A 115,343-nucleotide genomic window follows, 5' to 3' on the forward strand; every position below is an offset into this window, starting at 1 on the left:
TATTCAGCCTAAAAGAAACAAGACTCATATTAAAAAACGATGTAGAGAACACATTGTTCCCTAATTCAATGTATATACATTGGTCGGGGATATCTGTAGATAAAAAGTCAATTCTTTACATAGACGGGGGTCTAAAGCCCTAATATTTATTTAAAAAAGAATAATTTAGGGTTCGAAATGCTTAATATTGAATCAAGTATGCTTCACTACACCACTAACTATAATTTACATTACATTTTATTGTTTCTTTTTTCACTATTGATTTTAATATCAAAGCCCAGTCTGGCCCAAGAAACAAAAGTTGATTCATTACTCAAATTACTAGATACCCAGCCTAAGGAGAGATTAGCTATTTACATTGACCTATTGCCCTTACTCTATGATCAAGGTAATGATGACCAAATATTAGAACATTACCCCATAGCCATTGATTTGGCAATTTCTTCTGCGGAATTTGATAAAGCTGGAAGATGGTCTATCGAGTTGTTTCAGTTACACCAGGTCAGGCCAGCTGAAAGGCAACAGGCACTTGAGGTAATGCAAAAAGCAGCAAGTTTTTCTGACAAGGTTGAATCTTCGCGGACAAAAGGCAACATTTACCTAAAATTGGCGGCAGCCTACTATGACTTGGGGAATTTTGAAGAGGCTATTGCTGAATACACAAATGCAAAGAACAATTTCTCAAACCAGGATTCCTTATACATAGCGGATGCCCTGTTTTTTAGAGGACAGGCAAGAGATTACAAAGGTGAGTTTATCAATGCATTGAATGATTACCAACAGGCAGCTTTGCTTTATGAATTATCAGGTGATGAGGATTTTGAAGCGCATGTACAGAACAGCATGAGTATTATATTCGGGCGCTATGGCATGTTGGAAGAAGCCGAGAAAATAAGGCTGGAACTACTGGAAAAATACCGCGCAGACAATAACATGAATGATTGGGCTATCGTGATGTACAATCGTGCTGGAACATATCGTAAAGCTGGTTTTCATGAGGAAAACATCAATATCCTATCAGAGGTTTATGAGCAATTGGGGGATAACATGGAAGACCCACACCTACAGATAGGCCTTAACCTATCAATGGCTAATCACTATGCCAAGAAGAAGGAAAGAGACAAATACCGGTTTCATTTTGATAGAGCGGACAGCATCAAAAATGCAAAAATGGGTGAAGGATCATACTTGGATTTATCTTTTCTTAAGACAAATTTTTTGGGAGAAATGAATTTTGGAAACCCACAGACAGCTTCGGCCATACTTCGGCAGTATACCATACTGGCAAACAATTCTGACCAAATCAATGACAAATTAGACGCTTTGGAATTTGAGGCTGAATTAAATCAGGCAATGGGCAACTATGCCAAGGCGTTTGAATCGTTGCAGAAATGGACCTATAAAAAAGACTCTATATTCGCAGTAAACAAAGCCACTTCTTTTGCCTATTACCAAACACTCTACGAGACAGAGAAAAAGGAACGAGAGCTACTGAACAAAACAATGGAGATTGAAAACATCACCACTGCAAATCAAAAAAAGTTGTTTTGGATCATAGGCATATCGATTTGCTTGGTCACAATACTTATACTTCTTTATTTATACAGGAATTTGCAAGCAGAAAAATCAGCCAAAAAAATGCAGGAGCAGTTTTCAAGAGACCTTTTGGTCTATCAGGAGGAAGAAAGGAAAAGAATTTCAAAAGACCTGCATGATGGATTGGGGCAAAGTCTCCTCTTAATTAAGAATAAAGTAGCAATGAGTGCCGATCCATCAGCTACCGGATTGCTAAATTCAGCCATTGAGGAATTGAGAGGGATATCAAGGTCGCTACATCCTTTTAAGCTCGAAGAACTCGGACTTACCCAAGCCATCCAAAATACGCTGGACAATATTGACGAAGAAACAGAAATTTTTATCAGTGCAGAATTGGATACTGTCGATTCGCTATTTGACAAGAACGAACAGCTCCAAATTTACCGAATGGTGCAAGAGGTTTTCAACAATATTCTCAAACATGCTCAAGCCTCTGCCGTTAGGGTAATGCTGGTGTTGGACAATCGCATGGTCAATCTTTCCATAGAGGATAACGGAATAGGATTCGACTTTTCAGAAAAGTACCAGGATTTTGGAAGCTTAGGACTCAAAACGATAAAAGAAAGAACAGCAAGCCTGAAAGGAACTATGAAAGTGGATTCAGAAAAAGGGAAAGGAACAAAATTTTCATTTTACTTCTATAAATAACCATGAGTCTCAAACTTGTAATTGCTGACGACCATCCATTATTATTGAAAGGCTTAAAGGACTTTTTGGAGGAAAAAGGATACCATATTGCAGCTTTGGCCACTGATGGGGAAGAGGCATTTGAAGCTATACAACATCATACCCCACCAATAGCAATTTTGGATTTGGAAATGCCTTATATGACAGGGCTTCAAGTAGCTAAAGCTTGCATGGAAAAAGGCCTGAAAACCAAAATCATACTTTTCACACTTCATCGGGAAATTTTCATCTACCAACAAGCCAAAGAGCTCAATATCTCCGGCTATCTTCTCAAAGAATTTGCAACAGAAGAATTGTTGACTTGCTTAGAAAGAATCGTTGAAGGTAAAGAATACTTCAGTGAAAAGTTATTCAAAAATAGCGAGGACCAAGAAAACTTAAAAGAAGGTATATCACTAACCCCTTCCGAAAAGAAAATCCTAAGACTTATTGCCGATGGTCTTACTACCAAAGAAATTGCAGACAAACTTTTTGTAGCCGAACGTACCGTAGAAAAGCATAGGAGCAACATTATCAATAAATTGAACATTGATAAAAAACACAATGCGCTTTTGGTATGGGCTCAAAAAAACCGAGGTATTATCTTCTAATACAGCCCCTTTACAGTGAAATATACGTGTTACCACGTATTGATTGAGCATTTTGTTAAAGCTAAATTTGATTATCAAACATCAAGCTTTAACCATGAAAATCAATTCTACTTTTGGAGATTTTAAAATAATACAATCAATAAGCAAGGCCGACGAGCTATTGATGATGTCTGACTGGGAAAGTCTGGTCAGGATTTTTGACAGCAATAGGGTATTTATGGTCAGCTCCAAAGACAGGATTTTTGGAGTTTACCTAAGTAGACAAGAATGTTCCGATGTATTGGGTAAGTTCTTAAAAAACATTGAACTCTTAGATCTGGAATCTTTGAGTATAGAAAATACTACACTTTTTGAAAGAGTAGTTTATAATGGGTGATTAGACTGAAAAGTGGCGGGTATTAACCCGCCAATTTTTTTAAGGTATGTTGGATAAGATTATCCACGATCTCATAGGCATTGTCCGCAAATTCATGCGTGATCCTATTGGCAACAATCGCATTTAGACTCATGACCTCATGACCTAGCAACCTTCCCATGGCATAGTAGCCCGCAGTTTCCATTTCAAAATTGGTCAAATTAAATCCATCAACATTTACATTACTGAGCTTTTCGATGATGTCAGGAATAGCTGGAGTCAGCCTTACCTGTCTCCCCTGTGGCCCAAAAAACCCTGGACAAGTCACTGTATTTCCTACTATCAAGCCATCACTCAATAACTTCAACAGTTTCTCGGACCCCTGAATACAATAGGGTAGAAAAGAAATACCTAATTCTTCTTTGATCTTTTCCCCAACTTTTATTTCCATATCAGAATATTGGGTATTGTAAAAAGTCATCAAAGTATCCAATCCAATTCCAAAGGAAGAGGCCAACATAGATCCAGCTGGAATAGAAGCTTGCATACTACCTGAAGTACCGACACGAATGATTTCCAAACTGGTGTGCTTTTCTTTCGGCAAACGTGTTTCCAAGTCCACATTGACCAATGCATCCAATTCTGTCATAAAAATCTCGATATTGTCAGTTCCCATCCCCGTACTCATGACAGTGATACGCTTGCCTTTATAAGTACCTGTATGGGTTACAAACTCCCTTTTTGACATCTTGAACTCAATCTCGTCAAAATACTGAGAGACTTTTTGAACCCTGTCAGGATCTCCCACGGTAATAACAGTTGAAGCCAGATGTTCTGGCTTCAAGTTGAGATGGTATATACTTCCGTCTGGATTAATGATCAGTTCCGATTCTGGAATTCTCTTGCTCATGAATGATGCTTTTAATTTTTTCTTTATCCTCTCTTCGGAAAATACCTTTGTAAGGGTTGTATCCGTTTGACTGTTTCTGGTAATATCCAGTCCCATCGTATGGCCTTTTTTCAGGGTGCTCTTTACAAGCTACAGAACATGCCCCATCTAGCTCCCAGCCGCATTTTTCACAAATAGGAAGATGCTCATTACAAATTGGGTTGGCACAATTGACCATCCTATCACATTCCGTTCCACAGACATGGCAGGTAGAAATTACCTTAGGATTCACTTTATTGACATCTACAGCTATCCTATTGTCAAATACATAACATTTACCTTCGAAGTCTTCTCCTCCAGCTTCCATGCCATACTTGATGATTCCACCATGCAATTGATACACATCCTGAAAACCCTGTTCCAATAGAAATGCAGAAGCTTTTTCACACTTGATACCTCCAGTGCAATAAGTCAGGACTTTTTTACCCTTAAGGTGTTCAAGCTCTTTCACTTTTTCAGGAAAATCCCTGAAGTTGTCAATATCCAGGGTAATGGCATTTTTAAACCTTCCCAACTCGTGTTCATAGTTAGACCTTACATCAAGAATAACTACATCTTCTTGGTCTTTGAGAGCCTTAAATTCCTCAGGCTCTAGGTGTTTACCCGTTTTTTCATTGGGATCAAGATGCCTCAGACTGCTATGGACAATTTCTGGCTTTGCCCTTACATGGATTTTGGCAAAAGCATGCTGATCATGGCTGTCAATTTTAAATTCTGTTTTCGCAAACCTAGGATCTCCAAGAACATATTGCATGTACTTTTGACAATCTTCGTGCAAGCCCGACACAGTTCCATTAAGCCCTTCTGGAGAAATGATGATTCTTCCCCTGATGTTGTTTTCCACGCAAAATAGGTGGTGTTCTTCTCTGTATGCCTCAGGATCCTCGATCGTAGCATAACAGTAATAAAGCAATACGCTATACGGTTTGTTTTCCATAACTTAAGCCCTGTTTCAGCAGGGTGTTTTGGTTTTTTGTATATGAGAATTTAATTATTTCTTAATTGGCGCTGCAGGGTTACCGAATACAGTTTCTCCATCCTGAACATCAGAGATGACGACTGAACCTGCCCCAACCCTCGCATTTTTGCCGATTGTCACTCCTGATACAATCGTCACTCCTGAACCGATAAAGGCTCCCTTTCCTATCTTAACATTAGAATTGATAAAAGACCCTGCACCTACCTGCACGAAGTCCGCTAACTCTGCCTGATGCTCAATGATCGCTCCTGAATGCAAAATACAATGACTGCCAACCTGTGCTGCTGTACCAATAGTGACCCTGGCATTGATGAAGTTACCATGACCTATTGCTGCATTTGTAGAAATGTAGGCAGACTGATGTATGGCATTGACCGGTTGTACTTTTCGGTTATCATTGAGCATTTTGACTAAAAATTGTCGGTATTTATTGTCATCCACCGCTACAAATGCTTCACACTTTTTACCTATCAATTTCAAGAAGCCTTCGTCCTCAGGATTCCCCAATACGGAAACTTCATTGATTTCAGTGCCATGCATTGTTGCATCTTCTTCCAAAAATCCATAAGTGATGACCTCATTGCTGTTGAAAATTTCCAATGCAGCTTGTGCAATTCCTTTTGCGCCTAATATGATTACAGGTTTATCCATTTCATTTCTTTGATCGGAGTGCAAAAGTACAGTAAATCAACCTGCCAACCAAAAATCAAGCAGATACTGATTTAAGTAAGGATTGACCGATTTTGCAATCCATGCATTTTTTATGGATACAATAGTTATTGTAAAGGCCAATCATTCCCTGACTGTCAAAAGCGTTTTCACAAGACCAATGGTGTGATGCAAATTTTTTGATGATATGATTGGACTCCGAAGGGATTTCCTGCAAAAGGTCAAAGCACTTTTCTTTCCAAATGCTGTCTTCCACAAATCTGCCATAACTATACCAAAGCGGCACTACAAAATTGATCACCAAGTGCCTTAGGGTATTGTCAGTCAATTTTTTCGGGAAAGGTTTTTTAGAAAGTACTCCAGGCCGATAATGACTTACCCAATATGTTGAGAGTTCTGCACTAAACAGCTCTTTAAAAGCTGCAAAACTTGAAAAATCATATATTGCTTCACTGAATATATTTTTGTTTTGAGATAAAAAAGACACCAGCTGAGCTATGCGGAGTACAGGACTATTTTGAGGTCTTACCCCCATAAATTTCCAATCTCCCCGAAATACCTGCTGTTTTAAAGAGTACTTTTTTTGATAAAATGTATACTCTTTTAGAAGCTCTTCGGTATAATCGTCCTCCGGTATATCAGGGAGCAAATCAGCCTGACCAAATAAAATCGCTTCAATACCTTTTGGGTGATGGCTGGTTTTTTGGAGAAGTTTGTAGGGGATACTTTCTGCTAACATGTACATTGATGGGGCATTTGTCTTGAAGCCAAAACTCTGAAAAAGCCATTGGTAGCTTGTTTCCTCCCAGTTTCCCTTATTCTTTTCCAATATTTCAAAAACCTGCGATGATTTGGCTTCAAGCCTTTCCACCAGTGCCCTTTCGACCATAGAAAATTTCATGATAGACTGCATTTTCTCCAGCTCATTACCGCACAATATCCCATTTCCAGCACTTAGAAGCTTTTCATAACTTCTGATAACGTTTAGAAGGATTTTACCTTTAAGCTCTAAGGTGGGAATCACCGTTCCGTCATTTCTCAAAATTGGTTTATCATTTTCATAAACTACATGAAGGATGACCGAATTGTACCTAGGATCAACATCGTGTTCATGGCTTTTCCAATCTGAAGCTTTGCGATGGACCTCCACATGTCCAAAAAGATCCAGCCCTCCTATCCTGACACATGCCTCCAAGAAATCAGGGCCATGATAAAAATTGTGAAAACCGATTTTTTTGATTTCCAGCATCTGTCCTTCTGTAGTATTGAGGCTGTTTTTGTCGAAGTACTGGTATTTCCACACTGCCTGCAGAAAATCTTCTTTGAATTCCATAAAAGTTCAGATTTAAAAGTTGACAATAATGAACTAACAATATGATTATCAATTTAATTGTATTTCACAAAATAAAAAATGGTTATGGAAGAATAATTTATGTAGAAAAATATCGCAGACAACTCCAGATACTAAAAAGGAATAGACTATTCTTTTCACCAATCCCCAAAGTATAACTGATAAAAAGCACCCTAAAATCAAAAAGAAAGCACGCCTCTCCATTGAATGCAAAACACTGTATACCAATTACTTAATTATAATTTTTTCCCGGATCAAATATAATTCTTGAAACGCAATCGATTTCGTAACTATCATTCATACATGGCAAAAAAAACTCCATAATGATTGTAAATTTCATTGATAACCAAACAAAGTATGCGAATGGACAAACACTCTTCAAAAAGGAATGAGTCCACAAACCATGCTCTACAAAACCCTATCTATACAATAAAACCAAAGTAATTATGAAACATTATCTACAAAAAGGAATTCTCCTTTTTTCACTACTCCTGGCTATAGTCATGCAAAGCTATGGTCAAGGAAGAATTGTGCAAGGCACTGTCACCGATGAAGGTGGGGAGCCAATCCCTGGGACTTCAGTGACGGTTAAAGGAACCACTACCGGTACCGTGGCAGATATTGATGGGAATTTTTCTCTCAATGTACCTGAATCTGGGGTATTGGTATTTTCATTCATCGGTTTCAGCACTAAGGAAGTACAGATCACGAATGAATCGGTTGTCAACGTTCAGCTATCTGAACAGCTCTCTGATCTAGGTGAAGTAGTCATCGTAGGCTATGGTGTCCAAAGAAAATCCGATCTGACAGGTTCGGTATCTTCTGTAGGAGAGCGTGAAATCAAACAAGTGGCTGTGGCATCCCTAGACCAAGCACTTCAAGGAAGGGCATCTGGTGTACAAGTTACTCAAGCTTCCGCGGCTCCAGGCGGTGGTGTATCTATTAGAGTTCGTGGTGGTAACTCCATTAATGCTTCCAATGAGCCTTTATATGTCATTGATGGAATTCCATTTTTTCCCAATAATGCTACAGTATCTCCTGGAGCCTCAGGAGGTGCACAACCACAAAACGCTCTTGCCAATATCAACCCAGGTGATATTGAATCTATGGAAATATTAAAAGATGCTTCAGCTACTGCTATTTATGGTTCAAGGGGTGCAAATGGTGTAGTCATCATTACCACAAAACGCGGGAAAGCGGGTGCTATTAATGTAGACGTCGAAAGCTATTATGGAATCCAACAAGTATCAAGAAAAATCCCTTTGTTGAATGCAGAAGAGTTTGCCATCATAGCCAACGAAGCCCGTGTCAATAGAGCGCAGGAACCGATTTTCTCTCAGGCTGATATCAGTAATTTCAGAAACAACAGTACGGATTGGCAAGATGAAGTTTTTCGAGAAGCTCCAATTCAAAACCATCAAGTGACAGTGTCTGGTGGTGATGCAAAAACAAGGTATGCCATATCCGGTAATTATTTCAATCAGGATGGTGTGATCCTCAACTCCGGGTTTTCAAGAGGATCTATCAGGGTAAATGTTGACAAAACTATCAATAGCAAAGTGACAATCGGCAACTCTTTGACCATTTCAAGATCTTCAAACAATCAGCAGGTTACGGATATAACCAGAGGAGGAGTTGTAAATGGTGCTTTGGTGTTCTCTCCTACACTTCCTGTCTTTGATGCAGATAACAATTATACTTTCGACAATAGTGCCATTCCAGGATCACAACAAGTAGGTAATCCTGTTCAGGATGCCATGGAAACCTTGAATAAAACCATCACCAACAGGGTTTTGGGCAATGTCTTCTTAGAGTGGAAAATCATGGATAATTTGAACTTCAGAGCATCAGGGGGAGCAGATTTCCAAACTGGCCGTAGGGATTTTTATGCACCAAGCACCAACAACAGAGGGAGAAATGCTTTTGGTTCTGCCTTAGTTGAGAAGAGAGATGTTTTCAGTCCAGTAGGTACAATTACATTGAATTACGATAAGAAATTTGAAGACAGTTATTTGACCCTGTTGGCTGGGTATGAAAGCCAATCACAAATGGTCGATTTTATAGGCGCATCAGCGACAAATTTTCCTACAGATGCCCTGGGCACTGATAATTTAGGTTTAGGTCAAATCGTAGGAACACCATTTTCTGGAAGAAGTTTATGGAGACTTGACTCATGGTTTGGAAGAGTGAATTATACTCTATTTGAAAAATTCCTTTTCACAGGAACCTTTAGGGCAGATGGCTCTTCAAGATTCGGTGCAGGGAATAAATGGGGGTACTTCCCTTCAGCAGCAATAGGCTACAACATGAGCAATGAGCCTTTTATCAATAACCTGAGCTGGATGAGTACTCTAAAACTTACAAGTAGCTGGGGTTTGACCGGTAACCAAGAAATCGGTTTGTACCAATCTCTTTCACAACTGAACACACAACGTTATCCATTTGGAACTGGAATTGCCATTGGACTGGCGCCAGGCCGAATCCCTAACCCTGATCTAAGGTGGGAAAAAACCAACCAAGTAAATATCAGCCTTGAAATGGGCTTTTTTGAAGACCGGGTGTTTTTTGAAGCAGCTGCATATTATAAGACAACACAAGACCTACTATTGCCACTCGACTTGCCAAGGTCTACTGGGTATTCCACTATTCTTCAAAATATCGGAAGTGTAGAGAACAAAGGATTGGAATTGGCGATCACCAGCAACAACCTTTCCGGCAGACTTAAGTGGGTGACTAATGCCAACATCACCTTCAACCGAAATACAGTAGTGGCATTAGGCCCTGGAGAAACTTTTAGATTGGCTCCAGATACAGGAGACGGCCACTTGCAAATAGCAAATTCCAGTATCCTACAGGTGGGATCTCCGGTTGGAAGCTTTTTTGGAATGGTGACTGATGGTATCTATCAAGTTGGGGACGAAATACTTCCGGGAAGCAGCTCTTTTGGAACTGTGGGACCAGGAGACATTAGATATGTAGATGTCAATGGAGATGGGGTAGTGAATAATAATGACAGAGCAATAATCGGGAACCCACAGCCTAAGTTCTTCTTTGGTATCAACAATAATTTCAACTACAAAAACTTTGATTTGTCTATCCTAATGAACGGAACATACGGCAATGATGTATGGAATGTAAACAGCCATGAACTTTACCGAAATGATGGTGCTACCAACAATGTCAGGGAAGTTCTCAACAGATGGACTCCGGAAAATCCCAGCAACGAATGGCCTAGCTCAAGAACCAGACCTTTTGTATTATCAGATAGACATATTGAAGATGCATCATTTCTGAGAATCAGAAACGTGACTTTTGGCTATACTTTCCCTGCAACCAACATTAATTGGCTTAGGTCCTTTAGGTTTTACATGCAGGGACAAAATCTATTCACTTTCACCAATTATTCTGGATTTGACCCAGAAGTCAACTCCCTCGGACAAAACCCTATTGGGATCGGAATTGATAGAGGTACCTTCCCTATGGCAAGAACATTCATAATGGGAGTTAACATTGGTTTATAATTTTTTTATTTGAGAATTTCATTAAAACAGATGCACATTATGAAAATTAGAAACATATATAAAATAGGATTGGTGTTGGTAGCGATGCTATTCAACAGTTGTGAAGAAGCCCTTCAGGAAGAAGTATTCAGCTTTATTGCTCCTGAAAACTTCTATAATACAGCCACAGATGCAGAAGCTGCTCTTGTAGGAGTATATGCTGGTTTTAGGCTGATCCACATGTACGATAGACACTACATGATAGGGGATATGGGGTCTGATGACACTTTCACAGGCGAATTTAGAGGAAACCAAGACAGGATACAGATAGATGAGTTTACGGTGGATCCGAACAATGGCATTTTCCGAGAGAGATTTGAGAACTCTTATATTACTATCAACAGGGCCAACGCAGTAATTACCAGAGTACCTGCCATTGAAATGAATACCGAGCTTAGGGATAATATTGTCAACCAAGCGAGATTCCTGCGCGCGCTCTTATACTTTGATTTGGTTCAGTTATTCGGAGATGTTCCCTTAAAAATAGAGGAAACTTTGAACGTGAGCGATGTAGCCAGTCCTAGAGTAGACTTTAACAGGATCTATGATGAAGTAATCATTCCAGATTTACAAGCTGCCGAGAATTTACCAGCTACTCCTAGACTGGAAGGACAGGCCAACAGGACTGCTGCGAAATCATTATTGGCAAGGGTGTATTTAGCCAGGGCTGGAAACAATCCCAGTTCTCCATTTTGGGCATTGGGAAGAGACAAAGCAAATGAGGTAATCAGCTCAGGCCAACACCGTCTTTTGAATGATTTCAGGGATGTGTTCCAAATAGAAAACCAAAACAGTGATGAACATGTATTTTCTATTCAGTTCAGTGCTTTTCAGGGCCTGAATAATACATTCCAAGAGTTTTTCATGCCAAGGGGAATCAACTCAACCACTGGTAACGGTAACGGTGTAAACGAACCAACTCCAGACATTGTACAAGCATTTGAACCTGGGGATGACAGATTCAACACCGCTTTCCTATTGGAGCTGCCTCTGGCAGGTGGAGGAAGCAACTTCTATGATCCACGTGGCAGTTGTGAGGGTTTTCCTACCCCATGCATCGCTCGACCTTACATCGGAAAATATCTTGAAACTTCCCCTCCAAGAGGTAGTCTTAACTATCCGATTCTTCGCTACTCCGATGTATTGCTGATGTATGCAGAAGCAGCAAATGAGGCTGAAGGCGGTCCTTCTTCAACAGCTTACGCAGCGATCAATCAGGTAAGAAGCCGAGCCGGATTGCCTGATTTGGCTCCAGGACTTGGTCAAGCACAATTCAGAGATGCTGTAAGACAGGAAAGAAGAGTTGAATTAGCCTTTGAAGGCATCAGAAGATACGACTTGGTAAGGTGGGGTATTCTCCTTGATGTGACCAGGGAGCATTTCTCGAGATTTTACCCCAATCTATTGGGCAATGTAAGAGAGCACCACGTGTTGTTCCCAATTCCACAAAGAGAAATTGACCTAAACCCAGGAATAAGTTTATCCGACCAAAACCCTGGCTATTGATCATAAAAGGCTCCCGAAATCTTCCAAAGGCTGTAAACGGGAGCCTTTTATTTTTTCAAGCTGTATTTTTCCGGACAGGAAACTTTTATCAAAATGTAAAAATCACATCACCCTGAATGCACCCTAAATTCTGAGCATCTGAATAAAATTCAGATTCAATTCAACCTACACTTGAGTATGGAACTAGGCTTTAGACCTCTGAATAAGATAAAAAGAATATGATACGGCCGCTGACCTTTCAGATGAGATGCTGACTTCAGTACCTAAAAGTAATTGTAAACTTTGTACCCACATTCACTTTACTTTGGACTTCTATAGTACCATTGAGTTTGGTGATTTGGTGGTGTATTAGGTACAGCCCAACACCCTTGCTGTCTTCATGAGAATGGAATGTTTGATTGAGCCCAAAAATCTTGTCTTTTACTTTTTCAATATCAAAACCCAATCCATTGTCTTCCAATGTCAATTGAACATTGTCACCTATTTTTGAAGTTTTGATACTGATCATAGGCGCAATACCTGGCTGTGCATAACGTATCGAATTGGTAATTAGATTGAGAAAAACACTTTCCAAATAGTCTCGGTTGAAAACTACTTCCTCAGCATCGGAAAAGTCACATGTAATACTTGTATTTGATGATTTAATCAGGGTTTGAATGGATTCTCTTACCATATTAAAAGTATAATCAAAACGAATGATTTCGATTTTATTTTCACTCAAGGTTCTTTTACTCAGCAAATCCACATAGTTATCAAGTGTTTGTTTAAGATTTGTGCTCGAAGACCTTAAGATTTCAAGGAGTTCCAGGTTTTCTTTATCTTCAATTTTGGTAAGATCTATTAGGTTGAAAATCGAAAGAAAGTTATTGACAGGAGACCTCAGGTCATGAGTTGTCCTGTAAGTCAGATTTTCTAATTCTTTATTGATTGAAGTAAGGTTTGCAAGCAAAAGATTGCGCTCATTTTCAAGCTTTTTCTTGTAGGTAATGTCTTTTGCAATAGCGAAGATCAGTTCCTCTTGTTCAAGAAACATTGAGGTCCAAGCTAACCATACAACCTTGCCGGATTTTGTCAGGTACCTATTTTCAAAATTGAGTAATGGCTTTTTCTTGGTGAGTTCCTTTCGGGCTTTTGCTGTCAGTTCTTGGTCCTCAGGATGCACAAAATCATTTATGGGTGTTTTGAAAAGTTCTTCTTCATCATATCCTAACAATTTACTGACAGCAGGATTGATTCGTTTGAAATAGCCATCATATCCAGCAATACAAAAAAGATCAGGGCTTATGTCAAAAAAAATATCGAGTTTTTGCAGTATCTCTGAATTAAGATTGTCTTTCTTCATATGGTATAATGGGGTTTCTGATAGCTTTGGGGTGCTATCACAAACATACATTTTTAATTCCAAGTAAGAGATTAAGTTTATGTGATTGGAAGCGCCAGAAATAATTCTTCATCACTTTCCCAATTTTTATTACCAGAACGTTCTCATTTTAAAATTATGTAGAGTTACACACCATATTTTTGACTAAATTAGTCAAATTATTTCTGATGGAAATTATGAATAAACTCGGGGAAAAATTGAGAAGTATAAGGAAATTAAAAAAACTGCCATTGCGAACTGTAGCTGCAGCCTTGGACATCGATCAGGCCATCATCAGTAAGGTGGAGCGGGGAATTAGAAAACTCTCCAAAAATCAGGTCATCAAATTGTCAGAACTTTATCAAGTCCCTTTATCAGAACTTTTGGTGCTTTGGATGGCAGATAAAGTGATATATGACCTGGGTGATGACGACGAACTGGCCAAAGAAGCCTTGAAAGTAGCCGAGGAAGAAGTTGCTTATAGGGTTTTTGAAAAGCTGGATAGATCTAAAATTACCAAACACCTTGTGGATGAAATAAAAAAAATCCCTCAAATCAAAAAAGCTTGGCTTTATGGCTCTTTTGCCCGTAAAGATGATGGGCCTGATAGCGATATTGATGTTGCAATAGAAACTGAAGAGAGTTTTAGCTATTTTGACTTGGCTAATGTGCAATATAAACTTGAGCAAAAAGTTGACAGAAAAGTTGATATTGGTTGGTTGGAGAGCTTTAAAGATTATGTTTGGGAGAATGTTAAACCTGACCTGATTTTAATTTATGAAAAAGGATGAGCACATTGAAAGTATGGTTAGGTTGACTCATATTAAAGACGCAATCAAGCAAATCCATGAGTTTATGGGTGATTCTGATTGGAAAGCATTTGAAAGCCATAGAATGCTACAAGATGCTGTCCACTTCCAATTTGCCGTAATTGGAGAAGCCATCAAATATGTGGAAGAAGAAAAACTGAATAAATATGATTATCCATGGCATCAGGTGCGGTCTTTTCGAAATCTTATTGTCCATGAGTATTTCAATATTAGAATAATTGCAGTCTGGAATATTATCAAAAACGATTTGGATGAGCTTGAAAAAATCATAAACCTTATGTTGAAAAATGAATTTGGAATTTCCTGACACAAATTAAAATTATAATGAAAACCTTCTCCCTATTCCTCTCTTTCCTGCTGATCTCTTTCAGCACATTTTCCCAAATCCAAAAAAACTGGGCTTGGGGTGGCCCATTAGATCCTTTACAGGAGAAATATCAAGTCCTCCACTATCACTTGGAACTGGAGCTTTTCCCGGAAACCCAAGAAATCAAAGGTAAAAACAAGGTGACTTTTGACTCCAAGGAAAAACTTGACACCCTCAGACTTAACCTGATTGAGGAATACAATGTAAGCAAAGTAATCATGGATGGCCAAGAAATCACGTTCCGCCATTTTGGAGATACCTTGGATATTTTCCCTATTGACTGTACCTGCGAGGAGGTGGAAATATATTATGGCGGCCGCACCCCTATTGCTATCAACCCTCCATGGACCGGTGGCTTTACATGGGAGTTGGACGAATTGGGTAACCATTGGATGGGCCTTTCTTCTCAAAATGAAGGCGCCAAAATCTTTATGCCTTGCCTCGACCATCCTTCGAGCGAGCCTATCAATGGGGTTGACCTGATTTTCACTGCTCCCAAACCATATTTTGTAGCATCCAATGGACGGCTAGTGGAAAGCAATTCCGAAAAAGATAAAGTGACTTACCATTGGACTACACAATATCCCATCAACAATTACAACATCAACTTTACACTTGGAGTATTTCATGAGGAGTCAACTATTTTTCAAAGTGCTGATGGCACGCAAATCCCTATGTTCGTCTATGTGCTGCAACAAAACCGCAATAAAGCAAAGGAACTTTTGGAAGTACTGAAAACTTCAGCAAAAACACACGAAAAATTCTTTGGCCCATACCCATTTTCCGATGATAAAATAGCTGTTGTAGAAACCCCATACCTCGGAATGGAACATCAAACAATCAATGCCTATGGGAATGATTTCAAATTTGAGAAAATTGGCAATGTGACCGCAGACTGGCTTCTCCACCATGAATTGGGGCATGAGTGGTTTGGGAATAAAATTTCTGTCAAAGATTGGGCAGATTTTTGGATACATGAAGGATTGACAGCGTATGGAGATTGGCTATTTTATCTTGAACATGGCGGTGAGGAAGCGTATATGGAAAAGGTAGGGTCAGTTAGGAAATCAATTGCCCATGCAAGACCGATAGTCAGTCCAAGAAATTCCACTTCTGATTTTGCCTACCATCCCGAAATATACACCAAAGGTGCCTTCATCATCCACTCCCTTCGGTATTATTTGGGAGACGAAATATTTTTCCCAATGTTGAAAGCATTTGCTTCAGATGAAAGATTTACCTACGAAAACCTGGTTGAAACTTCAGATTTTACTGATTTTGTGCAAAAGTATTCGGGTGAAGACTTACAGGGATTTTTTGACATGTACTTGAAAACTATCCATGTGCCAAAAGTAAAAATCAAGAAAAAAGGTAAGAAGGGCTACCAGGTAAGTCTGCCAAATATAAATTTCAAAATGCCTGTGGAAATCAAAACTTCCAACGGCTATGAGCGTCATGTTTTATCCTCTAAACCTGTATTGGTAAAAAGTGAAATCATGATAGAAGTAGATCCCAAAAACTGGTACTTAATGAAAAAAGACTGATGAAAAAGAGAATAATGTTTTTGCTTCCTCTACTTTTAATGGGTTTCATTTGTGCTGGCACCGCACAAAACCTAAGAGAAAAAATAAACAGCGAAGGGCTTATCATCTGCAGTCATCGTGCAGCAATGTCTCCTGATATTCCTGAAAACAGCCTTTATTCAATGGGAAGATCCAAATCCGCGGGCTTGGATATGCATGAAATTGACCTGGCAGAAAGCAAAGATGGAGTTCTTTTTCTCCTCCACGACAAAACCTTAGACAGAACCACAGAAAGCACTGGTCTTATTGCCGAAAAAACCAGCGAAGAACTGGCTGAGGTAAAACTCAAAGGACTAGAAGAAAAGCTCCCAAAATTTGAACAGACTTTGGAGTTTGCCAAGCAAAATCAAATTTTTCTTATGCTGGATGTTAAAGAAGCCTCACTCGAAAAGGTTATCAACTTGGTGGAGCACTTCGACATGTTAGACCAAGTGATGGTATTGACTTTCAATGAAACACGGGCACAAGAAGCTTTGAATTTACCGCAAAAATTTCTCCTTTCTGTTCTCATTACCAAAGAAGAAGATTTAGATTTTTACCTCTGCAAGACAGATGATCCATACTTCTTGATTGCTTATCTCAATCAAAATGCACCGGTGTCTCTTTACGAAAAAACAAAGAACATAGGGCTACCGATCGTTACTGATGCCATGGGAGAGCCTGACAAAGAAGCGCAGGAATCTGGGCATCAGGTGTATCTGGAGTTTATTGATAAACGACAGCCGGATATTTTGGTATCTGATTATCCTTTACAACTGCGGGCGGCCGTGGAAGATTGATTTTTTGGTAAAACCCTGACGTTTTCAAAATATTTGACCAAATTGGCTTAGAGAGTTAATTATCAATTTAAAAAAACAAACATGAGCCCAAAGGTTCTCATAAGGCTTTCATTGATCGTCAACTACATGGTTTTTGCCGTTCTCCTCAATTCTGTTGGAGCCGTCATCTTACAGGTGCAGCGCACTTTTGATGTCAGCAAGGCGGAAGCTTCAGTGCTCGAAGGCTTTAAAGATTTACCCATCGCGATATTTTCCTTCATTGTTGCTTCCTTACTGCCAAAAGTAGGTTTGAAAAAAGGGATGCTAGGCGCCTTATTTTTGGTAGCGGCGATTTGTTTTATGATGCCCCTGATGGCTGATGAATTTTGGTATTTCAAACTCCTCTTTGCCGCTGTGGGAATTTCCTTCGCAGTCATCAAGGTTTCAGTATTTGCCATGATAGGTTTGGTTACGGAGAATACCAAAGAACATTCCAGCCTGATGAGCACCATAGAAGGGTTTTTTATGGTAGGTGTATTGGTCGGGAATGTATTTTTCAGCCTATTCGTCAATGATGCAGATCCAACTTCCCGTTATTGGCTGAATATTTATTGGTATTTGGGAGCTATGACTTTGGCCGCTGCTTTATTATTGTTTTGGGCAAAAATCAACGAATCTGAATCCAAAAGAGAGAATACCAAAGCTTGGGATGAATTTCTGGATATGCTCAAGTTGGTCATCAAACCATTGGTTTTGGTATTTGCAGCCTCTGCCTTTCTCTTCGTATTGATAGAACAGAGTTTTATGACATGGACACCCACCTTTTACCAAGACGTGCTAAAAGTACCTGCCAGTATGGGTATTCAAGCAGGTGCTGTGCTTGCAGGAGTCTTGGCTATAGGAAGGCTACTAGCGGGAGTCATTCTGAAAAAAATCCACTGGCTCACTTTTACACTTTCCTGCACCTTTTTGGTCGGAGTATGTGTGATACTGACTTTGCCATTGACGGCAAACTTACCAGAGGCCATTGAAGCCATCACTTGGTTCAATGCACCTTTTGTAGTCTACCTATTTCCAATCTTGGGGCTATTCCTCGCTCCTATTTATCCTACGATCAATTCCGTAGTGCTAAGTGCGCTACCCAGGTATATGCAAAGTTCCATGTCTGGATTGATAGTGGTGTTTTCTGCACTTGGAGGCACAACTGGCTCCATCATTACAGGACATATCTTTGAGGCATATGGAGGCACCAATGCCTTCTATTTCTCATTGATTCCTATCGTTGCCTTATGTTTGATTTTGATTTTGCTCAATAGACAAGTAAAGAAAAATGTTCCATCATAAATACAATCCCCCTGACGAAATCTACCAGGAGCTCTTTGATGCTGTACAGCTCAATGACATATTCCCTGATTCAAAGACATTCGTGGACTGTGTACCAAAGAGAAGTCCAGACATGATCATGCACGATTTTTACCAATCAATACAAAATGAAGATTTTGACCTCAGGTCTTTCGTAGAAGACAATTTTCATATCCCCGAAGATCATGAATCTGCAGAGTTGCCAGAGGGACTTTCTCTAGAAGACAGACTCCATCGTCATTGGGACACCCTGCGCAGAGAGCCTGATGTTGAGAACCGTGATTCAAGTTTGCTCGAACTCCCCCATCCCTATATTGTGCCTGGAGGAAGATTTCGCGAAATCTATTATTGGGATTCATACTTTACCATGCTAGGACTAAAAGCATCGGGCAGGATCGATCTCATTGAGTCCATGGTTGACAACTTCGCTTTTTTAATCAATACAGTTGGGCATATCCCAAATGGAAACAGGACCTACTTTCTTTCAAGGTCACAGCCTCCTTTTTTTGCGAAAATGGTGGAACTACTTTGTGAGGCAAAAAGTAATAAAAATATCATCAAAGAATACCTCCCTGAGATCATTATGGAATATGCATTCTGGACCGAAGGAGAAGCTGACATACACTTGCCGGGAAAAAGGTACAAGCGTGTAGTCATGCAAGATGAAGACTCATTTATGAACCGATACTGGGATGATGAAGACACACCGAGACCGGAATCTTTTCTGGAAGATGTGGAATTGTCTGAAAAAAGCAGGAGGTACCCTGACAAGTTATTCAAAAATCTCCGAGCCGCTTGTGAGTCCGGTTGGGATTTTAGCAGTAGGTGGTTGTACCATCCGGATGACCTCAAAAGTGTACAAACAATTGCCTTGATCCCTATAGATCTCAATGTTTTGCTATCTGAAACCGAGAGGATTATTTCCCTGGGATTTGAAATGGAAGGTGATGAGAAGCTATCTAAGAAGTTTGAAAAAATCAGAAAAAATAGAATTGAAGCCATCAGCAGGTATTGCTGGAACGAAGAGAGTGGTATTTTTCTTGATTTTCATATCAAATTCAAAGAGCAAATGGACAGGCCATCACTCGCAATGCTTTATCCTCTTTGGGCAAAAATAGCCAGTGATGAACAGGCGGAAAAGGTAATTGCTTTCGTAGAAAAAAATCTTTTCAAAGCCGGAGGACTTGTCACCACCACAATCAACAGTGGTCAACAATGGGATGCTCCAAATGGCTGGGCACCTTTGCAGTGGATAGGATTCGAGGCTTTTAGAAATTATGGACGTGAAGACCTGGCCGCCGAACTGGCTAAAAGGTGGACAAATCTCAATGAAAAGGTATTTGCCCAAACCGGTAAAATGATGGAAAAATACAACGTAGAAGACCTCAGCCTAGAAGCCGGCGGAGGAGAATATCCAGTACAAGATGGCTTTGGATGGACAAACGGCGTATACTTATCTATGAAAGAAAAATTGAAAAGATAACCAACTCACTCATAAAGATGAATACACTTAAAAAAATCTCACTTGGGATTTGCTTTTTGCTTCTGAGTTTTTCTGCCGCAATTAGCCAAAACTCCCCGCATGCCTTTTACCTAACATGGACTGAAGATCCCACGACCTCCATCGACGTGGATTGGCATACAGATGATACTGAGCCACTCCAACTCAACTTCCGTAGAAAAGGAAACGAGGAGTGGAGAAGCTTCGAAAGCAAAGTCCTTCCATTTCCTTTTTCAGAAAGAAAGGTACACAGGGTAGCAGTAAGAGGGCTTCAACCAGCTACTGAATATGAGGTGAGTTTTGACGGAGGCACTACACTTTATTATTTCAGGACCATGCCTGACGATCTGGGGAAAAACAGCATTAAGATTGCAATAGGAGGAGATTCTATGCACCAAAAAAATTGGTTTGAAAAAACCAACCGTGTAGTGACTTCATACGAACCGGATTTTGTCATCATCGGTGGAGATATGGCTTATGAAAATGGCATTGCTAACAATATTCAGAGGATTTACGATTGGTTTGATGCTTATTCCACCACGCTGGTGACTGATGATGGAAGAATATTGCCTTGCGTAGTTGCCGTTGGCAATCACGAGGTCGTAGAAGGCTATCACCGAAACCACCCAGGCTATAAACAAAATAACGATTTCAGGAGAAGAATAGCACCCTACTTTTACGGCCTGTTTGCCTTTCCTGGCCAACCAGGCTATAACGTGCTAGACTTCGGAAAATACTTAAGTTTGATCATTTTAGACACTGAACACAGCAATCCCATACAAGGTGACCAAACCAAATGGCTCAACAAGACTTTCAAGGACCGAAAAGATGTACTCCATAAAATCCCCATCTACCATGTCCCCGGTTTCCCTTCTGTAAGGAATTATGAGGATAAAGTACAAACACTAGTGCGGGAAGAATGGACGCCGATATTTGAGAAAAACGGAGTCAAATTAGCTTTTGAAAATCATGATCACGCTTACAAGAGGACATTCCCAATAAAGGGTATGGAAATAGATCAATCAGGTATTATTTATGTGGGAGATGGATCTTGGGGTGTAGCGCCCAGAGATATCCATGAGGTGGAAGAAACCTGGTACCTTAGAAAAGCCCAATCTGTAAGGGCATTTACCTTATTGACCTTAGAAGGAAGTCATTTTAGTTTCATTTCTGTGGATGAAGATGGCAATGTCATTGATACGTTTCCTGAGAATCCAATGGTTTCTTCGATAGAAGACCAATAGAAAATCCTAAGATAAAAATAGCCATGGTACCTAGCACTATGGCTAAATTTTTATGTAGACCCAAAGTTGGCAAAAACAAAATCAAACCATCCAAACTGATCCAACCAATCAAAGCCAATCCAACAACAACTCCTGCAATAGGTGCAATTTTAGATTGGACTTGGGTCATCACTCCCAATAAAAATAATCCCAAGATACCTCCGCTAAAAATAGAGGCCAAAGCCCACCATGCTTCTAAAGCACTGCTTACACCATTAAATGCCAATGCTACTAAAATACTGACTAAACCAACAGAAATCGAGGAAAGGTACAATACCCTCATAGATGCCTTTTCGTCAATATTTAATTTGAAATATTTTTTGACATGATCCTCCAAAATAACCGTTGCGGAACTGTTGATGCTAGTAGACATTGTGCTCATTCCTGCAGCAAATATGGCTGCAATCATCAATCCCGTGATTCCGGAAGGCAACGAGTTGACAATAAAAAAAGGAAATACTTGGTCTGCGTTTTCTATTAAAAGCAATTCTTCTGATAGGAGATTGTCATAAACTTTAAAATACCCGTACAGTGCAGTTCCAATCATAAAAAATAACATCGAAACAGGCACATATAAAATGCTGCCCAACCAGGTAGATTTTTTTGCCTCTCGATCCGTAGTGGCCCCTAGGTAGCGCTGGATGTAACTTTGATCTACTCCAAAATTTTGCAGATTGATAAAAAAGCCATAAATGAGAATTACCCAAAATGTGTTATTCCCAAAATCCAATCCCATGCTGCCCAAGGAGAATTTTTGTTCAGCCTTCCCTATTTCAATAAGCTGTCCCACTCCTTGCGGCATTTGGGAGACAATCCATAACAGACAACCTACTGCACCTACAATCAACAACAATCCCTGCACAGCGTCAGTCCAAACTACTGCTTCAATCCCACCCATAACAGCATATAGCGTTACCGCCAATCCTGTAAAAATAATAATCGAGGGAATACTCCATCCGAATAATGCATGCATGGGAAGTGCCAAAAGATACATGATCGCACCCATTCGGGCCAATTGAGTCAAAAGATAGCAAACCGAAGCATAGACACGTGCCCAAAGCCCAAACCTATTTTCCAAGTAGGCATAGGCCGATGGGCTTTGGATTTTCCTGTATAATGGTACAAAGAATGTGACCGCAATCCATGCCGCTAAGGGTATGGAAAGACTAAAGACAAAGCCATTCCAATTGGACTGGTAGGCACTTCCCGGTAATGCAAGAAAACTGATGCTGCTTACATAAGTAGCAAAAATAGACATACCCAAAGCCCATGTAGGCAATCTTCCACCGCCAGTGATATATTCCGTTGATCCTCTTTTTTTGAAATAGAAAGAAATTCCAAAGCCTATAATACCCAACATATAAAACAAAAATACCAAGGTATCAAAGACAGGTAATCCCATAAGTTAAAGGGATTTGATTTCGAAAATAATCGGCTCCAGTTCTTGTCTGATTGTTTCTCTGATTTTCAAATCCGCCGATAATAACGGCAATGCCAAGTGTGCTTCGCATATTCCCAAGAAATACAAACTTTCTTTAAGCCCACACAGATAAGCCGAAGCTTTAGGACTACAACCATATATTTTATCGCAAATTTTCAAGACAATGGACTGAATTTTCTCTTCAGTTTCATAATCCCTGCTCTTAGCCGCTTCATAGAGTTTGACGTAGAGTGAAGGAAAAATATTGGCTCCACCATTTACCCCTCCATCAGCACCAGCCCTGACAGAACCTGCAGTCATTTCCTCTGGCCCTACCAAAAACACGAAATCAGGGTTTTCCTTTTTGATCTTAATGATTTTTTCAAAATAGACCCCATCACCTGAACTGTCTTTCAGTCCTATGATATTTGGATGCTTTGATAACTTCTCTACCGTTTCAGGTGCTATGGTACATTTTGTCATTTTAGGAAAATTATACAACATCAAAGGCAAGGGACTTTGGTCAGCCAGTTTTGTATAATATGCCAAGAGGTCTTGTTGGTCTATGAAAAAATAAAAAGGAGGAGCTGCCACCACAACATCGGCTCCACTTTCTTTGGCAACTTTGGCAAATTTCAAACTTGAATCTATGGCAGTATGGGTGATACCCACCAATACAGGCACACGTTTATCTACAGTTCTGCAGGTAATCTGTATCAACTCTTTTTTGATCGAAGGTTTTAGACTTGATATTTCTCCCGTGGTTCCCAATATAAAAACCCCATGAACCCCTCCATTGAGTAAATGATTTGTCAGCCTTTCAGTAGCTTTTTTATCCAACTCAGAGGTGGAAAGTAGTGGTGTAACCGTAGGGACTATAATACCTTTCATACTACTTGTTGATTGTGCTATATCCATTCCAATTTGGTTTTAATTTAGGTTTGCTAGAAAATCCAATTTAAAAAATAATCCTTTGTGAATTTGAAATAGAGGCCAACTTTTGATTTTAAAGATATTGTATTTTGTGCTTAGGTCTTTTTTGACTTTCTACATTACACCAAATTATATTATAAATTTGAGTAAATAATATGTATTGGCAACATTGCTAGCGTTAACCAAATGACTACAACTTCCTTGAAGTTTTTGAAGCAACCTTACCCCTATTATTTCAAAGGAAAAAACCTTTGGATTATTGCTGCTTTGATTTTTGGGATGAGTATGGCGTTCAACTACTTTTTTGAACCCTTTGTTGTTTACCGTCCTGAACACAAAGTCAGCTATTTTTGGATTTCAATGATACATTCCTTGAATGCATTTCTTTGTGTATTACTGGTAATTGGTTTGAACAATTTACGGGTAAATGAAGACAATTGGAATGTTGGGAGTGAAATCACATTAATTTCAGGTGTGCTTTTGACTATAGGGATCAGTCAGTTTCTGGTTAGGGACATGATTTATGCAAATCCTGACAACTGGTCCATGCGATATTTTCTGGAAGAAATCAGAAATACCTTTATGGTTGGAGTTTTGTTTGCTGTTATTTTGGTCCCCATGAATTACCTAAGGTTGATGAAAGCACATCTGAAAACTGCACAAACTCTCAACAGCCATCATCAGCCTGATTTAATACACCAGAAGGAGAAATTTCATCCGATTGTCACCCAACAAAAAAGCGATGATTTTGAACTTAATACTGATGACTTTTTATTTGCAAAATCAGAAGGCAATTACCTGGAAATATTTTTTGAAAAAGAGGACGGGACAAATAAAATCCTGAAAAGAATGACTATGAAGGAACTGGAATCCCAATTGGATTCCTTCCCTCATTTTTTTAAAACACATAGGTCATTTTTAATAAATCTCAAAAAAGTGAAAAAAGTAAAAGGCAACGCGCAAGGCTATCAATTGGAAATCAAATATTATTCTGATTCACTTCCTGTATCGAGAGGGATGGTCTCTGACTTTGAAAGGAAATTCAGAGATATATGACCTTTGTATTTCATCCCAAATCTTTGACTTTGGTCACAAGGCCCTTTTTTGACTGTTTTGAATACCTACTTTTGGATGAGTATCAAATCCAATATCATGCGCAGACACGACTTAGACTGGTTAAGGGTAATCGTTTTCGGATTACTGATCTTCTATCATGTTGGGATGTTTTTTGTTCCTTGGGGATTCCATATCAAAAATGACATCATATATCCAGAGATTAGATGGCCCATGCTTTTTTTGAATCAATGGCGCTTGCCGATCCTCTTTGTAATTTCCGGCATGGGTACCTACTACGCGCTTTCAAAAAGAAGTGGAGGCCAATTTGCTAAAGAAAGGATTCAAAGGTTATTGTTGCCTTTGGTGGTCGGTATGCTGTTTATTGTGCCTCCGCAGGTTTATTTTGAACGGTTGGACAAAGGACATTTTTCTGGAGGCTATTTTGAATTCTGGCCATCTCAGGCATTTATAGGGGTTTATCCAGAAGGAAATTTCTCTTGGCATCACCTGTGGTTTTTACCTTATCTTTTGCTCTTCTCTCTGGTTTTGCTCCCTGCTTTACTTTACCTCAGAAATCATCCAGAATCTTGGTTATTGAAAAAAACGGCTGTCTTGGCTTCCCGACCTTTTGGCCTATTTTGGTTGATCATTCCACTTTATATCTGGGAATCTTTGCTGGAGCCCTTTTTCCCCTCCACCCATGCTTTGTGGGGAGATTGGTTCAATATTGTCAACTATATCACGCTTTTCTTTTTTGGTTTTTTATTGATCTCGGTCAAGGAAGTTTTCTGGAAAACTGTCCTTAAAAACAGGAGGAAATACCTCTATTGTGGTGTGCTTGGTTTCACCCTCCTCATAGGATTGAGGCAGTTATATTCGGACTCAACCTTGATCCACTTTATAGAAGCTCTTTTCAAAGTGTTTAACCTTTGGGCCTGGATATTGGCTTTGTTTGGATATGCTGCTGGCTATCTGAACAAGCCTAGTAAAACCCTGAGCTACGCCAATGAAGCTGTATATCCATTTTACATCCTTCATCAAACTTTCACCATAGCAATAGGGTATTATTTAATGCACCTGCCTTGGAGCTTTTGGTCAAAATTCCTACTTATGTCCCTAGGAACATTTGGCTTTTCATGGCTGGTTTATGAGATTGGAATCAGAAGATGGAAAGTAATGCGGCCAATGTTTGGGATGAAGCCAAAGCAAACAGAAAAATCTGTAAAGTCAGGAAATCTTGTACCTTAATCTACCGCTTCCTTTTCTGCTATTATATCCCTGACATCCTCTTCCCAAATCCAGCCTTTTTCCTTGGCATGGAGGGCGGCCTCAACTGTGTCTTTTACAAGAATCATTTCCACTCCCAATTCTTCCATCTCCCTTGCTATTTCCAGCACCTCTTTTTCCCTTCGTTCCAAAACATCCCTGATGTAAACCATTTTTACCTTACCTGGATATTCTTTGATGGCCTGCAAGTAGATCTCGGGATCGTGCTGTCCTGAGTCTCCAATGAGGATAAACTGAAGTTGCTTTTCGATTTCAAATATTTTTTCTACCTGAAAAAGCTTATGTTCAGAATGACTGCCTGCAAAGAACTGTTCCCTCGACAAACCCAAATCACGTAACATCAAAGGGCCTTTTGGAATGCCGTGGACCTCCAAAAACTCCATCAGAAAATCATACAGATTCCATGGAGAACTTGACACATAGAAGAAAGGGTTGCTCTCTACCCCGTCGGTCCCTTTTGAAAGGGATCTGTAAAACTCGCCTACTCCCGCAAAGGGCAATCGCGTATGGGCATTTCCTAAAAAAGTGGTCTTCAGCATTTCCCATATCCTAGTGGCACCTGTGGGCACAATAGTATCGTCAATATCTGAAATCACACCATACTCTACGTTCCCTGAAGGTATAAAAACCAATGCTTTCGATTTTACTTCTTTTTGATTTTTGACTACTTGGTCAAGCAGTTCCAACTCCACTTCCTGCCATGGCTGGTTTATCTCAAAGCCCAAATCTGACTGTATCCTGACTTCAAAATACCCCTCATCATCTGTTGAAACTATTTGTTCCAAACCTTGAAACATTGCTTTCACCTTGACCCGGGGGATTTCCCAAGTCATAAACCTTTTGTACATTTTCTTGAAATTCAGCCATCGGCTGTCATCCAAATTGGAGATTCCAATCCCTCTGTCTTTTAGCACCCTACCAATCAAAAAAATCTCATTTTCATTTCCAAAACCCTTGTATGGCAGGATCATAATAGATTTTACGATTCCTGTTTTGATCCCAACCCAAAGCTTGGCCTTGGAAAACCTTCTTTTTACACCATACAGAATTGGCAATACAATACTTTTAGAAAAGCTTTTCTGACTCTTAGTCATCGGAAATATTTATTTGAAACAACACAGCTTTCAAATTAACAAAACTTTCATTTAAAACAGTTTTAGCTGAAAGGGAACTAAAGAATTTGAAAGCTCATTCCCTTAAAAACCCTTTTCGGGTTGATTTTAAAAATCATTTGTAATCTAATCCCTACCTTTGCAAAATGGAAAGTGCTAAAAAGGATATCAGAAAGTTTAGTTTGGAGCAGTTGGAAGAATTTTTTGTAGCCCAAGGTGATAAAAAATTCAGAGCCAAGCAGGTCTATGATTGGCTATGGAACAAGTCTTTGAAAAACTTTGATGATATGAGCAACATCTCCAAAGATACACGAGAGATGCTCAAAGCAAACTTTTCCATCAACCACATCCAGGTGGATCTAATGCAGCATTCCAATGACGGAACCATCAAAAATGCAGTAAAGCTTTTTGACAGCAAAATCGTTGAATCCGTGCTGATTCCCACTTCGAAAAGGATCACAGCCTGTGTTTCTTCTCAAGTAGGTTGTAGCCTTGACTGTAACTTCTGCGCCACCGCTAGGCTAAAGCGTATGCGTAACCTCAACCCAGATGAAATCTACGATCAGGTAGTGGCCATCAAGGAAGAAGCGGAAACTTACTTTAACAGGCCCTTGACCAATATCGTGTTTATGGGAATGGGAGAACCTCTTTTGAACTACAATAATGTGATTGATGCCATCGACAAAATCACTTCTCCGGAAGGTCTGGGCATGGCACCACGAAGGATTACCTTGTCCACAGTGGGTATTCCCAAGATGATCAAAAAAATGGCCGATGATGGCGTCCGCTTCAACTTGGCTGTATCCCTTCACTCAGCCATCAACGAAACCCGTAGCCGCTTGATGCCCATCAATGATGTCAATCCTTTGGAAGACTTGGCAGAATCTCTGAAACACTGGTACCAGAAAACCAAAAGAAAGGTGACTTATGAATATGTCATCTGGGAAGGAATCAATGACGATGAAGCCCATGCAAAAGCCTTGGCCAAATTCTGTAAGATCATCCCTTCAAAGGTCAACATCATACAATACAATCCCATAGACGAGGGTGAGTTTAGGCAGGCATCCCAAGAAGCGGTAAACATGTACGTAAGAGTCCTGGAAGCTCAGGGCATTATCGCCAAAGTGCGTAAATCAAGGGGGCAGGATATAGATGCGGCATGCGGTCAGTTGGCCAATAAAAATGAAGTTGCACAAATATCTTAATTATTTTATAATCACTTAAATACTTCAGGTACTTCAATTTTTTAATAAAAAGAATTAAAAATAAACCTCTTTTTTACATATATTGATTTTTTAGTTATTATTGCTTTTGAAAACTAAATTATAGATTTTGCCGTTACGGCAAACGAGTTCTTTTGAACAAAAATCATTAGCAAATGAAAAAAATCTTGATTGCCACCCCATTTTTACTTGTTTCATTGCTTTACCTATTTTCTTCCTTTCAAAAAAAGCCAGGTATAGCTGAACTTTCAGAAAAAATCATTTCACTAATGGAAGTGTACGTGGATGAAATACCTGAAGAAAAAGTATTTCTTCACTTAGACAGGAGTCTTTATGCTTCCGGTGACAACATCTGGTTTTCTGTATTTCTCACTGCGGGGAGTCCTGATATTCCATCTCCACTTAGCAAGGTAGTGTATGTTGATTTATTGGATGAGGAAGGAAAACTGATCCAACAAAAAACCATTAAGATGGAAGAGGGCCATGGATTTGGTGATTTTCGATTGGACGCTTTTACCAGAGAGGGCAGCTACAAAGTAAAAGCTTATTCTTACTGGCTAAAGGGCTTTGGCGAGGAAGCGGTTTTTCAGACAGATATTCAGATTTTAGACACCTACAACCTAAAGTTTCAGCCTTTTGTAGAATTTGAAAAAGAAGAAAAAGGAAACAAAACCCATTACCTAGCCAAAATAACAGCACTGGACAATAGTTTGAAAGCACTCGCTGGAGAAGATGTTCAATTTAAAATAGCCAACAGACAAAAAGAACTAAATTCTGGCAATTTCAAGTTGAATGGAGAGGGAAAATACGAATTGGAATTTGAATTGGAATCCGGTGATTTAAACCTACCAGTTGCACTTAATCTGAACTTGGTTGAAAATGAGGATTATAGTATCTCTAGAAAATTCATTCTCCCCTTCCCCAACAGCGCCATAGATATCCAATTTTTACCAGAAGGTGGTGATTTGATTTCAGGTTTTAACAATAAAGTAGCTGTCAGGGCAATCTACCCTGATGGGAAGCCTGTCCAACTCAAGGGAAAAATAGATTATCAAGGTCAAGAAATTGAGTTCTCTACCAATTCTTCAGGATTGGCTGCATTCAATATTACACCGCAGGACACTGAGCCTATCAAGGTAGTGCTGGAGTCAGGCGCTTCTACCTTCGAAAAATCATTGGATGGCATCAAAACCCAGGGTGTAAACCTCGCTGTTGACACTTCCAAAGAGACTCTTGTCAACGTATTGATCCAGACAAAAGACTTTGCATCGATTTCACCTAGTGGTGAGGCACTTTTAGTGGTACATGCCCGAGGAAGAATCGGCCATATGCAAGTCCTTAACTTGTCCAATGGAGTGGGTGGAGCCAGAATCAACAAAAGCCAACTTGCTCCAGGAATCAACCAACTGACAGTCTTCGAGCCAGAGGGCACTCCCTTGGCTGAAAGAATGGTCTTTGTTCCCATGGAAAAAGAACTTTCCCTTGATCTCAATGCGGCCACAGTCAATACTGAAGCCCGAGGAAAAAACAGCTGGATGGTAAATATAGACGGAGACAGTTTTGAAGGAGGCTTTTATTCAGTTGCCGTAGTGGACGCGGGTGAGTCCCCATTTTCCCATAACTCAAGCATCAATTCTTATCTCAAACTAGAATCAGAACTCAAAGGGAACATCCATGAGCCCAAGCTACTCTTAGGGCAAAACAGAGATGATGAAGCCATTGAGCTTATCATGTTGACACATGGCTGGAAGAGGTTCAATTGGGAAGAGGTATTTGAAGGAAAAATTGAAAACAAACATTTTATAGAGCAAGGAATCAATATCACAGGTACCATATCTCCCCAGTCAGATGGTCGAAGAGGGCTGACAGGAGGAATGCTCAATGTCTTTTCTAAGGGAAAATCAGAAGATTTTCTTGCAGTAGAATTTGGAGAAAATGGCAAATTCATCATTGATGACTTAGACTTTCAAGATACCACGCAGCTTACAATCTCAGCGAGTGACAACAGGCATAAGGAGCGTGTAAAACTCGAATTGGATCCTCCAATATCAAAATATTTAAAATGGGAAAATTTCGAACCTGTTTTTAAAGATTTCAAAATCTCAGCGGCAATGAGCGACTACTTGGCTACGGCCGAAAAAAGACGCTTGGCACAAACAGCCTATGGTGAGATGCAAGAAATCCAGATTGATGAATTTGTAATTGCATCAGAGAAGTATGATCCCACAGAGGAAGAGATCAACAGGATGTATGGAAAAGGAGACGCTTCTCTAAAGCCTGAGGAGATTGGGGGATTTGCAGGCTACAGTGATATTTGGGAATTACTTCAAGGTAGGTTTGCAGGTGTAAGGATAGTACCTGATCCTATGGGAACTCCTTCCATAAGAATCCGTGGCACTGGCTCTGTTCAGGCTGGAGGAATGCCTTTAATATTACTTGACAATGTACCAGTGGATCCCAGCTTTGCAAGCTCCATATCACCACGAGACCTTGCCTCAGTAGAAATCTTCAAAGATGCCGCTTCCCTATCTATATTTGGAGTAGGTGGTGCAAATGGTGCAATTGCCTTATATACCAAAAGAGCCGCTGGAATCGGAAGCTTGGGAGAAGGGGTATTCAACCTCAGATTTCCTGGATATTCTGTTGCAAGTGAATATTATATGCCTAAATATGACAAAGAAAACTCCCCTGCACCTGACTACAGATCTACGCTGTATTGGAATCCAAAATTGGAATGGGAAAATAACTCTGCAATGATCGAATTCTTCAACAATGACATTGTCAAGAAATACAGGATTGTAATTCAGGGTATGGATAAGTACGGCAGGTTATCCTATTTGGAAAAGGACATTTAAGCCATCGAATACTCCATTTCGAAAATCAAAGAGCTGTATTTAACTGAAATTCAAACACTTTTCAGAATTCAACCTGAGTTTCAAATCAGGAATAAGGAATCAAAAAGCCCCAACATTGGGGCTTTTTGCATTTATGTTTATCTTCGGGCATGAAAAAACTATTCTTTATTATTCTTTTTATTTCCTCTATAGGAATTGCACAGGCCCAGGAGCAAGGTGATTTTAGGGTTCAATTAGGTGCAGATTATAGACTTCGTATTAATGAAGTAGGTGCAAACGCAGGTGTCGAATACCTGTTTTTGGATAATTTCGGTATCGCACCGAATTTCTCTTATTATTTCCCGGACTTCGGCCGGATTATGAATCTCAATGTAGATTTACGATACTACCTGACACAGGGTGTTTCGCAGGTATATATCTTGGGTGGTTACAACAATTACTGGGAAAACTTTCAACCTGGACTCCCCGGGCAATCAAGAACAAGACCTGGAGGAAACTTCGGAGCAGGAGCTTTTTTTGATGTGGGAGAAACTTTGGGTTTCATCACGGAATTCAAAATTCAAAGTCAAAATTCCAGGTTACCCGTCTTGAGACTTGGTGTAGTATTGAATTTAGGAGGATATTGAACAAAAAAAGAGCGGGTTTGCCCGCTCTTTTTTTATTTTTTCGAAAATTCAAAAAGTTTACGTTTTTCATCTTTGGACAAAGCCTCATAACCTTTGTCAGCAATTTTATCCAAAATCTTATCAATTTCTTCCTGAGTAGGTTCTCCCATTTTTGAACCTGGACTCGGTTTAGGGTTCTCTGGACTTGTGTAGTTTTGAGAAGCTGTGAATGTCTTCTTCTTTCTGTAAGACACTTTGACACTTGGCTTCTTCTCAAAAATCTTCTCAAAGAAAATTCCTATCGCCTGAATGGGTATTCCCCAATCCTTGCCTTTTTGCAGTTGACGGATATACATAAAACCCATTGCAGCACCACCCAAATGCGCCAGCTCTCCACCTGCATTGCTTCCAGCACTGTTGACAAAAGCGATGACGACATAGAATATCGCTATATACTTTATTTTAACAGGCCCCAACAGGATCAATTGAAACGTTGTGTTCGGCGCTAAGGTCGCTGCTCCGACGACAATAGCATATACCCCGGCACTTGCTCCCAACATTCTGCTCTGTGCCAAAACATCCGAAAAATACGGTGAAATATTATACATCACCACATACAAAACTGCCCCTGCAATACCTCCTAAGATATATAAATTGGCCAATTTGCGGCTTCCTAAGTATTCATGAACCAACAAGCCAAACCAATACAGGAAAAGCATGTTGAAAAGAATATGGAATATTCCTTCATGAAAAAACATATAGGTAAGTAAAGACCAAGGCTGCACTATGTATGAGCTCAAGTCAGCCGGCATCATCAAAAGAGACCTTAATCCTTGGTAGATACCTCCCGCTCCTGAGAAGGTAAAGAATACCCGGAAGACCACCATCACAAAAAACACAAGGATATTGATGGCCAACAGCTTATATAGGCTGTTGTTACTATGCTTAAACGCATTTCTCAAATTATCCCAAAATCCTCCGTACATATTAATAGAAATTAGTTCTATCCTTTTTCCAAATGTAAATTAACACAAAGCCAACCACAGCACCAAAAATGTGTGCCATATGAGCGATATTGTCATGTCCAGCCCTCATGAATTCAGAATAGAGGGAATACAAAATATAAACAGACACAAAATACTTGGCTTTGATCGGTACAGGTAAGAACAATAAAAACAGCTCAGTGTTGGGAAAAAGCATAGCAAATGCTACTAAAAGCCCAAATAAAGCTCCTGACGCTCCTATCATAGAGGATCTCTTGATATTATTTACCAATGTAGCTCCTAATGATGTTACGATTTTAGAAGAAGTATCCGCCAGTTGACTGTCTTCTGGATTTTCCCTGTAAACATCTCTAAAATCCAAATGCTTGTCTTCAAAGTAAGGTCTGTAGTCCTTGATATATTTAGCAAAATCTGCTGGATTGGGATTTGCTGCATAATTTGCCACTTTATTGTTGACAATTCCCACTTGCACTGCATTGTAACCTGAGTACAGAATGCCTGCTCCTACACCTGCCACCATCCAAAGGATCAAAAATCGCTTGGAACCCAAAAACTGCTCAAGCAAAGGACCAAAAATAAATAAGCCAAACATATTTCCGAACAAATGCCAAAAATCAGCATGCATGAACATGTATGTGAAAATTTGAAATGGCATAAACATCGGCGTACCTAAATAGTACAGTGCCGAGTACGCTTTTAACATAGGCGCAAAATAGGCTGTGACAAAAAATAACCCTATGTTGGCAATCAGTAAATTTTTAGCTATTGGAGTAAGGTTCCTGAACATATCTTATTTGGTAAAAAAACCATGTATCTTTTGTAAATCGAGTTTGACGAAGGTTTTGTTCCCTGACAAACCATAATTTGGGTTTTGACAGGCAAATAACTGCCCCACTATAGCCTCCATTTCGGCAGTATCTAACCTTGTCCCTTTCTTGATGGCGCTTTTTCTCGCCAGTGAACGTGCTAAGTTTTCCCTTTTATCAAGAGAAAGTTCCGACCTGAAGTGCTTAAACTGCTCCAGCAATCCTTCAAACAAAGTCTTTTCATTGTTCACTTGAATATCAGCAGGTACACCTTGAATCAGCACTGTGTCTTTCCCAAATTCCACGATGACAAAACCCAAGCTATACAATTCCTCTTTGATATCCATCACCAAAGCGAAATCGGACTGACTGAGTTGAACATGAGGGGGAAACAAACACTGTTGGGAGGCTCCTGAAGCCTGATTGAGTTGTTTGATATACCTTTCGTAAAGTATCCTTTCATGCGCAGATTGCTGATCTACAATCAAAAGCCCCGAGGACATTTGGGCCACAATAAAGTTTAGCTCCACCTGAAAAGTTGCCCCCGAATCTTCCCTTTCTTCCAAAAAGGGCAAAGACTGTGACTCATTTTCATTGGCTTTACTTGAAAATGTCAAGACGTCAGCATCTTCTCCCGAGGAACCCCCTCTAGGCTGTTCATCTACCTGTATGTAATCACGCTGTTCAAAAAGTCTTTCCCACCCTGAAACTGACTGTTTTTTTACTCCTGGACTTTGGAAGCTCTTGTACGAATTTTCTCTTTGTATGACTTCCTGACCCAAGGTGTTTTCCTTTTTCACATCGAAATTCTGTTGGTGGTCATTTTTCCAGTTATCTGAAAAATTCACATCCAGAGAAAAATCCAAAGTAGGCACAACATTGTGCGCGCCCAGAGCCTGTTTGACAGCCGACCTGATCACTGCATACACTGTCCGCTCATCATCAAATTTTATTTCGGTCTTGGTCGGATGGACATTAATATCAATATGAGTAGGGTCAATTTCCAAAAACAACACATAAAAAGGCTGCATATCAGATGACATCAGTCCTTCGTAAGCATTTACGACAGCGTGATGCAGGTAATTGCTCTTGATAAATCTATTATTGACAAAAAAGTACTGTTCCCCTCTGGTTTTTTTGGAATTTTCAGGCTTCCCTATATATCCTTTGATGTTCAGATGGGGAGTATCTTCCTGACAAGCCACCAATTGCTCTTGATATGATTTGCCAAAAACACCAACTATTCTTTGACTTAGCTTCCCGGGACTGAGATTAAACAGCTCCATGTCATTTTGGATTAAAGTAAATCCAATCTGAGGATAAGAAAGTGCCACCCTTTGAAACTCTTCCACAAGATGTTTCATTTCTACAGAGTTGGACTTTAAAAAATTCCTTCTTGCCGGAACATTGAAAAAAAGATTCTTCATGGATATACAAGTCCCTTCAGGACAAGCTGTAGGCTCTTGCTTTTTCACGTCTGAACCTTCGACCTGAATCAAAGTACCCAGCTCCTCACCTTTTTGACGGGTTTTCATTTCTACCTGCGCCACCGCAGCTATAGAAGCCAAGGCTTCACCTCTAAACCCAAATGTTCTGATCGAAAACAAGTCATCTGAATTTCTGATTTTGGAAGTAGCATGCCTTTCAAAACTCATTCTGGCATCAGTAAGGCTCATGCCTTTGCCATCATCAATGACCTGGATAAGCGTTTTACCAGCATCCTTTACCAAAACCTGCACCTTAGTGGCTCCGGCATCAACAGCATTTTCCAGCAGTTCTTTCAATGCTGATGCCGGTCTTTGTACAACCTCTCCTGCAGCTATCTGATTGGCAATGGCATCAGGCAAGAGGTGAATAACATCACTCATTTGCGCTTGGAATTGGTGCGAAGTCTAAAAAAGAAGACCACTAGGGCTATTCCTCCCATAAGATAAAGCATGGCATAAATAGCATCAGGTCCATAATAAACATACCCAAATAATGCACCTATTAGAACAACGAAAATCACCAACCGAATCAGTCCCGCACTCGTCAACGGAGAACTCTGCCTCCCTTTGATCTGACTTCCGGCAGTGAATGCACCTCGAAGAGATGAACCATAATCTCTTAGGATATCATCTTCATTGTCATCACCCATTGGAAGCGCCCCATCAGCCTGCAGTTCTCGTTTGATCTTCTGCGTCCTCTGATCTATTTCTTCTTTCACCGGATCATAATATCTTGGCTTGATATCAAAGCGCATTGGTTTGGACGTTCTGAAAATAGAAGGAAATTTCATGTGGGATTCAATTCAAATGGATTGTTCTTCGTTAGTAATAAAAACACAACCTTTAGAGAAATCTTGCTGGTAGGGGTTGCGTTTTTTCGTGTATGTTTGTACGAAACGGCGTATATTCATACAAAGTTATTTTAAAATTTAAGCAATAAAAATTAAACACAAGCATGCGGATAAAAGTTTGGGGCATTCTGATCGGCTTAATGGTCGTTTTTCAGGCAGATGCGGTTTTGGGATTGGAAAATGGTGATGAGGACAGGAAAAGGGAAGAAAGGGACCCATTCAATACCAGAGATCAAAGAAAGCAACGCGCTTGGGTGGACAGCGTTTTTCAAAACAACACTTTTGAAGAAAGATTGGGCCAACTTTTCATGGTTGCGGCCTACTCCAACAAAGATGAAAAGCACAAATCAGAGATTGCCAAACTTATTAAGGAGCAGAACCTTGGAGGTTTGATTTTTTTCCAAGGCGGTCCTGTAAGACAAGCACATTTGACAAATTACTACCAGTCAATTTCCAAAACACCTCTTTTCATAGCCATGGATGCCGAATGGGGCATCAGCATGCGCCTAGACTCTATGCTCACTTTTCCCAAGGCAATGACATTAGGCGCTTTGCCTAGAGAAGAGTTGATTTACGACATGAGCAAAGAAATGGCAAGACAATTCAAAGAGTTGGGAATGCATATCAATTTTGCTCCAGTGGTAGATGTCAATTCAAACCCAAACAATCCTGTAATTGGCTATAGGGCTTTTGGAGAAGAAAAAAGACTTGTCACCAAAAAGTCTCTTGCCTATATGAAAGGGCTGCAAGATCACGGTGTAATTGCAAATGCAAAACATTTTCCCGGGCATGGTGATACGGAATCAGACTCTCATTACAGCCTCCCAGTCATCAAGCACTCCGAAACCCGCATCAAGGATATAGACCTATACCCATACAGAGAGCTCATTGATAATGACCTCATGAGTGTAATGGTGGCACACCTTCATATCCCAAGTATGGATTCTGAAAAAAACAAGGCTACCACACTCTCCAAATATGTAGTCACTGACCTTTTGAAAAACCAGATGAATTTCAGTGGACTGGTATTTACCGATGCCTTAAATATGAAAGGGGTTGCCAATTACTACAAACCCGGTGAAGTTGACCTTTTAGCCCTTTTGGCTGGCAATGACATCTTACTCTATTCTCAAGATGTACCCAAAGCAAAAAGCATGATCATACAGGCCATCGCGGAAGGAAGAATCTCGCAGGAAGAAGTAGATGACAGGATCAGAAAAGTACTGAAAGCCAAATACTGGGCCGGAGTACATGAAACAAAGCCTATTGACACCAGTAATTTAGTTCAAAAGCTCAATAGTCCCTACACGGAATTATTGGTAGAAAACCTATATGCACAGTCCATAACAGTTACTTCTAATAAAAATAACTTCCTACCCATCAAGCATTTGGACCTTCAGGAAACTGCCTCCCTTACGATCGGTGGTGATGGTACAGAATTCCAAAATAAACTATCCAAATACAATAAATTCAGTCATTTTGAAATTAAAAAAGGTGCAGATGCCGCAACCTTGGCTGCCATAGAGCAAAAACTGGCACCTTTCAATACCATCGTGGTTGGCATCATGGGTGTGACTAACAGCCCTTCGAGAGGTTTTGGAATCAATCCATCAGACATTAATTTTATCAAAAAGCTGAGTAAAGAAAAAACCGTCATTACTGTACTTTTCGGCAACAGCTATGCCGCAAAATTCACCAACGAATTCCCTCACAATATACTGGCATTTGAAAACAATGAATTTACGCAAAGACTCGTACCAGAAATTATATATGGTGCCAGAGATGCAAATGGACTGCTACCTGTATCAGTAAGTGAAAATCTAAGAACCGGAAGCGGAGGGTACATGAAGGGACTTGGACGTCTTTCTTACAGTCTTCCTGAAAGCCAGGGATTGGATAGTGAGAAACTTGCCGAAATAGACCTTATCATGGAAAAGAGTATCGCCAAAAAAGCTTTCCCAGGTGGAGTGGTATTGGTAGCAAAAAACGGTCAGGTTGTTTTTGAGAAAGCATACGGCTATCATGATTTTCAGAAATCCCGTAAAGTAACAAGCGAAACAGTATATGATCTCGCTTCTATCACAAAAGTCCTTGCTACTACTCAGGCTGTGATGTTTTTGGCCAGTAGAGATTTGATAGACATGAACAGGCCTATAAGTCAATACCTACCAGAATTGAAGAACACCAACAAAGGTAACCTTATACTCAAAGATATTTTGACACATGAGGCAGGCTTGGTTGCATTCATCCCTCATTATGCCAAAACTGTGGAGGCAGGATCATGGAAAACCGAATATTACAGAGAGCGTCAAGAGCCTGGATTTTCCATCCCCGTTTCCAATGACATGTATGGAATGGATGCTATGAAAGACAGTATTTGGCATTGGACAGTAAAATCTGATCTACGTAAAAAAGACCCAGGGAGGGCCAAATACGGCTATGTGTACTCAGACCTCACAATGTACTTAATGCAGGAACTGGTAGAACGTATCACCAATCAGTCTCTGGATGAATTTGTAAGCCAAAATTTCTACGAGCCTCTTGGGATACATACAATGACTTTCAATCCCACCCAGAAAATACCAATCAATGGAATAGCACCAACAGAAGATGATATCACCTTCAGGAAGCGGCTGGTCCAAGGCTATGTGCATGACCAAGGCGCTGCAATGTATGGAGGAGTAGCAGGTCATGCCGGTTTATTTGGCAAAGCCAATGACCTTGCAGTCATGATGCAATTGATGCTTAACGGGGGCAAATACGGGGATGTTGAATTACTCGACGACAAGACAATCAAAGAATTTACAAAGAGACAGTCTAGCCAAAGTAGAAGAGGCTGGGGTTGGGACAAACCAGAACCTGAGAAAGGCAAGGGTGGAAGCGCAGGTGTATTGGCTTCCAAAAGTACCTTTGGACATACCGGCTTTACCGGTACTTGTGTCTGGGCTGATCCGGAACATGACTTGATCTATATCTTTCTATCAAATAGAGTCCATCCAAATGCAAATAACAATATCCTGCTCAAAGATGGAATTCGTACTGAAATTCACGATATTATCTATCGTGCGATGAAAAAATCATAAGCACTTCACCAAAACGGTAAATAATTAACCTTGAAATTGAACAAATAAGCCTGAAATGGATGTTAACAAGACTAAATCTGAAAAACCTAAACTCATTAACATGAAAATCGGTATAGTCTGTTATCCAACTTTTGGAGGTAGCGGAGTGGTAGCCACAGAATTGGGAAAGGCCTTAGCAAAAGAAGGACATCAGGTCCACTTCATTACATACAGGCAACCGACCAGACTTGATTTTTTTAGCGCAAACTTATTTTATCATGAGGTTGATATAAAAAGCTATCCTTTATTTGAACATGCTCCCTATGAACTTGCATTAGCCAGTAAGATGGTCAATGTCGCCAAGTATGAGCAATTAGATCTTTTGCATGTGCACTATGCTATCCCTCATGCCTCAGCTGCATATATGGCCAAACAAATACTCAAAGAAGAAGGCATTTACATTCCAGTGGTGACCACACTTCATGGGACTGATATTACTTTGGTAGGGAAAGACCCAAGCTACGAACCGGTGGTTACTTTCAGCATCAACCAGTCTGACGGCGTCACAGCTGTATCAGAGGATTTGAAAAGAGCCACTTTTGAGCTTTTTGATATCAAAACTGAAATTGAAGTCATCCCCAATTTTATTGATCTTGACCGCTTCAAAAAACAAAAAAAGGAGCATTTCAAATTGGCAATTTGCCCAAATGGAGAAAAGCTATTGGTCCACACCTCGAATTTCAGAAAAGTAAAAAGGGTTGAAGATGTCATCAAGGTATTTTTCGAGATAAGAAAAACCCTGCCCGTCAAACTTTTATTGGTAGGAGACGGACCTGAAAGAGATAAAATGGAAAGACTTTGCCGTGAATTGGGAACTTGTGACGACACACGTTTCTTAGGCAAACTTGAAGCCGTGGAAGAAGTGCTTTCTGTTGCAGATTTGTTTTTGATGCCATCGGAAAAAGAGTCATTCGGACTTGCTGCACTTGAAGCCATGGCCTGTGAAGTTCCGGTCCTTTCGTCAAATGCAGGAGGAATACCCGAACTCAATATAGATGGGGTTACTGGATATGCTTGTGAGATTGGCAATATTGAAGAAATGACAAAAAGAGCCCTTGAAATTCTTGATGATGCCAACTTACCTAGATTCAAAGCAAACGCATTGGCAAGAGCAAAAGAATTGGATGTGAGCAATATTCTCCCTCAATACGAGGAGTTTTATAGAAAGACGATTGAAAAATCACAAGCCAATATTTTGAATTTGGGATAGCGAAAAATCCGGTTTATTTTTTTGATTGAAAACTAAATTTCAACCAACCAAATTAAATTTGTACCGTTATCCTAAAATAGAATTTCTTATATTAATGATAAATTAATTAAATACAGGCCGATCAATTGTTTAAAATATCAAATTATGAAAGCGACGACGACCACGATGAAAAAGATTGGAAGATTAGATAGACCGGACAACAATGGTTCCGCTCATATGTTCGACAATCCTGTATTGGAAAGGTTATCCCGAACACATATCAGCATCCCGATTATATTGTTTATGGGGATTTCAACAGCTTCTTTGTACTATGCAGTAACCGCAACAGATATCTCCATAAGCCTAGGTTTGGGAATTATTTTAGTCGGGCTCATTGTATTTACTTTTGTGGAATACATCATGCATAAATATTTCTTCCATATGGAGCCTGACTCTCCGATCAAAGACAAGGTTCAATATTCAGTACATGGGGTTCACCATGATTACCCTAGAGATAAGGACCGATTGGCAATGCCTCCTTTTATCAGTGCGTTTTATGCCATGGTATTTTACTTTGTATTTACCTTTGTAATGGGTGATTATGCGCTATATTTCTTACCAGGTTTTTTGCTTGGGTATTCGGCATATTTGGGTGTTCATTATGCAGTACATGCCTATCAACCTCCAAAGAATTTCCTGAAAATCCTTTGGGTCAATCATGCTGTGCATCACTACAAAGACCCTGATGCAGCTTTCGGCGTAAGTTCACCTTTGTGGGACTACATACTAGGAACCATGCCTAAAAAAGAAAAATAAAATTAAGCCAGCCTTCCCGCTGGCTTTTTGATTTAATCGATTTTCAACTTTGGGTTTCTTGCTACGAAATCCTCCCTAAACCGGTAATATTGTAAAGAGTCACTCATACTTTGAAAATAATCAACATCCACATGCATCTTTTGAAAATGGTGAACACCTAAGGTATCTGATATCACAAATGTAGAATCTGTAAGTGAATCCACATTCCAAACCCGCTCAAAAAACAATGGAGTAGTGGTGATCAATTTATTATCATCTAACTCATACACGTATTCTGCCAACCCAAGATTCTCGTGATTTAGGATAATAAGCGTGTCTTTGATGTACAATTCATAATAAGCTGAATCTGTATCAAACCCATACCAATTCCCCATAAGCTTGTTGTCGGGCTTATCCGGCTTACAGCTTACAATGATCAGTAAAAGCGTAAAGAGTATATAGTTTTTCATTTTCCATTTCATGTGTTTAAATTTTGTTTGTTAAAGGCCACATGGGATCTCGCAGTATAGATAATCATCCCAGTGTATGACGTTCTCGTCATGCCTGTTTGCTTCAGGCAAGCTCGATTTCATTTGTTTATAATTTTTTTTCTCAATGATCACATAGAATCTCCCTAATAACCATCACGCTTAATGTGAATCTGTTGTTATGGGCATTTCATATAATCAACCCGGAAATTTTATTTCTTTTAAGAAGGTTGCCAAAATTATTCCAAATATGGTGAACAAGCCTTAATTTAATCATTTTAAAGCTTTAAAAAACAATCTAAATGAAGACGATTTCCATCATAGGCCTTGGTTGGCTTGGAGAGCCTTTAGCTGAAAAGCTTATGCAGAGGGGCTATACCATAAAGGGAAGTACCACTAGTGTGGATAAACTCAAGAGGCTTAAAGAAAAGGGTATCTTTTCACGCCAGCTCCAATTTAACCCCCACCCTGAAGGCGAGAGTTTTCAAGACCTTTTCGATGCAGATGTGTTATTTGTAAACATACCTCCACGTATTCGGAGCTTGCCCGAAACATTTCACCCCGAACAAATAAAATTTGTCAAAGCCATGGCAGAACAAGCGGGAGTAAAAAAGATCATTTATGTCTCTGCCACTTCTGTGTACCCGGACAATGGTCAAACTGCCTCTGAGGATGACAATCTGGATTTGGAAAACACAGGCAACAAAGCCCTTTTGAATGCTGAAAACATCCTCAGGTCGGGGAAAAATTTTGACCTGACAATCATCAGGTATGGTGGATTGCTAGGGGTGGATAGGATTCCGGGCCGTTATTTTTCTGGAAAAGAAAATGTACAAGGAAATACCCCTGTCAATTACATCCACAGGGATGACGCCGTAAATATGGCCGTCTGGATAGTAGAAAAATCTCTTTGGAACGAGATCTTCAATGGAGTAGCTCCTCTTCATCCACTTCGAAAGGATGTGTATGAGAAAAATGCAATAGACTTGAGAATCGCTCCCCCTTTGAGTTACACAGCTGAGAATTCTCCATATAAAGTAATCTCCCCACAAAAAATAATAGATACAGGGTTCAAATTCAATATACCCAACCCTTTAGACTTTTGGTATGAGAAAAATACTTAGTCTTACTTGGTCAACCTAAACAAGCAAGACTATGACTAGCCATTTTCAATAAAAAAATCAGCCATAAAAACATCCAATGGTGTATTAAACCTTTATTCCCTTCATATTTCTTTATAGATTCAGGACATGGAAAATAAAATCGCGCTGGTAACTGGCGCTACTTCTGGGATAGGCTGGTCCACTGCCATAGCACTCGGTCGACTAGGATACGCCATCATTGGTACTGGAAGAAGGTCAGAGAAATTAGATGCCCTTGGACAGGAGCTTGCAAAGGAAAATATCTTATTCTTTTCCCTAACTTTTGATGTAAGGGACCAAAATGCGGTATCCAAGGCAATTGAGAGCCTGCCTGAAAAATGGAAAGACATAGATGTATTGGTCAACAATGCGGGCAATGCGCATGGATTTGACCCTATACAAACCGGCACTATAGCCGATTGGGAAGCCATGTTGGACATAAATGTCAAAGGCTTACTGTATGTTTCCAAAGCTGTCATCCCGACCATGTTGTCGAAAAAATCAGGAACGATTGTGAATATAGGTTCTATAGCTGGAAAGGAAGTCTACCCAAACGGCAATGTGTATTGTGCTTCTAAGCATGCCGTAGATGCGCTTACCAAAGGCATGCGTATGGACTTAAACCCTCACAATATCAGGGTAATTGGCGTGCACCCTGGTTTGGTTGAGACCGAGTTTTCGCTGGTCAGATTCAAAGGTGATGCGGAGCGATCCAGAAAAGTCTATGAAGGTTTTCAGCCTTTGACACCCGAGGACATCGCAGATACCATTGCATTTGCAGTCAGCCGCCCTGCCCATGTAGTACTGGCAGATATCGTCATGTTACCGACAGCCCAAGCTTCCTCCACCATAGTCACCAAAAACCTAAATCATGAGTCGAATTAAGCTAGATCTTTTTCCTATTGCAGTGGCAGCACTCGTTTTTTTCTCTTGTGAATCCAAAAACAGAGAAGTGGAAGTAGAAATGCATGATGAGGCTGTAGAAATATCTTCTCAGCAGGACTGGGTGGTGGATGATGAAGAATTTGAAATCAGTGAAGAAATAGGTGAGCTGGAGCAGAGCCTGATCGATGCTGGACTGGTTGATGTGGAGGAAGTGATTTCGGGAATCTACGTTGACTTGAAGTATTCCACTACTGACAATTTCTTTGGTAAGGACGTGTATGGAGACCTTTATCGCTGCTACATGCAACCTGAAGTTGCGCAAATGCTCAAAAAAGCACTCGAAAAGTTACAGGAAGAACATCCAGACTTGACTTTTTTGGTGTATGACGGGGTACGACCCCAAAGTGTACAACAAATCCTTTGGGACGAATTGGACAAACCTGATAGCATCAAACCCCTGTATGTGGCCGACCCACAAGTTGGAGGCTTGCATAACTTTGGTGTTGCTGTAGACTTAACACTAGCCAAGGCTGAAACAGGAGAAGCTTTGGATATGGGAACACCCTTCGATTTCTTTGGCTACCCAGCCTATCCAGACAGGGAAAAACAGATGCTTCAAGAAGGGAAAATCACCCAAGAACACATCAACAACAGAGAGATCCTCAGAAAGGTAATGAAGCATGGGGGATTTACTGGAATTGGTTCTGAATGGTGGCATTTCAATGCCTACAGTAGAAAAGAAGCGGCGGAAAAATATGGTATAGTGAAATAATCTTTCAACAATAAAACCTATAACTATGAACTTAAAAAATTATTGGACTGGCCTTTTAATGGGCTTTGTCATCTTATTTGCAGCACAGACGGAAACCTCCGCTCAAGCACAATTTAAAGCTTTGGTATTCAGCAAAACCAAAGGATTCAGGCATCAGTCTATTCCAGATGGAGTGGTAGCTTTGAAAAAACTTGCCAAAGAACATCAGTTTTCGGTCTATGCCACAGAAGATGCTGATGTATTTACAGATGAAAAATTGAAGGAATACGATGTAATCATCCTGATGAGTACTACCGGAACAATATTCAATGACGAGCAAAAAGCAGCTTTTGAGCGGTTCGTACAAAGTGGAAAAGGAGTAGTGGGAATTCACAGCGCCACCGATACTGAATACGAATGGCCTTGGTATACGAAATTAATTGGGGCTCAATTTATGAATCACCCATATATTCAGTCAGTAAGGTTGAATGTAGTCGATAAAAAGCATCCTGCTACTTACCACCTTCCTGAGAAATGGCTATGGACAGATGAATTGTATGCTTTCAAAAACTTCAATGAAAACGTAAGGGTCTTGATCACCGCTGATGAAAGCTCATATGACACCAATTTTTCTTGGAAACCAACTGAGGGGATGGGAGATTTCCACCCGATGGCATGGACCCACGAATATGATGGTGGAAGAATATTCTACACCGCTTTGGGACATACTGATTGGTCATTTTTGAATGAAAATTTCACCCAACACATCTATGGTGGAATCTGGTACGCGGCAAAAGGGTTTCCTATAGAGGAATAAACACTAGACAAAAAATGAAATTAAACTTCAAGAAAACCGGTTCAGGAGAGCCTTTGATAATACTTCACGGTCTTTTTGGCTCTGCTGACAACTGGTTCAGCATAGCCAAAGAGCTCGAAGATGAGTTTACCCTTTACCTTGTTGATCAAAGAAATCACGGTGATTCTCCTCAAAGTGAGGATTGGAATTACAAAGTAATGGCAGAGGACCTGAAAGAGCTGATGGAAGCAGAAGATATATCCGAAGCCCATTTACTTGGTCATTCTATGGGTGGAAAAACTGCCATGACCTTTGCGCTAAACTATCCTGATAAAGTCAAAAAATTGATTGTTGCTGATATTGCCCCTAGGTATTATCCGGTACACCACGAGACCATTCTGAAAGGACTCAATGCAGTGCCAATCGATAGCCTCAAATCCAGAAAAGAAGCCGATGATGCCTTGTCTGAGTATATCAACAATGCGGGCATCAAGCAGTTTCTTCTCAAAAATCTCACCCGAGTAGATGGAGGATTCAAATGGAAAGTCAACCTGCCTGTCATCACTGATCAAATTGAAAATGTAGGGGAAGAAGTCTCTTCCGAAAAACCATTTGAAAACACTACTCTATTTATGGGAGGGGAAAACTCCGATTATATACAGGATAAAGACAAGGAAGACATTGACAGGCTTTTCCCTAACAGTCACCTGATCTATATCAAAAATGCAGGTCACTGGTTGCATGCTGAGCAACCTCAGGCGGTGGTGGATACGATTAAAGCTTTTTTGAAGAGGTGAAAAAGATTAGAATAAATATATGGGCATATATTTATTTTTTTCACCAATTCTTAGAGGAACCGATAATTGTTGATATTAGGATATGTATATCCGCTTTCATACCAGTAGAATCTAAACAATAGAATTAACCTGTGATTTCGAACCAATATCTATAAATATCCAATATCTATTAGTATCCGTTTGCCAATAAACCTTCGTTTAATTGATTAGTGGCATGATTGCGGATAACCATATATTAGGATATTTAGATATTGATTAATCGAATTATGAATTTTAAATTTTTCTTGTAATCAGACTTTTAATTTTAGTTTAAAAAAAATATTTAATTTAAATGCCTCAATAATTAAACTTTAAAACGATGGAAAATTATTCTATTTTACTGTGGCAACTCTTTAATATTGCCGGTATTTTGTTAATTGTTTATTTGGTGGTTTTACTTGTTAAAAAATTTAGGAAATCTGCTTGAATATAAGTTTTGGATGAAGGAAATACCCCACTACTTCACCCTTTTCCCATGCTTGATCACCATATCCACATTCTGCAATAAGCTGATATAGCGCAGGACATCTCCCTTCACCGCAATGATATCTGCATGTTTACTCCCGCTATACCTCAAAAAACTAGGTTAGAATTAAGTGAGATATTTGGTTTTCTTAGCCTTACGGACAAGCATGCGGATAAGCAAAAAATGTTCAGAGCAATTTAAATCAAAAAACTAATTCTCAATTTTAAGCAGTTTATCTACCTGCATTTTAAGAAGAGGTAGGTCTTTAATAATGATTCCCCAAATTATAATATTATCAACATTGTCATAAGAATGAATTACCCAGTTTCTCAAACTTACAATTCTGCGGGCATCAAATAATTCAATATCTGGATCAATCTTTAAAATCCGATTGGTTGCTTCTCCAATAATCTCTAATTCTCTTTCTACTGCTCGCCTAAGTAATTTACTTGACTCAAAAGTATTGAAGTTTTTATCGCTTCCTAAATAGTCATATATGGAATCTATTGAAACAGAAATGTCCAGTAGGTATTTTCTAACATTAAGCTGCATAAAGTAACTGCTTAGTCTTTTCCACACTTCTGATAAAATATGGATTGGTCAATGACCTTTCTGTAATCAAATCGACTTTTCTTCCAAATAACCGTTCCAATTCTTCATGCAGCAAAAAATAGTTATCCGTATATCTTTCAATTGGAATTTCCTTGAAAGAAATTAAAATATCCACATCACTAGATTCATACAGCTGATCAGTGCTTGCTGAGCCAAAAACATACATGGACTGAATGTCATATTTTTCGCAAAGCTTTGTGAGTTTTTCTTTGTTATCGGCAATCAAATCTATCATGAAGTCTACAGTTAATACTCAAATATACAAAAGTTTGAAACCAGCTTCTGAAATTTACAAATAAACTAGAACTCTACTTCACCCTCTTCCCATGCTTGATCACCATATCCACATTCTGCAATAAGCTGATATAGCGCAGGACATCTCCCTTCACCGCAATGATATCTGCATATTTCCCTTCACTGATCGTCCCATAATCCTGGTCTACCTTCATGGACACTGCAGGCCAGTAAGTAGCTGCCTTGATGGTCAACATGGGGTCAAAACCAAACTCATTGACCCAGACATCCAGCTCGTTCCAAGTACTTTGACTATGGAACTTCATCGGTATACCGCTATCTGTCCCGATCATCATAACCACTCCGGCATCTTTGAGTTGATTGAATTTTCTCTCTAGAGTAGGCTTTCTGACTGGAGTCAACTGGAAGTAAGACATTCTGCCCGGAAATCTCAGTGATGCCCGGATATCCCGAATAATAGAATCCGGCAGATCTAGGTGCCATCCAGGATCATCCAGCTTTTCTGGGTTATTCCGCATATATTCATAATTGTAAAGCCCCTCCACAGTAGGCGTCCAAAAAAGTGGTCCCATATTCATTTTGGCAGTTCTTTCCTTGATCATGGCCATTACATCCTCTGGGTATTCTGGCGCTGAAGCCAAACCCGTATGTTCGAAACAATCCACGCCAATCTGCAAACCAATTCTGATTTCATCCGGTCTATGGGAATGCGCAATGACAGGTTTACCGTACTTATGTGCCTCATCCACGACAGCTTTGGCTTCTTCAAAAGTCATTTCATCGTGATCGATCAATTTGATCATATCTACTCCGGCATCAACGAGTTTCTTTACTTTCGCCCTGGCATCAGCAGGACCATTTACACCCCAGCGAAAGGCCTTGGTACCAGGATAAGGTTCTTTTTGAATAAAAGGTCCCGACACATAAATGGTTGGCCCAGGTATTTCACCACGGTTGATTTGGTCACGTACTCTGATGCTGGCTTCCAAAGGAGCTCCAAGGTCTCTAGTACTGGTCACCCCAGCCCTGAGCAACTGATGGGCTGAAGAAGGCATGATAACGGATTCTAAGATGTCAATATAGGTAGTGTCCCAATGGGTATAATTTGAATGCCCATTGAGCATCAAGTGCACATGCATGTCCCAGAGGCCTGGAAGCACAGACATACCCTCAGTGGAAATCACTTCGGCACCTTCAGGAATAGGCAAAAATCCAACCTGTCCGATTTCCTTGATACGCTCATTTTCGATGATGATCACAGAATTACGCAGTGGAGGGCCACCAAATCCATCAATCATGGTTCCTCCGACCAAGGCTTTGATCTCTTGTGCGAAGAGTAGCTGAGGAATGCTTGTCAAGACGATAAGCAGACAGAAACAAAGGGTAAATAGTTTTTTCATAAAGGTTAGGGTGATTTCAAGCTAAAATTTAGAAAAAAATAGTGAAACCAATACCTATAAGTATCCAATATCTATAAATATCTAAATGAATAGAGTTTTAAAATACTTCCTATCTGAAAACATACATAAACTTTCAAACTATTGCTTTACATATTTTTAAGCATCTTTGTAGTTTCTTAATCAGATTATGGCAAAAGGCAAACTCTATCTTATACCCAACGTGCTTGCGGAAAATACCACGGATGTTATCAGCCCGCAGGTAAAAGAAGTTATCTCTCAAACCCAATATTTCTTGGTTGAAAATGTCAGGACTGCCAGAAGATATATCAGCAGCCTAAGGTTGGGACTTACCATTGAAGACCTGAATTTTGAAATTTTAGATAAAAAGACCAAGCCGGTAGAATTGGAAAAAATCATGCAGCCTATCTTCGAAGGGAAAGACCTTGGGGTAATCTCTGAAGCAGGTTGTCCAGGAATAGCCGATCCTGGAGCTATAGCAGTAGCTTATGCACATAAGAACAACATTCAGGTTGTGCCTTTGACTGGGCCAAGCTCCATGTTTTTGGCTTTGATGGGTTCTGGTTTCAATGGGCAAGCTTTTGCTTTTCATGGTTACCTTCCTATCCAAAAGAAAGAAAGGGTTCAAGCCATCAAAAATTTAGAAGCCGAGTCTCTTAATAACCGCAAGACCCAGATTTTTATGGAAACTCCATTTAGAAACAACCATTTGCTGGAAGACCTGTTGGGTAATTTACGTCCTGATACACTCTTGTGTATTGCCAAAAATCTGACAGGATCCGATGAAATGATCAAAACAAAGACTGTAGCAGAGTGGAGAAAAAATAAATTGGACATTCATAAGATCCCGGTGGTATTTGTGCTATATGCAGCGACATAAAAAAGCTCCCCAACTGGGGAGCTATCTGGATTAAGGAAAAAGTATTTTTTGTAGAATGTTGACTTTTTCACCTTCCGCTCTTCGTGGCTCCTAACTCCGTCACATGCAAAATATTATTTCAACCATATTCCCACCGAATTTCAATCAAATATCCATCAGTATCACGGAGTAAATATCCACTAATATCAAATACTTCATGGCTCAATCAACACCCTATAAGAGTCATACAAAATCATAATGTCATCCACATAATTTACTGCCAAGTGACCTTTAGCAAAACCGAGGTTCACAATTGGATCTCTATAATATTCAGGGTCTGATTTCAGCTTCAGAAAATGTGAGATACTTTCCCAATTTTGTGCGTTTTTGCCATACTTGACGGCAAGTTTCCAAGCATCTTCCACGTGACCATGGCCGATATTATAAGAAGCCAATATTACTTTGATTCTCTCATTACTTTCAGGAACTCTCTCCCTCCAGAACTTATCCAAGTATCGAAGGTAATTCACGCCACCCATCAAACTCTGAAGGGGATCATTAGGATCTTCTACACCAAACCTTTCTAGCGTTACCGGCATCAACTGTAGCAAACCTACTGCTCCCGCATAGGAAGTGGCTGCTGTATCAAACCTGGATTCTTTGTAAACCAATGAAGCCAAAAGTCTCCAATCCCAACCCAATGTTTCGGCTCCTTTCTGAATCAGGCCATCAAAAGGTGATATATTGTTTCCTGCTAAAGAGGAAAAAGGACTGTTACTTCTGAAATAACTGTTTTTGGAATTTTGGAAGTACTTGGCATACATCATGTTGATGTAACCACTTTTATTTTTTTGGCCAATCCATTCATTGATTGACTTTTGAAGATCAGGTGCATTGGTTCTCACTGCCCAGGCTACATCTGATTTAGGGCTGATTTCCAAGGAAACGTCCAAATTGTCATAATAGGTCGCGTTCACCAAACCTACTACCCTATCTACAATGGTATAGTCGATTTCTTTTTTGACAACCTTCTGCACGAAGTTTTCACTATCTCCTTTTTCTTCTAAAACAGAAAAAGAAATGCCATGGGCCTTCTGCAATTCGCATAATTGAGCCTTGTAGACAGCATCTTTTCTAATATGAATGACCTTATTTTCAAGTTTTTCTACACTATCAATTTTGCTAGGTTGTTTTCTTTGGACCAACACAGTTCCCATCTGACCTAGAGGCTCGGTAAATTGGGCAAATTTTTGTCTCTCCTCAGTGACTTCCAAATTCATGGCGATGATATCGGCCTTCCCCTTGTTGAGCAAATAAAAAGCTTCATCAATATCAGACTTCACAATCAAGTGTAACCTGACGCCGAGATTTGAGGCAAAGTTTCGGAGCATTTCAAATTCATAGCCCATTCTCCTCCCTCTGTAGATATAGTAGCTGGTAGAGGAATTATCCACTATCGCCCTGATATAACCTCTTTTGACGATTTCTTCCAAATCAAGAGGAACTGGGTTTTCCCAATAATTTTCCTGCTTTTTTTCTTTTTCAAAAAAAGTGCATTGCACACCAAAAAGGGTAAAAACAAGTAAATATAATGTAATTGTAAAGGCTTTTTTCATTCAGTTTGTGTCCAATACTAAGGACAAGGTGAATCAATCATCACCCTTAACAAATTATATACCAAAGTCTTATATATGCCAGTTTAAAGCAAAAAAGCCTCCCATTAGATGGAAGGCTTTCAAATATCGTTGTGGTGAATTTATCTTGTATTGAGTGAAAATTCTTGCGTGCCATTTTGATAATAAATCCTACCTGACAACCTCAGCAGTTCAATTTCCATTTCTTTAATGTTATAGAGGGCGGTAATCAACCTGTCCTGTGCCGTCAGCAAATTAACTTGTGCATCTCTGAATTGTAAGTAATCTGCAATTCCAAGCCTAAAACGTTCCAAGGCAATATCAGCACTTTCAGTAGCTACTTGGTAGTTGGCATATTCAATATCCAAAAGCTGAATATTGGTATTGTAAATATTATATGCCCTCTGGATATCAGAAGCCAGTTGAATTTCCATCTGTTGAACAGCATACGATGCATTCACTCGCTCAACCTTTGCATTTTGAATTCTCCTGTTTAAGGCAAATCCATTAAAAATATTGATACCCGCTGTCAATCCATAATTGAATCCTTCCCTTTGGTTGAAAAGCAAAAATCCTGCTTGGGCTTCCAATGTGCTATTATTATATGATGCGTTAAAGTTGATAAAAGGTAATCTTGCCGCCTGAGCTTCTCTAAAGCTGAGATAGGCAACATTCTCATTTCTTTGGGTTACTAAAAATTCTTTGTTGTTTATGTAAGCATTTTCTAACAAGTTATCCAGTATCAAATTGTTTTCCACAATAATGGTATCATTAACATCCAGTTTGGTATCAGGAGACAAAGCCAGTATTTCATTAAAATTGATCCTTGCATTTTTGATCGCCAATTCCTGGTTGACCAAAAGGGAACGGTCGGCATTATAATCGACCTGAGCAGTGAGGTAATCCCTTTTACCGGCCCCTCCCAACTCATACCTGGCTTGCGCAATATCAAGACGGGATTGGGAAAGTTCAAGAGTCGTTTCCAATACTTTTTGTCTTTGCAATTCGAGTACCAGGCGGTAATATGCAGTTGCTATTCCTGCAACGGTATTTTCAACCATCACTTTCGCTTGAAGTTCGCTGACTTCTGCCAGTTTCCCCATGATTTTCATGGTGTAGATAGCTTCTGGTCTTAATCCGTATCCTGCAATTAATGAATAATTCTCATTATCTGACTTGGCTGAACTGATTGTATTTTGTTCAGTAGAATTGACAAACAGTTGCGTCACATCATCAATGGTGTAATTCCTAACAAAATTGGCATCAATGACAGGAAATAATAAGCTACCTCTTGTAATCTGGGCTTCTTTTTCAGCTATCTTTTGTTCATTTGTGGCGATTTTTACGCCAAAATTCCTATTTAAGCCAAGCAAAATGGCATTTTCCAAGTCAATGGTTTCTTCTTCCTGTGCTAAAACAAACTGCTGCCCAAAACACAATAGGGCCAGTATACAAAGTAGTTTTCTCATTGTGCGCGTGCTAATCTCCCTTTTTTAGAAGTTAAGAATGTATATACTGCCGGAATCACAAACAAGGTCAGGATGGTGGCAAATGCAAGACCTCCGATTACTGCTACTCCCATTGGAACCCTACTTTCTGCCCCTGCTCCAAGAGCCAAAGCAATAGGTAAAATACCCAGAATGGTGGATAAACTTGTCATCAAAATAGGCCTAAACCTTGCTGCAGCTGCTCCAATAATGGCTTCATCAATAGTCAAGCCCTGGGCTTTTCTTTGATTGGCAAATTCGACTATCAGGATACCGTTTTTGGTTACCAAACCTATGAGCATGATAATACCAATTTGGGAGAAGATATTGAGGGTAAAATCAAATATCCATAAAGAGAATAGGGCACCAAACAAAGCCAATGGTACTGTAAACATGATGGTTAATGGATCCAGGAAGCTTTCAAACTGTGCAGATAATACCAGATAAATTAAGATTAAAGCAAACATGAAAGCGAAAATCAAGGAATTGGAACTCTCTCTATATTCCTTGGATAGACCCGCCAAATCTGTACTGAAGGATTCATCCAAAACTTCTGCCGAAATCCTATCCATCTCATCCAATCCTGCTCCAATGGTATATCCCGGTGCCAAACTAGCGGAAACTGTAGCACTTACAAACCTATTGAAACGATAAAGCTGAGGTGGTGTACTTCTTTCTCTTATGGTTACCAAATTATCCAACTGGATCAATTCGCCATTTTCTGCTCTTACATAAAGCATCCTCAAATTAACAGGTTCGTTGCGGTCTTCCAATTGCATTTCACCTATAACTTCATATTGCTTACCATTCATGATAAAATACCCAAAGCGCTGACCTGAGTAAGATAATTGAAGCGCCCTGGCAATTTCCTGCACAGACACCCCTATATTTCTTGCCTTTTCTCTATCAATTTCCACCTCGATTTCAGGTTTGGTAAACTTGAGGTTGATATCGGCAAAACTGAACACCTCGCTATTATTAGCTTTTTCCATAAATGTAGGAATGGCTTCTTTTAGCTTTTCAATCGTAGGGGCTTGAAGAACGTACTGCACTGGAAGGCCCGCCCTCCTATCGCCTATTGAAGGTGGTTGGGTAGCAAATGCCCTTACAGAGGTATATTGAGTCAACATCCCCTGAACCTGATTGAAAATTTCCTGTTGCGTTCGGTCTCTCTCAGCTCCATCCTTCAAGATTAGCCTCAAAAATCCTGAATTGGTACTTGCTGTACCAAAACCAGGAGAAGTAACGGTAATGATACCTTCCCTTTCTGATTCTGGAATCTTTTCCATAAAATCCTGGGTCATCTCATCCAACACCCTATCCATGTAACTGAAAGTAGCACCTTCGGGACCAGTAAGGTTTACCCTCATTTCCCCCCTATCTTCTATAGGAGAAAGTTCGGTAGGGATGATATTGAAAAACTGATATATCCCAAAACCCATCACTGCGATGATCACAAAAGCAACCCACCTGATTTTCATGAATCCATTGAGGAAGATATTGTATTTCTCATTCAACCAAACAAAACCAGGTTCAGTGAAATTGTAAAAGGCATTCTGCTTTTCCCTTCTCTTGAGAAGCTTAGAGCTAAGCATTGGCGTCATGGTCAATGCCACGAAGGAGGAAATGATTACAGCCCCTGCTACCACTATACCAAACTCCCTGAATAGTCGTCCTGTGGTACCTGTAAGGAAAATAACTGGCAAGAATACTGCTGCCAAGGCAACTGTAGTTGCGATAACTGCAAAAAATATCTCCTCAGCACCTTTTTCAGCCGCTTTTTCAGGATTCTCTCCTTTTTCAATCCTTGCATAAATGTTTTCCAAAACCACAATGGCATCATCCACCACTAGACCAATGGAAAGTACTATACCCAATAGCGTCAATACATTGATAGAAAAATCCATCACATACATGATGAAAAAGACACCAATCAATGAGATAGGAATAGTCAAAACGGGTATAAAGGTAGTCCTCCAGTCCCTTAGGAATAGGAATATGATGGACACTACCAATAGAAATGCAATCAGAATGGTCTCTTGTACTTCTGAAATGGAATTACGTATAAATTTGGTGGAGTCAAAACCTATTCCCAATTGTATGTCTTCTGGGATATCTTTTTTGATGGTCTCCAATCTTTTGTAAAATTCATCGACAATCTCAATGTTATTGGAACCTGGCAATGGCACCAATACGACACCTACCATGGGGATGCCGTCTCTTTTTAGTACTGTCCTTTCATTAAGTGCTGCCAACTCCGCTTTTCCAATATCCTGAAAGCGGACTATATTGTTTTGATCTTCTTTTATGATAAGGTCATTGAACTCCTGTGGGGTATTCAGCCTACTTTTAGTCCTTACAGAAAGTTCAATCGTCGATCCCTCTATTCTTCCCGATGGCAATTCCACATTTTCAGTCTGTACTTTGGTCAAGACATCTGTGGGAGTGATACCATAGGAGGCCATTTTCAGAGGATCTATCCTTAATCGAATGGCATACCGCTTTTCTCCCCAAATCTGTACAGTACTGACACCGGGTATAGTCTGTAGTCTTTCTTTGAAAATATTGTTTCCGATATCAGACAATTCCAACAAACTCCTTCTATCACTCTGTACATTGAGGAAAACAATAGGTTGTGAATCAGCATCTGCTTTTGATACTACGGGTGGTTCAGTATCTGGTGGAAGTCTCCTGACCGCTCCTGAGACTTTATCCCTAACGTCGTTGGCAGCTGCTTCTAAATCTGCCCCCACATCAAATTCTACCGTGATGTTACTGGTACCGTCATTACTCGTGGAAGTCAATGAGCGAATACCCGCAATACCATTAATGGCTTCTTCAAGAGGTTCTGTGATCTGGGCCTCTATGACATCGGCATTGGCACCGACATAAGTCGTCCGGACATTGATGATTGGAGGATCCACACTTGGAAATTCCCTGACACCCAGTAGACTAATACCAATAGCGCCAAAGAGTAGAATTACCAGGGACATTACCATGGCCAAAACAGGCCTTCTGATACTTATAGTTGAAATTCCAGCCATAATCAGTTGATTTTATTATAATTGACAGTCATTCCTGTCCTTACCTGCAACACACCGGTAGTCAATACCAGGTCACCTTCTCTCAACCCATCGACAATTTGCACGTCCCTTTCAGTACGTATGCCTATAGATACCTGTTTTTCCTCTATTACACCTTCTTGATTGGCTACATACACTTTATAACCACTTAATTCTGGAATGACAGCCTCTGCAGGAACCAGGAATGCATCTTCTTCCACACCTAGGATAAATTTTATGCGCACAAACATTCCAGGAAGAAATTTCCTTTCCCTATTTGGACTAGTGGCCCTAAGTCTCAGGGTCCTAGTACCGGCATCAATGGTAGGTTCGAAGGCATACACTGTGCCTTCTACTTCTTGGCCACCTGCTTCACTGCTGAAAAATATTTTAGATCCCAATTCTACCATACCTGCGTATCTCTCGGGGATAGAAAATTCAATTTTGATCGGATCAATATTGACTATACTTGCTATTACATCAGTAGATCCTATGACACTTCCTTCAGAAATCTGTCTTAATCCCAAGATCCCATCAAAAGGGGCACGTACTACAGTTTTTGTCAATTGAGCCTCTATCAAGCGCATATCAGAAAGGTTTGTATTGAACTGATTGAGGACAATATCATATTCTTCCTGTGAAATCGCTTCTTTCTCCAACAATTGCTTTTGTCTGTTTTCCTGACTTTCAAATAGCTTTTTGGTATATTCCAGTCTTTCATATTGGGCACGGAGTTCATCATCGTTGAGATATATGAGCGGCGTCCCTTTTTTGACAAACTCCCCTTCTCTAAAAGCAACTTTGGTTACCAGTCCGGATATTTCAGGACGAAGGTTTACAGTTTCATTTGGAAGTACAGTACCGGTTACACTTAAGTTATTTTCAAGTCTTTCGGGCCGAAGTTCTACGACATTCACGGGAAGCGGTTGGTTGCCACCTTGGCCTCCACCACCAGGTGATGCTGATGGACCCGATGAGGTGATTCCAAAAATCTGGTCCTTACGAGGATAGATAAAAATAATAGCAATCACTGCAATGATGATGACTGAAAGAATTATTTTGGTTTGATTTTTCATCTAGGGTAAAACAAAGAATTTTAATGCGTTTGAGTTTGATTTTTGAGAAAACTTAATGAAAGCTGATTGAATACCTCGGGTTGTTCTACGTTTACAACATGACCACAGTCTTTGACAATTTTGAGAAAGGAAAGTTTATGCTCATTCACAATCTTTTTGACTGGCTCCAAAAACATAATGTCCTCTTCTCCCATCACGTAAAGCGTAGGAATAGGCAAATCCTTTTCCTTAAAATACCTGAGTAAAGGATTCACATCTTTAGTCAGTTTAAACCATTTGATGAATTCTTTTTGACAAAGTCGCTTGGCTTCTCTGATGAAAAGATTTCTGGATTCCGAATGATGTCTACGTGGCATGATAATCCAGGCAAAAAGACTATACAACCACATATACGGCACTACACTTTTAAAGGCATTACCAAGGATTACAAGTAGCCTTGAGGTAAAATTCAACCTGGTAATCGCCCCTGCCATTACCATGGATTTGACTCTATGAGGTTCCATCTCTGCCAGTTGGCGGATAAGAATAGTTCCCAGAGAGACTCCGAGGAAGTGGGCCGGAGGAATCTGAAGATGATCCAAAACTTCAATGATATCTTTGGTGACTACAGGAAAGGTGTACTCATCCTTCCATATATTCTTGATGGACTGGGCAGACTTGCCATGACCTCTCAAGTCGATAAGAAGCAAATTGAAATCTTCCCTAAATTCCCTGATCTGCTTGTACCAAATTGAGGATGATCCACCAGCTCCATGTATAAATACTACCCAGTCTTCACTAGAAGAATGTTTGTATGTCTTATAATACAACATGCCTTTTTTGTTTGTGCTGAGCATATAACTTGATTATCTTGTAGATAGTTATTCAACCGAAAGCTAAACCCTTTCGTTCTTCATTGAAAAGAAATAAACATAGATGGCTGATGTTGATTTTTAGCGGTTAATTTAGAAGCATTCTAATCAAGACTGCAGTTCACTGATATGTACTTTTTACACAAAGAAATCACTTTATTTCTATTTAGACTGACAAATAGACAATTATCTGCATCGAAATGATCAATTCATTTCTAAAATCATGCCTTTTAAATACAAATTCAAATATTTGCCTAACTACTTAGCAAAAATTTGAGTGGCATCCTGAAAAGACTTAAACTCCAAGGCATTGCCCGCCGGATCTAAAAAAAACATGGTAGCCTGTTCTCCGACTTCTCCTTTGAAGCGGATATAAGGTTCAATTATGAATTCAATTCCATGAGCTTTGAGCTTATCAGCCAAAGCATGCCACTCTTCCCAAGGTAAAATCGCTCCAAAATGTCTTACGGGCACATGTTTACCATCCACTTCATTAGCTTTGGCTAATTGCAGCTCTTCAGGCTTGACATGGGCTGATAATTGATGACCAAAAAAATTAAAGTCAATCCATTTTTCAGTAGATCTTCCGATTTCACAACCCAACAGTTCTCCGTAAAAGGCCCTGGTTTCCTCAATGTCTCTAATAGGGAATGCTAAGTGAAAAGGTTTAAATTGGCTCATAATGTCTATTTTTGGATTGCAAAATTGCAACCTATTTTCTGATATTTAAAACTTAATTGATCAATGGCTAAGAAAACTGTTTCATTGGTGCTTTCCAGCGGGGGTGCAAGGGGTATGGCCCATATTGGTGCCATTGAGGCTTTGGAAGAAGCCGGCTATGAAATTGTGTCTATAGCTGGATGTTCTGCGGGGGCTCTTGTCGGTGGTATTTATGCAACTGGCAAACTGGAAATATTCAAGCACTGGATCTGTAATTTGGATAAAATAGATGTCTTTTCCCTGATGGATTTCACTATTTCACGGAAGGGTTTTATCAAAGGGGAAAAGGTTTTTGCTGCACTGAAAAACCTTATAGCTGACTGTGACATTGAACAGTTGAGTATTCCTTTTTCTTGTAACGCTGTACAGATTCCAAATGGTGAAGAAAAAATATTTACTTCCGGGAGTCTTTATGAAGCTATAAGGGCATCAGCTTCCATCCCAACAGTGTTTACCCCCGCCAAAATCGGTGAAAATGAGTTCCTCGATGGTGGTATTATCAATCCTATCCCTTTCAACCTGATCAGTCCCACAGTCCGAGGAGAATACTTAGTGGCAGTAGACCTCAATGGTCCCAAATCCGCCTTTATAGCAGCTCCTGTCAAAGCCAAAAAAGAGAGCTCTTTAAAATTGCCAATATGGATGTCAGACTATCAAAAGAAATTCTCGAACTATTTTTACTCTGAAGAAAAAGAAGAGAAACCAAAAGGACTCAGCTCAGTAGAAATCCTCAATTTTTCCTTGGACCTGATTCAGGACAAACTATCGGGAATGGTCATCATGCAACAGGATGTGGACATATTGGTTGAAATCTCGAGGGAACAAGCCGGCACTTTGGAGTTTCATAGGGCGGCAGAGCTCATAGAGATAGGAAAAAAGAAAATGAAAAAGGCAATCAAAAAAGCAGAAAGTGGACATTAAAGCACTCAATAATTTACTTGGAAATATTGACATCTACCTTTTAGATCAAATCCTTAAAGGCAGATTTACCAAAGAAATGAAGATATTGGACGCAGGATGTGGAGAAGGTAGAAACTGCATTTATTTTTTGCAGGAAGGCTATCAGATTTTTGGGGTGGATGCAGATCCTATTGCTATCCAAATGGCGCGCACTTATGCACGTACAATCCAAAAAGATTATGATACCCATAGGTTTCAGCGTGCAATGGTACAGGATATGCCCTTTCATCAGGGAGCTTTTGATGCTGTGATTTCTTCAGCTGTTACGCATTTCGCAAAGAGTGAAGCGGACTTTTTCAAGATGATTTCAGAAATGCTCCGGGTCCTTCGTCCTGGCGGTATTTTATTTTTGAGGACCTGCACAGACAGAGACAATATATTGTCCAATGCACCCCATTTGGGTGATGGTGTCTACCTTTTGCCCGATGATTCAGAACGATTTGTACTCACGTCTAAGATAGAAAGGGCACTATTAGAAAACTTTAACTTAACCTATCTCGAATCTCCCAAAAGTGTCACTGTGCATGGTTTGAGGTCAATGGGAGTGTTTCTTTTTGAAAAAAAGAGTTGAATAGTTAGTCGATCATTTCAGTCATAATTTTGGCCGAGAGTAGGCAAAGCGGAATACCACCACCTGGATGAACACTCCCTCCACAGAAATATAGGTTTTGGATTTCAGAACTGAAATTTGCGTGCCTCAGAAAAGCTGCGTACTTATTATTCGAGCTGTTCCCATACAAAGAACCTTGAGCACTGGAAGTTTTGGATTCAATGGTTCTCGGCTCAAGAATCTCTTCCACCTCAATAAAAGGTTCAATATCGGTATTCAAAGTTCTATTGATTTTGGCAATGATCTTTTCTCTCGCCTCCGCTATCATTTTATCCCAGTCCTGCCCCTGATTATTGGGTACATTGATCATGGTAAACCAGTTCATACAACCCTCGGGAGCGTCATCTTTTTTGTAAACTGATGTAATGTTGATGTAGACAGTAGGGTCATCATAAATGGTCCCCAATTTGAAAATATGCTCAAACTCCCTCTTATAATCATTGGAGAAGAGAATATTGTGCAAATCCAGTTCTTTAAATTCCTTTTTGATTCCCCAGTAAAAAATCAAAGCAGAGCTGGATTTTGGTTGGTTGAGAAGTTTTTTAGGCTGTTTTTCTTTCTTCAAAATAGTCTTATAGGCATTGACCATATCCATATTGTTGATAATTACATCAGCAAAATATTCTTCCTCGCATACCCTTACACCTATCGCTTTGCCTGAATCAACAAGGATTTCATTCACTTTGGACTCGAAATGAAACTCGACACCTTGCCTTTTGGCTAATTTAAACAAGGAAAGGGTAATATCATGCATTCCTTTTTTCGGGAAAAAGGCACCGATATTGAATTCAAGGTGGGGTATTATATTCAAGGTAGCGGGAGTCTGATAAGGGTCAGAACCATTATAAGTCGCATAGCGATTAAAAAGCTGGACCAGTTTAGGGTGTTGGAACAAACTGGAATTGGCAGCATTCATGGTCTTAAAGATACCAAGTTTACCCATTTTCAAGTATGAGCGTAAGGCTTCAGGGTTAGTCCATGTACTCCATTTGTGCAGAGAGCGATGCATAAATAAGGGCGAAAGGTGCTTATAAATGTAATCCGAATGCTCAAGAGCTCTTTTCACATGAATAGCCGGTTCACCCAGTTTGGTCTCGACCTCTTCTGCAAAAAGATGAATATCCGAGAATGCCTTCAGATTTTTCCCATCTTCCCAGAAGTAATGGCAAGCCACAGGCAACTTGAGGTATTCAAAGTGGTCTTTTGAATTTTCACCACATAGCGTAAAAAGTTGATCAATCTCTTCGGGTAGCGTAAACAAGGAAGGACCAGCATCAAATCTATATCCCCCAAGGTTAAATTCGGAAAGTTTACCTCCTGGATAAGCATTCGCCTCAAAAACAACTACTTGATGACCTTTAACTGAAAGTCTGATAGCAGCTGCAATACCTGCAATACCTGAACCGATGACGATTGCTTTTCTTTTCATAGACAAATATAACCCAAGCCTAAAAAAAGGGTTCGTTTTTTTTCGAGATATGTCTTGACAACAGGCATTTGAAAGAGAAATTTCAACTTGCTTTGAAAAAAACTTAAAAAAATCTCAAAAAAAATTGAAAGGGCAAATTTTATTATTTTGATTTACAATTTTTCGATAAAAAGATTGGCCTGTTTACTAAATCATATTTTTAAATGATAAAAGACTATAAACTTTTACCATGACTAAAAATGTTTTTGTTTCACTTTAAATGCATTTGGTATACATTTTTTTGTTTTTAAATCTTTTTATTTACTTTTCAGTACGTTTTATTTATAACCTTATTCTTTTTAGTCAACCACTTATGAAAAATTTATTGATAACCCGATTCCAAAACGCTTTGGCCGTTTTGATGACCGTTGCAGTTCTGTTTTCCTGCAATCAGGTAGAAACATTTGAAATTGATGATCTCAACCTCAATCAAGAGGTTCTCGACAGAGATGGTGTCACTTTGACTGCGTTGAATCCAAACTTTATGGATTTTTTAAATGTGTATCAAGTCGATGCATGTGAGAATTTCTGTATTATCCCTGATGATCCTACAACATATCATGTATTATCAGGTAGAGAGACATACAATCCTCAGATTTATGTAGATTATTCTGTATATCATGATGATGAGAAGATCTATTACAACTTTACGATCGGAGCAAGCAATAGCTCGAGTCCGACAATCGCCTCTGTGAACGGTGTACCTGTAGGTGAAACTAGTTATTCAATTGAATTTGATCTTCCTGAAGATTGGGAAGGATGTGATTTGGTTGAAAGGTCTTTTACAGTAGTCAGAGCAGGTGGAGGTGGAGGAGCCACAGGTCTTACTATAGAGACAGCATATAGGTTAATCCCAATATGTGTAGAAGAGCCAGATGACCTTTGTCCTGAGGATTTCTCTTATGAAAGATCTGGGGATGATAACAATACAATATTATTCAAATTTACGCCTAAGGCGTCTCTTGATTTTGCAGAAATTCAAATCACCACCCCACAAATTGCTGATTGGGAGTCACTTGACGGCAAAAACTATGAAGAATTTGGAGCAGGAGCTAATGGCGGGCTAAGATGGATAGGTGATTTGGTTTGTGGTGAAGAAATCACTTTCGAATTGAGGTTCACACCAGAAGCTTGTGGCCAAGGAAATCCAAATGTAAACTTGGTATCAACTTTCAATGTTAAAGATCTAGGTGGCAACAAACTAACCGGCCAACCAATAAGATCTGAATGCATAAGCGGATAAATTAATAATTTCAAAACCCATCAGGTAGTACCTGATGGATTTTGAATCAATTACAAGCATAGTATAAAAGCCCTTATAAACCCTTCTTGGTTTGACAGGGCTTTTATGCTTTTTATGAGGCTATCTATTGTGTATGAGTTTACAATAAAAAAGAGCAAACCATATACAGCTTGCCCTAATTTTTCAATTTTTCAATCTTCAATTCCCAATCAGCCCATTCTCTCAAACACCCTCCTAAAACTACAAGCCTCAGCCAACCTGCCATGCAGGTCTGCAATCGCTACACGTTCTTGTTCGGTGGTATCTCTATGCCTAATCGTCACAGTATTGTCTTCCAAGGTCTGATGGTCTACAGCAATACAGTATGGCGTCCCTATCAAATCCTGACGGGTGTAGCGTTTTCCTATAGAACCGGAATCTTCATAAATGATATTAAAATCATATTTTAAAGCATCAAATATTTCTTTACCTTTTTCTGGCAAACCGTCCTTTTTGGTCAAAGGCAATATTGCGGCTTTTACGGGCGCTATCGCAGGATGGAACTTCAGATAGGTTCTCTGTTTGCCTTCTACTTCTTCATCCACAAAGGCATTGCATAAAGTCATCAAAAATAAGCGGTCCGCTCCTATCGAGGTCTCTATCACAAACGGAATGTAGTTTTTGTTGATCTCCGGATCAAAGTACTGTTGCTTCTTCTTCGAAAACTCCTGATGGCTTTTCAAATCAAAATCAGTCCTGGAGTGTATCCCCTCCACTTCTTTGAACCCAAATGGGAATTGGTATTCGATATCCATCGCAGCATTGGCATAGTGCGCCAATTTCTCGTGGTCATGTCTCCTGAGTTTTTCTTCCGGAATACCAAGGGCTTTGTGCCATTTCATTCTGGTTTCTGACCACTCCTTGTACCAGTCCAATTCTGAACCAGGACGCACAAAAAACTGCATTTCCATTTGTTCAAATTCGCGCATCCTGAAGATAAACTGACGGGCCACAATTTCATTTCTAAAAGCTTTACCGATTTGTGCAATACCAAAAGGCACCTTCATTCGGGCAGTTTTCTGAACATTCAGGAAATTGACAAAAATCCCCTGTGCGGTCTCAGGTCTAAGGTAAATGGTGGAAGCGTCTTCCGCTACAGAGCCTACTTGAGTAGAAAACATCAAGTTAAACTGTCGTACATCAGTCCAGTTGGAAGTGCCGGAAATAGGACACTTAATCTCTTCATTGATAATCAAATCACGAACACCAGCCAAATCTTCGGCCTCCAACAACCTAACCATAGCATTGAGAAGGTCTTGAGCTCTTTCTTTTTCTCCGGCATTTTCATATGCCGCAGCTTTATCTTCGATCAAAACATCAGCACGATACCTTTTTTTGGAATCCTTATTGTCGATCATAGGGTCATTGAAGCTATCCACGTGACCGGAAGCCTTCCAAGTCGTCGGATGCATAAAAATCGACGCGTCAATCCCTACAATATTATCATTGAGACGGGTCATGGTTTCCCACCAAAGTCGCTTGAGGTTATTTTTCAACTCTACGCCATAAGCACCGTAATCATACACTGCCTGAAGACCATCATAAATCTCCGATGAAGGATACACAAAGCCATATTCTTTGGCGTGCGCTATTATATCTTTTAATTGTGCGTTTTCCGCAGTTGCTTCATTTTTTGCCATAGCCACAAAAATAGCTAAAAAGGGATAGTTATCAATTTTAAAGCTTAGGATTTCCTTCAAGTGAAAAATTCGCTTATTGTTTAAACATTTAGATGGGATTGGACTTAGGGTTGCTCTCCAATTAATATCCTACCAATGACAGGTTTGAAGTGGTCGTCTCACTGAGTGAAGCGAAGGGTCTCCCAACCTGGTGGGAAGGAGGTGCTTCAACTCAGCAAGCCTGCCTACACGAGGTAGGCTCCGTTCAGCATGGCGAGGACCCAATTGTCATCACCTTTTCTGAACTTTTAAAAAATATAAAGGACCCGAAATGCCATAAATATGTAAATATTAAAGAAATTTTTGATCTTATCTACAGCATAACTTCTCTACTTTTATTATACATCAAACCATTTTTATTATGAAAAATCAAACTTTAGTAAGTTATGTACTAAACCTCTCCCTAATGATGCTTATGATGGTATCACTGACTAGTTGTGAAGTTGTAGGTGCTATTTTCGAAGGAGGCGTCGTTGTCGGAATCATTATAGCCGTCATAGTAATAGGCCTTATCTTTTACCTGTTCCGTAAAATGAGTAAATAGATAAATCATCAGCGTGCATCGATTTGTGAAGTCAGCAAAGTAAACTCTGATCTTTGAGACACAGAAAGATACATGACTACTGAATCCAGCTTATTTCCGAAATTTAGATTCATATAAAAGGCCTGCCCAAATAAATGGACAGGCCTTTTGAGTATAATATGGTACAGTTCTATAACTGGCTCGATTTTCTTGAAAATAAAGGATTCCCTGATCTTTGATTTCAACTATTTTGAATGAAAGTTGCATCAAACCCAGGCCTTTGAATTACAATCACTTCGAAAGAAGGCTCCAAACTACCTGAATGTATATTTCAAGCCAATCCCTGCCCGAAAATAATTACTTCTGTTCTCTCCCGGAAATATGGGACTAGCCTCCAAAAGAAACCCGAAATTTTTGGCAGAAAACGGCTTCACCAAGACTCCTAGGGGCACTCCTAGATAGAGTCCTCTATCACCGCCTTCGGTACCCAAGTGAAACCCTGAATAAAAATTCACTTCATCTCGCTGAACAAAATTATATCCAAAGGTTCCTTCTATACCTACTGTGCTACCGGTAGAAACCCTTGCTTCACCAAACATTTGATTATCCGGGTCAGTGCCTATTGTGGCAAATGTAGCCGAGGACAATCTGTAAACACCTGCCGAAATCTGTGCTTGAGACTCTAATGTGACCATTAAAATCATGGCCATGGAAAATAAAATGATCTTTTTCATTTGAATTAAATAGTTGGTTATCCCTCATTTTGCAAAGACTTTGCCAAAACAGACCCTCCAACCATATTCCACCCTTCAAAATCCTCTCATCATTTTTACCTCTCATAATCACCCAATCCCCACAATATCCTTAACTTTGTTTCCCATATAACCAAGCCAAATTACTCCCCCATGAACGAAAGGTATATGCAACGTGGCGTATCCGCGTCCAAAGAAGATGTACACCAAGCCATCTCTAAACTTGATAAGGGTCTTTTTCCTAAAGCTTTTTGTAAAATAGTGGAAGACACCTTGGGCAATGATCCGGAATACTGCAATATCATGCATGCTGATGGGGCTGGCACCAAGTCTTCTCTTGCATACATGTACTGGAAAGAAACAGGTGATCTTAGCGTATGGAAGGGTATTGCACAGGATGCAATCATCATGAATACAGATGACCTGCTCTGCGTAGGTGCTGTAAACAATATTTTAGTGTCCTCTACTATCGGAAGGAACAAAAACCTGATTCCTGGAGAGGTTGTCTCGGCCATCATCAATGGCACGGAAGAAGTACTTCAAATGTTGAGAGACCATGGTGTCAATGTGGTACTGACTGGAGGAGAAACGGCTGATGTCGGTGATTTGGTCAGGACAGTAATAGTAGACAGCACGGTAACCTGCAGAATGAGAAGGGATGAAGTGATATCCAATGACAATATCAGATCTGGAGATGTAGTGGTCGGACTGTCTTCTTACGGTCAAGCTACTTACGAAGATTACTACAACGGCGGCATGGGCAGTAATGGCTTGACCTCAGCGAGGCATGACGTATTCAACAAACTTTTAAAAACAAAATACCCTGAGAGTTTTGATCCTGCAGTTCCTGAAGATTTGGTTTACTCCGGAAAATACAACTTGACAGACCCCGCTCCAGGATTGCCTGTAGATATAGGTAAATTGGTGCTGTCTCCGACCAGAACATATGCTCCTGTCATGATAGATGTACTCAAATACCTTAGGTCAAAGATCCATGGCATAGTTCATTGTAGTGGTGGGGCACAGACTAAGGTTTTACACTTTGTAGACAATGTACATGTTGTCAAAGACAACTTATTCGAGACACCTACCCTTTTCAGATTGATTCAAGAAGAAAGCGGAACAGATTGGAAGGAGATGTATAAGGTTTTCAATATGGGCCACAGAATGGAAATATATCTTGAGGAAAGGTACGCAGAGGAGGTTATCGATATTGCAGAAACTTTGGGCATTGAAGCCAAAATAATCGGAAGGGTATTGCCTTTTGAAGGCAAAAAAGTAACCATTCAAAGTGCACATGGTACTTTTGAGTATTAAAAAATAAGATCACCACATTATGAGACATCGCAAACTCCAAAGATTCTTAAGAGCAGTAGCTTGGATCCTTGGAGTTTTGCTTTTTTTGGTTTTAGCACTCTTTACCCGTATGGACAGAACCCATTACGGGCAAATGGATTATTACAAAAACACTTTGGCGGCGATTGATTCAATCCCACTAAATTCTTCTGAAAGCGATGTCTGGCTTGCAGGATGGTCTAAGGTAAATACCACACCAAATAATCCTGTCAACCTAGTGGGCTATAAACCACGTGGGGCATATACTTTCGTCCAAGATAGTAGCTTCATAAGGTCTTTAGCGGTAAGCAATGGCGAGAAATCGGTAGTTTTTCTGAGTTATGAACTGATGATTATCCACCCTGTTCTTCATAACAGGATCAAGGAGGCAATAGCACGAGAAAAAATACCGCTGGACTTTATCTACATGACAGCAACGCATACCCATTCAGGGATGGGTGGCTATATGCCAGGATTGGCTGGGAAGCTGGCATTTGGAGGTTATGACGAAAAAGTCATGCAACTTCTAGAAGACAATACATTGCTTAGCATAAAAAGCGCAATCCATCAAATGGATACCGTAAACCTAAATTACAGGGTATCCCCAACAGAGAATTTGGTAGCAAACCGCTTGGTTGCTGAAGATCCTGTAGATCCTTTGGTCAGGCAATTGGTTTTTACAAAAAAAACAGGTGAGAAAGGAATGTTCTTGACTTATGCTGCCCATTCTACCACCCAAAATTCAAAATTCAGAGGCCTATCCGGTGACTACCCACATTACCTGATGGATCACTTTGAGAAAAATGGCTTTGACTTCTCCTTATTCGCCGCTGGAGCAGTCGGTAGCCACAAACCGCTAGCTGAAGGCAACAGCCCCGATCACGTGGAAGCGTATTCCAGGAAGCTATTTGATCAAATCAATGAAAATGAATCTAAGTTGATCCTAGAAGAAGATGCCAGACTATCTTTCGCAAGCTTCCCTTTATTTCTTCGAAAACCTCATTATAGAATTGCGCAAAACATCCGGTTACGCCCATATATTTTCAATGCGCTTTTCGGGGACACCAATGCCCATTTTGACCTGATGCAATTGGGTAACATTTTGTTGGTCAGCTCAAGTGGTGAAATCTCAGGAATATTTATGCAGGAATGGGAAAAATATGCAAGTGAGCATGGTCTCCAGCTCATTATCACTTGTTTCAATGGTGGGTATATTGGGTATATCACACCCGATAAGTATTATGATACGTCCCATTATGAAGTGAGAGATATGAATTGGTTTGGTCCATACAATGGCGCATATTTCGATGAGATTCTTCAAAAGTTCATCAAAAAAGCCTCAAAGTAAAGAACTTGAGCATCATTTTTCGTTAGGTATATGTGTGTTTTATGTGGAAAGACACTATATTTTAAAAGTTTACCTAAACCCAATATACCATGAAAAGGATTTTTAAAACATTTTCCGGTATCAAGTCTTTAATCCAAAATCTTGATGTTGATAAAATCAGCGAACTGTCTAAGAAAGTTGACCTAAATGAAATGATTGGAATAGTCTCCAAAATGAGTGAAGATGACCTTTCAAAAATGATGAAGATGATGAAAGGCGGGGGCCGAAAAAAAGAAATCCCTGCAATCAATGGGGATTTTTATGAATTGGGAAAAACCCTTCCCGCCAATGAAAGGGAAATCCAACTCCGGGTAAGGGAATTTATGGAAAGGGAGATCAGGCCAATAGCCAATGAATACTGGAACAAGGCACAGTTTCCCATGCAAATCATTCCAAAAATGGCAGAACTCAACATTGCAGGACTGACCTATAGTGGCTATGGCTGTCCTGGACATTCTGCTTTGCTGGAAGGGTTCATTGCAATGGAAATGGCAAGAGTTGACACTTCCATTTCGACATTTTTTGGTGTCCAAAGCGGTTTGGCAATGGGCTCAATTTACCTCTGTGGCTCGGAAGAGCAAAAACAGCATTGGCTGCCCAAAATGCAAAAACTGGAAACCATCGGCGCTTTTGGCCTGACAGAACCAGAAGTAGGTTCCGCAGTGGCAGGAGGATTGACGACCACCTGCAAACGGGAAGGTGACGAATGGATTATCAATGGCCAAAAAAAATGGATTGGGAATGCTACATTTTCTGACATCACTGTGATTTGGGCGAGAGATCTCGATGACCAGCAAGTCAAGGGCTTTATTGTAAGAAAAGACAATCCCGGATTCAAACCAGAGAAAATGGAAAATAAAATGGCCCTGCGGACGGTACAGAATGCCTTGATCACGATGAAAGATTGTGCAATACCAGAAAGTGACCGTCTACAAAATGCCAATTCATTTAAAGACACTGCTGCTGTACTTCGCATGACAAGGGCAGGTGTAGCATGGCAAGCAGTAGGTTGTTCCCGAGGAGCCTATGAAGCAGCTTTGAAATACACGAATGAAAGAAGTCAATTTGGCAAACCGATTGCCTCATTCCAATTGGTGCAGGATCTTTTGGTAACAATGTTGGGTGACTTGACTGCCATGCAAAGTATGGTGTACAGGTTGTCTCAAATGCAGGACAATGGAGAATTATTGGATGAACATGCTTCCTTGGCCAAAGTTTTTTGCACTCTAAGGATGAGGGATATTGTCGACCAAGCTAGAGAACTATTTGGTGGCAACGGAATTTTGTTGGAATATGACATTGCCAGATTTGTAGCGGACGCCGAAGCAATCTATTCTTATGAAGGAACAAAAGAAATCAATTCTCTCATAGTGGGCCGTGCCATCACAGGTCACAGCGCATTCGTCTAAAAAATCAATAAAATGAGCGGAATCATAAAAGAGGCTTCGAGTTTTTGACGGAGAGCCTCTTTTTTTTGGTTTTTGGAGAAAAAGTAAAGCAAATGCAGTCCAACAATTAAAAGGAGAATCCCCGTATGCATTTTGAAATAAGAAGGCAGGTAGATAAGCATACCCACCAAGAGTATAAATAGTAATAGACCAATCCAGAAAATAAATTTCTCCAAAACATTTTTTGAAATCACAGACAAAATAGATCCAGAGCCCTCCGAATGGTCCACCTTAGCATCTGTATGGGAAAGAATAAAAAGGTTAAGCAATGCAATCGCAAAATAAATTGATGCGAATAACCAAAAATGAAAAGTCAACTCACCAATCCCTTTAAGCAAAACAGGCGCCAATGCAATCCCAGACACATAAACAAGAGCTGTGGAAATTTCCTTCAACCATGCAGCTTTTTGCCCACTTTTGTATAAAACAGCAAACCAAACTACAATCAGAGTTGAAAGGAGAAAACCTGGTTTGAACAAAAACAATAATTTCTCCATAAATAACATCAGAACAAATCCAACAACGGCAAACAAAAGTACCACCGTGAGGATGGTCTTGAAATATCTTTTGTGAAAAACATGTCGCGGAAATGCCACCTTTGAATTTTTTATAGTCCGGCTATCCATCAAGTGATCTATGCTATAAATGCACCATACAGCCATTCCGAGAAGGAGGTAAACTTCCCAAAACACAGTTACCCCCAGAAGGTCTGCAAAAAACAACAAGCCTGCCATAGCTCCTATTACCACATCAAGGGATAGAATATTAAAATAGAATAATATCGATTTGAAAATTTTCACAAGATGCAAATATATAAGCATCTCGTATCAATTCAGCATTACTTCAAATTTTACCAAACAATGTATCTTCCATAATATTTAACATGTATATCCGCAATCACGCCACTAATCAATAAACGAGGGTTTTTTGGCGAAGGGATACTAATAGATATTTGATTTTTATTGATATTGGTACGAAATCACAGGTTAATTCTATTATTTAGATTCTATTGGTATGAAAACGGATATACATAATATTTAACTAGTCATCATTATGAAAAAAATTGTCTTTTTAAGCATTTTGCTTTGTCTCATTTATATGGAAACATCAGCCCAAGGCCCTATTAAAATTGCATGTATTGGAAATAGTATCACCGAGGGACCTGGAAGGGATAACCCCGACAGTTATCCGCATGTAATGGGGCAACTTCTTGGAAAAGCCTATCATATTCAAAATTATGGAGTAAGCGGAAGAACACTATTAAAGAAGGGGGATTTCCCATTTTGGTCAGAACCGCAATTTGCCGAAGCCCAAGATTTCCATCCTGATATTCTATTGATTAAACTAGGAACAAACGATACGAAGCCTCAAAACTGGGTTTTCAAGGACGATTTCAAAAGAGATTATATCGAAATGATTTCTGAAATGAGAAAATCTATGCCTGATGATGGAAAAGTGTATGTAGTAATTCCAGTTCCTGTATTTAGAGAGAGCTTCAGTATCAGCCCAGATGTAATGGATAAGGAGTTGAGAACAATGTTGTACGAAATAGCTATCTCGACAGGATCTGAGATCATAGACTTATACACACCACTTTTACCATACGCAGACCTATTTCCAGATGGCGTACATCCAAACAAAGAAGGATTGCGAATCATGGCCGAACACCTTGCAAGGGCAATAAGATTATAACAAAAAAAGCTACCGATTAGGGTAGCTTCTTGGGTATTATTGTTAGCTTTTTTATCAGGTACCTTCTAGGGCATTTGCACCGGCAACGATCTCAAGAATCTCATTGGTAATGGCTGCCTGTCTGGTTCTGTTGTATTGAAGTTTGAGTTCTTTCAATAGATCATTGGCGTTTTCAGTCGCTTTGTCCATTGAAGTCATTCTAGCGCCATGTTCAGAAGCATTGCTTTCCAAAACAGCCTTATAAAATTGTGTTTTCAAAGCTTTAGGAACGAGCTCCTCTATTACATATTCCTTTGATGGCTCAAGAATATAATCAGATTCAGCTTTCTCTTCAGCACTGGCTTTGCCCACTACATCACCTCCCATTGGAAGGAATTGCTCAGCAACAACCTCTTGGGTAGCTACATTTTTGAAATGGTTGTAAACCAACACAACTTTATCAAACTTTTTAGTAACAAAGGCGTCCATTACATATTCTGATATTTCTCTTACGCTGTCATAATTGACATCCATAAAAATTTCAGAAAACTGAGGGATAAGTTTGAAGTTTCTTTTTCGGAAGTTTTCCAGCGCCTTTTTTCCTAAAGGAAGTACCGTAAGGTTAACATCCTTGTACTTATTCTCCATCAAATAATTGGAAGCCTTGATCACATTGGCATTGAAAGCTCCACAGAGACCCTTGTCAGAAGTCATTGCGACTACCAACACATTCTGTACAGGCCTTTGATCACCATAAACAATATCCAATTCACCTCCCATAGAAGCAACCACATCGTCTAAGATAGTAGTTAGCTTTTGAGAATATGGACGCATTTTAAGAATTTTATCCTGAGCTTTTCTCAACTTAGCCGCCGCTACCATTTTCATGGCTTTGGTAATCTGCTGTGTTGAAGTCACTGAGGTGATCCTCTGTTTTACTTCCTTAAGGTTAGGCATAGGGATTTCTTTTCAGAAAATATTTGTAAAACCAAAGGCGTAGCTTAACCACACCTTTGGTCATTTTAGTTAATTATTGTTTGGCATATTTAGCAGACAAATCTTTGGCCGCTTGTTCCAAGATCTTTCCAGCTCCATCTAGATCGCTTTTCAGGATCATCTGCAATGCTTCAGGATAGCTTGATTTCAATAGATTGTAGTATTCTTGCTCAAACTGCCTTGCTTTTTCTACAGGAATAGTATCCATAAAACCTTTAGTGGAAACATATATGATCGCAACCTGAAGTTCTACCGGTACTGGAGAGTACTGTGGTTGCTTCAAAATTTCCTGGTTTCTCCTACCTCTTTCGATGGTTCTTTTGGTAGAAGCATCAAGGTCTGAACCAAACTTAGAGAAAGCTTCCAATTCACGGAATTGCGCTTGGTCAAGCTTAAGTGTACCAGCCACTTTTTTCATCGCTTTGATCTGAGCACTACCACCTACCCTTGATACTGATATACCTACGTTAATAGCAGGTCTGATACCAGAGTTGAAGAGGTTGGTTTCCAAGAAAATCTGTCCATCCGTAATAGAGATTACGTTAGTCGGGATATATGCTGATACGTCACCGGCTTGAGTTTCAATAATAGGAAGTGCTGTCAAAGAACCACCACCTTTTACCTTATCTTTCAAAGACTCAGGGAGGTCATTCATTTGCTTTGCAATGGCATCAGAACCATTGATTTTGGCAGCTCTTTCCAACAATCTTGAGTGAAGGTAAAAAACATCACCAGGATAAGCTTCACGTCCCGGAGGTCTTCTCAACAATAGAGAAACTTCACGATAAGCGACAGCTTGTTTTGATAAATCATCATAAATCACCAAAGCAGGACGACCGGTATCTCTGAAGAATTCACCGATACATGCACCTGTAAATGGAGCAAAGAACTGCATTGGAGCTGGCTCAGATGCTGCAGCAGAAACTACCACAGAGTAAGGAAGTGCTCCCCCTTTTTCCAAAGCGGCAACAATACCTGCAACCGTAGATGCCTTTTGACCAATCGCTACATATATACAAAATACAGGCTCACCTCTTTCGTAAAATTCTTTCTGATTGATGATGGTATCAATAGCAACAGCAGTTTTACCTGTTTGACGGTCACCGATGATCAATTCTCTTTGACCTCTACCGATTGGAATCATGGAATCAATTGCCTTGATACCTGTCTGAAGTGGCTCGTTTACAGGCTGACGATAGATTACACCTGGTGCTTTACGCTCAAGCGGCATTTCATAAAGATCACCTTCAATAGGGCCTTTTCCGTCGATTGGGTTTCCTAAGGTATCAACTACCCTTCCCAACATGCCTTCACCCACCTTGATGGAAGCAATACTTTTGGTTCTTTTTACATTGTCACCTTCTTTGACCAACTTGGAGTCACCGAACAATACGGCTCCTACGTTATCTTCTTCAAGGTTAAGAACCATTGCTCTTAGACCATTGTCAAACTCAAGTAGTTCTCCTGCCTGAGCTTTACTAAGTCCATATATACGGGCAACCCCGTCACCAACTTGGAGAACGGTACCCACTTCTTCAAGTTGAGCTTCAGTTTTGACATTGGAGAGTTGTTCTCTCAATATCGCCGAAACTTCATCAGGTCTTACTTGTGCCATTATATTTTATATTAAATGTTATGCGATTATTTTAGAATAATTTGACGAAATACCTTTGGGCAAATTTCAGTCTTAAATCTCTCAGCTTACTGCTTATAGAGTCATCCAAAAGCTTATCATTTACTTTGAGGATAAATCCACCTATAATTTCAGAATCAATTTTCTCAACCAACTCGACTTTATCAAGTCCTGAAATTTCTTTTACTATTTCCACAACGGCATTTCTCAATTCATCGTCGAGCGCAACAGTGGTTGTGATTTCAGCTACTTGTATACCTTTATATAGGTTATACTGTTTTTGGAATTCTCTTCCAGTAGATACAAGGACGTTGGACCTGTTTTTTCTGGTTACGATCCCAAAAAAGCTCATCGTAATATTATTGGCTGATGAAGCAAATAGTTTTTCCAACACCTTGAACTTCTTATCAGTGTTGACGATTGGACTACTAAGCATCAAAACAAAATCGCGATTTCCGGATGCAATAGAAAGCAACAACTGGACATCTGCGATGACTTCTTCCAATTGATCCTTTTCTATAGCCAGTTCCAAAAGCGCCTTAGCATATCTGGATGCAACTTTTATATCTGACATAATCAGTTTAACTTATATTCTTTGATCCACTCCTCTACCAAAGCTTTTTGCTTGGACTCGTCTGCAAGGCTTTTTCTTAAGACTTTTTCGGCTATTGATAGCGAAAGGGCTGCAACTTGAACTTTTACTTCTTCCATAGCCGCATGCTTTTCTGTCTCGATCGCTTTCTTAGCTGCTTCAAGCATTTTAGCTCCTTCTACTTGTGCTACATCTTTTGCTTCTTCCACAATTTTCTTAGCCGTTTCAGTTGCCTTTAACAACATTTCATCTCTTTCAAGCTTGGCTTCGTGGATAATTTTTTCGTTTTCCGCTTTCAGGTTAGCCATTTCATTTCTGGCTATTTCAGCAGATTTCAATGCTTCTTCAATGCTTTTCTCACGCTCATCCAAAGCTGAAAGAATAGGTTTCCATGCAAATTTGGCGAGGATAAACAGAAGTATGGAAAATCCAATGATTTGCCATATGATCAAGCCGGAACCGGGAATAATAAGATCCATATATAGAAATTTTATCTTTTAATCAATTTTTGTTCAATTGTGATAAAAAGGGACTGGCCTAGCGCCAATCCCTGATCTTTGTCTTAGAAAGTGTAATCACCCAAGGCAATAAGTAGACAAACTACTACTGCGAATAGGGATACCACCTCAATAAGAGCGGCGATAATCAACATAGCAGTTTGGATTTTTCCAGCTGCTTCAGGCTGACGAGCGATGCCCTCCATTGCTTGACCACCGATTCTACCGATACCCAGTCCTGCGCCTATCGCTACAATTCCGGCACCGATACCTGCACCCATAAGTGCAAAACCGGCAGTTAATAAGATTGAAGTTAACATACTTGTTAGGTTTTATAAATTGAACAAAGAAATTACTAATTAATGATGATCGTGTTGTGCTACTGCCTGACCAATATACATGGCAGAAAATAGCGTAAATACATAGGCCTGAATCGTGGCTACCAATAACTCAATCATATTGATAAACACAACCATAATCGTACTTGCAAATCCTACAGCATAAGATTCAAAAACGAATATCAAGCCTATAAAACTCAAGATTACAATGTGACCTGCCGTGATCGCTACAAAAAGACGAACCATCAAGGCAAATGGCTTAGTGAATAAACCTATGATTTCTACGGGTACTATTATTAATAACAGTGGTAGAGGAACTCCTGGTGTTGCTACTACGTGCTTCCAATAATCTTTATTTCCATTCAAATTGGTCACAAAGAAGGTGAAAATTGCCAAAGTTGCTGTTACAGCAATGTTTCCTGTCAAGTTAGCTGCCCCTGGAAATAGACCCAGTAAGTTACCAAACCATATAAAGAAGAATATGGTCAGTAAATAAGGGGTAAAGTTTTTGTATTTGTGGTGACCAATATTGGGAAGAGCAATCTCATCCCTTACAAACACTACTATAGGTTCAATAAAAGAAGCTGCCCCTTTTGGTGCTGTTCCTGGATTTTTCTTGTAATGGCTTGCTGCCGCTAAAAGAATCCACAACACAACTGCCAAAACTATAAAAAGCATAGCTACGTTTTTGGTAATGGATAAATCCAGGAAGGATCTATCATCTACAGCCTTCAAATGATCATGCTCATCAATGTAATAGCCATTGTGACCATACTCTTTTCCAAAAAGATGTGTTTCTGGATTTTGAAAGTTTGAGGATGAATAAATCTCAAGACCTCGGTCCGAAGAATAGATAATTACTGGAAGGGGAAGGGTGATATGCGTATGACCAAAAGTCGCAAAATGCCATTCATGCGAGTCCTTTACGTGGTGCATGATAAAACCTGTCTTATCTTCTTCGTCTCCTGCCGCTACAGCCACATTTGAAAAACCAATCCAAAAGACTGACAATAAAACACTTAGGTAAAGAAATTTACGGACCATTAAATGATTTTTTTAAAACCTATTTTGAATTCGGGCGCAAATTAGCCATTACCCCGTATATATCAAACAATAAGTAAAAGAAATAAATGACAAAGAAATTGACCACAAACCAAATAATATTTTCGACCTTAAGTATAAGCATAACCGCTACAAAACCTATACTTGCCAATAGACGGATTCCAATCGCTCCCAATAAAATATTAACCGAATTTTCTTTGCTGATGCTTAAAAGATAATGGCTGAACATTCCGGTTAGCCAAGTCAGAATTACGAAAAAAGACAGTATGACCCAGACCTTCTCATGAATCCAATTTGGTTCTAAAAAGCTTTCCAAAAGAAAAATAATCCCTGCTAGTAGCAATGAGATTAAAAATAACCTGAATGTTAGTATTTTAATTGCGTGCATGCCTCTTGATATGAGGATGCAAAACTATGGTTTTTTCCTCTCTTCATCACTTTTTTCATCCTTTTTCATTGTAATAAATAAATGATAAAAAGAGGCTACCACAGATAAAAATGAAAACAGCAATAGCCAGACGGGAAACTTCATCTGACTTTGCTCTTGAATAAACCATCCTAAAAACGTGCCTAGGCCTATCACTGCAAACATTTGAAAGGATAGACCTATATATTTTAGGAACGTATTCAATTTAACCTGCTGCAAATTGTTTCTTGTCAGAATCCTCTTTGTCTTTTGACTTAGAAACAGTGAGAGAATTAGAATTCATCTGACATTTGCCATTAAAGATGGCACCATTCTCAACGACCAATTTTTGAGTCGAAATATTTCCATTGATAATTGCCGATTTTTTAAGGAATAGCAATTCACTACAGATTACTTCTCCTTCTATTTTTCCGGAAATTTCAGCTTCTTTCGAAGTAATATTTCCCCTGATAATAGCAGAATCCCCAATGACCACTTTGGTAGTGGATTTAACCATACCGTCTACGGTACCTTCTATCCTGATATTACCTTGTGCTGTAATATCACCCGTGATATGTGTTTCTCTTGAAATCACATTACTGGAATTTACCATGTCTACCACTGATTTTTTCTCTTCTGGTTTACTAAACATATCTAATCAAAGGAAATAAATTCTTGAGGATTGAGTGGTGAACCTTGATACCAAAGTTCAAAGTGAAGATGGGGGCCTGAGCTAAGTTCTCCTGTGTTCCCAATAATGGAAATTATTTCTCCACTCCTGACTACATCTCCAACATATTTCAATATTACTGAATTATGTTTATAAATTGAAATCAACTCGTTGGAATGCTGTATAGCTAATACATATCCGGTCTCAAGCGTCCATGAGCTGAAAATAACCGTCCCATCCAAAATAGATTTTACCGCCTCATTTTCTTTTGCCACAACATCCACACCAAAATGATTCTGCTGGGGGTCAAAAATTGCCAGCACTATTCCTTTGATAGGGGTAAAAAAATATGTGCTTGACATAAGGGTTGAGGGGCTACGGCTCTGAACATTCCCCTCCAATGAAAGCCCACTCATTTCCTGAATAATGGATTGGGATCCCTGACTCGGTTGAAATCTTTCTAATTCGGGCTTGGCCATTCCTATTTCAAATCCCGCTGTATCCGAAAATGCCTGAGCCATTTCATCTTCTATCTCTCCTCCCCCTATGATACGTTGAATATTTTGAATATATGCATCCTTCTTTACTACTTCCAGCGCCAAAGAGTCAACTCTATCCGAGAGATTGATAAATAACTCCGTACTTTCAGCAGAAGAAAAAGCAGGATCAAACCAACTCTTTAAAAATGTCTTTGCTAGAATCAACGAAATTCCAAAGCTGATAATTAAAAACAAAATTCCCAGCAACAGGATTTTGGTAGCGGTCACGCTGAAAGAATTCAATACCGCAAAGTCTTCCTCTTTCCTGATTACAAAAAGAAACCTTGACCTGAAGATTTTTTTGATTTTATACTTCATTTAATCTTAACTGTACTTTCGAAAATATAATATTAAGTGAAAGCGTTTATTTATTTGTAACCAAATGCGTTATTTTGGAGCTTTATCAGTAAAATGAACAAATTCTCATCAACTTTTATTCTATTGGTCGTAATTCTGCTGGCAGGTTGTTCTTCAGAAAAGAACACTTTTACCAATAGGATGTATCACAATACCACCTCAAGGTACAATGCTTATTTTTATGCACACAACAATATATTAGCACTTGAAAAGGCAATTAAAGACAACCACCGCGAAGACTATTCACAGGTATTGCCTGTATTTTACCCGATTGACAGCGCGACTATAGAACAACATGAAGAGTTACTGACAGAAGTACGAGACTTTTCTTCCAAAGCAATAGAATGGCATAGGATTTCTAAATGGGTAGACGATAATTACTTTTTACTTGGGATGGCTGATTATTATGATGCTGAATTTGACAATTCTTCAAATACATTTAGATACCTGAATGTCAATAGCAAGAAAAGAAAAATTCGTCATAGAGCGCTGATTCAACTATTGAGGCAATTTATCGACCTGAAAAATTATGATGATGCCACATATGTCATTGATTATCTCTCTAAGGAATCCAGAATCAGTAAGGATAATAGATTTTTACTCTACAAAACATTAGCCTACTATTACGAAAGCAGAGAGGATATCAATGGGAAAATAGGTGCTCTCGACAAAGCTCTTGATTATACAAAAGACAAGGATGAGCGCTCAAGGATAAACTTTATTTTGGCTCAATTGTATCAAAGAGAGGAATTGGATGCTTTGGCATATGGCTATTATAAAGAAGCTGACAAAGGTAACCCTCCTTATGAGAGAAGTTTTTTTGCCCAGCTTTTTGCTCAGCAGGTCGCTGAGATCAACAAAAGTAAAGACATGAGAAGGGTGAGAAGCTTTTATGATGATTTATACAAAGACAGTAAAAACATAGACCTAAGAGACGTAATTTTATACGAGAAAGCACTTTTTGAACTCAAGCAAGATGATGTCGAAGAGGCCGAATCATTGCTCATCAGAGCCGCCAAAGAAGAAGGTAAAAACGAAATTCAAAAGGGCTATATCTATCAAAAATTAGCCGAAATCAGTTTTGATATTAAAAAAGACTTCCGATCAACCAAATTCTACCTGGATTCAGCCATAACCAATTTTAGGCCATCTCATAAATCTTACCAAGAGATAATGTCCAAAAAATCTATTTTTGATGAATATGTCACTCAATACGACATGATCAACAATAATGATAGTCTTATTAGATTAACTCAACTGAGCCCTGAAGAACAGGAACTCGTAGCTGAGAAATTTATAGCACAGGAAGAAGACAGGCTACTCAGGGAAGCTGAAGCAAAAGAGAAGCAAAAAAGCAGTACTAGCATATTCGACAACCTGCTGGCGTTTGGAGGTAGGGGTTCAGGTCAATCTTTTTACTTTGACAACGCAGTAGTCATGCAACAGGGGACTATTGATTTCTATAGAAACTGGGGCAATAGATCACTTGAGGATAACTGGAGACGAAATGTTCAGAATTTCCAAAGTACGGGCAGTAGTGCAGAAGAGTTGGGAATGGAGGATGAAAAAGTAATTGAAGAAGTAGAAGAAACAAATGTCTTCGCTGATATCCCCGACAAGGAATCCCTTTTGGCTAATATTCCAAAAACTGACGAACAAATCGATTTACTCAAACTTGAATTGGAAGAAGCGTACTTTGAATTGGGCAAACTGATGTTTTTTGACTTCAAAGAAGCTCAGATATCAAAAGAGTACCTAGAAATCTTGATCACATCTTACCCCAATTCCAACAAAAAAGCCGAAGCTTATTATATTTTATATTTGGCTGCGCGAGAACTCGGCGGGAATGAGGAGCTTTATGTGCAAAGACTAAACAGGGAATTTCCTGATTCTCCATACACCTATTCTGTCAATAATCCCGGTGCATTGACAGGAAACCAAGCGTTTTTGGCATCCTCAAAAAATTACAAGGAAGCCTATGATTTTTATTACAACAGGCAATATCAAGAGGCAAGAAATAAAGTGAGAAACACTTTGGAAAACTATCCCCTTACCAAAAACACCGATAGGCTGATGTTGCTTGATATAATGGTTTCCGGAAAAGTTGACGAAACTGACAGGTACAAATCCAGGCTTGAAAATTATATCCAAACTACAGAAGATACTGAGTTGGTAAAAATGGCAAGAAATATGCTTAATGCACTGACAGGCGAGCAAAACATCGCCGAAGCTCAAACCGACATTGCTGAAGAGGATTCCAGTACAGAAGTCCTGGAAAGCGATGAAGAAGGTGAAGGCACAGAGAATGAGGAAGAAGAATCACCTTACAAAGAAAATCCTAATCAAACTCATATATTTGTCATCGCATTGGAGTCAGATAAGGCAAAAAATGCAAAAAGTCTATTGGCTGACCTTGAGACTTTCCACTCCGCAAACTTTGGCAGTGCTAGACTGAGAACAGGAAATATGAATATGAGTAAGGAGGAATCTATTTTCATCGTGAGTCCGTTCAACAATGCCGAGCGGGCAATGACTTACAGTGCTAAATTCATGGAAGAATTTAGTTCAAGTTCACTCGATCAAAGCGATAAGGAAAAAGCCTTTTTGATTTCGATTGAGAACTTCCAGGAATTGAATAAAAGAAAAAATCTAAATGAATACCGCCAATTTTATAAAAAGGCATACTAAACAGCTTTATCAGTAAATTAATAATGACCAAGAAAATCATCAAACTCATTTGGATCGGCTTTGCCGCCGGTTTCCTTGGGTTCATTCTGTTCATCTGGGGAGTCAGTGTCAATTTCCTTGGACTATTTGGGGAGCTCCCAGATTTCAAAGCTTTAGAAAATCCACAATCAGAATTAGCGTCCGAATTGTACTCTGCAGATGGAGTACTTTTAGGGAATTATTTTAGGGAAAACAGAAGCCCCGTGACTTACAATGAGCTTTCACCAAATCTGGTAAAGGCTCTCATCGCTACAGAAGATGTGAGATTTGAAGATCACTCTGGTATAGACCTTCAAAGTATGGGTCGCGTATTCTTTAAATCAATCATCCTGAGGCAATCTGCCGGAGGTGGTAGTACACTTAGCCAACAGACTGCTAAAAACCTTTTTAAGACAAGAAATCTAGAGTCTCAAGGTGTCCTCAGCAGGGTGCCTGGACTTAGAATGCTTGTCATCAAAACCAAAGAGTGGATAGTTGCTGCCAAACTGGAGAAATCATACACCAAAAATGAGATCTTGACCATGTACTTGAATACTTCCGAATTTGGAAGTAATGCATACGGAATCAAAACAGCCTCGAAAACTTTCTTCAACAAATCTCCAAACGAATTGAACGTTCAGGAATCGGCCGTTCTAGTTGGACTTTTCAAAGCCCCAACCTATTATAGCCCTGTATTCAATCCTGAAAATTCACTCAGAAGGAGAAACACTGTGCTTTACCAAATGGAGAAGTACGACTACATCAGTCAGTCGGAAAGGGATTCACTGATGCAGCTTCCAATAGAATTGGATTATAAAGTGGAAAATCAAAACCAAGGATTGGCTACCTATTTTAGGGAAATAATCAAAGCTGATTTGATAAGATGGACCCGAGAAAACCTGAAGTCAGACGGCACTACTTATGACCTTTTTGGGGATGGATTAAGAATCTTCGCCACGATAGACAGTAGGTTGCAAAAATATGCAGAAGAGGCAGTCTCAGAACATATGAATGAGCTGCAGAAGAAGTTTGAAAATGAAATGGGTAATAGAGACCCATGGATAGACAATACTGGAAGGGTAATTCCAAATTTTCTTGAAACCGCAGTAAAAAGAACTGATGCCTATCGAAATCTCGTCAAGAGATACGGGGCTGATTCGGACTCCATAAATATCAAGCTGAAGGAAAAAAAGAGGATGAGGGTATTTTCATGGGAAAAAGGAGAGGTAGACACTTTGATGAGTACCATGGACTCACTGAGACATTACAAAAAACACCTACAGACCGGATTTATGTCTATGGATCCTCATACAGGCCATATTAAAGCCTGGGTCGGTGGAGTAAATCACAAGCATTTTAAGTATGACCATGTGAAACAAGGAAGAAGGCAACCTGGTTCTACATTCAAACCATTTGTCTATGCTGCAGCTATTGAAAACGGATACAGTCCTTGCTACACAGTAATAGATCAGCCTATAGAAGTCAACATCCCGGGTCAACCTTCTTGGACTCCAAAAAATGCTGACGGGAAGTTCTCTTATGAGAAAATGTCAATCCGTAAAGCAATGGCGCAATCCATCAATTCTGTGACTGCCTACATGATGAAAAAACTGAGTCCCCGTGTAGTAGTAGAAACAGCCCACAGATTGGGGATAACAAGTGATTTGGAAGAAGTTCCTGCATTGGCCTTAGGAACAAGTGATGTGTCTGTGTATGAACTTGTAGGGGCGATGGGAACCTTCGTCAATAAGGGAGAACATATCGTTCCCTTTTATATTGATAGAATAGAGGATAAAAACGGCAACCTTCTTCAACAATTTACGCCTAAGAAAAAACCTGCTATGAGTGAAGAACATGCTTATCTCATGTTGTATATGATGAGGGGTGGATTTGAAGAAACAAGAGGGACGAGTCAGGGTGTACCTTGGGCACTTAGAGACGAAGGCAACGAACTGGGTGGAAAGACCGGCACGACTCAAAACGCCTCTGATGGCTGGTATATGGGGCTTAGCAAAGATTTGGTGTCGGGTGTTTGGGTTGGAGGCGACGACAGAGCCATACACTTCAGAAGCTGGATAAGCGGTCAAGGAGGTCAGACAGCTAGACCTATTTGGGTCAAATACATGGCTAAAGCCTACGCGGATCAAACCTTAGGCATTACCAAAGGACCATTCCCAAGACCAGAAAGGCCATTAAGCATTGAGATCGACTGTGATCGTTATGAGATGGAAAGTAACAGGTTCAGTGATTTTGACTTTGATCCTAACAGGGATGATTTCTAAATGACCGAATCGGTTTAAAATAAAAAGTACAATCTCAATCGACAGCTCCCATAAAAGGAGCTGTTTTTTTCTATTTTTGTTTATATGCAAGCCTCATTTTACAAAGTCAACGAACACCATAATCTACCAGACCAACCGGGTGTTTATAAATACTATAACGAAGCAGGGGAGCTTATTTATGTAGGCAAAGCCAAAAGCCTTAAAAAAAGAGTCTCTTCATATTTTGTGAAGGCAACAGGCTTGAACCACAAAACCAGGCGGATGGTAAAGGAAATCATCAAAATTGAGATTGCACTAGTCAATTCTGAATTTGATGCTTTGCTGCTCGAAAATAATTTAATTAAACAAAATCAGCCCAAATATAATATTCTACTAAGGGATGATAAAACTTACCCATATCTCCTAGTCACTGATGAGCATTTCCCTCAAATCTACCCGACAAGAAGGATGCAGGCTGGAAAAGGCACCTACTATGGCCCATTTGCTTCGGTCAAAGCTATGAATAATGTTTTGGAACTCATCAGGTCGATATTTACAGTTCGCACATGCAGACTGGACTTAAGTCCTGAAAAAATCAGGGAAGAAAAATACAAAGTATGCCTAGAATATCATCTTGGCAACTGCTTAGGTCCATGTGAAGGGCACCAAAAGGAAAAAGATTACTTGAAGGATATTGAGCAAGCCAAACACATTCTGAAGGGTAATTTAGCTTTGGCCAAGAATTTCTTTAAGGATAAAATGCAGGAAGAAGCTGAAAAACTTGCATTTGAAAAGGCTCAATACTTCAAACAGAAACTTGAGCTTTTAGAAAAGTATCAGGCAAAATCTTTGATTGCCAATCCATCAATAAGGGATCTTGATGTCTTCGCCATTGTCACAGATGAGAAGTGTGCATATGTGAACTTCCTAAAGATCATCAATGGCTCTGTAATCATCACAAAAACGGTAGAACTTAAAAAGAAACTGGACGAAACCGAATCAGAATTGCTCCTCACAGCGATTGTGAGACTTAGAGACCAATTTCAAAGCAATGCTTCTGAGATTATCATCAATATTCCATTGGATGAAGAGTATGAAGGACTGAATATTTCTGTACCCAAAATCGGAGACAAGAAAAAACTCATTGACTTGTCTCTTAAAAATGCCAAATACTACAAACAAGAAAAGCTTCTCGCATCAGGTGAAGTAAAGGACAAAAAATTCAGGGTGTTAAAGCAATTACAGTCAGACTTATCACTCAAAGATATGCCTGATCATATTGAATGCTTCGATAACTCTAATATTCAAGGTACAAATCCAGTGGCAAGCATGGTGTGCTTCCTGAACGGCAAACCAGCCATTAAAGAATATCGACACTACCATATCAAAACAGTAGAAGGACCCAATGACTTTGCCAGTATGACGGAAGTGGTGGGAAGAAGATACAAGCGCCTCATGGAAGAGGATAAACCCCTTCCTAAACTAATTGTAATAGATGGAGGTAAAGGTCAATTGTCTTCATCTGTAATAGCATTAAAAGAATTAGGCATATATGGAAAGGTCCCTATAATCGGAATTGCTAAGCGACTGGAAGAAATCTACTTCCCAGAAGATCAATTCCCATTACATATTGATAAAAAATCTGAATCCCTGAGACTGTTACAAAGAATTAGAGACGAGGCCCACAGATTTGCAATTACATTCCATAGGAACATAAGGAGTAAAAAAGCGTTTGGTACTGAATTGACAAAAGTAGAAGGTATAGGTAAACAAACAGCTGAAAAACTACTTAAGCACTTCAAGTCTATCAAAAAGATCAGAGAAGCTAAGGAAGAGGAGTTCCTCGAATTAATAGGTGAAGCAAGGACTAAGAAACTTTTGGAATGGCTTGAAAACGAAAAAAGCGGGTAAAACCCGCTTTTTTAATTAAGATATGATTACCATTCCCAGAGACCATTCTCGTATTCGAGTAACTTGTACTCAAAATCTAGTGCATCTAAGAAGGCTTGCAGTTCTGCATTTGGATTATCCGGGTTCACTTTATCCGCAATCAAAGCTTCATCTGAATTTGTATACCTTCTGACTATAGCCCTAAACAACCTCAAGTCAAAAGCCTGATCGTATGTAAGGTTTTTGGAAGTGTTTTGGTAATTGAGCCACTTTGCTTCAGGATGATCTTTGAAGTGATTGTAGAAGTCCTTATACCTGATAAAACCGATAGTTTTTTGACCTGCGTTAGCATTGGTCGGTGAAGGCATTACAAGCTCTATATATTTAATATCAAACTTAGCCTGAGAATGATGTTTGTCAAATACAAAATCCTCTCTGAAATCTAGGTAATACAATTGCTTTACGAAGATACTGTCACCATTTGCTGAAATCCAGAAATTATCTTGAAATTCAGCAATGGATAGAGGTTGCTTAAATTCATCATCAGCAAAAACTTCGAAAGCATTATCATCTACAATAGCCTTATAAATATTATTCATAATACCATTGTTTTTGGTATCGCCAGAACCATACAAAGGCACATTGTATTTTTCCCTTAGGTCAATTCTTCTCCAAACTGCGATTTGATACATTTTATCATCTTCGCGCATTGGTCTTGCAGAATACACCGTATCCATTTGGAACCTTCTGTCTCCTGTATTGGATGGACTTACGCTTGTAGCACCTTGTGCAAAAACGTCAAGTCCAAAGAAAACTCCAATTAGAGTAAATATGCCGATAAGTTTAGCTTTTAATTTCATAGCTAAGTCTATTTAGTAATTCCGTCAGTATAACGAAATTGGTTTTATTTAATTGCCATCCTGATAATTTCAGGTTGGTTATTTTTGATCTTATTACCCCTAAAGTTTGTTCTGGTAACTTCTGTTACCCTAATCACCAAGGCGTCACCACTTCTTGCAGCTGCAAGGAGGTTTCTAATCGCAACATTTTCTCCACTGATCTGAACTCTCTCACGAGGCACTTCATTTCTTAGAAGGATAACTTCTCCTGCCGAAACTTCAAAGTTTGCATCTCTTGCCATAGTTCTTCCAAAGTTGGCCTCCGGTACCGCTCTTACCATTAATGATTGAGGTCCAGGAGCTGGGTAAGCCACACTTAGATCAATAGCACCACGAGCATCAAACAACCTGATTGTTGGAGCAGGAACAGGTTTGATATCGTAATCTACATTACCGATTTTATTGCCACCACTACTTACACCGATCACAACTTTACCTGAGTTTCCAGGAATAACAGTTACCTGACCTGGTCTTTGACCTTTTATGATGTTACCATTTGTAACAGTAAAGTCAGGTGCATAATTATTACCGAGAGCTGGCACATCAATCGTCAAATCATTAGCACAATCTGCATAAAGCTGATTTACCACCTCAGAAGTAACCCTGATAACAGGTTGAGCTACGAAGTATTCATAATCTACATTCAAGACAGAATCCTTACCTGCGATATTTACAGTAATCTCACCTTTCAAAGTTTGTCTTGCAAGACCTCTGTCATCATACTGACCTGCTGGAGGTACAGTGAAACTGATTTCACCAAAACCATCAACTACCGGTACTTCTCTTCCATTTACAGTCATCTTTGGCTGTGCAGAAGAAGATGAGGATGCAATAAATAAATTACCTTCAAACTTAGTACCCGCAGCAACTACATTAGAACTTGCCGCTACACTCGCTTTAAATACATCCGATTTAAAATAGAATGTTCCGATAGAACTTGTGATAGCTGATAATGCTTCACCTTCGATATTCAATACCTCATTTTGGTATTGAGAGATCAAGGCCATTACTGCACCCACTGGAGATTTCACAAAATTCAAATTGACGAAGGTTTTATTCCTTGCCTCTGAATCATTTTTGAAGATCTCTATGTCTTTGGCATCTTTAGCAATGTCTTGGAATTGAAGTTCAATACCCAATCCAGCTAATATTCTGGTAATTTCAGTAGGATAAGAATTTAATCTTTCCTGCATTTCTAGACCTTTCCCTTGATTATTGAAAATCTGGCCCGGTACATCTACATTTTTCAAGCTAGATGTTCTGTACATACCTTGATCATCTTTTGCATTAGATTGAGTGATCAATTCCTGCTTAAGTCCTTCTAAGTAAGTATAAACTTCAGCACTTGCTTTACGCACTTCGCTTGATGCAGCTACTTTTGGTAAATCTCTTTCGTTATTACCTTGTTGTTCTACCGTATTGGCAATGGATGAAACGGTGAATTCATTTTTTTGAATGAAATTCTTTGCCGTTCTTTCAAGGCCATCGTTAAGTAGTACAAATTTTTGTAGGATTTGGTTACTTACCTGTAAAGCCAGCAAAGCTGTCAATACAAGGTACATCATACCAATCATCCGTTGTCTTGGTGTCTCTTTAGCTCCTGCCATTTTACAATTCTAAAAGATTAAACATTTTTTAAATTTGGCTTAACCTTTCATGGCTGTTAGCATACCGCCATAGATTTTATTCAAAGAACTTACGTTTTGATTCAATTTGGCTAATTCATTTTTGAAAGCCTCAGTTTCTTTTCCAGCCTCAGCAAGTCCTTCCATGGCCACTGTAACATTTGAATAGAATTTATTCAATGTTTTGACATGGCTTTGTGCATCTTGAAGCTCCATTTCATAGACATTATTAAGGGCAGAAAGATTTTTGGTGACGGTCAATACCTGACCATGATATGCTTTTGCATCTTCTGAGGCTGAAGATAGTTCTGTAAGAGCCGCAGCGGTCTTACCATAAGATTGATTGATATCAACAAGGGTTTTAGAAGCTGATTTTACATTATCAGCATATTCATTTGTGGCAACTGCCGCATCTGAAATTTTACCCATTTTCTCAGCGGAGGAAGCTAAGTTTTGAATTCCTTTGCCTAAACTGTCAAATAATTCAGGTCCAATTTTGGCATTTGCCAACATCTCGTCAAATTTCTGAGAGATGCCATCATTTGCAGAGGATTTTGCAGGTTTTTTGACTGTAGGTTCTGCTCCAGCTAACTCCGGATAGACCTTTGTCCAGTCGATTTCTTCTTGTTTTGGTTCAAATGCTGAGAGGAAAAAAATTAATGCCTCAGTGGTTAGTCCGACTCCAATCATCAAACTGGCTCCTTGCCAGTCAAGAATCTTAAACATAGCACCCAGGATTACGATAGAAGCACCGATACCATAAATTTTAGGCATGATGTCGCCGTAAAATTTGTATTTGAATGAATTGTTCTTTGCCATTTTAATAGAATGTGAGCGATTAAGTGTTAATTGTTATAATTGATTGTTGTTTATTTATCTTCTTCTTCTTCTGTTGTTATTCACATCCATTGAGCCTGATCTTCCGATAAACGTCATGGATGTCCTGAAACCTATGTGTGCAGTTTTGACGTCTTGGTATTCGTAGGTTCTGGTGCTTGTTTCAAGATAATGTGCTATATCTTTCCAAGATCCACCTCTAATAATTTTTCTGGATTCATTTGGATCATTATAAACTGGATCCAAATCCCAAGTAATGGCACTGGCTACAGGGTTGTAGGCATCCATGACCCATTCGGATACATTTCCCGCCATATTATAAAGGCCAAAACCATTAGGTGCAAAAACATCAACGGGTGCTGTGTAAGCAAATCCATCATCAATATAATTACCTCTTCCAGGCTTGAAGTTGGCCATAAGGCAACCTCTTTTATTTTTGGTGTAAGGACCTCCCCAAGGGTATTTGGCTACATCTTTACCTCCTTTTGCTGCGTACTCCCACTCAGCTTCTGATGGAAGACGGAATCCAGGCATGTCAAAATCCGATCTGTCATTGGCTCGCATGTGGTAAGTTCTCCATTCACAGTACATTTGGGCTTGTTCCCAACTTACACCTACGACAGGATAATTATCAAATGCAGGGTGATCAAAATAAAACTCCATTAGTGGATCTCCATAATGGTAAGAAAAACTGGTAGACCATACAGTGGTGTCTGGAAGGACTTCATCCAAGTTGAAGGTAGGTGGCTCTTTTAGAGTTGTGGGTGTTCCATAATCATACTCTCCAAGTCTTACCGCTTCCAAAAATTGTCTGTATTTATTATTGGACACTTCATACTTGTCCATATAAAATTCAGAGATTGTTATCTGTTTGTTGAAAGAAGATTGGGTATGTGCGATATCTTCATCAGCTTGACCCATCCAAAAAGTCCCTGCCTTAATAGCGACCATATCGACCGGTAAATTTTGCTGCCAGTTTGCTCTTTTGGGAACACCTGTGACTTCACCTCTCCGATTGTCTTTTTCACTTGCACTTCCCCTCTTGCCAAACAGGCCACATCCCTGTAACATACCGGCTACCAAGACGGCTGTAATAAGGGGGAAAATCCGAGCATTCATTTTACTATACATAAAATACACTAATTAAGTTATGTAGATAACTGCACATATTTGTTTGTCTACGAAAGCGAAATTTAAAGGAAAATATAAGAATAACACAAGCTAATTGTTATATTTCCTAGAATATTTTTAAAATCTAAACCTAGGCGTTCTCTGTATTACTCTTTCAAACTCCCTGCTTAAAGGAACAAGATTATAAGTTAGCATAAACTCATGACTTGTAGGGGATTTGGCTTCGAGCCCACCAACCACCAAATCAAAGGCATATCCTAATCTTAAAGAATTATCCCTTAAGATGCTGTAGCCTAACAATAATGATACCGATTCTTCTCCACGATAGGCTAAACCTCCACTTATTTTTTGATTATGTGTCGCTATAACGCTTAGATCATATGAAAAATTATTGAAGGAGACAGATTTTAATAAAAAACTTGGCTCAAACTCCCACATTGCAAAAGTTTTTATCCTATAACCAAATAATAAATAACTATGATTTCTAAGCTGGTTTTCAAAACCGGGAGCATCTACTCCAAAGTCAAAGCCCGGTTGATTTAAATGTCTACTGCTCAAACCTACGTAGTAATTGCCTCTGTCATAAATAGCTCCTAGCCCAAAGTTGAAATTAATCTGGGTATCACTACCCTCTCCTGGAAGGTTTGGGTCGGGGTTAACCGTTCTGAGCTCATCATACTTTAAAGTACTGGAAAAAACACCTCCTGAAGCCCCAACGCTCAACACACCTCTTCTCATATTCCTATGATAGGCTAAAGAAAGATTAATTTCTTGATTATTGGTAACACCAATATTGTCATTGATGAAAGTCAGGCCATAACCGATTTTATAATCTTCCAATAAACCAGTTGCGGTGATCAGCTGGGTAACAGGTGCCTGCCCCCCAGACCCCTGGTAATTCATCCACTGGGTACGATGAAGTGCTGTAAATCTATATCCTGCATCTTTTCCTGAAAATGCTGGATTATAAAATAGCCCATTATACATGTACTGAGTGAACTGAGGATCCTGCTGACCCAAAGCCGAGGGGACTTCATAAATTCCGCAAAAAATTAATACTAATAAGACGACTTTTGGAATTTTCAGCTTATCCATGCAAGTGAAGTTCTTTAATTAAACCCTATTCTACATATTAAAACTGAAAAAGCCCACAAAAGATTATCAATCTCCTAAATTATTTGCCTTTTTGATATAAAGTTCCAATGCTCCAGTCATACTTGGCGCGTTAGGCATAGGTGCTTCAATATCCAAAATTAGGCCTTGATCTCTCACTTCACTCGCTGTGGTGGGGCCGAAAGCAGCTATTCTGGTTTCATTTTGCTTAAAATCAGGGAAATTGTGGGTGAGTGACTTGATACCCGAAGGACTGAAAAATGCCAGAACATCATATTTGATATCTCTCAGGTCAGTTAGGTCTGCAGCCACGGTATGATAAATGACAGCCTCAGTAAATTCGATATTGGATTTTGTGAAATAATTCGGGATTTCATCCTTCCTGATATCCGAGCATGGAAAGAGATACTTTTCAGATTTATGCTTTTTGAAATAATCAAATAAGTCTGATGCAGTCTTTTGACCTACAAAAAGTTTTCTTTTTCTGATGACAATATATTTTTGAAGATAATGAGCCGTTTGATCAGAAATACAGAAATACTTCATATCAGCAGGCATTTCTATTTTCAATTCCTTACAAATTGTAAAAAAATGATCAATGGCATTTCTGCTTGTAAATACCACAGCAGTATGCTTTAGAATATCAATTTTCTGCTTCCTGAATTCCTTGATAGATACCGCCTGCACTTCTATAAATTGTCGGAAGTCAATCTTTAAATTGTACTTCTCAGCAAGTTGAAAATAGGGTGAATTTGGATCGTTGGGTTTTGGCTGGGAAACCAGAATACTTTTAACCGGATTAAGCCTGTCTTTGGTACCTTTACTCATATTCTTAATCTTCTCCTTAAAATTTTTTACTTACTTGACTATCCTATGATCATTTTGGAAATAATCAGAAACGGAATCAGTTCTGCGGTGCAAATGTAAGCAAATAAATGGTAATTTTTAAAGGGCACTCGATTTACCAAAATTATAAACAGGTAGGTGACCCCTATGAGGTAGACCCAAAAGAAAGACCATAGTGCAACTGTAACTACCTCTCCAATAGCTGCCTGATCATTAAGATAAAAATAGGTGATCGCAAGAGTAATTAGGAACAAAGAAATAGAAAGTAACCTCAACAAATAAAAGAAATGTGAAAATTCGTATTTCCCCAAATCAAATACTGCTACAAGTATTTTAAGCACTATAAATTTCAAAATAAACAAGAAAACCAATATTACTGACCCTAACATCCAATTAAAAAACAGGCTGTTCAAACCTCCTACCATCATCTCATTTAATATTTGGATTTCATTTACATACGCCACCATCATGATATTCAGCATCAGCAGCATACTCATCATCAATAGATAAAAAATCACGTCTAAAGAAAAAAACTTTTGAAATATTCCAGCCTCAGAGAAGTCCTCAGCAGTGATCAGCTTTTTGGGAGTTACAAAGTATTCTAATACCACAGGAAAAATCCCTTTGAAAATGGATGCCAGCAATAATATTATCACAAGCCCGCTCAAATAAAAGTCGCTAAAGGAAGAAAGTTTCCTTTTCCCTAAATCAAATTCTCCCAAAAAAGGCAATTCTTCGGATATCCGCTGATTGCTGAAATAACCTTTTTTCACAGAAAGATCAGATAACCTGTTGCTATCATTAAGAGCTGTAAATTCTACATTGTAGTTGCTTCCGCTTACGAAAAGACCCTTGAGCCTGTCAATACCTATCGTCAACAAAGTATCTTCCATCGTATGGAACCAAAGTTTTTCATTCATAAATATGGTAGTCCCTCCTGGAATGTCAAACTTGAAATTGCTTTTTGGAAATGTTGCTAAGTCAAGGGTGACTTGTGAGGTGTAACTGGAACCCAACCAACCTCTCTGATGACTTCCTCTTAACTTCGAATCATAGTTCTCTATAATCTGAGCAGATAATGATGAGGTCAGAATAAAAAAAATCAATGTGCTTAGAATGCTGAGCTTTTTTCCCATAATTTAAAACCTGCCAGTATAACCAAAATGAATCTTAGACAGATTCAATGCAAAATCCTGAGCATTTGAACCACCTAAGGCATAAATAAAATTAAAGATCCCGTTTCCAGTTTCAAGACTGAAACCCAAGCCGACGGCATAAGGGAAATCCACAGGTAGATTCTGTATCCTATTTTCCAGTCTCGCTACATCGGCAAAAATCATAAAATATGAATAGGTATCAAAATAATATCTTGGTTCAATATTTAAATAGACATAATTGTTGGCGAAAAAGAAATTCTCATTGAAGCCTCTTATGGTCCGCAAACCTCCAAGTCGGTATAAATCGTTCACAAACAAGTTGGGGTTTTCCATAAATCCTCCTGTCAGCCTACTATAAAGTCCCCAATTCATATTTTTGTAAAAATGCTTTTCCAAAGAGCCTCTAAAATAATATTGAAGACTTCTTAAACTCAAATCTTCATACACTTGTGCCGGTAAAGCCGTATTGACCAGTATATTTTTATTTCCTATAGCAAATTCCAGTTTGGCCAAAGCACCTCTCCTGGGAAAAAACACATCATCTAGCCACGATTTATCGAAACCAAGCCCATAATTGTTAAACCTAAAATCGCCCACTTCTGGAAACCTTAAATTATCTGGAGATGCAGAAATGCCCAACAAATCTCCAGCTTGCCTCCTAGTGAAAAAACGCAGATAAGAACCGCCATCCATTCTATACCCAAAATCCAACCTGAAATCACGGGTCAAAAAAGTACTGTCTTCTTTAAGCAGGGAAAAAGAAGCCTGTACATCCAAATTAGAACCAAGAAGTAGTGGCTCCAAAGCAGATACTTGGAGACTTTGAGAAAATTGGTTGAATCTCTGCCAATGGAGTTCGTAATTCCTGCCTCGTCCAGCTACATTATATAATAATAGGTCAAATTGACCCGTAATCAGAAGACCACTTCCTTCCAGTTCGTTGGGTAAAAAACCTATGATCCCATCAATGGAATTGATTTTACGGTCATCTATGGGAAGGTATAAAGTGGCTTCTTCATTTTGGAAACTTAACTCTGGTTCCCCACTCCATTTGAGATAAGGCAATTCATTGATTTGGCGAAGGCTGTTATTTATTTTTTTTTGAGAAAAAGGGCTGGCAGGTGTGATTTGTAAAAATTTTGATAAAAACTTTTTATTGATCTTTGAATCACCCGTGACTTGGAGGCTATCAAAACTGATAAAAGGTCCCGAATCATAATATAAAGCTGCTGAAATCTTACTGCTTTCTTCTGTTATGCTGTCCAACTTGACTGAGGCAAAAGGATATCCCTCGTTTTCTGACACAGTCAATATGCTTTCAAATACTCTTGAAAGCTCTGCGTAATTAAAGTTTCGCTTTTCAAACTGCCTTGTATCCGTCCCTGACTTAATCAATATTGATTCCGGTAAATTACCCAGACCTAAACTATACCATTCATACTTTTCTCCAGTTTCTATCGACAAAAACAAAGAATCCTCCCCGACTGGCACTTCTGAAATTAACGGGATCAAGTAACCTCTCTGATGTAACTCTGAAAGCAACCCACTCTTAAACTCCCTGAGTTCAGCTTCACTTCCTAACTTTACGGTATCCCTTTGGCTGATATCTCCTGCAATCTCATACTTCATCCACAACTGCTGCTGCGCAATCAACTGAACTTGTAGCAAAATCAATATTGACGTTAGGATTAATTTCAAGTCGGGCTAAGGAGTTTCCTGTATATTTGTAGGCTAAAGTATAAAATTTGTCTGGTATCTATATCCATATTCCTTTCTGTAAACAGGCTTGTCACTATTGTGATTTCCATTTTAGCACCAACCTGACCCAAATGGACACGATGGTAAGGATGTTATGCGAAGAAATAGCGCTAAGAAAAACCTTTTTCAAGGACAACTCACCTATCGAAAGCATTTATTTTGGTGGTGGAACACCTTCTATTCTTCAGACCCATCACCTTGATTTAATCCTCAATGCAATCTATTCTAATTATAGATTGGATATCAAAGAACTTACCCTTGAGGCCAATCCTGATGACCTTAACACTGAAAAACTCAAAGGATTCAAAAAATTAGGATTCAACAGGTTGAGTATTGGGATTCAGAGTTTCGACCAGCAGGTCCTGGAATTTTATAATAGAGCGCACTCTGCAAAAGAGTCTTTAATAGCAATTGACCTGGCCAAATCGGCCGGTTTTGAGAAACTATCCGTAGACTTAATCTATGGCTATCCGCATCATGATCATAGTATTTGGCAAAAGGACTTGCTAACAGCCTTAAGTCTTGACCCGGGACACATCAGCAGTTATGCATTGACAATTGAACCAAAGACAGCCTTGGGCAATTGGAGCAAAAAAGGGAAGTTTCAGGAGGCAAGCGAAGATTTTGTGGCCGAACAGTTTGAGCTATTGGTAGAGGAAAGTGAGAAGGCAGGATATGTCCAATATGAAATTTCCAATTTTGGAAAGGAAGGGCATTTTGCCTTACACAATTCAAGTTATTGGAAAAACATCCCCTATCTTGGTGTAGGTCCAGGTGCCCACTCCTATGATGGGAACTCACGTGGAGCCAACATTGCCAACAACAACCTTTACATTAAAAAACTGCAGCTGGGTGAACTCCCATTTGAAATTGAACCGATGGAACAGTCCGACAGCTGCAATGAATACATACTCACTTCCTTGCGAACTATTTGGGGCACAGACCTGAATTACCTCAAAGAGAAGTTTGGTGTAGATTTACTTTCCCGCCAAGAAACAATTCTGCTTGGCCTCCAGAAAGAGGGTTTGATTGCCATAACTGAGGACAAAATTACTTTGAGCAAAAAGGGCAAAATCCTAGCCGATGGAATTGCCGCTTCCTTATTTATTGATTGAATTGACTACCTTTGAACCATGCAGGATAAGTACAGAGACTTCAGTAAGCGTAAAAAAGAAGCCACGCCCTTGAGTGAGGCTTTTGAAGATTTGCTTAGAGCTTACAGACTCAAAGACACTTACGAAGAAAAGCACCTAATTCAATCCTGGCCTGAACTAATGGGCAAAACTGTAGCTTCACGAACTAGTTCGCTCTACATCAAGGACAAGAAGCTTTTTGTAAAAATCACTTCCGGTCCTATCAAAAAAGAGCTCTCCATGAACAGAACCAAGGTCATGGGAATCATCCAAGATAAATTCGGCTCTGCCATCATTGAGGAAATCGTCTTTTTGTAATCAATCCTGCGCAGCAAACACCCTTCTCATCAGTGCAGATGTTCTTTGCAATGGGTTTTCTCTGATGTTTTTTTCTTCCTCCTCGATCAATTTGAACAGACCATCAATAGCCTTGTCTGTAACATAGGCATTCAGGTCTGGATCTATACTTCTATTTGTCAATGGGATAGCATTGTAAGTGTTTGCAATATCTCCGTAGAATCGTGTAGCACCAACCTGATTGAGAGATTCTTCAATTTTGGGTTGAAAAAGGGCTATCAATTGGTCTTCTGTAGTTCTCCTCAAAAAAGTAGTCGCTGCATCCTGATCTCCTTGAAGCAAGTTAAAAGCATCTTGGATGGTAAGTTGTCTAATTGCATTGATAAAAATAGGTTTTGCTTCTTTTGCAGCACTTTCGGCACCTCTATTTATCGCAAGAAGCGCCCTGTCTACTTCTGATCCAAGTCCAATCTGTCTCAAAGTGTTTTCCACTCTCCTCGCATCTTCGGGTAAAAGTATCCTGATCATATCATTCCCAAAAAATCCATCCGTTTCAGATGCCTGATCCGCCCCTTTACTTATTCCTTGGATCAAAGCTTCTTTCAAACCTTGAGAAACCTCTTCCTGAGTCAGTGGTGCAGAGCCACCGGCAGCTTGTAAAATTCTATTGATATCAGCGGAAGAACAGCTTAACAAAAACAAACAGCAAAGGAAAAATGAACTGTAATATAAACGCATAAAGATTTTTTTAAGATATTAACAATAATTAGTAATGTAAGAGATAAACGCTAGCAGGTTAATTAAGTTAGTTTTGGTAATATTGCGATTCATTCTGCCTAATGATCAAAATCCCAAACCCAAATATCGGAAAAGTTAGTCTATTGGTCGCTATACTGACCTGGCTGGCCTTACTTTTTGTTGATATCACCAGGATTTTTGGGATAGTCAATCAAATGGAATCAGGTGTGATGCCTGAGGTTTCCTTCATTCTGGAAATTATTTTCTTCATTACGGTTTACATTTTTTACAACTATAACATTTCCAGAAATGAGGATAATGATTTCCTTAACCTCATCTGGAGAGGTGCTTCTACGGGATTGGTTGCATCTGGCGTATCCATTTTTATAGGACTCTTTTATACCATGCTTGGTGACTCAAAGCTCGCAAGTGATATCCTACTCAAAAACTTTTTCTACCATGTCACATTTGCTTTGATAACGCTCTTCTTGATTTCCTGCAGTTTACTTTGGAAACACCTCATCCTTTATCAAAGGACCAAAAACATAGTCAAACAGTGGCAACTCTTTGAAATTTTACTGATGGTGAGTATGTTTTTTATTTTTTTCAATAAAAACTCACTCGATTACAGTTTCCTGTTCGGCCTTGTAATAATCACGATTTTCTCAATATCACTGTCAATCAACCTTAAATGGATTCCCTACCTTACTTTCAAAGAAAAGTGGAAGTCAATCCTTTTCCTGGTTATCATTCTTTTTTCTGTTACTTATCTGTTTGGGCAAGTCCTGACTTACAGTGAAAGTGACTTGATCATTGTTAATCTTACAGATAACCTGTTTTTGATTGGGCTTTTCACATTCGTGTTTTTTTACACACTCTTCAGCTTTTTGGTAACATTATTCAACCTTCCTACTTCTTCGGTTTTTGAACAAAAACTGATAGAAGCCATCAATTTCCAGAGGCTCAGTCAATCTATCAAGCCCGGACAAAACGAAAATCAGGTTTTGGATATCCTCATTGATTCAAGCATGAGTGCTGCCTATGCCGATGCTGGGTGGTTGGAAGTCAAAGACCAGGAGGATCAGACTATTTTCCTTCATGAGAGGTTTATAGAAAAAGATACCACATTTCAACTTTACCGGCATATCAATGCCATGAAGCCTTTCAGTAATTTTGATTGGGACAAATCAGGAAATGAAAACAAAGTTTTCCAAGGAAAAATTGACTTAGCTCCTTACAAATCAGCTTTGGTCATTCCTCTTGTAATCAATCAAAACACCATGGGCCGCTTATATTTGGTCAAAGAAGTCAAAGATGGTTTCAACAAGGAAATGATCAATATCATTTCCACGTTTGTAGGACAGGCCTGTATCTCGGTAGAAAATTATAGGCTTTTGAACGAGGCCATCAAAAATGAGCGATACAAAGAGGAACTCAAAATTGCACAGAGGGTACAGAGGAGTCTCTTGCCTAAAGAACTGCATCGTGATGAATCCTTCGACATTGCGGCATTTTCCGTAGCTGCCGATGAAGTCGGAGGAGACTATTATGAAACTTATCCTATTGGTCCACGTAAGTTTGCTGTAATCATAGGGGACGTGTCCGGCAAAGGCACCTCGGCGGCTTTCAATATGTCTCAGATGAAAGGTATATTTCACAGTCTTGTACAGCTTAGCCCAAGCCCATCAGAATTTATCAAGAAAGCCAATGTCGCACTTGGTCTTTGTCTTGAAAAAAACCACTTTATCACCAGCTCCTTTTACATTATCGATACTGAACTGAAGACGGTCACATATAGCAGGGCTGGACATTGCCCTACACTCTACTTTAGTCACTCTACACAAGAATGCGAGTATTTAAGTATAGATGGAATGGGACTTGGAATTCTGAGAAACAGCATGTTTGACAAATATGTGCACGAAAAAACTTTCAACTTCGAAGCGGGGGATGCCATGTTGCTTTTCACTGATGGAGTAATCGAAGCAAAAAACGAGGCAGGAACTGAGTTTGGTTATGAAAGGTTAAAAATGGTCCTCAAATCCAATTGTAATCTATCCCCAAGTCAAATTCACGAAAAGATAATCGAGGAAGTCTACAATTTCATCGGTAAAAACGTAGTCATTGACGATGATTACTCAATGGTAGTCATCAAATTTCAATAAGAACCAAAGGAATTATAAAGCGTATATTCAGACATGCTGGAAATCAAAACAATCAAAGAAGAAAAATATTCAATCTTGCAATTGGAGGGGGAAGTGGATGCCAGCAATTCGGTGGAATTAGACAGTAGTATCCAGCAATTATTGGAAGCAGGGGAAACAGGGATTTTGGTTGATGCTTCAAGCCTGGAATACATATCCTCTGCAGGGCTTGGGGTATTCATGTCGTATTTGGAAGATTTCCATGAAAAAAACATCAAAATGGTCATTTTCGGCTTGAAGGAAAAAGTTTATCAGGTCTTTGTGATATTGGGGTTAGACAAACTGATGAATATTAAAAACACGAAGGAAGAGGCGTTAGAGGAAATATAATGGATCAAAAGCTAAGGCTATATTGTAATACAGATCAATTGGTCAATTTAAGGCAATTCCTAAATGGAAAACTTAGTGGCACCACAATGTCTGAAATTGAAAGCATGCAGGTCATTCTGGCGGTAGAAGAAGTATGCGCCAACCTCATCATCCACAGTCACGAATGTAATCCCACTGAATTTATTGAACTCAATGTTATGAGGAAAAATGGCTCCATAGTAATCGAAATCAAAGATTATGGAAGAGGCTTCAACATACTTGAGTATCAGGAACCCAATATAGACCAGGTTTTGAAAACCAAAAGAAAAGGCGGATTGGGCATCATGTTAGTCAAAAAAATCATGGACAAAATTGAATTTGAGTCCAACGGCACCAAAAACATCTGCAGATTGTTTAAGAATCTCTAATCCAAATAATTGTTAATTATTAGTTGAATGTGCGCTTTTGCCCATTATTCTTCATATAAATTTGTAACATTGCAGTAGGAATTTGGTATGTCGCATTTTATGAATCAAAAATACTTCTGGTATTCTATTTTATTTGTTGCCTTCTCTTGTAGCCCTAAGGCTACTGTTGTAAAGGAAGAAAGTCAGGAAGAAAAACGACAAGAACTCCTCACTATTGATGGGGAAGAAATTTATCCTGAGGAATTTTTATATCTCTTGTCCAAAAACAGAGAGTTTCAGGAAAATGATAAAAAATTGTCTCCCGAAGAACTAGAGGAGAATTTCAATCTTTTTGTCAATTACAAACTTAAAGTCAAAGAAGCAGAAAAAATCGGCCTAGACACTTTAGAAGACTTCCGCAAGGAGTTTGATATGTTTAAGCAAGATCTGATCAAGCCTTATTTGATTCAAAACTCACTTCAGGAAGGAGAATTGCAAAAGGCCTACAATAGGATGAATGAAACCATCAAAGCCAGCCATATCCTACTCCAATTTCCAGCTAATGCAAGTAGAGAAGACAGTGTGGCGGTGTTAAGAATGGCTCTCAAACTAAAGGCAGATGCCGAACAAGGCGCCGATTTCAATCAGCTTGCTTTTGAGCATTCTGACGACCCTTCAGCCAAAGACAATGGAGGAAGTTTGGGCTATTTCACTTCGCTTCAGATGGTTCATCAGTTTGAGGATGCCGCTTATTCACTTGATATAGGAGAAATTTCAGATCCTGTTTTGACCAATTTTGGATACCATATCATCAAATTAGAAGACAGAAAACCTAATCCCGGTGAAATCCGCGTTTCACATATTTTGGTCAGAAGCCAACAAGGAGATCCTGTTTCGGAAGAAAGGGCGCTTAGAAAAGTCGGTGACATCTACGCAGAACTTCAAAAGCCAGAGAGCCTTTGGGAAGAAGTTTGTGAGATGTACTCTGAAGACCTAGGAAGCAAAAATTCCGGAGGCAAACTTCCATGGATAGGTCTTGGATCAGTGATTCCTGAGTTTGAAAGAGCTGCATTCGGACTTTCTGAAATTGGGGAGATTTCAAGTCCTGTAAAGACTCCCTATGGCTATCACATCATCCGACTTGAAGAAAGAAAACCCATAGCAAGCTTTGAAGAAATGGAGCCTCAGATCAAGTCCAGGATATTGAGGGACAGCCGTTCCTCCCTTATCCAATCTCAGGTGACGGCTATGCAAAAATCAAGGTACAGCTTTGCTGAGAATGAAAATATAATCGATGAAGTGCGGACGATAGTGGATGCAGACCTCAGGAATGCCAGGGAAAAAATTGAAGCGGCCAACCTTTCCGACAGCTTATTATTCCATACCAATTTGGATTCCAAATCAGTAGCCGACTTTATGGAATTCCTTCAGACTGAAAGGATACAAACCAGGCCAGGCTCAGTGAATGATTTTAGTTCTTCATATGACAAGTTTGTAGAAGTCTCTTTGAATAAAACAGAGGAGAAAGACCTTGCTGAAAATAATGAAGAGTATAAAATGCTCTTGCAAGAATATAGAGACGGGATTTTATTGTTTTCATTGATGAATGAAAAGGTATGGCAAAAAGCACTGCAAGATGAAGATGGTCAGCTCCAATTTTATGAAGACAACAAAGATAAATACCAATGGAAAGATAGAGTAGAAGCCATAATTGTCAATATGGGTGTAGAAGAATATACAAATTCGGTCAGAAGGTTTTTGACTGGCAAAGTGTATAAAAAAGATTTAGCAGACCGATTGGAAAACACTTTCCTTTTAGACAATCCCCTGGCCTTTACAATGGATGAAAATTCCTTCGAAATAGAATCTCATCCCATTTTGAGCAAAGCAGATCTTTCTAAGAATTTTCAAGAATTGAAAATTAATAACAAAACAACATTTGTCATCATAGGACAAAGAATTCCAAAAGGGAATAAAGAGTTTGACGAAACACGAGGTAAAGTAATACAGGATTATCAAGAATTCTTGGATAAGCAGATGGTAGCATCTCTTCGAGAAAGCTATCAGGTCCAAATCAACGAGGATGAAAAAAAGAAGATCTACGATAGAGTGGTCGCTGACTAAATTAAGTGTTCTTGGATTTCTATTTATAATTTCTTCCTGTGACCTTTTCGAGTTTAGGTCCACCGAAGAAGATGACGATGACAATCCAATAGTAGCTGAAGTCAATGGCAGTGAATTGAGGCAATCTGAGTTGAAGCTGGTATCTACAATAGGCATGAATTCTTCTGACAGCACAGCCATGATCAACAGGTATGTGCAGTCTTGGGTCAGGAAACAGCTGATGATACGGGAGGCCACCAAGTCAATGGCCTTTGATGAAGCTGAAATCAACAGGAAATTGCTTGACTACAAATACACCTTAATGGTATATGAGTTTGAAAAAGCCTTTTTGGAAGAAAACCTTGATGAAAGTATCTCCAATCAGGAGATAGAAGCTTACTACAAGCAAAATCAGGAGAACTTTAGCCTAAAGGAAATCATAGTAAGGTGTAATTTCTTAAAAATGGATAAAAGCAGTAACCAAAACAGAAATCTGGAGAGATTATTGCCAAGACCTGAAGGAAGCCAAAGTGATGCGATCAATGAAATTGCATTAAAATATGCCAACAACTACTTCTTGGAAGATTCTACCTGGATTAGATTTGAGGACATCATTCTAAATACTCCTTTGGCTGATCATCCCAATAAAGTGGGATTGATTAAAAGTAATTCAGTGATCAACGTGGAAGATGATAGATATAAATATTACTTCCGGATTTTGGAATATAAATTGCAAGACCAAATACCTCCTGTAGAATTTGTCAAAGAAGAAATTTCCAAGATTCTAGTAAATAAAAAAAGAGTTGGTCTAATAGAACAATTTCAAAAAGAAATATACAACCGTGCACTTGAAAATAATGAGTTTAAAATATATGAGTAGCTTAAAATACCTGATCTTATCAATTGTCTCTCTTGTGGTGATCAATTCAGCAAAGGCCCAGACAGTAGAAGCTGAGGAAGAACAAAAACCAGCAAATGCCACACCTACTTCAGGGCAGGTACTTGACAAAATTGTAGCCAAGGTCAATAACTACATTTTGTTGGAATCTGATGTTCAGCAAGCTTATCTTGAAGCTATTGCCCAATCACAGCAAGATTTTGATCCACCATCCCGCTGTGATGTCTTCGAATCTCTGCTTATCAACAAGCTGATGGTTGCCAAGGCAGAAATTGACTCCATTCAGGTGACAGATGCAGAGGTTGTTTTTCAAGCAGACCAAAGGCTAACTATGGTCATGCAGCAGTTTGGCGGTGATGAAGAATTACTCGCTGAGATATATGGTAAAACAGCGGATCAACTTAAATCTGAAATCGAAGATCAGTTGAGAGAACAGCTTATTGTACAGAAGATGCAGCAGAGAATCACGGATGGATTGACAGTGTCTCCAGCCGAGGTGAGAAAATTCTACAACAGCATTCCTAGAGACTCCCTGCCATTTTTCTCAGCCGAGGTAACTGTAGGTCAAATCGTCAAAAAACCTGATGTTTCTCAAAGTGTAAAAAATGATATCATCGCAGAGATGAGAGAGTATAAGCGGAAAATTGATTCTGGAGAGTCTGATTTTCAAACGCTAGCCACCAACCACTCACAAGATCCAGGGTCCGCTATGCAAGGTGGTGAATTAGGATTCTTCAGAAGAGGCGAATTGGCACCTGAATACGAAGCTACAGCCTTGGGACTAAGACCAGGGGAAATCAGTGAACCGATTGAGACACAATTTGGATTCCACATGATTCAACTGCTTGAAAGAAGAGGAAATACTTATAATTCAAGGCATATCCTGCTTCGCCCACTACCATCAGAAGATGATATCAAAAAAGCAGAAAGGTACCTCGATAGTTTGAGGCAACAAATCATAGAAGAAAAAATAGAGTTTTCCAAAGCTGCCAAAAACCATTCTGATGACAGACCAACTTCAGATAATGGAGGCTTCTTCTCTGATCCTCAAAATCAATCCAATAGACTTACCCTAAGAACATTGGAAGATCCTGTATTATACTTCACCCTTGATTCCATGAAGGTAGGTTCAATTACTACTCCTATGAGATTTGAAGATGAACGTGAGGGTACCAAAGTAAGGATTCTCTTCTACAAAGAAAGGTATCCGGCACATAGGGCCAATATGGAGGATGATTTTGAAAAATTAAAAGCTGCAACCCGTAGAAAGAAAGAAGACGATATCCTGAGCAGATGGTTCGTAGGTGCAAAGGAGGATGTTTTTATAGATATTGATCCATCCTACGACCGATGTGAGGTTTTGAAGGATTAAAAAAAAACCGCTGTGTCATCACAGCGGTTTTTTTTTGCTTAAAGAGATTGAAATTTAGCTTTGTACATTGATGAGGGATTCTCTTCTTCTCATCTTTCCTGCCGGTAGGCCATACATCATCTTAAATCTTCTACAGAAATAAGCTGTGTCTTTGTAGCCAACCTCTTTTCCAATATCCCTGATACTCTTTTTGGAAGTTCTCAGCAGTTCAACCGCAGCTTCCATTCTTTGATATTCTATATAATCCTGGGGATTGATACCTGTCAACATTTTGAAATACTGACCTACATAATCTTCAGACACATTGGCCACTTTTGCCAAAACCTTGTTAGAAAGGTCCCCACCAATGTTTTTCTTGATATAATTGAACAAGTCTATCAATCTAGGATCTTTGAAATAAGTACTGTTGGTGGACAATTCTTCCATAAACAGTCTGTTTTTCAAAATATGTCTGACAATCTCAATTACCAATAGCTCAGTATGGATTTTCATCACCCTTTCCTTTCCAGGTGTATTCTGTTCTGTCTCCTTCACCATGTCTTCTACTATGGTTGCTATCCTGTCATTGAACCTGATTGCAAAAGGTGGAATTCCTAAAGAATGGAAAAAGTTGACTACATCAAATACTTTAGCTTCAAAAGTTACTATGGTAACACAGTCTTCGTCTGTATTTTTAATGTCTCTAAAGCTGATGGTCTGTAAATACTTTCTCTTGTTATCTAAAAAAGCATCATTGACTACTTCATTTTTCTTAGAGGCTGCGCCAAAGGCTACAGACGATTTTCTATTTGCAGGAATAAACAATATTTCACCCTCATTCACCAACTCTTGTTCATCCCCAAATTTCAAACTCCCTTGATGAAGTAAAATCAAAGTATTCTCAGCATCGTGGTAGTCCAGTACATGCACAGGCTTCTCTATCCTGTAGTTATTTCCTCTTAAAAATCGGACACCAACTGATTCAATGACTTTATTGTAATATTCCATGATATAGGTTGATTAAGGTTTTTTTCCAAAACTATAATAATTTTCTATAATCAAGCAGAATTATTAAATAAAAAATCAGAAAAAATAAAAAAAAGGCATAAAAACCAGTTTTTATGCCCATAATTTGGAAGATTTCGATATTAGCTTAAAATGCTTCGTGATATGACTATTTTTTGAATTTCACTAGTTCCTTCATAAATCTGCGTAATTTTTGCGTCTCTCATAAGGCGCTCTACGTGGTATTCTTTGACATAACCGTAACCTCCATGTACTTGAATTGCTTCTACCGTGACATTCATTGCAACTTCCGAAGCGTATAGTTTTGCCATGGCGCTGGCATCCGAATAATCCTTGCCTTGATCCTTGAGCCATGCGGATTTATATACCAAAAGCCTAGCTGCTTCAATTTGTGTAGCCATATCCGCCAACTTAAATTGAATTGCCTGATGTTGACTTATTGGTTTCCCGAATGCTTTTCTCTCTTTGGAATAAGCTAATGCCAATTCATATGCTCCGGATGCAATCCCAAGGGCTTGGGCAGCTATGCCAATCCTACCTCCATTGAGTGTCTCCATAGCAAAACGAAACCCAAAACCCTCCTCTCCTATCATATTTTCTGCAGGTACTTTGACATCTGAAAACATCAAAGAATGCGTGTCAGATCCTCGGATACCAAGTTTATCTTCTTTTTTGCCTATCACAAAACCTTCCCATTCCTTTTCTACGATAAAAGCTGAGATGCCTTTATGCCCTTTTTCTGGATTGGTCTGGGCTATCACGAGGTAAACACTTGCTGTATTCCCGTTGGTAATCCAGTTTTTGGTTCCATTTAAAATATAATGATCCCCACTTTTTTCAGCAGTGGTTTTCTGAGAGGTCGCATCAGATCCAGCTTCCGGTTCTGAAAGACAAAAAGCACCAATAACCTCGCCTGTTGCCAATTTTTTCAAATACTTCTCTTTCTGAGCTTCACTGCCATACTTTTCCAAGCCCCAACAAACCAATGAATTGTTGACAGACATAGAAACAGAGGCAGAGGCATCAATTTTTGAAATCTCCTCCATGGCTATCACATAGGAGATGGTATCCATTCCTCCTCCATTGTACTTTGGATCCACCATCATGCCCATAAATCCCAACTCGCCCATCATTTTGATCTGCTCGTATGGAAACCTCGCTTCGGTATCTCTCTCAATTACTCCAGACAAAAGCTCTGACTTGGCAAAGTCTCTTGCAGCATCCCGCACCGCTAAGTGCTCCTCTGTATATTCAAAATGCATATTTTATTTGGGTTTAAATATTTTGGATTGGAATATAGTTACAAAAAAAATAAGGGACAATTTCTTGCCCCTTAAAGTAAACTCATTTTATGAATTTGAGTTTCCAGACCCTTAATCTCTATTGCCAAAAAAGATCATGATGTAATAAGCCAAGGTAGCCAATGCTGCCAATGCTGCCACCACATATGTCATGGCTGCCCATTTTAAGGCATCTTTTGACATAGCGTATTCATCCGCTGTAACCACATTTCTTTCTTTGACCCATGCCAAGGCTCTGGCACTTGCGTCAAATTCCACAGGCAATGTCACTAGCGTAAATAAGGTCATGATACCATAAGCTCCTACTATGATAAAACCAATAAGCTCATAAGGCAAGCCAATAAAAGCTCCACCAAAAAGAGAAGCGATCAAAACAATATTCAATATTTTACCACTTGCATTCTGAACAGGGACCATCGCAGAGCGAAGGTTAAGCCATGTATAGGCAGTAGCGTGTTGGATTGCGTGACCACATTCATGAGCCGCAACTGCCGCAGCGGCTGCGTTCCTACCATAATACACGTCAGGACTTAAATTAACGGTTTTGTTGGCAGGATTGTAATGGTCAGTCAATTGACCTTCTACAGATAGTACCTTCACATCACCCACATTATTATCAGCCAACATCAATTCAGCAATCTCTTTTCCTGAAAGATTTGCTTTAAGGGAGGTCTGTGAGTATTTCTTGAACTTGCTTTTCAGCCTTCTGCTCACTATAAAACCTAGTGCAGCGAATACAATTACAATTAGTATGATCATATTTTGATAATTTTACTTACTCTGTTACGAATTTATAAAGATTTTGATGTCTTCTCAGAAGTAATTTTAAAGAAAAAAACTATGCAAATCAATCCAGTGACTATAATCGTCAATACCTGACTGGTGTGGATAATCACAGCAAAGATTTTTCCCTCCTCATTACTCAATCCATAAGCCATCAAAATAAAAGCCACTAATGCATGAAAGGTCCCAATTCCTCCCTGAACAGGTGCCACCATGCCAATACTACCCATTACCATGACCATGAGCAAAGAACTCAGTGACAAACTGGCAGTGGAAGGAATGGCCCAGGCAACAAATAACAATGCAAAATAATACGTCACCCAAATCGCTGTGGAACTCGACCAGAAACCTAGCTGATTGTGGACTTTCTTCAAACTCATCAAGCCAAAAACAAGGTCTCTTATAAAGTGTCTGGCTTTTTTGACTATTCCTGCATCTTTATATTTCTGAAATAAGAGGTACAGAAAAATAACAGCAATAAGCCCACCCCCTATCACAATTGGTAGGATGTTCAGCATTTTTTCATAGAGCCCTCTTACAGAAACCAAATCTGTAAACAGATTCACAAACAAGCTATTTTCTAAAATGAAAGCTAGAATAATGGTGAACACCATAAACAATAGGTCTATGGTCCTTTCCAAAATCACAGTTCCAATCAAAGTACCCATTTGATTTCCCTCCATCTTAGAGACCACTCCACACCTCGCTACTTCACCGGCACGGGGTACAAGAAGGTTGGTCAGGTAACCGATCATCAGGGCTACAAAAGACTTTCCCGTATCAATACTGGTATCCTCAGAAGCTTCTATCAGGAGTTTCCACCTCCAAGCCCTCAAGTAAAACCCAAAAAGTGACACCACTATAGAAGCAGCAATCCAGAAGAAAGAAGTTTCACGCAATGCATCAACCAAGCTTTGGAATGATATGTCCTTATACAGAAACCAAAATATCCAAATGGCTATTGCAAGAGAGACCAATACTTGAATCCACTGCTTCTTGCTCAGTCTCACATCATATCAGTTTGTTGTGGTCATCCGGGAAAACAACCACAGGTTTGTATTGTTTGGCTTCTTCAAAGTCCATCGAAGCATAAGAAATAAGGATGACAACATCACCTACCTGAGCTTTTCTGGCAGCAGGTCCATTCAAACAAATCATGCCACTTCCCCTTTCACCCTTGATGACATAGGTCTCAAGCCTTTCACCGTTGTTGATGTTTACGATCTGCACTTTTTCATTTTCAATGATATTGGCAGCATCCATTAAGTCTTCATCGACCGTGATGCTACCTACATAGTGCAGTTCTGCTTGCGTAATCTTTACCCTGTGGATTTTTGATTTAAGTACTTGGATATGCATTTTGGTAGTATATTTCCTTTAATCTTCAATTACTGTAATGTTATCAATCAACCTGACATCTCCTACATAGGCTGCTGTGCAGATCGAACAGGAGGCAGAAGCCTCAATAGAATTTATTTTTTCCATTGTAGCGGAATTCACCAGTTCAAAATATTCGAGTCGGATATTTTGAGAAGAAAACCGATCCTCAATTTGGTTTCGGATGCTTAACCAATCTTTGCCCGCTAAAAGTTCTGATTTTGCAAAAGTGAGTGACTCTATCAGTATAAGCGCCTCTTTCTTTTCCTGAATGGAAAGACGCATATTCCTTGAAGAAAGCGCCAATCCACTTGCTTCCCTTACCGTAGGCAAAGCAATTATTTCCACATCCAAAGAAAGGTCATAAATCAATTGCCGGATGACGGCCACCTGCTGCAAGTCCTTTTGACCAAAGAAAGCTTTGTGAGGATTAACAATATTTAACAATTTGGCTACTACGACCCCTACACCACTAAAATGTCCCGGGCGAAATTCCCCTTCCAAAGTATTATCCAAGCCCTCAAAAACCATTTTTAAACGGGGTGTACGGGGATAGATCTCCTGTATTTCAGGCAAAAAGAGACAGTCTACCTCAATTTCCTTCAATAAAACCATGTCTTTGTCCAAAGTCTGCGGATACTTGTCAAAGTCCTCAGTGTTATTGAATTGGGTCGGATTCACAAAGATTGAAACAACTACATAATCAGAATATAATTTTGCTTTTTTTATCAAGTCCAAATGCCCCTCATGTAATGCGCCCATTGTAGGCACAAAACCAATTGAAGTTTGGCTATTTTTAAGAATAGAAAGTTCTGATTTTACAGCCTCTTTGGTTCGGAGGATTTTCAAGGTATTGTATTTTTGGAATGTAAAATAGAGGCAAAACTATATCATAATCTAATATAACAATGGCTTTACCACTTTTTTTTTGTAACTTTGTACGTATTTTATTCCTTAACAAAACTTTAACAAGATATGTCAAAACTCCGTATCCTCTACGTTGCTAGCGAAATCAATCCATTTCTAGAAACTTCTGAAGTTGCAAACTTCGTGAGAGCCCTTCCTCAAGCGATGCAGGAAAAAGGAATGGAAATCCGTATTCTTGTTCCGAGATTTGGATTAATTAACGAAAGAAAAAACAGACTTCATGAGGTAGTCAGACTTTCTGGAATTAATATTGCAGTCGGAGAGGAGGAGAAACCATTGATCATCAAAGTGGCTTCTATCCCTAACGCCAAACTTCAGGTATACTTCATAGACAATGAAGACTATTTCCAGAGAAAAAGCGTTTTCCATGACAAGCAAGAAAAATTCTACGAAGACAATGACGAAAGAGCCATTTTCTTCTGTAAAGGAGTAATTGAAACTGTAAAAAAACTAGGTTGGGCCCCGGATGTGGTGCATTGTAATGACTGGATGACCAGCTTGATACCAATGTATCTCAAAACGACCTACAAAAACGAGCCTTTATTTAAGGATACAAAATCAGTGTTTGCTATATACAACACAGGTTTTACCCATAAATTTGGCGACGATTTGTTAGAAAAAGTGAAAATGGTGGATATCGATGATGCCATTCTTGCTCCTCTCAAATCAAAAGATTACGAAGGCTTCCTCAAAATAGGAATGGAGTATGCCGACGTGGTCATCAAGAGCGACGAAATATCTGAAAAACTAAGCCTACTCATAGAAGAGTGCTCTAAAGACAAGAAGTGTGAGATTAATAGCGAAGAAGACGAACAACTTTTTGAAAGTTACTACAACATCTATACTGACCTTGCCGGCTAAGCTGGTTATAGGTCTATTTATTTCATTTACCATAGCAAGTTCATGTGCAGATCCTTCCACTGTCGGACTGGAACTGGACCCAAACAATAATCAGATAGGGGTTTCTTTTGTAGAGATTCCCCTTTCTGCTTCTGTGGTATTGCAGGATTCGTTCAGAACCACCAATCCCGTTCACTTTGTCTTTGGGAGTGATGAGAGTGACTTCTTTGGAAATACTGAAGCCAAGTCCTACACAAGGTTATTTTTCAATAGAGAAATCCCTAGACCGGCTGCTAATGCTGTACTGGATTCCGTCAAATTCAATTTCAATATCAGGTCAGTCTTGGCGGATGAATTCAATTCTGAAAAAACTATCCGAGTTCATCAGCTGAAGGAACAGATTAGAGATGTAATTTATTACAACTTCAATTACCTGGAATATGAATCAGAGCCATTTCTGGAAACCAAACTTGATCTTTCTGAAAGAAGGGACACTATTATCAGTGTAATGGCTGACAATGGGTTCACCAGAAAAATTTTCGACGATTTAAAAGAGGGATCTGCTTTTCAGGACATCTTTACTTTCAGAGAATACCTTCCCGGAATAGTTTTTACTGGCAGTGAAGATGAGAATGTATCGCTGACACTTCGCCCCGGGAATAATACAGGGATGATATTCTTTTACAGAAATGAGGGAGACACTGTGTCCAGAGTCTATCCGATCTCTACCGGTGTCAACAATAATGTAGCAAGGCACTTCAATCAGGTTATAAGAAACCCTGAAGGAAGTAATTCCGAAGGTTTAAAAGAGCCATGGATTTCCTATGACCTTGATGGGGGCAAAGCAGGTTCTATGAATAATACCGGAATTTTAGTCAGGATTGACATGAGTCCAATCGATGCATTCTTGGATACGCTCCAAAATGTAACTTTCAACCGGGTATCTCTAGAAGTCGGTCCAATATTAAATTCTACCGAAACCAGAAGACCTCCACAGCTGCACACCATGTACTTTACCAATGAAACAAACAGGGTGCTCTTGAGAAATGATGGTCAACCCATGTCTGTTCATCCTGATAATTTCCCACAAGTCGATCCTGAGACAGATGAGCCAATATGGTCCCAGTCTCCGGCTTATCTGGCTTATGATGCTGAAACTAATATTTACAGACAACTAATTACATCTCATGTGAATGCTATTTATAGGAGAAAGTTCGAAAGAAGGGATTTCTTACTTTATCCAATTGTAGGAAACAATGATGATTACAGACAATCATTACGAAGTTACGTCTTCAACTCGAATGATGTCAAACTAAAAATATATTACTCGACTACCAGAGTCTTGTAGACAGCATTTAATTTACATATGTTGAACAGTCCGATGTCCATTTTTTAAATAAGTGGATTTATCGGACTGTTTTTTGTTAGGTTTTATAAAAAAACTTTAGATTTGATTTTCAAAATTTTTGCTTATGTGTGGAATCGTTGCATATGTCGGGCAGCAAGATGCTTTGCCCATTATTATTAAAGGTTTAAAAAGACTGGAGTACAGAGGATATGACAGTGCCGGTGTGGCACTCCTTAATCCAAATGGACTGACAGTCTACAAGAAAAAGGGGAAAGTTTCCGAATTGGAAAACCACCTTCTTTCTCAAGAAAATCTACTTTCAAAAATCGGTATCGGGCACACCCGCTGGGCTACTCATGGAGAGCCTAATGATGTCAATGCCCACCCTCATTATTCATCGAATGACCAATTCGCCATGATTCACAATGGTATCATCGAGAATTATGATGTATTAAAGACCGATTTGATCAATAAGGGTTACAAGTTTCATTCAGAAACAGACTCAGAGGTTTTTATCAAGTTTATTGAAGATATCTACGCCAACAATGACTGCAGCCTTGAAGAAGCAGTAAGACTTGCGTTGCATAAAGTGGTTGGGGCTTATGCCATAGTTTTGATGAATAAGGAAGAACCTGACACCCTGATTGCTGCAAGAAAAGGATCTCCTTTGGTAATCGGTGTTGGGGATAATGAGTATTTTCTGGCATCTGATGCTACGCCTATCATTGAATATACCAATCAAGTAGTCTATTTGGATGACTATGAAATTGCGGTGATCAGAGATGGCAAATTGCAGATCAAAACGATAGAAAATGTAGAAACCAATCCATATATCAATCAATTGGAGATGGAATTGGAAGCTATCGAAAAGGGTGGCTATGAGCATTTCATGTTGAAAGAAATCAATGAACAGCCAAGGTCGATTGCTGATTGTATGCGTGGAAGACTTGATGCCCAAAATGGACGATTGGTCTTGGGAGGTCTTCGTGATTACATGAATAAATTCCAAAATGCGGATAGAATCATCATCACTGCCTGTGGCACAAGCTGGCACGCGGGATTGGTAGCAGAATACTTGTTTGAGGAATTTGCCCGTATCCCTGTAGAAGTAGAATATGCCTCTGAATTCAGGTATAGAAACCCTGTATTGAGTGATAAAGACTTTATCATTGCCATATCACAATCAGGCGAAACAGCCGATACTCTGGCAGCCATTGAACTGGCAAAGTCCAAAGGAGCAACCATTTTCGGTGTTTGTAATGTAGTTGGTTCATCCATTCCTAGGACAACTCATGCAGGTTCATACACGCATGCCGGACCAGAAATTGGAGTGGCATCCACCAAAGCGTTTACAGCACAGATCTCTGTCTTGACAATGATGGCGCTGAAGTTGGGATATAAAAGAGGCACTTTACCGGAAAACAGGTACATGCAACTTTTGAGCGAATTGGAAACCATTCCTTCAAAAGTTGAAAGAGCGCTTAAGATGAATGATAAAATTCACGAAATAGCCAAAGAATATAAAGACGCCAGAAACTTCCTATACTTAGGACGTGGGTACAATTTCCCAGTGGCATTGGAAGGAGCCTTGAAACTTAAAGAAATATCCTATATCCATGCAGAAGGGTATCCAGCTGCAGAGATGAAGCATGGCCCGATTGCTTTGATCGATGAGGAAATGCCTGTTGTCTTTATCGCAACCAAAGATTCTTCTTATGAAAAGGTAGTTTCAAATATACAGGAAGTAAAAGCCCGAAAAGGAAAAATCATTGCCGTGGTAACGGAAGGTGATACAGTGGTCAAAAATATGGCCGATCACGTGATCGAAATTCCTGCTACCGAAGAAGCTTTTGTACCATTGATTTCGGTGATTCCATTGCAGCAGCTTTCTTACCACATTGCGGTAATGAGAGGTTGTAATGTCGACCAGCCAAGGAACTTGGCCAAGTCGGTAACTGTGGAGTAAATATCTACCGAAGAGAGAATATTTATTTACCACAAAGGCACGGAGTGCACAGAGTTTTTCTTTGTGTCCTTTGTGCCTCTGTGGTTATTTTTTTATTATAAAGGAATCGCGTTGATTACACGTTTCACCCCATCCATTACTTTTACATTATTAAAGTTTATGATTATCCGCAATCATGCCACTAATCAATTAAACGAGGCTTATTTGGCAAAGTGATACTAATAGATATTGGATATTTATTGATAGTGGTTCGAAATCACAGGTTAATTCCATTATTTAGATTCTTCTGGTATGAAAGCGGATATACATATTAAAGTTTATCAGTAACCCAAGTTTTACACAAAGGGTATTGAGCTTTAAGCACTTCTTAAGCATTTTGTGCTTCATTACTTTCCGTACCATCTTAATATCATTACTATGAAAAGACAGCTACTCTTACTGCTTTGTTTTTTGCCCATCCTGCATGTCGCTTTTGCACAGACAAGCCCCAAGAGCACCACTGATATTCCATTATCCTACTACATGCCTGCCAATTTCACTTACGATGCCACTATACCTGAGCCTCAGGACTTCTTCGGTTTTCAGGTGGCAGAGTGGAATGCAGGTTACGATCAGATTCTTCGCTATTTTGAAAAACTGGCAGAAATTTCCCCAAGAGCGCATTTCCAGATTATAGGACATACCTATGAAAAAAGACCTCAAGCCATATTGACCATCAGTTCACCAAACAACATCGCACAGCTTGATCAAATCAAGGAAGAACGGAAAAAGTTGAGGGATCCAGATGCAAACCTTGATTACAGCAAGACTCCATTGGTCATGGCAGCAGGCTATTCGGTCCATGGCAATGAAGCCAGTGCCATCAACTCTTCTATTTTGGCTGCCTACCATTTTGTCGCAGCACAGGACATAGATGAAGACCTGGAAAACATCATCATCATGATTGACCCTGCTCTCAACCCTGACGGTTACAACCGCTACTCCTCCTGGGTCAATTCACACCGCTCATATAACCTCAATGGAGACAAAGAAAACAGAGAACTTTCCGAAGCTTGGCCAGGAGGCAGAGGTAACCATTACTGGTTTGACCTCAACAGAGACTGGCTGTTGGTCCAGCACCCGGAGTCACGCAATAGGGTGGCTGTATTTCAAGAATGGCTTCCAAATATTTACCTCGATTACCATGAGATGGGCACCAACTCCACCTTTTTCTTTCAGCCGGGCATCCCGACCCGTGACCACCCACTGACTCCAAAGAAAAATATGGAATTGACCGAGAAAATCGGCAATTACCATGCGAAAAGTCTTGATGAAATCGGCTCGCTTTATCACACCAAGGAAAGTTTTGACGAGTATTATTTCGGGTATGGTTCTACTTACCCAGATATCCAGGGTTCCATAGGTATTCTTTTTGAGCAAGCATCTTCCAGAGGTCACTTACAAGAAAGTGACTACGGCCCATTACCGTTTTCATTCACTGTTAGAAATCAATTCAGAACAAGCATCAGTTCCTTCGAAGCGGCAGTGGCCATGCGCGAAGA

Annotated in this window: 98 protein-coding genes (1 of these 98 cut by a window edge); 48 read left to right on the forward strand and 50 right to left on the reverse strand. The window is 39.5% G+C overall.

Going from position 1 to position 115,343, the window contains the following annotated elements:
* Window positions 1–177: 177 nt before the first annotated feature.
* From CLW00_RS06890 to CLW00_RS06900, 3 genes are all read left to right on the forward strand, one after another.
* Entirely contained in the window at window positions 178–2,244 is a 2,067-nt protein-coding gene (locus tag CLW00_RS06890; RefSeq protein WP_106132924.1) for an ATP-binding protein, read from the forward strand.
* Between the two features lie 2 nt (window positions 2,245–2,246).
* Window positions 2,247–2,873 carry a response regulator gene (locus CLW00_RS06895; protein WP_106132925.1) on the forward strand — a complete coding sequence of 209 codons (627 nt, stop codon included), beginning with the start codon at window positions 2,247–2,249 and terminating at the stop codon, window positions 2,871–2,873.
* Window positions 2,874–2,967: 94 nt separating this feature from the next.
* Window positions 2,968–3,249 (forward strand): hypothetical protein, encoded by a 282-nt coding sequence (locus CLW00_RS06900; protein ID WP_106132926.1) that lies wholly within the window; start codon window positions 2,968–2,970, stop codon window positions 3,247–3,249.
* A 22-nt stretch (window positions 3,250–3,271) separates the two neighbouring features.
* Here CLW00_RS06900 and CLW00_RS06905 read toward each other — a convergent pair whose 3' ends face one another.
* Genes CLW00_RS06905 through CLW00_RS06920 form a run of 4 tightly spaced genes read right to left on the reverse strand, consistent with a single transcriptional unit; the run spans window position 3,272 to window position 7,158 of the window.
* Window positions 3,272–4,138 carry a nucleoside phosphorylase gene (locus CLW00_RS06905; RefSeq protein WP_106132927.1) on the reverse strand — a complete coding sequence of 289 codons (867 nt, stop codon included), beginning with the start codon at window positions 4,136–4,138 and terminating at the stop codon, window positions 3,272–3,274.
* Window positions 4,101–5,114 (reverse strand): oxygen-dependent tRNA uridine(34) hydroxylase TrhO, encoded by a 1,014-nt coding sequence (trhO, locus tag CLW00_RS06910; protein ID WP_106132928.1) that lies wholly within the window; start codon window positions 5,112–5,114, stop codon window positions 4,101–4,103. The genes CLW00_RS06905 and trhO overlap by 38 nt, the downstream gene beginning before the upstream one ends.
* A gap of 54 nt (window positions 5,115–5,168) precedes the next feature.
* On the reverse strand, window positions 5,169–5,807 hold the full coding sequence (locus CLW00_RS06915) for an acetyltransferase (protein WP_106132929.1): 639 nt from the start codon (window positions 5,805–5,807) through the stop codon (window positions 5,169–5,171).
* A 55-nt stretch (window positions 5,808–5,862) separates the two neighbouring features.
* Window positions 5,863–7,158 carry a DUF2851 family protein gene (locus tag CLW00_RS06920; protein ID WP_106132930.1) on the reverse strand — a complete coding sequence of 432 codons (1,296 nt, stop codon included), beginning with the start codon at window positions 7,156–7,158 and terminating at the stop codon, window positions 5,863–5,865.
* A 464-nt stretch (window positions 7,159–7,622) separates the two neighbouring features.
* On the opposite strand from CLW00_RS06920, the gene CLW00_RS06925 reads away from it, so the two are divergent.
* Complete coding sequence (locus tag CLW00_RS06925; protein WP_106132931.1) at window positions 7,623–10,697, forward strand: SusC/RagA family TonB-linked outer membrane protein; 3,075 nt, start codon at window positions 7,623–7,625, stop codon at window positions 10,695–10,697.
* A gap of 39 nt (window positions 10,698–10,736) precedes the next feature.
* Entirely contained in the window at window positions 10,737–12,242 is a 1,506-nt protein-coding gene (locus CLW00_RS06930; protein ID WP_170073181.1) for a RagB/SusD family nutrient uptake outer membrane protein, read from the forward strand.
* Between the two features lie 256 nt (window positions 12,243–12,498).
* On the opposite strand, the gene CLW00_RS06935 is transcribed toward CLW00_RS06930, so the two are convergent.
* Window positions 12,499–13,584, reverse strand: coding sequence for a PAS domain-containing sensor histidine kinase (locus CLW00_RS06935; protein WP_106132933.1), 1,086 nt, complete (start codon window positions 13,582–13,584; stop codon window positions 12,499–12,501).
* Between the two features lie 206 nt (window positions 13,585–13,790).
* Between CLW00_RS06935 and CLW00_RS21370 the strand changes: the two genes are divergently transcribed.
* From CLW00_RS21370 to CLW00_RS06970, 7 genes are all read left to right on the forward strand, one after another.
* Window positions 13,791–14,393, forward strand: coding sequence for a nucleotidyltransferase domain-containing protein (locus tag CLW00_RS21370; protein WP_211300160.1), 603 nt, complete (start codon window positions 13,791–13,793; stop codon window positions 14,391–14,393).
* A complete protein-coding gene (locus CLW00_RS06945) occupies window positions 14,380–14,739 on the forward strand; it encodes a HepT-like ribonuclease domain-containing protein (protein WP_106132934.1) in 360 nt (119 codons plus the stop codon). Before CLW00_RS21370 ends, CLW00_RS06945 begins: the two co-directional genes overlap by 14 nt.
* A 17-nt stretch (window positions 14,740–14,756) precedes the next feature.
* Window positions 14,757–16,343: a M1 family metallopeptidase gene (locus CLW00_RS06950; RefSeq protein WP_106132935.1), complete on the forward strand. Its 1,587-nt coding sequence runs from the start codon at window positions 14,757–14,759 to the stop codon at window positions 16,341–16,343.
* Window positions 16,343–17,161 (forward strand): glycerophosphodiester phosphodiesterase family protein, encoded by an 819-nt coding sequence (locus CLW00_RS06955; protein WP_106132936.1) that lies wholly within the window; start codon window positions 16,343–16,345, stop codon window positions 17,159–17,161. The genes CLW00_RS06950 and CLW00_RS06955 overlap by 1 nt, the downstream gene beginning before the upstream one ends.
* An 81-nt stretch (window positions 17,162–17,242) precedes the next feature.
* The gene (locus CLW00_RS06960; RefSeq protein ID WP_106132937.1) at window positions 17,243–18,484 is read left to right on the forward strand and encodes an MFS transporter; all 1,242 of its coding nucleotides are present in this window, start codon (window positions 17,243–17,245) and stop codon (window positions 18,482–18,484) included.
* Window positions 18,471–19,985 (forward strand): alpha,alpha-trehalase TreF, encoded by a 1,515-nt coding sequence (gene treF, locus CLW00_RS06965; RefSeq protein WP_106132938.1) that lies wholly within the window; start codon window positions 18,471–18,473, stop codon window positions 19,983–19,985. Before CLW00_RS06960 ends, treF begins: the two co-directional genes overlap by 14 nt.
* A 17-nt stretch (window positions 19,986–20,002) precedes the next feature.
* On the forward strand, window positions 20,003–21,247 hold the full coding sequence (locus CLW00_RS06970; RefSeq protein ID WP_106133078.1) for a purple acid phosphatase family protein: 1,245 nt from the start codon (window positions 20,003–20,005) through the stop codon (window positions 21,245–21,247).
* Here CLW00_RS06970 and CLW00_RS06975 read toward each other — a convergent pair.
* Window positions 21,195–22,688, reverse strand: coding sequence for a sodium:solute symporter family protein (locus CLW00_RS06975; protein ID WP_106132939.1), 1,494 nt, complete (start codon window positions 22,686–22,688; stop codon window positions 21,195–21,197). The genes CLW00_RS06970 and CLW00_RS06975 overlap by 53 nt on opposite strands.
* Before the next feature lie 3 nt (window positions 22,689–22,691).
* Window positions 22,692–23,624, reverse strand: a complete 933-nt coding sequence (locus CLW00_RS06980; RefSeq protein ID WP_106132940.1) for a dihydrodipicolinate synthase family protein — start codon at window positions 23,622–23,624, stop codon at window positions 22,692–22,694.
* Between the two features lie 201 nt (window positions 23,625–23,825).
* On the opposite strand from CLW00_RS06980, the gene CLW00_RS06985 reads away from it, so the two are divergent.
* Entirely contained in the window at window positions 23,826–24,695 is an 870-nt protein-coding gene (locus tag CLW00_RS06985; protein WP_106132941.1) for a LytR/AlgR family response regulator transcription factor, read from the forward strand.
* A 96-nt stretch (window positions 24,696–24,791) separates the two neighbouring features.
* Entirely contained in the window at window positions 24,792–25,943 is a 1,152-nt protein-coding gene (locus CLW00_RS06990) for an acyltransferase family protein (protein WP_106133079.1), read from the forward strand.
* Here CLW00_RS06990 and CLW00_RS06995 read toward each other — a convergent pair.
* Window positions 25,940–27,076, reverse strand: coding sequence for an App1 family protein phosphatidate phosphatase (locus tag CLW00_RS06995; RefSeq protein WP_106132942.1), 1,137 nt, complete (start codon window positions 27,074–27,076; stop codon window positions 25,940–25,942). The genes CLW00_RS06990 and CLW00_RS06995 overlap by 4 nt on opposite strands.
* 164 nt (window positions 27,077–27,240) lie before the next feature.
* Here CLW00_RS06995 and rlmN point away from each other — a divergent pair, with 164 nt between their 5' ends.
* The 3 genes from rlmN to CLW00_RS07010 all read left to right on the forward strand — a co-directional run bounded on the left by rlmN (window position 27,241) and on the right by CLW00_RS07010 (window position 31,798).
* A complete protein-coding gene (gene rlmN, locus CLW00_RS07000; RefSeq protein ID WP_106132943.1) occupies window positions 27,241–28,299 on the forward strand; it encodes a dual-specificity RNA methyltransferase RlmN in 1,059 nt (352 codons plus the stop codon).
* A 173-nt stretch (window positions 28,300–28,472) separates the two neighbouring features.
* Window positions 28,473–31,172, forward strand: a complete 2,700-nt coding sequence (locus CLW00_RS07005) for a TonB-dependent receptor plug domain-containing protein (protein WP_106132944.1) — start codon at window positions 28,473–28,475, stop codon at window positions 31,170–31,172.
* Window positions 31,173–31,321: 149 nt separating this feature from the next.
* A complete protein-coding gene (locus CLW00_RS07010) occupies window positions 31,322–31,798 on the forward strand; it encodes a hypothetical protein (RefSeq protein WP_106132945.1) in 477 nt (158 codons plus the stop codon).
* Window positions 31,799–31,830: 32 nt separating this feature from the next.
* Here the strand turns inward: CLW00_RS07010 and CLW00_RS07015 are convergent, their stop codons facing one another.
* Genes CLW00_RS07015 through CLW00_RS07030 form a run of 4 tightly spaced genes read right to left on the reverse strand, consistent with a single transcriptional unit; the run spans window position 31,831 to window position 35,865 of the window.
* Window positions 31,831–32,763, reverse strand: a complete 933-nt coding sequence (locus CLW00_RS07015) for a rhomboid family protein (protein ID WP_106132946.1) — start codon at window positions 32,761–32,763, stop codon at window positions 31,831–31,833.
* Between the two features lies 1 nt (window position 32,764).
* Window positions 32,765–33,568, reverse strand: a complete 804-nt coding sequence (locus tag CLW00_RS07020) for a rhomboid family intramembrane serine protease (protein ID WP_106132947.1) — start codon at window positions 33,566–33,568, stop codon at window positions 32,765–32,767.
* A gap of 3 nt (window positions 33,569–33,571) precedes the next feature.
* The gene (gene mutL / locus CLW00_RS07025) at window positions 33,572–35,455 is read right to left on the reverse strand and encodes a DNA mismatch repair endonuclease MutL (RefSeq protein ID WP_106132948.1); all 1,884 of its coding nucleotides are present in this window, start codon (window positions 35,453–35,455) and stop codon (window positions 33,572–33,574) included.
* Window positions 35,452–35,865: a hypothetical protein gene (locus CLW00_RS07030; RefSeq protein ID WP_106132949.1), complete on the reverse strand. Its 414-nt coding sequence runs from the start codon at window positions 35,863–35,865 to the stop codon at window positions 35,452–35,454. Before CLW00_RS07030 ends, mutL begins: the two co-directional genes overlap by 4 nt.
* A 164-nt stretch (window positions 35,866–36,029) precedes the next feature.
* Between CLW00_RS07030 and CLW00_RS07035 the strand changes: the two genes are divergently transcribed.
* The 3 genes from CLW00_RS07035 to CLW00_RS07045 all read left to right on the forward strand — a co-directional run bounded on the left by CLW00_RS07035 (window position 36,030) and on the right by CLW00_RS07045 (window position 41,052).
* Window positions 36,030–39,008, forward strand: coding sequence for a serine hydrolase domain-containing protein (locus tag CLW00_RS07035; RefSeq protein WP_106132950.1), 2,979 nt, complete (start codon window positions 36,030–36,032; stop codon window positions 39,006–39,008).
* A 100-nt stretch (window positions 39,009–39,108) separates the two neighbouring features.
* On the forward strand, window positions 39,109–40,257 hold the full coding sequence (gene bshA / locus CLW00_RS07040) for an N-acetyl-alpha-D-glucosaminyl L-malate synthase BshA (RefSeq protein ID WP_106133080.1): 1,149 nt from the start codon (window positions 39,109–39,111) through the stop codon (window positions 40,255–40,257).
* Between the two features lie 165 nt (window positions 40,258–40,422).
* The gene (locus CLW00_RS07045; RefSeq protein WP_106132951.1) at window positions 40,423–41,052 is read left to right on the forward strand and encodes a sterol desaturase family protein; all 630 of its coding nucleotides are present in this window, start codon (window positions 40,423–40,425) and stop codon (window positions 41,050–41,052) included.
* Window positions 41,053–41,084: 32 nt separating this feature from the next.
* Here the strand turns inward: CLW00_RS07045 and CLW00_RS07050 are convergent, their stop codons facing one another.
* Window positions 41,085–41,501, reverse strand: a complete 417-nt coding sequence (locus tag CLW00_RS07050; RefSeq protein ID WP_106133081.1) for a hypothetical protein — start codon at window positions 41,499–41,501, stop codon at window positions 41,085–41,087.
* Window positions 41,502–41,821: 320 nt separating this feature from the next.
* Between CLW00_RS07050 and CLW00_RS07055 the strand changes: the two genes are divergently transcribed.
* From CLW00_RS07055 to CLW00_RS07075, 5 genes are all read left to right on the forward strand, one after another.
* Window positions 41,822–42,643 carry an NAD(P)H-binding protein gene (locus CLW00_RS07055; RefSeq protein ID WP_106132952.1) on the forward strand — a complete coding sequence of 274 codons (822 nt, stop codon included), beginning with the start codon at window positions 41,822–41,824 and terminating at the stop codon, window positions 42,641–42,643.
* Window positions 42,644–42,769: 126 nt separating this feature from the next.
* Window positions 42,770–43,546: an SDR family NAD(P)-dependent oxidoreductase gene (locus CLW00_RS07060; protein WP_106132953.1), complete on the forward strand. Its 777-nt coding sequence runs from the start codon at window positions 42,770–42,772 to the stop codon at window positions 43,544–43,546.
* Window positions 43,533–44,318: a M15 family metallopeptidase gene (locus tag CLW00_RS07065; RefSeq protein WP_106132954.1), complete on the forward strand. Its 786-nt coding sequence runs from the start codon at window positions 43,533–43,535 to the stop codon at window positions 44,316–44,318. Before CLW00_RS07060 ends, CLW00_RS07065 begins: the two co-directional genes overlap by 14 nt.
* A 25-nt stretch (window positions 44,319–44,343) precedes the next feature.
* Window positions 44,344–45,114 carry a ThuA domain-containing protein gene (locus CLW00_RS07070; protein ID WP_106132955.1) on the forward strand — a complete coding sequence of 257 codons (771 nt, stop codon included), beginning with the start codon at window positions 44,344–44,346 and terminating at the stop codon, window positions 45,112–45,114.
* Between the two features lie 14 nt (window positions 45,115–45,128).
* Entirely contained in the window at window positions 45,129–45,890 is a 762-nt protein-coding gene (locus CLW00_RS07075) for an alpha/beta fold hydrolase (RefSeq protein WP_106132956.1), read from the forward strand.
* Between the two features lie 715 nt (window positions 45,891–46,605).
* On the opposite strand, the gene CLW00_RS07080 is transcribed toward CLW00_RS07075, so the two are convergent.
* The 3 genes from CLW00_RS07080 to CLW00_RS07090 form a co-directional block, all read right to left on the reverse strand.
* On the reverse strand, window positions 46,606–46,947 hold the full coding sequence (locus CLW00_RS07080; RefSeq protein WP_106132957.1) for a HepT-like ribonuclease domain-containing protein: 342 nt from the start codon (window positions 46,945–46,947) through the stop codon (window positions 46,606–46,608).
* A complete protein-coding gene (locus tag CLW00_RS07085) occupies window positions 46,937–47,242 on the reverse strand; it encodes a nucleotidyltransferase family protein (RefSeq protein WP_106132958.1) in 306 nt (101 codons plus the stop codon). Before CLW00_RS07085 ends, CLW00_RS07080 begins: the two co-directional genes overlap by 11 nt.
* Before the next feature lie 73 nt (window positions 47,243–47,315).
* A complete protein-coding gene (locus tag CLW00_RS07090; protein WP_106132959.1) occupies window positions 47,316–48,662 on the reverse strand; it encodes an amidohydrolase family protein in 1,347 nt (448 codons plus the stop codon).
* Between the two features lie 187 nt (window positions 48,663–48,849).
* On the opposite strand from CLW00_RS07090, the gene CLW00_RS07095 reads away from it, so the two are divergent.
* Entirely contained in the window at window positions 48,850–49,560 is a 711-nt protein-coding gene (locus CLW00_RS07095) for an SAM-dependent methyltransferase (protein WP_106132960.1), read from the forward strand.
* A gap of 194 nt (window positions 49,561–49,754) precedes the next feature.
* Here CLW00_RS07095 and CLW00_RS07100 read toward each other — a convergent pair whose 3' ends face one another.
* The 6 genes from CLW00_RS07100 to CLW00_RS07125 form a co-directional block, all read right to left on the reverse strand.
* Entirely contained in the window at window positions 49,755–51,155 is a 1,401-nt protein-coding gene (locus CLW00_RS07100) for an MltF family protein (RefSeq protein ID WP_106132961.1), read from the reverse strand.
* 140 nt (window positions 51,156–51,295) lie between these two features.
* Window positions 51,296–52,642 (reverse strand): TolC family protein, encoded by a 1,347-nt coding sequence (locus tag CLW00_RS07105; RefSeq protein WP_106132962.1) that lies wholly within the window; start codon window positions 52,640–52,642, stop codon window positions 51,296–51,298.
* On the reverse strand, window positions 52,639–55,704 hold the full coding sequence (locus CLW00_RS07110; RefSeq protein ID WP_106132963.1) for an efflux RND transporter permease subunit: 3,066 nt from the start codon (window positions 55,702–55,704) through the stop codon (window positions 52,639–52,641). Before CLW00_RS07110 ends, CLW00_RS07105 begins: the two co-directional genes overlap by 4 nt.
* A 2-nt stretch (window positions 55,705–55,706) precedes the next feature.
* Window positions 55,707–56,798 (reverse strand): efflux RND transporter periplasmic adaptor subunit, encoded by a 1,092-nt coding sequence (locus tag CLW00_RS07115; protein WP_106132964.1) that lies wholly within the window; start codon window positions 56,796–56,798, stop codon window positions 55,707–55,709.
* A 20-nt stretch (window positions 56,799–56,818) separates the two neighbouring features.
* The gene (locus CLW00_RS07120) at window positions 56,819–57,610 is read right to left on the reverse strand and encodes an alpha/beta fold hydrolase (protein ID WP_106133082.1); all 792 of its coding nucleotides are present in this window, start codon (window positions 57,608–57,610) and stop codon (window positions 56,819–56,821) included.
* Window positions 57,611–57,907: 297 nt separating this feature from the next.
* Window positions 57,908–58,330, reverse strand: a complete 423-nt coding sequence (locus CLW00_RS07125) for a VOC family protein (RefSeq protein WP_106132965.1) — start codon at window positions 58,328–58,330, stop codon at window positions 57,908–57,910.
* 63 nt (window positions 58,331–58,393) lie between these two features.
* Here CLW00_RS07125 and CLW00_RS07130 point away from each other — a divergent pair, with 63 nt between their 5' ends.
* Together CLW00_RS07130 and CLW00_RS07135 are read left to right on the forward strand one after the other, a co-directional pair.
* The gene (locus tag CLW00_RS07130; RefSeq protein ID WP_106132966.1) at window positions 58,394–59,290 is read left to right on the forward strand and encodes a patatin-like phospholipase family protein; all 897 of its coding nucleotides are present in this window, start codon (window positions 58,394–58,396) and stop codon (window positions 59,288–59,290) included.
* A complete protein-coding gene (locus CLW00_RS07135) occupies window positions 59,280–59,900 on the forward strand; it encodes a class I SAM-dependent methyltransferase (protein ID WP_106132967.1) in 621 nt (206 codons plus the stop codon). Before CLW00_RS07130 ends, CLW00_RS07135 begins: the two co-directional genes overlap by 11 nt.
* A gap of 4 nt (window positions 59,901–59,904) precedes the next feature.
* Here CLW00_RS07135 and crtD read toward each other — a convergent pair whose 3' ends face one another.
* Complete coding sequence (crtD, locus tag CLW00_RS07140; protein WP_106132968.1) at window positions 59,905–61,368, reverse strand: 1-hydroxycarotenoid 3,4-desaturase CrtD; 1,464 nt, start codon at window positions 61,366–61,368, stop codon at window positions 59,905–59,907.
* A 352-nt stretch (window positions 61,369–61,720) separates the two neighbouring features.
* Here crtD and CLW00_RS07145 point away from each other — a divergent pair, with 352 nt between their 5' ends.
* Window positions 61,721–62,650, forward strand: coding sequence for a hypothetical protein (locus CLW00_RS07145; protein WP_146131375.1), 930 nt, complete (start codon window positions 61,721–61,723; stop codon window positions 62,648–62,650).
* A gap of 209 nt (window positions 62,651–62,859) precedes the next feature.
* Here the strand turns inward: CLW00_RS07145 and CLW00_RS07150 are convergent, their stop codons facing one another.
* Complete coding sequence (locus CLW00_RS07150) at window positions 62,860–64,329, reverse strand: glycine--tRNA ligase (protein ID WP_106133083.1); 1,470 nt, start codon at window positions 64,327–64,329, stop codon at window positions 62,860–62,862.
* A gap of 876 nt (window positions 64,330–65,205) precedes the next feature.
* On the reverse strand, window positions 65,206–65,625 hold the full coding sequence (locus CLW00_RS07165) for an outer membrane insertion C- signal (protein WP_106132972.1): 420 nt from the start codon (window positions 65,623–65,625) through the stop codon (window positions 65,206–65,208).
* A 171-nt stretch (window positions 65,626–65,796) separates the two neighbouring features.
* On the opposite strand from CLW00_RS07165, the gene CLW00_RS07170 reads away from it, so the two are divergent.
* From CLW00_RS07170 to CLW00_RS07180, 3 genes are all read left to right on the forward strand, one after another.
* Entirely contained in the window at window positions 65,797–66,960 is a 1,164-nt protein-coding gene (locus CLW00_RS07170; RefSeq protein WP_106132973.1) for an AIR synthase related protein, read from the forward strand.
* Window positions 66,961–66,979: 19 nt separating this feature from the next.
* Entirely contained in the window at window positions 66,980–68,326 is a 1,347-nt protein-coding gene (locus tag CLW00_RS07175; RefSeq protein WP_106132974.1) for a neutral/alkaline non-lysosomal ceramidase N-terminal domain-containing protein, read from the forward strand.
* 89 nt (window positions 68,327–68,415) lie between these two features.
* Complete coding sequence (locus CLW00_RS07180) at window positions 68,416–69,774, forward strand: acyl-CoA dehydrogenase family protein (protein WP_106132975.1); 1,359 nt, start codon at window positions 68,416–68,418, stop codon at window positions 69,772–69,774.
* Here CLW00_RS07180 and CLW00_RS07185 read toward each other — a convergent pair.
* Window positions 69,771–70,613 carry a hypothetical protein gene (locus CLW00_RS07185; RefSeq protein WP_146131376.1) on the reverse strand — a complete coding sequence of 281 codons (843 nt, stop codon included), beginning with the start codon at window positions 70,611–70,613 and terminating at the stop codon, window positions 69,771–69,773. The two genes, CLW00_RS07180 and CLW00_RS07185, sit on opposite strands and share 4 nt — an antisense overlap.
* A gap of 253 nt (window positions 70,614–70,866) precedes the next feature.
* On the opposite strand from CLW00_RS07185, the gene CLW00_RS07190 reads away from it, so the two are divergent.
* Window positions 70,867–71,505, forward strand: a complete 639-nt coding sequence (locus CLW00_RS07190) for a GDSL-type esterase/lipase family protein (protein WP_106132977.1) — start codon at window positions 70,867–70,869, stop codon at window positions 71,503–71,505.
* A gap of 54 nt (window positions 71,506–71,559) precedes the next feature.
* Here the strand turns inward: CLW00_RS07190 and atpG are convergent, their stop codons facing one another.
* From atpG to CLW00_RS07240, 9 genes are all read right to left on the reverse strand, one after another.
* Entirely contained in the window at window positions 71,560–72,441 is an 882-nt protein-coding gene (gene atpG / locus CLW00_RS07195; protein ID WP_106132978.1) for an ATP synthase F1 subunit gamma, read from the reverse strand.
* Window positions 72,442–72,514: 73 nt separating this feature from the next.
* Window positions 72,515–74,095, reverse strand: coding sequence for a F0F1 ATP synthase subunit alpha (gene atpA, locus CLW00_RS07200; RefSeq protein ID WP_106132979.1), 1,581 nt, complete (start codon window positions 74,093–74,095; stop codon window positions 72,515–72,517).
* 31 nt (window positions 74,096–74,126) lie between these two features.
* Complete coding sequence (gene atpH / locus CLW00_RS07205) at window positions 74,127–74,687, reverse strand: ATP synthase F1 subunit delta (RefSeq protein WP_106132980.1); 561 nt, start codon at window positions 74,685–74,687, stop codon at window positions 74,127–74,129.
* Window positions 74,688–74,689: 2 nt separating this feature from the next.
* A complete protein-coding gene (atpF, locus tag CLW00_RS07210; RefSeq protein ID WP_106132981.1) occupies window positions 74,690–75,184 on the reverse strand; it encodes a F0F1 ATP synthase subunit B in 495 nt (164 codons plus the stop codon).
* 83 nt (window positions 75,185–75,267) lie between these two features.
* Window positions 75,268–75,522 carry an ATP synthase F0 subunit C gene (atpE, locus tag CLW00_RS07215; protein ID WP_009032918.1) on the reverse strand — a complete coding sequence of 85 codons (255 nt, stop codon included), beginning with the start codon at window positions 75,520–75,522 and terminating at the stop codon, window positions 75,268–75,270.
* Window positions 75,523–75,561: 39 nt separating this feature from the next.
* A complete protein-coding gene (gene atpB, locus CLW00_RS07220) occupies window positions 75,562–76,584 on the reverse strand; it encodes a F0F1 ATP synthase subunit A (RefSeq protein WP_106132982.1) in 1,023 nt (340 codons plus the stop codon).
* Between the two features lie 430 nt (window positions 76,585–77,014).
* A complete protein-coding gene (locus CLW00_RS07230) occupies window positions 77,015–77,248 on the reverse strand; it encodes an AtpZ/AtpI family protein (RefSeq protein WP_342747903.1) in 234 nt (77 codons plus the stop codon).
* Entirely contained in the window at window positions 77,235–77,660 is a 426-nt protein-coding gene (locus CLW00_RS07235; protein WP_106132984.1) for a bactofilin family protein, read from the reverse strand. Before CLW00_RS07235 ends, CLW00_RS07230 begins: the two co-directional genes overlap by 14 nt.
* 2 nt (window positions 77,661–77,662) lie before the next feature.
* The gene (locus CLW00_RS07240) at window positions 77,663–78,535 is read right to left on the reverse strand and encodes a M23 family metallopeptidase (RefSeq protein WP_106132985.1); all 873 of its coding nucleotides are present in this window, start codon (window positions 78,533–78,535) and stop codon (window positions 77,663–77,665) included.
* A 93-nt stretch (window positions 78,536–78,628) separates the two neighbouring features.
* On the opposite strand from CLW00_RS07240, the gene porW reads away from it, so the two are divergent.
* The 3 genes from porW (at window position 78,629) to uvrC (ending at window position 85,452) form a co-directional block, all read left to right on the forward strand.
* A complete protein-coding gene (gene porW / locus CLW00_RS07245) occupies window positions 78,629–81,262 on the forward strand; it encodes a type IX secretion system periplasmic lipoprotein PorW/SprE (protein WP_106132986.1) in 2,634 nt (877 codons plus the stop codon).
* A 23-nt stretch (window positions 81,263–81,285) separates the two neighbouring features.
* Entirely contained in the window at window positions 81,286–83,562 is a 2,277-nt protein-coding gene (locus tag CLW00_RS07250; protein ID WP_106132987.1) for a penicillin-binding protein 1A, read from the forward strand.
* 84 nt (window positions 83,563–83,646) lie between these two features.
* Window positions 83,647–85,452, forward strand: coding sequence for an excinuclease ABC subunit UvrC (gene uvrC, locus CLW00_RS07255; protein WP_106132988.1), 1,806 nt, complete (start codon window positions 83,647–83,649; stop codon window positions 85,450–85,452).
* Between the two features lie 26 nt (window positions 85,453–85,478).
* On the opposite strand, the gene porN is transcribed toward uvrC, so the two are convergent.
* The 8 genes from porN to CLW00_RS07295 all read right to left on the reverse strand — a co-directional run bounded on the left by porN (window position 85,479) and on the right by CLW00_RS07295 (window position 94,737).
* Window positions 85,479–86,291 (reverse strand): type IX secretion system ring subunit PorN/GldN, encoded by an 813-nt coding sequence (porN, locus tag CLW00_RS07260; RefSeq protein ID WP_106132989.1) that lies wholly within the window; start codon window positions 86,289–86,291, stop codon window positions 85,479–85,481.
* A 44-nt stretch (window positions 86,292–86,335) separates the two neighbouring features.
* Window positions 86,336–87,937, reverse strand: coding sequence for a type IX secretion system motor protein PorM/GldM (gene porM / locus CLW00_RS07265; protein WP_106132990.1), 1,602 nt, complete (start codon window positions 87,935–87,937; stop codon window positions 86,336–86,338).
* A 39-nt stretch (window positions 87,938–87,976) separates the two neighbouring features.
* Window positions 87,977–88,774 carry a type IX secretion system motor protein PorL/GldL gene (gene porL, locus CLW00_RS07270; RefSeq protein ID WP_106132991.1) on the reverse strand — a complete coding sequence of 266 codons (798 nt, stop codon included), beginning with the start codon at window positions 88,772–88,774 and terminating at the stop codon, window positions 87,977–87,979.
* Window positions 88,775–88,828: 54 nt separating this feature from the next.
* The gene (porK, locus tag CLW00_RS07275) at window positions 88,829–89,923 is read right to left on the reverse strand and encodes a T9SS ring complex lipoprotein PorK/GldK (protein WP_106132992.1); all 1,095 of its coding nucleotides are present in this window, start codon (window positions 89,921–89,923) and stop codon (window positions 88,829–88,831) included.
* A gap of 117 nt (window positions 89,924–90,040) precedes the next feature.
* Complete coding sequence (locus tag CLW00_RS07280; protein WP_106132993.1) at window positions 90,041–91,018, reverse strand: PorP/SprF family type IX secretion system membrane protein; 978 nt, start codon at window positions 91,016–91,018, stop codon at window positions 90,041–90,043.
* A gap of 66 nt (window positions 91,019–91,084) precedes the next feature.
* Complete coding sequence (locus CLW00_RS07285; RefSeq protein WP_106132994.1) at window positions 91,085–91,864, reverse strand: uroporphyrinogen-III synthase; 780 nt, start codon at window positions 91,862–91,864, stop codon at window positions 91,085–91,087.
* A gap of 38 nt (window positions 91,865–91,902) precedes the next feature.
* Window positions 91,903–93,018, reverse strand: coding sequence for a DUF4271 domain-containing protein (locus tag CLW00_RS07290; RefSeq protein WP_106132995.1), 1,116 nt, complete (start codon window positions 93,016–93,018; stop codon window positions 91,903–91,905).
* Window positions 93,019–93,021: 3 nt separating this feature from the next.
* Window positions 93,022–94,737 carry a BamA/TamA family outer membrane protein gene (locus tag CLW00_RS07295; protein ID WP_106132996.1) on the reverse strand — a complete coding sequence of 572 codons (1,716 nt, stop codon included), beginning with the start codon at window positions 94,735–94,737 and terminating at the stop codon, window positions 93,022–93,024.
* A 47-nt stretch (window positions 94,738–94,784) separates the two neighbouring features.
* Between CLW00_RS07295 and hemW the strand changes: the two genes are divergently transcribed.
* Complete coding sequence (hemW, locus tag CLW00_RS07300) at window positions 94,785–95,912, forward strand: radical SAM family heme chaperone HemW (protein ID WP_106132997.1); 1,128 nt, start codon at window positions 94,785–94,787, stop codon at window positions 95,910–95,912.
* Between the two features lie 18 nt (window positions 95,913–95,930).
* Window positions 95,931–96,248 carry a DciA family protein gene (locus CLW00_RS07305; RefSeq protein WP_106132998.1) on the forward strand — a complete coding sequence of 106 codons (318 nt, stop codon included), beginning with the start codon at window positions 95,931–95,933 and terminating at the stop codon, window positions 96,246–96,248.
* Here CLW00_RS07305 and CLW00_RS07310 read toward each other — a convergent pair whose 3' ends face one another.
* Entirely contained in the window at window positions 96,249–96,965 is a 717-nt protein-coding gene (locus CLW00_RS07310) for a DUF4197 domain-containing protein (protein WP_106132999.1), read from the reverse strand.
* Window positions 96,966–97,066: 101 nt separating this feature from the next.
* On the opposite strand from CLW00_RS07310, the gene CLW00_RS07315 reads away from it, so the two are divergent.
* The 6 genes from CLW00_RS07315 (at window position 97,067) to CLW00_RS07340 (ending at window position 104,255) form a co-directional block, all read left to right on the forward strand.
* Window positions 97,067–99,127, forward strand: coding sequence for a PP2C family protein-serine/threonine phosphatase (locus CLW00_RS07315; protein WP_106133000.1), 2,061 nt, complete (start codon window positions 97,067–97,069; stop codon window positions 99,125–99,127).
* 33 nt (window positions 99,128–99,160) lie between these two features.
* Window positions 99,161–99,496, forward strand: a complete 336-nt coding sequence (locus tag CLW00_RS07320) for an STAS domain-containing protein (RefSeq protein ID WP_106133001.1) — start codon at window positions 99,161–99,163, stop codon at window positions 99,494–99,496.
* Window positions 99,496–99,903 carry an ATP-binding protein gene (locus CLW00_RS07325; RefSeq protein WP_106133002.1) on the forward strand — a complete coding sequence of 136 codons (408 nt, stop codon included), beginning with the start codon at window positions 99,496–99,498 and terminating at the stop codon, window positions 99,901–99,903. Before CLW00_RS07320 ends, CLW00_RS07325 begins: the two co-directional genes overlap by 1 nt.
* A 99-nt stretch (window positions 99,904–100,002) precedes the next feature.
* Window positions 100,003–102,006, forward strand: a complete 2,004-nt coding sequence (locus tag CLW00_RS07330; protein WP_106133003.1) for a peptidylprolyl isomerase — start codon at window positions 100,003–100,005, stop codon at window positions 102,004–102,006.
* Window positions 101,966–102,865, forward strand: a complete 900-nt coding sequence (locus CLW00_RS07335) for a peptidylprolyl isomerase (protein WP_106133004.1) — start codon at window positions 101,966–101,968, stop codon at window positions 102,863–102,865. Before CLW00_RS07330 ends, CLW00_RS07335 begins: the two co-directional genes overlap by 41 nt.
* On the forward strand, window positions 102,858–104,255 hold the full coding sequence (locus tag CLW00_RS07340) for a peptidylprolyl isomerase (protein WP_245917190.1): 1,398 nt from the start codon (window positions 102,858–102,860) through the stop codon (window positions 104,253–104,255). The genes CLW00_RS07335 and CLW00_RS07340 overlap by 8 nt, the downstream gene beginning before the upstream one ends.
* Before the next feature lie 54 nt (window positions 104,256–104,309).
* On the opposite strand, the gene CLW00_RS07345 is transcribed toward CLW00_RS07340, so the two are convergent.
* The 6 genes from CLW00_RS07345 to panC form a co-directional block, all read right to left on the reverse strand.
* Window positions 104,310–105,242 (reverse strand): helix-turn-helix domain-containing protein, encoded by a 933-nt coding sequence (locus CLW00_RS07345; protein WP_106133006.1) that lies wholly within the window; start codon window positions 105,240–105,242, stop codon window positions 104,310–104,312.
* 140 nt (window positions 105,243–105,382) lie between these two features.
* Entirely contained in the window at window positions 105,383–106,522 is a 1,140-nt protein-coding gene (locus tag CLW00_RS07350) for an acyl-CoA dehydrogenase (RefSeq protein ID WP_106133007.1), read from the reverse strand.
* Between the two features lie 111 nt (window positions 106,523–106,633).
* A complete protein-coding gene (locus tag CLW00_RS07355) occupies window positions 106,634–107,320 on the reverse strand; it encodes a zinc metallopeptidase (RefSeq protein WP_106133008.1) in 687 nt (228 codons plus the stop codon).
* 32 nt (window positions 107,321–107,352) lie between these two features.
* Window positions 107,353–108,354, reverse strand: coding sequence for a lysylphosphatidylglycerol synthase transmembrane domain-containing protein (locus CLW00_RS07360; protein WP_106133009.1), 1,002 nt, complete (start codon window positions 108,352–108,354; stop codon window positions 107,353–107,355).
* Window position 108,355: 1 nt separating this feature from the next.
* Window positions 108,356–108,703, reverse strand: coding sequence for an aspartate 1-decarboxylase (gene panD, locus CLW00_RS07365; RefSeq protein WP_106133010.1), 348 nt, complete (start codon window positions 108,701–108,703; stop codon window positions 108,356–108,358).
* Between the two features lie 18 nt (window positions 108,704–108,721).
* On the reverse strand, window positions 108,722–109,570 hold the full coding sequence (gene panC / locus CLW00_RS07370) for a pantoate--beta-alanine ligase (protein WP_106133011.1): 849 nt from the start codon (window positions 109,568–109,570) through the stop codon (window positions 108,722–108,724).
* 126 nt (window positions 109,571–109,696) lie between these two features.
* Between panC and CLW00_RS07375 the strand changes: the two genes are divergently transcribed.
* The 4 genes from CLW00_RS07375 to CLW00_RS07390 form a co-directional block, all read left to right on the forward strand.
* The gene (locus CLW00_RS07375; protein WP_106133012.1) at window positions 109,697–110,509 is read left to right on the forward strand and encodes a glycogen/starch synthase; all 813 of its coding nucleotides are present in this window, start codon (window positions 109,697–109,699) and stop codon (window positions 110,507–110,509) included.
* A complete protein-coding gene (locus CLW00_RS07380) occupies window positions 110,469–111,836 on the forward strand; it encodes a DUF4270 family protein (protein WP_245917191.1) in 1,368 nt (455 codons plus the stop codon). Before CLW00_RS07375 ends, CLW00_RS07380 begins: the two co-directional genes overlap by 41 nt.
* A 124-nt stretch (window positions 111,837–111,960) precedes the next feature.
* Window positions 111,961–113,802 carry a glutamine--fructose-6-phosphate transaminase (isomerizing) gene (glmS, locus tag CLW00_RS07385; protein WP_106133014.1) on the forward strand — a complete coding sequence of 614 codons (1,842 nt, stop codon included), beginning with the start codon at window positions 111,961–111,963 and terminating at the stop codon, window positions 113,800–113,802.
* Window positions 113,803–114,219: 417 nt separating this feature from the next.
* On the forward strand, window positions 114,220–115,343 hold the beginning of the coding sequence (locus CLW00_RS07390) for a M14 family zinc carboxypeptidase (protein ID WP_106133015.1). Its footprint extends 1,462 nt past the window's final position; only the first 1,124 of its 2,586 coding nucleotides appear in the window; its start codon is at window positions 114,220–114,222; its stop codon lies off the right edge, out of view.

The organism is Mongoliibacter ruber (genome assembly GCF_003003005.1).
GTDB lineage: Bacteria > Bacteroidota > Bacteroidia > Cytophagales > Cyclobacteriaceae > Mongoliibacter > Mongoliibacter ruber.

Coding starts and splice junctions, on each gene's coding strand:
- CLW00_RS06890 (WP_106132924.1), top strand. CDS start 178: ATGCTTAATATTGAATCAAGTATGCTTCACTACACCACTAACTATAAT.
- CLW00_RS06895 (WP_106132925.1), top strand. CDS start 2,247: ATGAGTCTCAAACTTGTAATTGCTGACGACCATCCATTATTATTGAAA.
- CLW00_RS06900 (WP_106132926.1), top strand. CDS start 2,968: ATGAAAATCAATTCTACTTTTGGAGATTTTAAAATAATACAATCAATA.
- CLW00_RS06905 (WP_106132927.1), bottom strand. CDS start 4,138: ATGAGCAAGAGAATTCCAGAATCGGAACTGATCATTAATCCAGACGGA.
- trhO (WP_106132928.1), bottom strand. CDS start 5,114: ATGGAAAACAAACCGTATAGCGTATTGCTTTATTACTGTTATGCTACG.
- CLW00_RS06915 (WP_106132929.1), bottom strand. CDS start 5,807: ATGGATAAACCTGTAATCATATTAGGCGCAAAAGGAATTGCACAAGCT.
- CLW00_RS06920 (WP_106132930.1), bottom strand. CDS start 7,158: ATGGAATTCAAAGAAGATTTTCTGCAGGCAGTGTGGAAATACCAGTAC.
- CLW00_RS06925 (WP_106132931.1), top strand. CDS start 7,623: ATGAAACATTATCTACAAAAAGGAATTCTCCTTTTTTCACTACTCCTG.
- CLW00_RS06930 (WP_170073181.1), top strand. CDS start 10,737: ATGAAAATTAGAAACATATATAAAATAGGATTGGTGTTGGTAGCGATG.
- CLW00_RS06935 (WP_106132933.1), bottom strand. CDS start 13,584: ATGAAGAAAGACAATCTTAATTCAGAGATACTGCAAAAACTCGATATT.
- CLW00_RS21370 (WP_211300160.1), top strand. CDS start 13,791: ATGGAAATTATGAATAAACTCGGGGAAAAATTGAGAAGTATAAGGAAA.
- CLW00_RS06945 (WP_106132934.1), top strand. CDS start 14,380: ATGAAAAAGGATGAGCACATTGAAAGTATGGTTAGGTTGACTCATATT.
- CLW00_RS06950 (WP_106132935.1), top strand. CDS start 14,757: ATGAAAACCTTCTCCCTATTCCTCTCTTTCCTGCTGATCTCTTTCAGC.
- CLW00_RS06955 (WP_106132936.1), top strand. CDS start 16,343: ATGAAAAAGAGAATAATGTTTTTGCTTCCTCTACTTTTAATGGGTTTC.
- CLW00_RS06960 (WP_106132937.1), top strand. CDS start 17,243: ATGAGCCCAAAGGTTCTCATAAGGCTTTCATTGATCGTCAACTACATG.
- treF (WP_106132938.1), top strand. CDS start 18,471: ATGTTCCATCATAAATACAATCCCCCTGACGAAATCTACCAGGAGCTC.
- CLW00_RS06970 (WP_106133078.1), top strand. CDS start 20,003: ATGAATACACTTAAAAAAATCTCACTTGGGATTTGCTTTTTGCTTCTG.
- CLW00_RS06975 (WP_106132939.1), bottom strand. CDS start 22,688: ATGGGATTACCTGTCTTTGATACCTTGGTATTTTTGTTTTATATGTTG.
- CLW00_RS06980 (WP_106132940.1), bottom strand. CDS start 23,624: ATGGATATAGCACAATCAACAAGTAGTATGAAAGGTATTATAGTCCCT.
- CLW00_RS06985 (WP_106132941.1), top strand. CDS start 23,826: ATGACTACAACTTCCTTGAAGTTTTTGAAGCAACCTTACCCCTATTAT.
- CLW00_RS06990 (WP_106133079.1), top strand. CDS start 24,792: ATGCGCAGACACGACTTAGACTGGTTAAGGGTAATCGTTTTCGGATTA.
- CLW00_RS06995 (WP_106132942.1), bottom strand. CDS start 27,076: ATGACTAAGAGTCAGAAAAGCTTTTCTAAAAGTATTGTATTGCCAATT.
- rlmN (WP_106132943.1), top strand. CDS start 27,241: ATGGAAAGTGCTAAAAAGGATATCAGAAAGTTTAGTTTGGAGCAGTTG.
- CLW00_RS07005 (WP_106132944.1), top strand. CDS start 28,473: ATGAAAAAAATCTTGATTGCCACCCCATTTTTACTTGTTTCATTGCTT.
- CLW00_RS07010 (WP_106132945.1), top strand. CDS start 31,322: ATGAAAAAACTATTCTTTATTATTCTTTTTATTTCCTCTATAGGAATT.
- CLW00_RS07015 (WP_106132946.1), bottom strand. CDS start 32,763: ATGTACGGAGGATTTTGGGATAATTTGAGAAATGCGTTTAAGCATAGT.
- CLW00_RS07020 (WP_106132947.1), bottom strand. CDS start 33,568: ATGTTCAGGAACCTTACTCCAATAGCTAAAAATTTACTGATTGCCAAC.
- mutL (WP_106132948.1), bottom strand. CDS start 35,455: ATGAGTGATGTTATTCACCTCTTGCCTGATGCCATTGCCAATCAGATA.
- CLW00_RS07030 (WP_106132949.1), bottom strand. CDS start 35,865: ATGAAATTTCCTTCTATTTTCAGAACGTCCAAACCAATGCGCTTTGAT.
- CLW00_RS07035 (WP_106132950.1), top strand. CDS start 36,030: ATGCGGATAAAAGTTTGGGGCATTCTGATCGGCTTAATGGTCGTTTTT.
- bshA (WP_106133080.1), top strand. CDS start 39,109: ATGAAAATCGGTATAGTCTGTTATCCAACTTTTGGAGGTAGCGGAGTG.
- CLW00_RS07045 (WP_106132951.1), top strand. CDS start 40,423: ATGAAAAAGATTGGAAGATTAGATAGACCGGACAACAATGGTTCCGCT.
- CLW00_RS07050 (WP_106133081.1), bottom strand. CDS start 41,501: ATGAAAAACTATATACTCTTTACGCTTTTACTGATCATTGTAAGCTGT.
- CLW00_RS07055 (WP_106132952.1), top strand. CDS start 41,822: ATGAAGACGATTTCCATCATAGGCCTTGGTTGGCTTGGAGAGCCTTTA.
- CLW00_RS07060 (WP_106132953.1), top strand. CDS start 42,770: ATGGAAAATAAAATCGCGCTGGTAACTGGCGCTACTTCTGGGATAGGC.
- CLW00_RS07065 (WP_106132954.1), top strand. CDS start 43,533: ATGAGTCGAATTAAGCTAGATCTTTTTCCTATTGCAGTGGCAGCACTC.
- CLW00_RS07070 (WP_106132955.1), top strand. CDS start 44,344: ATGAACTTAAAAAATTATTGGACTGGCCTTTTAATGGGCTTTGTCATC.
- CLW00_RS07075 (WP_106132956.1), top strand. CDS start 45,129: ATGAAATTAAACTTCAAGAAAACCGGTTCAGGAGAGCCTTTGATAATA.
- CLW00_RS07080 (WP_106132957.1), bottom strand. CDS start 46,947: ATGCAGCTTAATGTTAGAAAATACCTACTGGACATTTCTGTTTCAATA.
- CLW00_RS07085 (WP_106132958.1), bottom strand. CDS start 47,242: ATGATAGATTTGATTGCCGATAACAAAGAAAAACTCACAAAGCTTTGC.
- CLW00_RS07090 (WP_106132959.1), bottom strand. CDS start 48,662: ATGAAAAAACTATTTACCCTTTGTTTCTGTCTGCTTATCGTCTTGACA.
- CLW00_RS07095 (WP_106132960.1), top strand. CDS start 48,850: ATGGCAAAAGGCAAACTCTATCTTATACCCAACGTGCTTGCGGAAAAT.
- CLW00_RS07100 (WP_106132961.1), bottom strand. CDS start 51,155: ATGAAAAAAGCCTTTACAATTACATTATATTTACTTGTTTTTACCCTT.
- CLW00_RS07105 (WP_106132962.1), bottom strand. CDS start 52,642: ATGAGAAAACTACTTTGTATACTGGCCCTATTGTGTTTTGGGCAGCAG.
- CLW00_RS07110 (WP_106132963.1), bottom strand. CDS start 55,704: ATGGCTGGAATTTCAACTATAAGTATCAGAAGGCCTGTTTTGGCCATG.
- CLW00_RS07115 (WP_106132964.1), bottom strand. CDS start 56,798: ATGAAAAATCAAACCAAAATAATTCTTTCAGTCATCATCATTGCAGTG.
- CLW00_RS07120 (WP_106133082.1), bottom strand. CDS start 57,610: ATGTTGTATTATAAGACATACAAACATTCTTCTAGTGAAGACTGGGTA.
- CLW00_RS07125 (WP_106132965.1), bottom strand. CDS start 58,330: ATGAGCCAATTTAAACCTTTTCACTTAGCATTCCCTATTAGAGACATT.
- CLW00_RS07130 (WP_106132966.1), top strand. CDS start 58,394: ATGGCTAAGAAAACTGTTTCATTGGTGCTTTCCAGCGGGGGTGCAAGG.
- crtD (WP_106132968.1), bottom strand. CDS start 61,368: ATGAAAAGAAAAGCAATCGTCATCGGTTCAGGTATTGCAGGTATTGCA.
- CLW00_RS07145 (WP_146131375.1), top strand. CDS start 61,721: ATGAAAAATTTATTGATAACCCGATTCCAAAACGCTTTGGCCGTTTTG.
- CLW00_RS07150 (WP_106133083.1), bottom strand. CDS start 64,329: ATGGCAAAAAATGAAGCAACTGCGGAAAACGCACAATTAAAAGATATA.
- CLW00_RS07165 (WP_106132972.1), bottom strand. CDS start 65,625: ATGAAAAAGATCATTTTATTTTCCATGGCCATGATTTTAATGGTCACA.
- CLW00_RS07170 (WP_106132973.1), top strand. CDS start 65,797: ATGAACGAAAGGTATATGCAACGTGGCGTATCCGCGTCCAAAGAAGAT.
- CLW00_RS07175 (WP_106132974.1), top strand. CDS start 66,980: ATGAGACATCGCAAACTCCAAAGATTCTTAAGAGCAGTAGCTTGGATC.
- CLW00_RS07180 (WP_106132975.1), top strand. CDS start 68,416: ATGAAAAGGATTTTTAAAACATTTTCCGGTATCAAGTCTTTAATCCAA.
- CLW00_RS07190 (WP_106132977.1), top strand. CDS start 70,867: ATGAAAAAAATTGTCTTTTTAAGCATTTTGCTTTGTCTCATTTATATG.
- atpG (WP_106132978.1), bottom strand. CDS start 72,441: ATGCCTAACCTTAAGGAAGTAAAACAGAGGATCACCTCAGTGACTTCA.
- atpA (WP_106132979.1), bottom strand. CDS start 74,095: ATGGCACAAGTAAGACCTGATGAAGTTTCGGCGATATTGAGAGAACAA.
- atpH (WP_106132980.1), bottom strand. CDS start 74,687: ATGTCAGATATAAAAGTTGCATCCAGATATGCTAAGGCGCTTTTGGAA.
- atpF (WP_106132981.1), bottom strand. CDS start 75,184: ATGGATCTTATTATTCCCGGTTCCGGCTTGATCATATGGCAAATCATT.
- atpE (WP_009032918.1), bottom strand. CDS start 75,522: ATGTTAACTTCAATCTTATTAACTGCCGGTTTTGCACTTATGGGTGCA.
- atpB (WP_106132982.1), bottom strand. CDS start 76,584: ATGGTCCGTAAATTTCTTTACCTAAGTGTTTTATTGTCAGTCTTTTGG.
- CLW00_RS07235 (WP_106132984.1), bottom strand. CDS start 77,660: ATGTTTAGTAAACCAGAAGAGAAAAAATCAGTGGTAGACATGGTAAAT.
- CLW00_RS07240 (WP_106132985.1), bottom strand. CDS start 78,535: ATGAAGTATAAAATCAAAAAAATCTTCAGGTCAAGGTTTCTTTTTGTA.
- porW (WP_106132986.1), top strand. CDS start 78,629: ATGAACAAATTCTCATCAACTTTTATTCTATTGGTCGTAATTCTGCTG.
- CLW00_RS07250 (WP_106132987.1), top strand. CDS start 81,286: ATGACCAAGAAAATCATCAAACTCATTTGGATCGGCTTTGCCGCCGGT.
- uvrC (WP_106132988.1), top strand. CDS start 83,647: ATGCAAGCCTCATTTTACAAAGTCAACGAACACCATAATCTACCAGAC.
- porN (WP_106132989.1), bottom strand. CDS start 86,291: ATGAAATTAAAAGCTAAACTTATCGGCATATTTACTCTAATTGGAGTT.
- porM (WP_106132990.1), bottom strand. CDS start 87,937: ATGGCAGGAGCTAAAGAGACACCAAGACAACGGATGATTGGTATGATG.
- porL (WP_106132991.1), bottom strand. CDS start 88,774: ATGGCAAAGAACAATTCATTCAAATACAAATTTTACGGCGACATCATG.
- porK (WP_106132992.1), bottom strand. CDS start 89,923: ATGTATAGTAAAATGAATGCTCGGATTTTCCCCCTTATTACAGCCGTC.
- CLW00_RS07280 (WP_106132993.1), bottom strand. CDS start 91,018: ATGGATAAGCTGAAAATTCCAAAAGTCGTCTTATTAGTATTAATTTTT.
- CLW00_RS07285 (WP_106132994.1), bottom strand. CDS start 91,864: ATGAGTAAAGGTACCAAAGACAGGCTTAATCCGGTTAAAAGTATTCTG.
- CLW00_RS07290 (WP_106132995.1), bottom strand. CDS start 93,018: ATGGGAAAAAAGCTCAGCATTCTAAGCACATTGATTTTTTTTATTCTG.
- CLW00_RS07305 (WP_106132998.1), top strand. CDS start 95,931: ATGCAGGATAAGTACAGAGACTTCAGTAAGCGTAAAAAAGAAGCCACG.
- CLW00_RS07310 (WP_106132999.1), bottom strand. CDS start 96,965: ATGCGTTTATATTACAGTTCATTTTTCCTTTGCTGTTTGTTTTTGTTA.
- CLW00_RS07315 (WP_106133000.1), top strand. CDS start 97,067: ATGATCAAAATCCCAAACCCAAATATCGGAAAAGTTAGTCTATTGGTC.
- CLW00_RS07320 (WP_106133001.1), top strand. CDS start 99,161: ATGCTGGAAATCAAAACAATCAAAGAAGAAAAATATTCAATCTTGCAA.
- CLW00_RS07325 (WP_106133002.1), top strand. CDS start 99,496: ATGGATCAAAAGCTAAGGCTATATTGTAATACAGATCAATTGGTCAAT.
- CLW00_RS07330 (WP_106133003.1), top strand. CDS start 100,003: ATGAATCAAAAATACTTCTGGTATTCTATTTTATTTGTTGCCTTCTCT.
- CLW00_RS07335 (WP_106133004.1), top strand. CDS start 101,966: ATGAAAAAAAGAAGATCTACGATAGAGTGGTCGCTGACTAAATTAAGT.
- CLW00_RS07340 (WP_245917190.1), top strand. CDS start 102,858: ATGAGTAGCTTAAAATACCTGATCTTATCAATTGTCTCTCTTGTGGTG.
- CLW00_RS07345 (WP_106133006.1), bottom strand. CDS start 105,242: ATGGAATATTACAATAAAGTCATTGAATCAGTTGGTGTCCGATTTTTA.
- CLW00_RS07350 (WP_106133007.1), bottom strand. CDS start 106,522: ATGCATTTTGAATATACAGAGGAGCACTTAGCGGTGCGGGATGCTGCA.
- CLW00_RS07355 (WP_106133008.1), bottom strand. CDS start 107,320: ATGATCATACTAATTGTAATTGTATTCGCTGCACTAGGTTTTATAGTG.
- panD (WP_106133010.1), bottom strand. CDS start 108,703: ATGCATATCCAAGTACTTAAATCAAAAATCCACAGGGTAAAGATTACG.
- CLW00_RS07375 (WP_106133012.1), top strand. CDS start 109,697: ATGTCAAAACTCCGTATCCTCTACGTTGCTAGCGAAATCAATCCATTT.
- glmS (WP_106133014.1), top strand. CDS start 111,961: ATGTGTGGAATCGTTGCATATGTCGGGCAGCAAGATGCTTTGCCCATT.